Raw genomic sequence first — 112,699 nt, 5'->3', positions numbered from 1 at the left:
TCGCGGTCGCCTTCGGGGTCCGGCTCCTCCTGGTGATGCTCTTCCTGCCGTTCAGCGCGCTCGACAAGATCCTGAACTTCCGCGGCGCGGTGGGACAGGCTCGCCAAGCGGTGCACGCCACCGCCCCTGCGACGGCGCTGATCCTCATGGGCCTGTTCGTCGAGATCGTGATGTCGCTCGGGATCCTCACCGGCATCGCCGACCGCTTCGCCGCGCTCATCCTCGCCGGCTATTGCGGCGTCACGGCGCTGCTGTGGAAGCAGTTCTGGAAGCCGGGCGATTTCTGGTCCGGCGGCAAGGGGCGCGAGCTTTTCTGGGATTTCTGGAAGAACCTCGCGCTCGCCGGCGGGTTTCTGCTCGTCACCTTCGGCACCGGGGCGGCGACGGTCGAGGGCTTTTTCTCCGACCCTTTCGCCTCGTCGAGGCCCTACAGCATCAGCGAGACCGCCCGATGAGCAGCGACAAGCCTACCATCCCCTACTGGCACCTCTGGGCCGACGCGGACGGGATCAGCCACCAGACCCGGTGCGCCTTCACCGAGTTCGAGGAGAAGTCGATGTCGCCGCCCGCCCCGCCGCAATGGCAGGGACAGAAGACCCATGACGGCGCCACCGTGTTCGTCACCGTGCAGCCGGTCGGCTGGACCGGCGACTGGCACCCGAACCCGAAGCCGCAATGGATCATCCCGCTCTCGGGCCGCTGGTTCGTCGAATCGATGGACGGCACCCGGGTCGAGATGGGCCCGGGCGAGATCTCGTTCGGCGAGGACCAGAACGTGCGCGAGGTCGACGGCAAGACGGGCCACCGCTCCGGCACGGTCGGGGACGAGCCGGCGGTGCTGATGATCGTCCAGTACGACAAGCCCCCGACGACGGGCGCGGCCTGCCGGTTCCGGTGACGCCATGGACGGGTTCGAGATCCACGACGAGCGCTTCAAGCACTACATCCTGGGCAACGCGCCGCTGGAAATCCTCGGCACCGGCTTCCGCTGGATCGAGGGCCCGGTCTGGATGGGCGACGCCGACTGCCTGCTGTTCCAGGACCTGCCGCGCAACCGCACGATGCGGTGGATCGAGGGCGCCGGCTTCTCGGTCTACCGCGAGCCCTCGAACTACGCCAACGGCCAGACCCGCGACCGCCAGGGCCGGCTGATCGCCTGCTCGCATCGCGGCCGCTGCCTCTACCGCACGGAGTACGACGGCTCAGTCACGACGCTGGTCGAGCGCCACGCCGGCAAGCGCCTGAACTCGCCGAACGACGTGGTGGTGAAGTCCGACGGCACGATCTGGTTCAGCGATCCGGTCTACGGCATCTCCAACGACTACGAGGGCGGGCGCCAGACCTCCGAGCAGCCCCCGGCGCTCTACCGGTTCGACCCGGCGACGAACGAGATCCGGGTGATGGCGGGCGACTTCGACGGCCCGAACGGCCTCGCCTTCTCGCCCGACGAGCGTCGCCTCTACGTCGCGGAGACCGGCGACCAGTCGAAGCCCGACCCGCGTCAGTACATCCGCGTCTTCGACGTCGCGCCCGACGGCACTCTCTCGGGCGGCGAGATCTTCCATAAGATCGAGCCCGGCTACTGCGACGGGATGCGGGTGGACGAGGACGGCAACGTCTGGTCGAGCGCCGAGGACGGGGTGCACTGCATCAGCCCGGAGGGCAAGCTGATGGGCAAGATCCTGGTGCCGCACCGGGTGTCGAACATCACCTTCGGCGGGCCGACCAAGAACCGCCTGTTCATCGGCGGCTCGCACACGCTCTACTCCATCTTCCTCGACCGGCGCGGGGTACAGACGCCGTGAGCGCCGCTCGCCCGGGCGCCCTGCGCCTCGCCCGCATCGTCCTCGTCTCAGGCAATCCGGAGGCGCTGGCAGGCTTCTACCGCGCGGCTCTGGGCTTCACCGATGCCGGGGCGCCGCCTGCTTCCGGCGAGACCGCGGCGCGGACCGTGCCCTTGCGCCTCGGCGACCAGCGCCTCGACCTCGTGGCGACGGCGCCGCCGGGCCGGCCCTACCCCGGCGACGTGCCGGGCTTCAGCCCGCTGTTCCAGCACTGCGCGATCATCGTCGCCGACATGGCGGCGGCCCATGCCCGGCTCTCGGCGCAGCCGGGCTGGCGCCCGATCTCGACCGGTGGACCCGTGCGGCTGCCCGAATCCTCCGGCGGGGTGACCGCGTTCAAGTTCCGCGACCCCGAGGGCCATCCGCTCGAACTCCTGGCCTTTCCGCCGGATTCGACGCCGGAGGCGTGGCGGCGGCCGGATGCGACGGATCCCTGCCTCGGCCTCGACCACTCGGCGATCTCGGTCGCCGACACCGCCCGCAGCGTCGCGTTCTACGAATCCCTCGGGCTTCGCGTGGCGTCGCGCTCGCTCAATACCGGGCCCGCGCAGGCGAGCCTCGACGCCGTGCCCGATCCGACGGTCGAGGTGACGGGCCTCGGCTTCCCGGACGGGCGGCCGCCGCACATCGAACTCCTGTGCTACCGCGGCGACCTCGCCCGGCCGGCCATCGACCTCGCGGTGAACGACGTCGCGGCGACCCGGCTGGTGATCGCGTTTGCCGACGAGGCGGCCCTGGCCGCGGCTTGCGCCGCCCAGGCCGGGCAGCTGGCCTCGGGCGGGGCCGTCCCGCGGCCCGGCGGCGGCCCGGATGCGCTGCTGCGCGACCCGGACGGGCATTGGCTGTGGCTGACGGTGGGGTGAGGGCGCACTCGTGGCTATGGTCTCCCCCTGGGGACCATGGCCGCGCTCGACGGTCTCAACCCATTTCCATCATTCTGGGGCCGCGACCGGCACGCCGGTCAAGCAGCCGGGACGATGTCGAGGCGCCAGGATCCGGCGGACAGGGGCCGGCGGGAGAGCGGCGCGGGGGTGCCGTGCCCGCCATGGCGCTGCAAGGCGGCCTCGGCGCCGCGGCGCGACTGCTTCTGGGCGACGAGGGCCGACCAGCGCATCGCCACCTCGTGGCGCGCCACGAGCCGCCCGGCGGCGTCGTAGCGGCGCCAGCCGCAGCGCTCGGCGCCGGATTCGTCGGTCTCGTCGTAGGTCTCGTAGCGCGCCACCAGGGCGCCGGCGGCGTCGAACTCGTCGTGGTACCAGCAGACGCCGTCGGCCGGGGCGCCGCGGCTGCGCGAGCCCCGGATGACCAGGCGATGCTCGACGGGGATGCGGAAGATCGTCTCGAAGACGGGCGGCTGGAACAGCATGACCGTCGGTACCCCCCTGATGTCTCGTCATCGTACCGTTACCGAACGACAGGGTGCGATGCAGCATAACCCGCGTCAAGAGCGCGGCGTCGCGGCACACGATGCCATTCGGGGCCGACGGGTGCTCCTTTGGTTCAAGATGCCCTAGCTTCCGCGACGGTGAGGCAACGGCCGAGGGATTTCGACGATGCTGAGCGGGAATCGGCGCGACCTGGAGCCGATGCTGCCGGGCCTGATCGCACTGGCCTGGCTTGCGAGCCTGAGCGTCGCGGGGGAGGCGGCGCCGGGCGGCCGCACCCTCGCCGGGCCCCCGGGCGACGCGGGCGCGCTCCCCTTCGCGACCGGCGCGCCGGCCGATTGCCGCCCGCACCTGCCGCCGCCCTTCCCGCTTGCCGGGGACACCACGTCCTGCGGCGGCACGAACGTGAGCTTCACCACCGTCGACCGCCGCACCAAGCCCTGATCCGCAAAAGCCAGGAGCGATATCGCCATGCGCCGCCACCGCCACGCCAAGATCGTCGCCACCGTCGGCCCGGCCAGCAACACGCCGGAACGCCTCAAGGCCCTGTTCCTCGCCGGCGTCGACACCTTCCGGCTCAACTTCTCGCACGGCAGCCACGACGACCACGCCAAGGTCCACGCCGCGATCCGCGCCCTGGAGCAGGAGACCGGCCGGCCGATCGGCATCCTCCAGGACCTGCAGGGGCCGAAGATTCGCATCGGCACCTTGCGCGGCGGCAAGGCGGAGCTTGCCACCGGCGAGCGCATCCGCTTCGTGCGCGAGGGCCGGGAGGGCGGGACCGACGCGATCCCCCTGCCGCATCCAGAGATCTTCGCCGCGGTGGCGCCGGGGCAGGAACTCCTGATCGACGACGGCCGGGTCCGGGTGCGGGTCGTCGGTGTCGACGACGCGGCGATCGACGCCGACGTCGTGGTGGGCGGGCCGATCTCCGACCGCAAGGGCGTCAACCTGCCGGGCACCGTGCTCGCCCTCTCGCCCCTGACCGAGAAGGACCGGCGCGACCTCGCCTTCGGGCTCGAGCTCGGGGTCGACTGGGTGGCGCTCTCCTTCGTCCAGACCCCCTCCGACGTGATGGAGGCGCGCGGGCTGATCGCGGGGCGTGCCGGGCTGATCGCCAAGATCGAGAAGCCCTCGGCGCTCGAGCACATCGAGGACATCATCCGCATCGCCGACGGGGTGATGGTGGCCCGCGGCGACCTCGGCGTCGAGTTGCCGCCCGAGGACGTGCCGGGGCGCCAGAAGGAGCTGGTGCGGGCCTGCCGCCACGCGGTGAAGCCGGTGATCGTGGCGACCCAGATGCTCGAATCGATGGTCACGGCGCCCTCCCCCACCCGCGCCGAGGCCTCGGACGTCGCAACGGCAGTCTTCGACGGCGCCGACGCGGTGATGCTCTCGGCCGAGTCGGCGGCGGGGCGCTATCCGATCGAGGCGGTCTCGATGATGGACCGGATCATCCGCCGCACCGAGCAGCACCGGCTCTACCGCTCGCTCGTCCAGGCGAGCGAGCCGGAGGTCGAGGACAGCCCGCCCCACGCGGTGGCGGCCGCGGCCGCGACCCTCGCCGACGCGATCGAGGCGGCGGCGATCGTCGCCTTCACGTCGAGCGGCACCACCGCGGCGCGCATCGCCCGCAAGCGCCCCAACGTGCCGATCCTCGCCGCCACCTCCGACACGGCGGTGTCGCGCCGCCTCAGCCTGTACTGGGGCGCGCATTCGGTGCTCGGCCCGGAGATCGAATCCTACGAGGCGATGGTCGACCGTGCCGCCGAGGTCGCGGCGCAGGAGGGCTTCGCGCAGGCACCGGACCTGGTGGTGGCGGTGGCCGGCATCCCGTTCGGCCGGGCCGGGACGACGAACAACCTGCGGGTGGTCGAGCTGGGGCGGAAGGCGAGCGGGGTGTAGGCGTTCGTCAGCTCTCCCGGCGGTACTCCCACCCTCGGGGTCACGCTGTTGGAGACCTCGTCCCACCCGCGACCTCGGCATGAGGTCGTGGGTGGGAGAACCGCGCGGCGGGAGCGAGCGCGAAACCCCATCGCTGAACCGAGTAAAGCTCCCGCCATCCCCTCTCGCCTCTCCGTCATCCGCAAAACGCTCGCACGACGTCAAGTTGTGCGCACCGAATCGGCCTGCTACGCTGCGGCATCGGAACGACAGCCGTTGTCCCGGGAGGGACTGGAGCCCATGCGCACCCTCGTCGCCCTGATGACCTTGCTGGCCGTCGGCCAGGGTGCGCTTGCCGCCGGCAGCGGCGACCGGGAGGCGGCGCGGGCGGTGATCCTGCGCCAGCAGGACGCCTTCCGGCACGACGACGCGGCAGCGGCCTACGCGGAGGCCGCCCCCGCCATCCGGTCGATCTTCGGCAGCCCCGAGACCTTCATCGGCATGGTCCGGCAGGGCTACGCCGCGGTCTACCGCAACCGCCGCTTCGAGTTCGGCACCGACGAGGAACTGCCCGACGGCAGCCTCGCGCAGGGCGTGCGCATCCAGGACCAGGACGGCACCGACTGGGACGCGCTCTACACCCTGGAGCGCGACGCGGACGGGGCGTGGCGCATCACCGGCTGCCGCCTGCGCAAGGCGCCGGGCGCGAGCGCCTGAGCCTTCCGCGCGAAGGCACCGGCTGACGCGGCCCGCGGTTTCGTGTAGGGCCTGCGGCAGCTTCAGGACTGATCACCGTGCTCCATGTTTCGACCCGCGGCGCCGCCGCGCCGCTGACCTTCACCGACGCGCTGCTCGCCGGCCTCGCCCGCGACGGCGGCCTGTACATCCCGCAGCAATGGCCCCAGATCCCGCTCGAGACCATCGCGGGTCTCGCCGGACGGCCCTACGCGGAAGCCGCCAAGACCGTGCTGTCGCCCCTCGTCGACGGCGAGATCGAGCAGGCCGCGTTCGACCGGATGATCGACGAGGCCTACGCCACCTTCCGGCACCCGGCGGTCTGTCCGCTGACCCAGCTCGGCGACAACCTCTTCCTGCTCGAACTGCATCACGGCCCGACGCTCGCCTTCAAGGACGTGGCGATGCAGCTCCTCGGCCGGCTGATGGACCACGCGCTCAAGGCCAAGGGCAGCCGGGCGACGATCGTCGGCGCCACCTCGGGCGATACCGGCAGCGCCGCCGTCGAGGCGTTCCGCGGGCTCGACAACGTCGACGTGTTCATCCTCTACCCGCACGGGCGGGTGTCCGAGGTGCAGCGCCGGCAGATGACCACGGTCGATGCGGGCAACATCCACGCGCTCGCCGTCGAGGGCACCTTCGACGATTGCCAGGCGATCGTGAAGGCGCTGTTCCAGCACCCGCGCTTTGCCGAGGACGTGCGCCTGTCGGGCGTCAACTCGATCAACTGGGCCCGGGTCGCGGCACAGGCCGTGTACTACTTCACCAGCGCGGTGGCGCTGGGTAGCCCGCACCGCCCGGTTTCGTTCTCGGTGCCGACCGGCAATTTCGGCGACATCCTCGCCGGCTGGGCGGCCAAGCGCATGGGCCTGCCGGTCGGCCGGCTGATGATCGCCACCAACGCCAACGACATCCTGGCCCGCACGCTCGCGACGGGCTCGTACGAGGTCCGGGGCGTCGCGCCGACCACCTCGCCGTCGATGGACATCCAGGTCTCGTCGAACTTCGAACGCCTGCTGTTCGAGACCCTCGACCGCGATTCCGCCGCCGTGAACCGGCTGATGGCGGGCTTGAAGCAGTCGGGCGCCTTCACCCTCGAGCCTGCGACGCTCGAGCGGATCCGCGCCGAGTTCGACGCGGCCGCCGTGCCCGAGGACGAGGTCGTGGCCGAGATCCGCGACGTCTACCGGGGCACCGGCCAGATCATCGATCCGCACAGCGCCATCGGCGTGCGCGCCGCCCGCAAGCTCGTCGCCGAGGATCCGGCGACGCCCGTGGTGGCGCTCGCCACCGCGCACGCGGCGAAGTTCCCCGACGCCGTCGAGGCCGCGACCGGCATCCGCCCGGCCCTGCCCCCCCACCTCGCCGACCTGCTGGAGCGGCGCGAGCGCTTCACCGTGCTGCCGAACGACGAGGCCGCGGTCGAGCGGGCGATCCGCGAGCGCGCCCGCATCCTGGGACACGCCGCATGAACCAGCATTTCGCGACCCTCGGCGCCTCGCCGGACCTCAAGATCACGCGGCTTTCCAACGGGCTCACCGTCGCCACCGAGGCGATGCCGGGGGTCGCCACCGCGACCCTCGGGGTCTGGGTCGGCGCCGGCTCGCGCAACGAGCGGCCGGAGGAGCACGGCCTCAGCCACCTGATCGAGCACATGGCGTTCAAGGGCACGGCGACGCGCTCGGCCCGCCAGATCGCCGAGGACATCGAGAATGTCGGCGGCGAGATCAACGCCGCCACCAGCGTCGAGCAGACGAGCTACACCGCACGGGTGCTGGGCGAGGATGCCGAGGTCGCCCTCGACGTGCTCGGCGACATCCTGACCCGCTCGGCCTTCGAGGCCGGCGAGCTCGCCCGCGAGAAGGGCGTGATCCTTCAGGAATATGCCGCCGTCGAGGACACCCCCGACGACGTCGTCTACGACGCCTTCACCGAGGCCGCCTTCCCCGACCAGCCGCTGGGCCGGCCGATCCTCGGGCGCCCGGAGACGATCAAGAGCTTCGATCGTGCGGCGATCGAGGCCTACCTCGCCCGCGAATACACTCCGGGCAAGATGGTGCTGGCCGCCGCCGGCGCGGTCGAGCACGAGGCGATCGTCGCCGCGGCCGAGAAGCACTTCGGCGCGATGCCGTCGGCGCCCGCGCCCGAGGCGGTGCCCGGAACCTATCGCGGCGGCGAGCGCCGGATGCCGCGCAAGCTCGAGCAGGCCAACCTGGTGCTCGGCCTGCCCGGCCTGTCGTTCCGGGACGAGGGCTACTACGCCACGCACCTCTTCGCGCAGGTGCTCGGCGGCGGCCTGACCTCGCGGCTGTGGCACGAGGTGCGCGAGACCCGCGGCCTCGCCTACGAGATCCACGCCTTCCACTGGCCGTTCAGCGATTGCGGCCTGTTCGGCATCGGCGCCGGCACTGCGGGCGCCGACCTGCCGGGCCTCGTCGAGGTGACCCTCGCCTGCCTGCGCGAGGCGGCCGAGACGGTCGACTCCGCCGAACTCGCCCGGGCGAAGGCGCAGCTCAAGGTGGCCCTGCTCTCGGCGCTGGAGACGCCGGGCGGGCGCATCGAGCGCACGGCGCGGCAGCTCCTGGCCTGGGGCCGGGTGATCCCGGCCGCCGAGGTGATCGCCAAGGTCGACGCCGTGACCCCCGACGACGTGCGGGCGGCCGGCCGCGCGCTGATTACGGGGGCGCCGACGATCGCGGCGATCGGCCCGATCAAGAAGCTGCAGAGCCTGGAGGCGGTGGGCAAGGTGCTCAAGGCGGGGTGATTCCGTCCTGACACGCGCACCGTCATGAGCCCTCCCCCTTCTGCGGGGGAAAGCTGCCGGGGAAAAGGACGGCGCGGATCTTCTCCTCCCCCTGCGGAGGGAAGAGGGGGTGTTTCCGGAGGAGCCCCCCTCACCCTGGCTCCGGCTGCGCCTCCGCTTGCCGCGTTCCCTGAACGGGAACACGGCCCTCTCCTCGCATCGACGTCAGGCCTGCCCGATTTCGTTCTCGCTCGCAGATACCGGGCATGCCCGGGATCCGTCGAGGAGAGGAGATCACCAACGCCTATTCCTTCCTCGGACATTCCGCCCCCGCAGTGGGGGAGGTTTCGAGCGGTCGCCGTCGCGGTTCATTCCGTAGCGATCCGCCCGCCACCGACAATCGTACCGCCAGCCTCCCGGTGCGCCGCAAGACATCTCGTCTGCCGCCGTCGCCGCCCGAACTAGGTCGAACGGTCGAGTGTCGGCCCCCCGCCAGTCTCCGTAGAACCGACCGGCAATCGAGCGCGCGAGCGCCCGAAGGCGGGTCCTGCGCGGCCCAAGTCCCGGGGTCGAGGAGATGGGCCGCACGGCTTCTCCGGCCCACGGAACAACTGCGCCGGTCCCTCGGGGAACAGCAGACGACGGCCGGGCACGGCCGGCGGAACGGTCGGGCGAGACATGGGATTCGAGGGCGTCGCGCACGCTGCGGACGGCGCGTGGCGCGAAGCCACGCTGGGCCGGAGCGTGTCGGTGCGCGGGCCCGGGCTGCATACCGGCCGGGTCGCCCGCGTCACGCTGGCGCCCGCCCCCGCCGGCCACGGCATCCGCTTCGCGGTGCGCTGCTCAGGCTTGTCGGCCGAGGTGCCGGCCGGCACGGCGGACTGGGTCGCGAGCCGGATGAGCACCGCCCTCGCCATCGGGCAGGGGCGCAAGCTGCGCACCATCGAGCACCTGATGGCGGGCCTGTCGGCCTCCCGGATCGATAACGCGGCGATCACCGTCGAGGGGACCGAAATCCCGATCCTCGACGGCTCGGCCGCGCGCTGGTGCGCGCTGATCGATGCCGCCGGTCGGGCGCCGCAGGCGCGGCCGCGCCAGGTCTTGCGCATCCGGGCGCCGTTCCAGGTCGACGGCTTGCACGGCTTCCTGCGCGCCGAGCCGGCCGAGGCGTTCGAGGTCGACGTCAGCACCGACCGGCTGCCGGGCTTCGGCGTGCTGCGCTGGTCGGGTCCGATCGATCCGGACACGTTCCGACGCCAGATCGCCCCGAGCCGCAGCTTCGGCAACGCCTCGCTGATCTGGCGCACCCTGCTCAAGACCCGCCTCGCCCGCACGCTCCTGCCGGCGCCGGCCCGGGACCGGCTCTGGGCCCGCTCGTTCGAATCCCAGACCGTGTGCGCCGACGGACTCGCGCCGACGCTCTCCCGGCCGGAGCACCGGCGCCCGATCTGCCCGGAGACGGAAGGACGGATGCACCCGCGCGACCGCGAGCCGCTGCTGCGCGGCGCCCGCCCGGGGCGGGTCGCGATCCTGCTCGGCGGCCGGGTGCTCGGCGGCGCGCGCTTTCCCGACGAGCCGGTGCGGCACAAGATCCTCGACCTCGTCGGCGACCTCGCCCTCGCCGGCCGGCCGATCCTCGGGCGCATCGTGGCGAACTGCCCGACCCATGCGCTCACCTTCGCGTTCCTGACCGAATTGATGCGCCATCCGGAATGCTGGGAGGTGGTATCCCTCTCCGACGCCGCCCGATCCGGTCCCGATCGCGGAGCGATCACCGATCGCGGAGCGATCGGCACAACTTGATTTGGCCGCAAAGCGGAGCGATCGAAGCCTGACGATGGCCGCGCTCGTGAGGCGGCAGGGGAGATCCGGGACCTCCGCCTTGCTCGGAAGCTTGGGCGTCAGTACGGTCCGGCACCTCCCCGAGCCGCCCCGTGGCCGTCCCTGTCCGGTCGGAAGTCGCCGAAGCTTGCGCACGCTCTCACTCGTCCTCGCCTGCCTCACGGCCCTCGCCGGGCTGCTCCTCGCCACGCCGGAGGCTCGCGCGGTCGAGGCCGTGCGCGTCACCCTCGATTCGCAGGCCATCGACCTCACCCCGGCGATCGAGCGCTACCGCTCCGACGGGGACCTGATCCAGATCTCGACGGCGCCGGGCAAGGACGGCATCGTGCGCCGCATCGCCGTCAAGGCGCGCGAGACCGGGGCGCGGCCGGACTGGATGGTGTTCGCGCTCACCAACGACACCGACGAGCAGATCGACCGCCTGCTGGTCGCCCCGCATTTCCGCCTCGTCGGCTCCGGGGTGGTCTGGCCCGATCTCGGGGGATCGCGCATCGCCGCGATCACGGCGAGCCAGGGCATCCGGCCAGAGCGCGACGAGAGCCCGGATGCCGACCAGTTCATCATCACGCTCGATCCCGGCACCACCGTCACCTTCGTGGCCGAGCTGCGCACGCCCAACGTGCCGCAGGTCTACCTCTGGGACCAGGACGCCTACCGCAAGAAGGCGACCGGGCTGACCCTCTACAAGGGCATCATCATCGGTATCGCCGGGCTGCTCGCCCTGTTCCTGACCATCGTGTTCGTGGTCAAGGGCGCGATCATCTTCCCGGCCGCCGCGGCTCTGGCCTGGGCGGTGCTGGCCTATGCGTGCATCGATTTCGGGTTCTTCCAGCGCATCTTCCCGGTCACCGAGGCGGCGGAGCGGATCTACCGCGCCTCGGCGGAAGCGGTGCTGGGTGCCACGCTGCTCGTCTTCCTGTTCGCCTACCTCAACCTCGCTCGCTGGCACGTGCGCTACAGCCACGTCGCGCTGATCTGGCTCCTGTTCCTCGCCGGCCTCGTGGGTCTCGCCGTCATCGACCCGCCGGTGGCGGCGGGCGTGGCGCGGATCTCGGTCGCGACGGTGGCCGGCGTCGGCCTGCTGCTGGTGGTGTACCTGGCCATCCACAACGGCTACGACCGGGCGATCCTGCTGATCCCGACCTGGCTCCTGCTGCTGGCCTGGGTGGTGGCGGCGGGCTTCGCCATCACCGGCCAGCTCCACAACGACCTCGTCCAGCCGGCCCTGATCGGCGGCCTGGTGCTGATCGTGATGCTGATCGGGTTCACGGTGCTCCAGCACGCCTTCGCGGGCGGCGGAATCGGCAACAGCCTCGTCTCCGACACCGAGCGGCGGGCGCTCGCGCTCACGGGTGCCGGCGACGTGGTGTTCGACTGGGACGTGCCGGGCGACCGGGTCTTCGCCGGCCCCGAGATCGAGGGACAGCTCGGCCTCAAGCGCGGCGCGCTCGAGGGGCCGCAGGCGAACTGGCTCTCCCTCCTCCACCCGTTCGACGTCGAGCGCTACTCCGCCGCCCTCGACACGGTGATCGAGGAGCGGCGCGGCCGCATCTCCCAGGATTTCCGCCTGCGCTCGGCGGCCGGCCCCTATTACTGGTTCCGCCTCAAGGCGCGGCCGGTGATCGGCACCGACGGCGAGGTGGTGCGCATCGTCGGCACCATCGCGGACGTGACCGAGGCGAAGATTGCCGAGGAGCGGCTGCTGCACGACGCCGTCCACGACAACCTCACCGGGCTGCCCAACCGCGAGTTGTTCAACGATCGGCTCGACGCGGCGCTGGCGCTAGCCGGCCAGGATCCGCGCCTGAAACCCACCCTGTTCGTGGTCGACATCGACCGGTTCAAGCAGGTCAACGACGCGATCGGGCTCTCGGCCGGCGACTCGATCCTGCTGACCCTGTCGCGCCGCCTCAACCGGCTCTTGCGGCCGCAGGACACCCTCGCCCGCGTCGCCGGCGACGAGTTCGCCGTCATCCTGCTCTCCGAGCGCGACCCGGACCGGATCATCGCGTTCGCCGACAGCATCCGCCGGGCGATCACCACGCCGATCACCTACGCCGACCGCGAGATCTTCCTGACCCCCTCGATCGGCGTGGCGCTCCACGAGGCCGGCGCGGTGGTGAAGCGCGACGACGTGGTGAAGAACGCCGAGCTCGCGATGATCAACGGCAAGCGCCAGGGCGGCGACCGGATCGAGGTCTACCGCCCGACCATGCGCTCCGACCGCGGCGAGCGGATGATGCTGGAGAGCGACCTGCGCCGGGCGCTGGAGCGCAACGAGATCAAGGTGCTGTTCCAGCCGATCGTGCGTCTCGAAGACCGCACGGTGGCGGGCTTCGAGACGGTCTTGCGCTGGGACCACCCGCGGCTCGGCCGCGTCGCCCCCCAGGTCTTCCTGCCGATCGCCGAGGAATCCGGCCTCATCGTCAATCTCGGCGTCTTCGCGCTGGAGCGCACCGCGGCGGAACTCGCCGCCTGGCAGCAGGCGCTGGTGGTCGAGCCGCCGATCTTCGCGTCCGTCAACCTGTCCTCGCGCCAGCTCCTGCGCCACGACCTCCTGCACGACGTGAAGACCGTGCTCGCCCGCACCGGCGTCGTCCCCGGCTCGCTCAAGCTGGAACTGACCGAGCCGCTGGTGATGGAGAACCCGGAATACGCCGCCCAGATGCTCGCCCGCATCCACGAGCTCGGCGCGGGCCTCTGCCTCGACGATTTCGGCACCGGCTACTCGGCGCTGACCTACATGCAGCGCTTCCCCTTCGACACGATCAAGATCGACCACTCCTTCGTGCGCCAGATGGCGAGCGGGCGCTCGGGCATCCTGCGCTCGATCGTCCGGATGGCGCAGGAACTCGGGCTCGAGATCATCGCCGAGGGCGCGGAATCCGAGGCCGATGCGCTCGCGCTGGCCGAGATCGGCTGCGACTACGCGCAGGGCTTCGCCTTCGGCGAGCCGATGTCGATCCTCCAGGCGCGCCAGCTGGTGGGGGCGGCACCGGAGGCGGCGTAGTATTCAACCCACACGGATGTGAATCGCCCCGTCCGGTTGGGCGAACCCTCACAATACACGGTAACGGGCATTCAACGAACCGTAATCCTCCTGCAGCCCAGATTCTCATGGGGCTGGCGGCTGGAGCAGGGCTTGCGTGCCGGATGCGCGGAGCGACGGTCGACCCCTGAATTAGGGGTCCAAAGTTTATCGGGTCGTACCGCAAATCAGTGCTGAAGTTGATATTAATAAACGATAATGAAATTTTTATGTATTTAATGTTATTTCTCATCTTGAGCGCGCGACATAGCGTTATATATAACAATAAATTTTTTTATGTTATATTAATATTTATTTTATTCTCACAGATTTAGAGACTATATTATCTCTCCACATTTTGCCGGTATCATCTTTCATCACAATCACGGATATTATAAGTCGCCGTCGATCAGTTGATTTAATTTTTCTTGCACTCGGATTTAGAGTGTTGACTTTAAAATCTTGCGGCACTACGAATTACAAATATATGTATCTGCAAGAACGGCATTCCGATGAGCTACCTCCAGATATTTGACTCTATCTACTTACCGCATTTTTCCATTGTTGTCCTACTAAGTTGTATTGTTCCAATTGGTATATTTATTGGAAGAACTAACATAAAAATCGCCCGTCGCGAAATAGTAAGAGACCTAGAGAAGCTTTTTGGCTTCGCCATCAACATAGAAGGACGACCTATCATAATTCCTTCATTTGAGCTTGTAAAGTACAAATATGATCCATCCTCTACTGAGAGACGGATAGATTATCGTGATATGAAACATTCAATAGTATATTACTTTTTTCCTGTCACAATATATATAGTAATGACTTCTATAGGATTCGGTCTTGCATTTTACGAGCTTCCAAATGCGCTACCTCAATTCGCTGAATCGATCAAAGCTCAAGCAGGACTTGGAAGGACGCCGTTTGCAGATCCTGGTGAAACACTGATAGGATCTATATTTTACACTTTTTTTGCTGCGTATATATGGTCTGTCCAATATCTGATTAGAAGAATATCAAATTTTGACTTATCTCCCATGTCTTTTTTCTTTTCTATTTTGCATATGCTTACGGCAGTTGCTGTAAGCGCGGCAATATGGCATACTCATCTGCTGGATGCTATCAGCCCAAATTTTCGGATCGGAGCCTCTTTCCTCATAGGATTTTTTCCAGACCTGTTCATCAGATCACTGAGCGCTCGATTTCCCATCATACGATTGCGCTCGGTGAGCGATGCAAGTCGAGAATTGCAAGAAGAGTATCCGCTCGATATGATTATCGGCATCGATCCATTTATGAAACTTCGCTTGAGCGAGTTTGAAATCCAGGATGTTCAAAATCTAGCGACAATAAATCCGATACAGATATTTGTCGAAACGCCTTACGGGCTGTATGAAGTGATCGATTGGGTGGCTCAGGCGCAGTTGATTTTAGCGGCCGGTCCGCGAAATGTTGCAAAACTAAGAAAATTAATGATAAGAACTATCTTTGATCTTGAAAAATCAGTCTACAGTCCAACTATGCGTAAGCGAATAATGGATGCGCTAATCATAGATAACGATAGCTCACGAACTCATGACACTCGTTTGAATTCTGAGCAAGTTCCAATTTTTGGAACGGCCAGCAGATTTAATCATAGCGAAAATGATCTTAATATTAGCGGAGAATTAGAAACAATTATAACCTATATAAGAGACGATTTGCATGTGCGCCGCCTTCGTCAAATTTGGGACGTGATTAACATGAGGTTGGATGAGCGTAATGTAAGACCCGCGAGCAGCAGCGTTCCGCCAGAATACCATATCTGAGCACGACCTCCTGCACGACGTGAAGACCGTGCTCGCCCGCACCGGCATCGTCCCCGGCTCGCTCAAGCTGGAACTGACCGAGCCGCTGGTGATGGAGAACCCGGAATACGCCGCCCAGATGCTCGCCCGCATCCACGAGCTCGGCGCGGGCCTCTGCCTCGACGATTTCGGCACCGGCTACTCGGCGCTGACCTACATGCAGCGCTTCCCCTTCGACACGATCAAGATCGACCACTCCTTCGTGCGCCAGATGGCGAGCGGGCGCTCGGGCATCCTGCGCTCGATCGTCCGGATGGCGCAGGAACTCGGGCTCGAGATCATCGCCGAGGGCGCGGAATCCGAGGCCGATGCGCTCGCGCTGGCCGAGATCGGCTGCGACTACGCGCAGGGCTTCGCCTTCGGCGAGCCGACGTCGATCCTCCAGGCGCGCCAGCTGGTGAGGGCGGCGCCGGAGGCGGCGTGAGGATCGCCCGCCGGAGGCGGGACGGTCTCGGGATCCGGTCGCCGGGACGTCATTCGATTTTGCGCATCGCGCAAGCGATCCCGGAGGGATCGCCCGGCGCTCGCCCGCAGGAAGCGGAGGGAGTGGCGCCCCCCTACTCCTCCGAAAAATCCCCCTCGTCTCGGAGCCCGTCGAGCACGTCGAGGCAGCCCTGGAGGATGTAGGCGGCGGCGAGCTTGTCGACGAGTTCGCCGCGCCGCGCCCGCGAGGCGTCGGCTTCCAGCAGGGTCCGGGTGACCGCCGCCGTCGACAGGCGCTCGTCCCAGAACAGCACCGGCAGCGGCAGGATCGGCTTGAGGTTGCGCACGAAGGCCCGCGTCGACTGCACCCGCGGGCCCTCGCTGCCGTCCATGTTGAGGGGCAGCCCGACCACCAGCCCGCCGACCCCGTGCTTCGTCGCGATCCCCGCGAGCGCGGCGGCGTCGGGGGTGAACTTGACCCGCTTGATCGTCTCCAGCGGCGAGGCGATCCGGCGCTGCACGTCCGAGAGGGCGAGCCCGATGGTCTTGGTGCCGAGGTCGAGCCCGAGCAGGCGAGCGCCCCCGCGCGACTGCGCCGCGAAGGCTTCGATCGTCTCCCGGTTCACGGCCGGCCTCCGCGCGTTAGGTAGGCTGTGCCGGCCCCGTCCTTCCGTAGCGTCCGGGCGGCCGGCCGTCGCGTCCCACTCCGACACATTCCTCGCCCGGAGATCATCCGATGCGCATCACCTGGTTCGGCCATTCCACCTTCCGCCTCGATTTCGGCTCCGCCCACGTGTTGATCGATCCGTTCTTCAGCGGCAACCCGGCTTTCGAGGGCGACCGCAAGGCGGCGACCGAGGGCGCCACCCACATCCTGATCACCCACGGCCACGGCGACCACGTCGGCGACACGGTCGAGATCGCCGCCGAGACCGGCGCCAAGGTCGTCACCAACTACGACCTGTGCATGTGGCTGTCCTCGAAGGGCGTGACGCAATTCGAGCCGATGAACACCGGCGGCACCGTCGATGTCGGGGGCTTCCGGGTCAGCCTGGTGCGGGCCGACCACTCCGCCGGCATGAGCGAGGCCGGCGTCACGGTGCCGCTCGGGTTGCCGAACGGGGTGATCGTGCGCGCCGAGGGCGAGCCCACGGTCTACCACATGGGCGACACCGACATCTTCGGCGACATGGCGCTGATCCAGGAGATCTACCGCCCCGACGTGCTGATGGTGCCGGTCGGCGACCGCTTCACCATGGGAGCGGAGACCGCGGCGCTGGCGGTGAAGCGCTTCTTCAAGCCGAAGGCCGTGATCCCCTGCCACTACGGCTCCTTCCCGATCGTCGACCCGAGCGCCGACCGCTTCGTCGCCGCCATGGACGGCAGCGGCGTCCAGGTGATCGTGCCGCACAAGGGCACCGCCGTCACGGTGCAGTAGGACCGGCGGTGGCCGCCCTCCCCGGGGGCGGCCGCCGCCGGCGGCTTTGGACGGTGCCGTTAAGGTTAACGAAAGGTTGACATGGCGCGCCGGGGCCGGTGGGATTAACCAGGCATTAACCTGCCGTCTCCCCCGCACCGAGGTCGCCCGTGGCTTCCGTCATCGTTCCCTTCGCGCTCGCTACCGGCCGGCAGGAGCGGAGCCCCGCCCACGATCCCGCCGTCCCGCTCCCGGCCGAGGGCGCCGCCCCCGGCCGGCGCGTGCCGGCGGAGGCGATCCTCGCCGTCGGCCGCCGGATCCGCCTGGCCGCGAGCCTGCCGGAGGCGGCTCCCACGGCTTCGCGCCCGCGGATGCAGCGCAAGCACAAGCTCATGCTGGTGACCGCCGCCGCCGTGCTCTATCTCGGCGGTTCGGAGGCGCGCCGGAACTTCAAGCCGCGGGCGACGCTGATCGAGGTGCCGGACGCCCGCGGCAACGCCATCGCGGCGCTGCCGGCGCCGAGGTCGGCGGCCTGACAGTCCGCCCGTTGCGGCAGCGCGAAAGCCGGTGCTATAGCGCCCCGCGGCCGTGAGCCGCCGGGCCGCGTTGAGCCCGGTTTCCCGCTTGCCCGAACGGAGTGCCCATGTCGGTCGACGCCAAGACGGTCCGGCGCATCGCGCACCTGGCGCGGATCGCGGTCACCGACGAGGAGGTGGCGCCGCTCCAGGACGAGCTGAACGCCATCCTGTCCTTCGTCGAGCAGCTCGACGCGGTCGACGTCTCGGGCGTCGAGCCGATGACCTCGGTGACCCCGATGGCGATGAAGAGCCGCGAGGACGTGATCACCGATGGCGGGCATGCCCGCGAGATCGTGTTCAACGCGCCGCTGACCGAGGACAACTATTTCGTGGTGCCGAAGGTCGTCGAGTAGCCTCGACCGGAAGACCGTTGTTCAGCGCACCCATGGCGGCCGACGGGCCGCGACAGGACGGACGATCGTGAGCACCAAGCCGGCAGAGCTGACCGACCTCACCCTGGCCCAGGCCCGCGACGGCCTGCGGGCGAAGGAGTTCTCCGCCCGGGAACTGGCGCAGGCCCATCTCGACGCGATGGAAAAGGCGCGGGTCCTCAACGCCTACCTGCTCGAGACGCCCGACCGGGCGCTCGCGATGGCCGAGGTCGCCGACCAGAAGCTCGCCGCCGGCGAGGCGCGCCCCCTCGAGGGCTTGCCGCTCGGCATCAAGGACCTGTTCTGCACCCACGGCGTCGCCACCACCGCGGGTTCCAAGATCCTCGAAGGCTTCCAGCCGCACTACGAATCCACCGTCAGCCACAACCTGTGGCGCGACGGCGCGGTGATGCTCGGCAAGCTCAACCTCGACGAGTTCGCCATGGGCTCGTCGAACGAGACCAGCGCCTACGGCCCGGTCATCTCGCCGTGGCGGCGTCAAGGCTCCGACACCAAGCTCGTGCCCGGCGGCTCGTCGGGCGGCTCGGCCGCGGCGGTCGCCGCCCGCCTGTGCCTGGGCGCCACCGCCACCGACACCGGCGGCTCGATCCGCCAGCCGGCGGCCTTCACCGGGACCGTTGGCATCAAGCCGACCTACGGCCGCTGCTCGCGCTGGGGCACCGTCGCCTTCGCCTCCTCCCTCGACCAGGCCGGGCCGATCACCCGCACGGTGCGCGACGCCGCGATCCTGCTCACCTCGATGTCCGGCCACGACGACAAGGACACCACCTCGGTCAACTTGCCTGTGCCCGACTTCGAGGCGGCGGTGAACCGCGGCGTCAAGGGCCTGACCATCGGCATCCCGAAGGAGTACCGGGTCGACGGCATGCCGGCCGAGATCGAGCGGCTGTGGCAGCAGGGCGCCGCGTGGCTGCGCGACGCCGGCGCCAAGGTGGTCGAGGTCTCGCTGCCGCACACGCAATACGCGCTGCCGGCCTACTACATCGTCGCGCCGGCCGAGGCCTCCTCGAACCTCGCCCGCTACGACGGCGTCCGCTACGGCTTGCGCGTGCCCGGCAAGGACATCGTCGGGATGTACGAGCAGACCCGCGCCGCGGGCTTCGGCCGCGAGGTCAAGCGCCGGATCATGATCGGCACCTACGTGCTCTCGGCCGGCTACTACGACGCCTACTACGTCCGGGCCCAGAAGATCCGCACGCTGATCAAGCGCGACTTCGAGGAGGTCTACGCCTCGGGCGTCGACGCGATCCTCACTCCCACCACCCCGTCCGCCGCCTTCGGCTTCGGCGAGAAGGCCAAGGCCGACCCGGTCGAGATGTACCTCCTCGACGTGTTCACCGTGACGGTGAACATGGCCGGCCTCCCCGGCCTCGCGGTGCCGGCGGGCCTCGACGCGCAAGGGCTGCCGCTCGGCCTCCAGCTCATCGGCCGGCCCTTCGACGAGGAGACCTTGTTCGCCGCGGGCCAGGTGCTGGAAGAAGCGGCGGGCCGCATCGCCCTGCCGCAGGCGTGGTGGGCGTGAACCACCCGACCGTCCCCTACTACCCGCCCGAAGTCTGGATCATGGCGGCGTTCGATCCCGTCCTGATCGGGCTCGCGCTATATCTCGGCTGGAAGGCGGACCAGTTCGGCAAGGTGGTCCTCGTCGCGATGATGGCGCTGGTCGGCTCGGTGCTGGTGTCGTGGGTGCTGACCGGGATCGGCGTACCGTGGCCGGCGCCGATCGGGCGGGAATTGCCCACCTTCTTCCCGGTGCGCACCGGTGGGGCGCTGATCTACGCGGTCATCGGCTACACCGCCCGGCGCGCGATCGCGCCGCGCGCTTGACCGGCCGGCGCCACCCTTTCTACTAGGCATGAAACCGTCCCCTCTCCCGCGGGAGAGGGGCCAATCGTGCGAGAATCCGAGACCCTCATGAACGCTCCCGTGAACCCCAAGAAGCTGATCAAGGGCGCGCTGGGCGATTGGGAGGTGGTGATCGGCATGGAGATCCATGCCCAGGTCACCAGCCGCTCGAAGCTGTTCTCCGGCGCGCCGACCGCCTTCGGGGCCGAGCCGAACGACAACGTCTCGCTGGTCGATGCCGCGATGCCCGGCATGCTGCCGGTGATCAACCGCGAATGCGTCGCGCAGGCGGTGCGGACCGGCCTCGGCCTGAAAGCCCAGATCAACCACCGCTCGGTGTTCGACCGGAAGAACTACTTCTACCCGGACCTGCCCCAGGGCTACCAGATCAGCCAGTACAAGAGCCCGATCGTCGGCGAGGGCGAGGTGCTGGTCGACCTGCCCGACGGCGAGAGCATCCGGGTCGGGATCGAGCGCCTGCACCTCGAGCAGGATGCCGGCAAGTCGCTGCACGACCAGTCTCCCACGATGAGCTTCGTCGACCTCAACCGGTCGGGCGTGGCGCTGATGGAGATCGTCTCCAAGCCGGACCTGCGCTCGTCCGAGGAGGCCAAGGCCTACGTGACGAAGCTGCGCACCATCCTGCGCTACCTCGGCACCTGCGACGGCGACATGGAGAAGGGCAATCTTCGCGCCGACGTGAACGTCTCGGTCCGAAAAGTCGGCGACCCCTTCGGCACCCGCTGCGAGATCAAGAACGTCAACTCGATCCGCTTCATCGGCCAGGCGATCGAGGTCGAGGCCCGGCGCCAGATCGCGATCATCGAGGATGGCGGCACGATCGACCAGGAGACCCGCCTGTTCGACCCGAACAAGGGTGAGACCCGCTCGATGCGCTCGAAGGAAGAGGCGCACGACTACCGCTACTTCCCCGATCCGGACCTGCTGCCGCTCGAATTCGACCAGGCCTTCGTCGATGGGCTGGCCGCCGGCCTGCCGGAACTGCCCGACGCCAAGAAGGCCCGCTTCATCGACGCCTACGGCCTGTCGCCCTACGACGCGACGGTGCTGGTGGCCGAGCGCGCCTCTGCCGACTACTTCGAGGCGGTGGCCAAGGGCCGCGACGGCAAGATCGCGGCGAACTGGGTCATCAACGAGCTGTTCGGTCGACTGAACAAGGAAGGCAAGTCGATCGAGGACAGCCCGGTCTCGGCGGATCAGCTCGGCGCGATCGTCGATCTGATCGGTGACAACACCATCTCGGGCAAGATCGCCAAGGACGTGTTCGAGATCGTCTGGAGCGAGGGCGGCGATCCGCGCCAGGTCGTCGAGAGCCGCGGCCTGCGCCAGGTCACCGATACCGGCGCGATCGAGGCGGCGATCGACCAGATCATCGCGGCCAACCCCGACAAGGTCGAGCAGGCCAAGGCGAAGCCCACCCTGCTCGGCTGGTTCGTCGGCCAGACCATGAAGGCCACCGGCGGCAAGGCCAACCCGGCGGCGGTGAACGCGCTGCTGAAGGCGAAGCTCGGGATCGAGTAAAGCGCCGACGCGAACCCTCCCCCCCCTCTGCGGGGGAGGGTAGCCCCTGCGTCAGCAGGGGTCGGGAGAGGGGCAGCGCGACGCGTCAGGACCAGCTCCCTTCATCAAGGTCGCGACCTTTCCGGAAGCGTCGTCCCCTCTCCCGCCCGGCGCACGAGTGCTACGCGCTCGCAGCCGGGCACCCTCCCCCGTCCCAAGTCGGTCCTGCCCGACTTGGTCACAGGGATGTGGAACTCGGGCAAGCCCGAGTTCCGTGGGGGAGGGTTCAGGGGCGTCGCGCCTCGTCCCGCGGCGGATCGCCTTCGTCACGGAGGCTCCCTTGCCGGCCCCGGTTCCGACTCCATACCCTCGCGAACGGCTGCCCGGCGGGGCGGCCCGCCCCCGCGAGGCCGCATGCCCGACCTGTTCAGCCCCTTCACCCTGAAGGACGTCACGCTCCGCAACCGGATCGCGATGTCGCCGATGACCATGCACCGGTCGGTCGACGGGGCGATGGGCGACTACCACGTCATGCTCTACGGCTCGCGGGCGGCGGGCGGGTTCGGGCTCGTCTTCCCCGAGCAGATCGCCATCACCCCGGAGGGCCGCACCACCACCGCCTGCGCGGGCATCTGGGACGACCGCCACGTCGAGGGCCTCGCCCGCATCACCCGGATCATCCGCGAGATGGGCGGCGTGCCAGCGATCCAGCTCGGGCATACCGGGCGGAAGGGCAGCGAGCAGAAGCCCTGGGAGGGCAAGCTGCAACTGCCGCCCGACCACCCCGACGGCTGGCAGCTCAAGGCCCCCTCCCCGATCTCCTACGGCGGCCGCTACACCTATCCGGTCGAGGAAATGACGATCGAGGAGATCGCCGGCATCCACCGGGCCTACGCGGACGCCGCGCGCCGTGCCGTTGAGGCCGGGTTCGAGTGGCTGGAGATGCACTTCGCCCACGGCTATCTCGGCGCGAGCTTCTTCTCGCCGCTCGCCAACCAGCGCACCGACCAGTACGGCGGCAGCCTCGACAACCGGCTGCGGTTCCATCTCGAGGCGCTGGACGCCGTGCGGGCGGTGTGGCCGGAGCGCCTGCCGCTCACCATGCGGCTCGGCTCCGACGACCTGCATCCGGACGGCGTGCAATTCGACGAGGCGGTGGTGGCGGTCGGCCGGATGAAGGCGCACGGCCTCGACCTCGCCGACCTGTCGATCGGCTTCAACACCGACGAGATGACCGATCCGCCCTTCGCCCGGATGTCGTTCATGGTCGAGCGCGGCACGCGGGTGCGGCGCGAGGTCGGGATCCCGGTAGGCGTGAGCTGGAATCTCGGCCTGCCGGCAGTGGCCGACCGGGTGATCCGCGACGAGTTGATCGACCTCGTCTTCCTCGGACGGCCGGCCCTGTCGAACCCGCACTGGCCGGTCTGGGCGGCGCGGGAACTGGCGCATCCCGACCCGTTCGGGCTGGTGCCGGAGGATTGGGGCTGGTGGCTGCGCAACTTCCGCGCCCACGAGGCCTGCATCGGCTGGCCCGCCCCGGGGGCGGCCGCGCCTTGAGCGGCGGAAAGGGCATAACGTGCGGGATCGGGGCGGGCCGGTCGCGGGCTCGATATCGCACGCGCCGGCAGCGTTCGGCGGCATGATTTTTCGGAAATGTCACACCGCTCGCGCGTGGTTTTTTCAGTCGTTCCGGGTGCCGTGCCTAATATTTTTCCGAGTGTCTTGCTATCTGTCGCGACCTGAATTATACAGGATGAATCGATTGTTGGCCTGATTACCGAGCCTCTCCGCCGCGTTGTCGCCGGCGCATGCTCTGCCACTCGCTCCAAATCCGTCGATCGACCCGAGTCTTGGCGCTGCCGACGGCGTGCCGAGCTCCACCACGCGCTTTCAGATTATGGATACGACAATGACGATCGGCACCGTGAAGTGGTTCAACGTCCAGAAGGGCTTCGGCTTCATCCAGCCGGATGACGGCGGCAAGGACGTCTTCGTGCACATCTCCGCCGTCGAGCGGTCGGGCATGCAGACCCTCTCGGAAGGGCAGAAGGTCTCCTACGAGATGGAAACCGACCGTCGCAGCGGCAAGCAATCCGCCGGCAACCTGCGCGCCGCGTAACCGCACCGGTACCGAGATGCGGGTGCTTCGCCCGCATCTCCCGTCCTGCGCCACGGCGCAGGCCCGACCTCCATCGGATTATTTGAGTGAATTTCACGTTCAGTTCGCATTCCGCTGACGCGGCGCTCGAGCCCGCGACCTTCCAGGTGCAGCAGATCTGGCAGCAGGTCGATGACCAGCGCCGCGACGTCAGCCACCTGATCGACCGGACCTATCGCTACCACTCGGTCCGTGAGTTGCACTGGCATCTCGCCGACCGGTTCTCGCGCCCGATCCGCTCCCTCGCCTTGAGCCGGGTCTGAGCGATGGGCAAGTTCAAGGAAGCGCCGCTCGGCGACCGCCTCGGCTCGGCCGCCGCGGCCCGGCAGGCCGCGCTCGCCCGGTTCCAGGCGCGGGCCACTGCCCACGATCCGGTCCTCGCGGCGCGCCGCGCGGCGCGCCAGGCGATCACCGCGGCGCGCACCGTCCGGCTGGCCGAGCGCGAGGCCGAGCGGGCGGCGCAGGACGCGGCCCGTGCGGCACGAGAGGCCGAGGCGCGGGCCGAGGAAACGCGGCGGCGCGAGGCTGCGGCCATTGAGGAGGCGGAACGTGCCGCCGAGGCCGCGCGGATGGCCGCTTCGCTCCAGGCCGACCAGAAGGCCGCGCGCGACGCCCGATACGCCGCCCGCAAGGCGCGCAAGCGCGGGTGAAGGACGCGATGCGGCAGCGAACCGCCGGGCGGTCCGCTGCCGATGTCTGTCGTGTCCGACGGTCAGTTGCAGCCTTCCTTGTGGACCGTCTTGGAATTGCCCATCCCGTCCTCCTTGTGGACGGTCTTGGAGCCGCAATCGACGCTGCCGGTGGTGATGTCGCGGTGCTCGACCACACCTTCGCGATGCTCGACTGCGATGCCGGGCGCCCGGTCGCGATGGATCACGGTGGTCTCCTCGGCCATCGCAGAGGCCGAGAACCCGGCCAGGATGATCGCGGCCGCGCCGGCGGTGAAGACTGTCCGCATGGGTGATATCCTCAGTTCATCTGGCACTAACAACGGCGTTTCGGCAGATAGGGTTCCGCCTCTCCGAGGCAGGTGGCGCGTCGAATAGCCTGATTAAGAAAATCATCCTCATTGCGAAGCCTGGCGGATGCTGTCGCGCCTGTGAGCGGATGACGGATAGACTATCGGAGGCACGTCCAATGGGATTGCCTGTGGTGCGCTTGCAACAGGGGCAAAACCTCGTCGATTTGCCGGCAATAAAGCGCCCCGCTCACGCGTCTGCCTTTAGGACACTCTCGGCCCGCCTCGCGCGGGCGCACCCGATGGAACAGGCATGATCGCGGCCGGACGTCTGCTCCACCTCCTGCGCACCCTCCTGCCCGCCCTCTCGCTCGCGGGAGCGAGCCTGCCGGCGGCGGCGCAGGTCGACCATGACGGGCAGCTCTGGATCAACGCCACGGCCTTCGGCAGTGTCGGGTCGTTCGCGGCCTTCGCCGAGGTGCAGCCGCGCTTCGGCGAGGGCATCTCCCACCTCGACCAGCTCATCCTGAGACCGGCCGTCGGCTGGAAGATCAACGACGCCGTCACCGTCTACCAGGGCTACGCCCGGGTCGAGAACACGCCGCTCGGCCAGCGCGCCGTCTCGGAGGATCGCAGCTTCCAGCAACTCGGCTGGGAGATCGGGACGGTCGCGCGGGTCAAGCTCTCGTCGCGCACGCGGTTCGAGCAGCGCTTCCAGAGCAACGGGCGGGACACGGGCTTTCGCCTGCGTCAGATGCTGCGCGCCGCGGTGCCGCTCACCGAGGAGAAGCGGGGCGTCGCCGCCGTGGCCTGGGCGGAAGCCTTCGTCGCCCTCAACGACACCGATTGGGGCGCCCGGGCCGGCCTCGACCGCGTCCGCACCTTCGTCGGGCTCGAATTTCCGCTCGCCGGCCACTCGACGCTGGAAGTCGGCTACATGAACCAGACGGTCAACGCCCCGGCCCGGGTGGCGATGGATCACATCATCTCGGTGAATCTATTCGTGCGGCAATGATCTGGGCTCGAATCCGGCACGTCCCCCACGGTACACGACACTGTCAGTTACGGTACCGACCGGCCCACAATCCGTCGTAAGCCAACCCCCCCCTTTCCCGGACGACTGGAGCGTCAGCGGAAGGAGATCCGGGAACCAGCATGAAAAGTCGCGAAGCGTCCGCCTGTCCGCAACGGTGCAGCATTCAGAGCCGCTTCGCGGCGAGTCTTCCGTCTGGATCCCGGATCTCCTTCCACTTCGTTGCAGTCGTCCGGGAAAGGGGTGGCGGCTCACGATGAGGCAGTGGTCTCTCGACGCCGGAGCCTCCAGTGTCGTGTACTGTGCACGTCCCCATCCCGTCGCCCTTATCCTCCAGAGCGCGGCGAGATGCCTGGAACCCTCCGCTGCGCTCCGGCATCTCAGGATGAGGGTGAGAGTCGGATCAAGGACATCGGTCGGATTAGGCGCGATCTCCCTGAATCCGACGTGCTGCAAGTGCCGGTCTCGCTGCCGTCACAGATAGCGCAGCACCGGATGCCGCCCCCGCCGCTTCAGTCCGACCATCCAGCGGCACGCCCCATAGAGCGGCAGGCCGAGGAGCGCCGCGATCAGCCAGAGCTGCGCCGGCGACCCGGCCTCGACCCGCCCCGACGCGCCGGTGAGGCCGAGCGCCAGCGTGAGGTGGTAGAGCCCGCGCAGCAGCCAGAGATGGACGAGGTAGAAGAACAAGGGCGCTCCGCCGAACACCCGCAGCCAGGCGAGACGCCCGGCCGGCAGCGCCTCGAACAGGGCGAGGAGCCAGAGCCCGAGGCCGAGGGTCAGCAGCAGGAAGCAGGCCGAGGGCGGGTACTTGGTGAGGTTCAGGACCGATAGGATCGTCGCCCCGGTGGTCGGGCCGGCGTGCCACGGCACCGGATCGCCGTAGCCGTTCATCCCCCGCAGCACCAGGAATCCGGCGAGCGCCACCGCCCCGAGAGCGAGAAGCCGGCGCCGGCGCGCAGCGGGATCGAGGGAGAACCAAGGCCCGATTGCGTAGCCCGCCGCCGCGACGCCGATCCAGGGCAGCACCGGGTAGGAGGTGCGGGCGACGCCCCAGGGCAGGTCGACGAGGCCGCGCTGATGCAGGATCGCCCACGGACCATAGCCGGCCTCGCCCGGCGCGAGGACGATCCCGTCGAGGAGGTTGTGCCCGAGCATGATCGCGAGCGCGACCGCGACCAGGGCGGGCCGCGGCAGCCGCAGCAGCCCCGCCAGCGCGACCATGCTGATGCCGATCGCCCAGATCACCTGCAGGTAGAGGACCGGCGGCAGGAGCTTCCCCGTCCAGGCGAGGTTCACGAGCGTGAGCTCGAGCCCGATCAGGAACAGGCCGCGGGTGAGGAGGAAGCGCGACGCCGCGCCGGTCCCGTGCTTTGCCCCGTAGAGATAGGCCGAGAGGCCGGTGAGCAGCAGGAAGACGGGCGCGCAGAGATGCGAGGTCAGCCGCGTCACGGCGAGGTCGGGGGCGGTGGCCGCGAGGTCCATCGGGTCGCGGACCTGGGCGTGCAGGAAGAACGTCTCCCGCACGTGGTCGACCAGCATCAGCAGCATGACGAGGCCGCGCAGGGCGTCGATCGCGCCGATGCGCGGGGCGGGTGCTTTCGTCACGACGCGGTCTCCGTGGCGAGGCGGGCGAGGAGCCGGCGCACGTCCGGCGGCGTCCAGATCGGGCCGCCGCGGGGCTTGCGCACCCCGCGCCGGGTCAGCGAGGCGGCGATGCCCTCCGGTGTCCCGCCGGCTTCCGCCGCGATCTCGGCTAGCACCGCCTGGCGGTAGCGCCGGGCGCGGGCGGCGGCCGCGTCGCGGCCGGCATCGCCCTTGCGCGGAGCCGCCATCAGAACCGCACCGACAGGGTGCCGGTGAACCGGCGCGGCGCGCCAGGATAGACCCGCAGCGCGCTGAGCGAACTCTCGTAGATGGTCGTGTCGAACACGTTCTCGACGTTGAGGCCGAACCGCACATTCTCCCAGCGGTAATAGGCCAGGGCATCGACCGCGATGTAGCCCGGCAGCCGGAAGCTGGCCGTGGCGTCTCCCGCCCGCTCGCCGATGGCGCGCACGCCGCCGCCGAGGCCAAAACCCTTCCAGGGGCCCTCCCGCACCTCGTGGACCGCGAGCAGGCTGCCCGAGTGGCGCGGCACGTTGATGAGCGGGGCGCCCACCGGCAGGACGTTGTCCTTCGTGATCACCGCGTCGGCGAAGACGTAGCCGGCCAGGAGCTTGACCTCCGGCGTGATCTGGCCGGCGGCGGTGAGCTCGAAGCCCTGGCTGCGCACCGCGCCGGCGGCGAGCGAGAAGCCGGCATTGACCGGATCGGGCGTGAGCACGTTCTGCCGCTCGACCCGGAAGGCGGCGCCGGTGAGGCTCAAGGCGCCCCCGAACAGGTCGAGCTTGGTGCCGACCTCGTAACCGAGTCCGCTCTCCGGCGCGAAGGGGCCGCTTCGCGCCGCTGCGAAGGCGTCGGGCCCGGTATTCGGCCGGAAGCTCGTGCCGACATTGGCGTAGACGGAGAGGTTCGGCAGCGGCTGGTAGACGAGGCCGGCCCGGGGCGAGGCCGCAACGGACGTCTGGTCGGTGCGAAGCCCCGTGGTCCGCTCCCGGAACGATTGCTCGAAGACGTCGAAGCGCGCACCCACGAGCGCCTTCCATTCCGGGCTGAACGCGATCTGGTCCTGGGCGTAGAGCGCCGTACTGGTGATCTGCTCGACACCGTTGGTCTGGAACGCGAAGGGCGGCAGCGGCCGGCCGTAGACGGGTGCATAGACGTCGAGGGAGTACGGGGTCTGGCGGAAGCGCGAGCGGACCTGCTGGTAGCGGCCGTCGGTGCTCTCGCGCTCGAAGCCGAGCAGCAGGGTGTGGCCGATCCCGGCGGTCTCGAAGCGCCCGACCAGCTCGGCCTGGCCGATCGCCACGTCCCAGCGATAGTTGCGAAAATTGCGGTCGCGCCGGGCGGTGCGGTTGTCGGCGTCGAGCTCGCGCACCTCCACCGCCTCGCCGACGAGGGCGCCGGTATTGAAGTAGGTGGCAAGCCGCATCTGCCAGTCGGCATCGAAGCGGTGATCGACCCGCACCTGCATCGTGTCGCTGGACTGGTGGATGCTCTGGCCCGGCTCGCCGAGGAAGCGCGAGATCGGCAGGGCTCCCAGCTGCCCGTTGATCGCCACGACGCCGCGGTCGAACACCGCGCGGTTGCGCAGGAATTCGGTCTCGACCGTCACCCGCGTGTCGGGCGTGACCTGCCAGCTCACTACCGGGGCGACGAGGAGCCGGTCGCCGTCGACGAAGTCGCGAAAGCTGTTCTGGCGTCCGGCCGCGAGGTTGAAGCGGTAGAGGAGCGTGCCGGCCTCGTCGAGGCTGCCGCCGGCATCGACCGTGCCGCGGACCTGCTCGAACGAGCCCCACAACCCGCCCATCTCGACGAAGCGCTCGGCCGTCGGCTGCTTGGTGATGATGTTGATGAGGCCGCCCGGGTCGCTGCGGCCGAACAGGCCGCCGCCGGGTCCCTTCAGCACCTCGATCCGCTCGATGGTCTGGGTGTCCTGCTGGGGCGGGAAGCCGCGGGCGAGCGGGAAGCCGTTCTTGTAGATCTCGGCCGTGGCGACGCCGCGTACGGCGTAGCCGAGCGGCGAGAGGCCGCCGAAATTGTTCTGCTGCACGATGCCCGGCGTGTAGGCGAGGACCTGATCGGCCCGGGTCGCCGCGAGATCGGTGATGACCTCGCGGGGCGCCACGGTGACGACCTGCGGCACGTCGCGCTGAGGCGTGTCGGTCTTCGTGCTGCTCACCGCCCGGTCGGCGCGAAAGCCCAGGGTCGGGCCGATGAGGCCGATCGTGCCGGCGGCGGTGGTCGGGAGCACCGGCAGGCCCGGGCCCGGCGCGGACGGGCGCGGGCCCTCCACCACCACCTCGTCGAGGGCGATGGTCTCCTGTCCCCGCGCGGCGGGCGCCGCGAGGCCCAGGGCGAGGGCTGCCGCCAGGGTTGCGCTTCGCGGATGCGGGCGGGACGACGGACGCTTCACGACACACACTCGCTGTTGCCGCGCCGTGCGGTCCGGGCGAGCGACAGGCGGCGTCCGCGCGACCGGCGCGGCGCACGAGAGCCCGAGCGCTCCCCCGGGCTGCAACGCCCGCGGGACGTGATCGCTCAAGGCAAGTCCTCCGGCTCGCGGATCGTCGGGCCCGAGGCAGGGGGCAGCCTCGGCCTCGACCCGTGAGGATCCGGCCGAACGCCCTCGCCGCCCGCGGGCTCGGCGCCCGGGGAACCTTGGCGGCGACATCCATGGCAGGCCATCCGCCGCCGAGCAACGTTTAGAAACGCAATGTAATAATGTTGCGATCTGCTGTGGCCGCAGAATCACACCGGCCGGCGGCGCCCCCTACTCCCGGCGCAGGAAGGCCGCCGTCGCGGGATGCAGCCAGGCCGCCGGGACGGCGTCCTTCAGGTCGCGCGGGTCGCTCGGCCGCTCGTGCGGCAGCCGCCGGGCGAGCGCCGGCTTCGCCTCGTCGATCGCCGCGACGAGACGGGTCACCGCGGCCGGGTCGAGGCCGGGCCGCCCGAGGATGAGGCTCCACGATCCCACGGTCTCGATTGCGTCTTTCTGGCCCGGGAAGGTGCCGAGCGCCACGGTGATGCGCCGCAGGGACGGGCTCGCCGCCAAGATCGCCGGGATCGCGGTGGCGGACGGGCCGAGGAAGCGGGCGCCGCCCGGCGCCTCGGCCATGGTCCGGAAGCCCGGCCAGCCGGTGCCGCCGCCGAACAGGGCGGCGGCGCGCCCGTCGCGCACCATCGCCGGTCCGTCGCCGGCATGGTCGAGGAGGATCGGGCGGATGTCGTGCTCGGGGTCGAGCCCGGAGCCGCGCAGCACGGTCCGGCCCATGGCGGTGAGGCCGGAACTCCGGGTGCCGAGGGCGACCGGCTGCCCGCGCAGGTCGTCGATGCTGCGCACCGGGCTGCCTGCGAGCACCACGAACAGGCCCGGCGCCGCGTAGACCGGCGCCACCACCGTTACGGCCGGCGCGCCCTGCCCGGCGAGCGCGTCGTAGGCGTACTCGCCCTGGACGAGGGCGAGATCGACCCTACCGTCACGCAGGAGCGTGAGGTTCTCGGTCGAGCCTTTGCTCGCGCGTAACTCCAGGGTGAGGTCCGGATCCACCTCCCGGATCGCCGCCGCCAGCGCCTCGCCATAGGCCGGAAACCCGCCGCCGGGCGTCGCGGTGGCGAGGACGAGGCGCAGAGGCTCGGCGGCGCGGGGGCCGGGGATCGCGGTGAGGAAGGCGATGCAGGAGGCGGCGGCGATCAGCCAGGGTTTCATGCGACATCCTGCGATTCGATCGATGGGCGACATCGGTCATCCTGATCCCACCCGCGACCTCATCCTGAGGCGCGAGCGACAGCGAGCCTCGAAGGAGGCCTCCTTCGAGGCCGCACGATCTCCGATCGGCCGGCACTTCAGGATGAGGTTGTGGGATGGGACGACGGGGTCGGAGCGTCAGTTCGCCGGAACCGGCGTCATCGGAACCGGCGCCACATCCGGCTGGAGCAGCGAGACGGTGATCGCCCGGGTGACGTGCTCGGCCATGCAGCGGTAGCCGAGATCGGCGAGGCGGAAGCCGGCGCCGGACTGCGCCGTGTCGCCGCCCTTCAGCGCGCTGATCGCCCGGGTGGCGAGGTAGCGCATCGCCTCGTAGCGCTGGACCAGCGGCACCTGCTCGCGCTCGGCGACCTTCTGGATCGCCAGGACGAACTGGCGGTAATAATCGTCCTTGGCGAGGCTCGCGGTGTATTGCGGATCGACCAGCACCACGTCGATGCCGTGCGACTTGATCCAGGCCACGGTCTCGGCCAGCGACTGCGAAAAATCCTCGATGTCGACGCGGGCGAGCGCGTCGTTGCCGCCGACCTGCCAGACCACGAGGTCGGGCTCGATCTCAGCCACCTGGTTGCGCAGGCGCTCGGCCGCCCCGAAGGCGATCTCGCCGGACACGCCGCGGCTCTCGACCGTCACCTCGATGTCGGGCAGCGAGCGGGTGAGCGCGTCCTCCAGCCGCACCGGGTAGGTCGCGGCGGTGCCCAGGCCCCCGGAATTGGAGCCGATGGTCAGGACCTGGACGGCGCGGTGCTCGCGCAGGGCCTTCTTCACCGCCTTGAGCTTGGCCAGCGTGTAGAGCTTGGAGCCCGGCACCCGGCATTCCGGCGAGAGGCTGGGATCGGGCGCGTCCGGGGTCGGCGCGGTGGCCTGGAGCGCCGGGATCTCGGCATGCGCCGGCTGGGCCGGCTGCACCTGCACGGGCGCTTGAGCGGGCGTCGTCGACTGCGCCTGCGCTGCGAAGCCGAAGCACGACGCCATGGCGAGGCTCACGCCGCCGAGGAGGGACGGGGAGAGCGAGAGCGCCATTCGACGAACCATGCCGTGAACGAGAGTGAGGCCAGGCCGCATCCTACGACAAAGACGTCGGTCGCGAAACCTCCCCCGGTCCAGAATCGAATCAGCTGTGCACCGAGGCTGGCGACCGAGCCGACGGAGAACACCGCGAGCGAGTTGCGCCCGAGGCCGGCGAGCTGGCGGGTGAGCCAGCGCGCCCGCGGCTGGATCAGGCCGAACACCGTCTGGAAGGCGAGGAGCACTCCGAGGAAATGGATCAGCCGGGCCGGCGAGAGGTAGGACTTGTCGAAGATGAACAGCAGCCGCGGTTCCGGCACCGCCAGGGGATCGGGCCGCAGGTTGAACCACGACAGGACCGCGCCGACGATGACGATGACGATGCCGAGCGGCATCCACCTGCGGCGCCAGGTCAGGAAGCGCTCCGAGCTGCGCCGCCACTCGTGCGCGGCAAAGCCCAGCACCAGCAGCAGCTGCCAGCACAGTGGGTTGAAGAACCAGTGCCCCTCCACCGGCCAGCTCGGGATGTTGATCTCGAACACCAGGCTGACGGCGTAGAGCAGGACCGAGATCCCGATCGCGAGCCCGAGATGCACCCGCGACAGGAGCACGAAGGCCGGCGCCAGGCCGAGCAGCACGACGTAGAGCGGCAGGATGTTGAAGAAGCCGAGCTGGTGCAGCAGCGTCACCCAGCCGACGGTGGCCTGGATCGGGTCGCTGAAGATCGGCCCGGCATTGTGCCACTCCACCAGCAGCGGGTTGTCGAGGTAGAGGGCGGCGCCCGCCAGCATCGCGAGCGCGATGGCGGTGATGACGAGTTGGGCGCGATACACCTCGACCATGCGCGAGAGCAGCCGCAGCACCGTGCGCAGGGCCGGCTCCGGCACCCCGTCGCGCCCGCGGGTTGCGATGCCGATCGACCAGCCGGCCAGGAACACGAACAGCTCGGCCGCGTCGGAGATCCCGTACTGGGAATAGGTGTAGTTCTGGAAGACGTTGCCCGGGATGTGATTGATGAAGATGGTGATCAGGGCGATGCCGCGCCAGAAATCGACCGCATTCGGTTCACGCATGAGGCTCGTGGTCCCTTTTGCCGGCCTGCGGACGTCCCCGGACCGGTGGGGAGTGCCTGTCGTCGACGAGATTAGCGCATGAGGCGGCCACCGCGCACCGTCCGCGGCGGCCGTCCGGGATCGTCGGGGGGCCTACTTCACGATCCGGTCGAGGCGGTTGTTGACGAAGAAGTACAGCTCCTTCGCGCCGGGCTCGGTGTAGAGCACCTGCACCTCGCGCTGGCCGCGCCCGCTCTCGCCGACGAGCACGTCGGTCGGGGGCTTGCCCTTCAGCCGCACCAGCTCGCACTCGGCGATGCCGAGGGCGATCTCGGTCGCGGTCGCCGGGACCGATCCGGTGCAGCTGCCGTCCGGCGCCAGGACCGGGCCCCAGGAGGGCGCGGGCGGCGGAGGCGGCCTGACCGGAGTCGCGAGGTTCACCGGTGGCGCGGCGCGGTCGGTGCTGCTGCATCCGGCCAGGGGAAGTGCCGCCAGGGCGAGTCCCGTGAGGCCGATTCCGATCACCGTCCGCCGCATCGTGCCCCGCCCGTCATCGTCCGTCGCCGCCCTGCCGCGCGGCCAGGGCCGTCTCGTAGAGGCGGAGCGCGTCCCCGCGCAAGGCCGCCCGCGAGGCTTTGCGGAAATAGAACATGTGGCCGCCGGGATAGACCGCGAGGGAGAGGCGCTTGTCGCGGCCGTAGGAGGGGACCTGGTCGAGGATCAGCTTCGAGGCGAAGTAGGGCGTGACGAGGTCGGTGTAGCCGTGGGCGACGAGCACCCGCATCGATCCGTCAAGGGCCAGCGCCTCGCGCAGCTCGCTCACCACCTCCGGCGGGGAGCGGCCGCCGCCCCAGGTCCAGCTGCCGTTGACCGCGTTGTTGAGGAGCTCGTAGCGCAGGTTCGGGACCCGCCAATTCAGGGTGCGGGTGTAGAGGTCGATCATCGCGCTCGACAGCGGCGCCTGCATGGCGGTGAGGATCGGGTCGGCGAACCGGCCGAAGGCCGCGCTCGGATCCGGGTCCCAGCCGGTGACGCCGGTGTCGTAGGCGCTCGACACCCGCCCCGAGTCGCGGTCGGCCTCGCGCTGGTAGGTGGAGCCGGCGACCCGGCCGGCCTGGCGGCGCACGAGCGCCGGATCGAGCCCGGTCAGCGCCGCGACGCGCTCGCTCATCCGGTCGATGGCGGCGGAATCGGCGGGTCCGCGCAGCAGGTCGGCGAGGTAGGGGCCGGTGGCGTAGGCCTCGGCCTCCTGCATCCGGGCGGAATCGGGCGTCTCGCCCCGCCGCTCCAGGCCGGCGGCGGCGAGCGAGGGCAGCCGCGTCACCGCACCGAGCGGGTTGTGCCGCGGCGGCTGGAGGTAGCCGAAATCGAGCACCGGCGAGAGCAGCACCAGCCCCGAGAGGCCGACCCCGACGTCGTCCTGGAGCTTGCGGGCGATCAGCGGCCCGCGAAAGCCGCCGTAGCTCTCGCCGAGGAAGAACTTCGGCGACGCCAGCCGGTCGTTGGTGCGCAGCCAGCGGGCGATGACGGCCGAGAGTACCGCCGCGTCGCTCTCGACGCCGTAGTAGCGCTTGGCGTCGTCGCCGCTGGCGCGGCTGTAGCCGGTGCCGACGGGGTCGATGAAGACGAGGTCGGTGAAGTCGAGCCAGGTCTCGTCGTTCGGCACCGCCACCGGCGGCATCGACGGACTGATGCTCCGGCCGTCGAGGGGCAGGCGCCAGGGCCCGACCGCCGCGAGGTTGAGATAGGCCGAGGCCGCGCCGGGGCCGCCGTTGATCGCGAAGGTGACCGGGCGCTTGCCCGCCTCGCGCTCCGGCAGGGTGAAGGCCGTGACGGCGATCTCGGCCTGGAGCTTGCCGGATTCGTCGACCAGCGGCAGGCTGCCGGCGACCGCCGTGAAGTTGAGGGTGCGGCCGTCGGCGAGGGTCAGGCTGTGCTGCGTCGTCGCGTCGGGCGGCAGGCGCCGGCCTTCGGGCTGGCGGCTTTCTTGGCGAGCCTCTTGACGGGCCGGTTGTGCATAGAGCGGTGCCGGCCCCAGCGACAGGGCGGCCGCGAGTGCGAGGATGCGGGTCGTGAGGCGGGTCATGACATCTCCTCGCGGGCCGGGGCCCCGGTTCATCCAACGATCTCCACGCCGTCGCCTCGAAGATCGGGCGCGGGATTCTCCTCTCCCCGCGGGCGGGGAGAGGGCTGTGCTTCCGTTCAGGAAGCGCAGCGAGCAGCGAACCGTAGGTTCGCCGCGAGGGTGAGGGGGACGTGCCGGAGGAGGCTCATCCGGAGACACCCCCTCACCCTCGCGCTTCGCGCTTCTTTCGTCCCCGACAAGAGGGACGAAAGCCTCCCCCCGCCCGCGGGGAGAGGGGGAGATCCGCGCCCTCTTCTTTCCCCGAGCATCTCTCTCCAAACAGGACAGGGGAGATGCGCGTCATATCGACAGCACAGAGGACGCCGATCCTGCATCACGCCTTCTTCTGCCAGCGGCCGCGCTCGTCCTGCTGCCAGTAGGCGACGCTGTGGCCGGCCTCCTTGGCGCCGCGCCACTGCTCGCGGGCGTGCAGCAGGGCGTCCTGATCGGTGCCGTCGAACAGGATGCAGATGCGCTGGTAGGTGCCCGCGTCGTCGGGCAGGGCCGCGCCCTCGACCAGGAAGCGGATCGAGGCGCCGTTCGGGTTGGCGTCGCGCAGGGTCAGCACCACCGGCTGGGTGGCGCAATCGGGGTCGCGGTCGGTGCCGTGGGGCAGGAAGCTCTCCTCCGAGAACACCCAGAGGTGGTCGTCGAGGGCCTGGAGCCGCTCCTCGCTCGTCGCCTGGACGGCGACGCGCCATTGCCGCTCCAGGGATTTCTCCAGGAGGCTCGGCAGCACCGTCTCCAGCGGCTGGCGCTGCATATGGTAGAACAGGATCTCGGTCACGGTCCCCACGAGATAGGGCGCCACAGGAGATAGGGGACCCTCGGCCGGGCGGCACCGGCCCGAGGCGCGGCGACCGGCCTCAGACCTGGCTCAGACCTGGGCGGCGTCCTGGGCTCGGCGGAGCAGCTTCACCAGGTCGCAGCCGGCAAACAGGTCGTGGGCGACGCCCGCCGCCCGCAAGGGGGCTTCCAGCTCGCCCGGCTTGCCGGCGAGGACGAGCGTAGTGGCGCCGGCCGCCCGCAGGGCCTCGGCGGCGGGCACCGCCTCCTCGGCATAGACCGCGTCCGAGGAGCACAGGCAGGCGAGAGGCGTGCCCGAGGCGCGGAAGGCCTCGGCCATGGCGGCGCGGTCCGCAAAACCCTCGTTCGTCACCGCCTCGATGCCGCCGGCCTCGAAGGCGTTGCGGGCGAAGGTGGCGCGGGTGTTGAAGGCGCTCAACGGCCCGAGATTGGCGAGGAACACGCGCGGGCGCCGGCCGGTGCGGGCCAGGATCGCGTCAGAATTCTCGCGCAGGGCCTCGAACGGCTCGGCGAGGCGGCGGGACGGCAGGGCACCCTCGGGAACGGCGCCGGAAGCCGGGGCGGGTTCGAGCACCGCGACGGGGGCCTCGTGCAGGTCCGGGAACTCGCTGGTGCCGGTGATCGGCTGGCGCCGGGTGGCGAGATCCGCGTCGCGCGTGTCCCGCAAGGCCGCGAGGCGGCCGGCGAGCGCGCCGGAGCGCAGGCTCTCGGCGATCCCCCCTTCCCGCTCGATCGCCTGGAACTGGGTCCAGGCCTCGGCGCAGAGCGCGTCGGTCAGCGCCTCGAAGCCGCCGGCACCCGCGGCCGGGTCGGCGACGCGCCACAGGTTGGCCTCGTCGAGGAGGACGTGCTGGGTGTTGCGGGCGCAGCGGCGCGCGAAGGCGTCGGGCAGGCCGATCGCCGCGGTGAAGGGCAGCACCGTAATCGCGTCGGCCCCGCCGAGGCCGGCCGAGAACACGGCGGTGGTGGCGCGCAGCATGTTGACCCATGGGTCGCGCCGGGTGGTGCTGCGCCAGGCGGTCTCGGCGTGCAGGCGGATCGGCGCCGGGGCCAGGCCGCAGGCCTCCTCGACCCGCGCCCAGAGGCGGCGCAGGGCCCGGGTCTTGGCCACCGTCAGGAACTCGTCGGCATCGGCCACCAGCAGGAAGGCCAGGGCGGCACGGGCGCGATCGAGCGGGTACCCACCGGCCTCGAGCGCCCGCAGGGTCGCGAGCGCGCCTGAGAGCACGCAGGCGAGTTCCAGCGCCTCGCCGGCGCCGGCCTCGTGGAAGGGCCGTCCGTCGGCGAGGAACGCGCGGCCGGCAAAGCCCTGCGCCTCGACCGCGCGCAGGAGGTCGGCGAGGCCGGGCCAGGACGGCGCCGCACCGCTCGAGGCCTCGACGGCGACCGGATCGAGGCTGAGATCGATGTCGAGGGCGGAGAGATCGTCGCCCCGGGCCTTCGCCAGGGCGAGCAGCGCCTCGGCGGCCTCGGGGGCTGCCGCTCCGGCATCGAGCCGCAGGCCGATCAGCGGCAGCATCACGCCGTCGAGCGCGGCCGCGATCGCCTGGGGCCCGGGCAGGCCGAAGCCGCGGGCCGCAGGCGCGCCTGCCATCACCAGGGTCAGGGCGTCGGCGCCGCCCTCGAGGTCGGTCAGCGCCAGGGCGTTGGCCTCGGCCGGGTCCGGATGGTCGACCCGCTGGCTCACCTGCCAGCGGCCGGGCGCCGCGCGGCCGGGCTGGGGAGCCGCGTCGGCCGGGGGGTAGAGCGGCTGGACCGGGATGCCGTCCGGCGTGCGGCGCACCAGCCGCTTGCCGAAATCGGCGCCCTTCAGCACCCCGTCGACCAGGGCACGCCACTGCGCCTCCGTGGCGGCCGGAAACGCGGCGGCGAGCGTCGTATCGTCCATGGCGGGTCCTCGTGGCGCGGGTCACTCCCTGACCGACGACATAGCCGCGCTGGACGCCTCCGGTCGAGAGGGGGGCCGCCGCCGTCAGCCGAACACGATCAGCCCGGCAAAGCCCGCCGCGCCCACGATGATGCGCCACCAGGCGAAGAGCGAGAAGCCGTGGCGGGAGACGTAGTTCAGGAGCTTGCGCACCACGAACAGGGCCGACAGGAACGCCACCACGAATCCGATGGCGATCAGCCCGACATCGTCCTTCGACAGGTTCTTGTAGTTGTCGAGCAGGTCCTTGGCGAAGGCGCCGGCCATGGTCGGCATGGCGAGGTAGAACGAGAACTCGGTGGCGGCGCGCTTGCCCGAGCCCATCAGCATGGCGCCGACGATGGTGGCGCCCGAGCGCGACACGCCGGGGATCATCGCCAGGCACTGGAAGAAGCCGATCTTCAGCGCCATCGGCAGCGAGAACTGGTGCACGTCGTCGTATTTCTGCTCGATCTCGGTCTCGTCGATGACGAGGAGCACGAGGCCGCCGGCGACCAGCGTCGAGCAGATGATCCAGGGGTTGAACAGGTAGAACTTGATGTACTTCGAGAACAGGCCGCCGATGATGGCGGCGGGCAGGAACGCGATCAGGATCGCCAGGATGAAGCGACGGGCCCCCGGGTCGCGGGGTGCGCGCACCAGCAGGTCGAGCAGCTGGCGGAAATAGACCCCGACGATCGCCAGGATGGCGCCGAGCTGGATCAGCACCTCGAAGGTGTTGTTGGGCGATTCGAAGCCGATGAAGTGGCCGACGAGGAGCTGATGCCCGGTCGAGGAGACCGGGATGAACTCGGTCGCGCCCTCGACGAGGGCAAGGATGACGGCCTTGCCGATGCTGGCGACGTCCATCACCGCCCTCCCCGCCCGGAACCCATGCCGCGCGCGGGCCCACCCGCCCTCGATGTCGCCGTCGTCATGTCGTCTGCTCTCGTGGTCGCGCCGCGGGCGGTCGCGACCGCGTCCGGCGGGGATTTAAGAAACGGGGCCCGGCTCCGGCGCCGCGCTCTCGCCGGCGTCCAGCGCCACCTCTGTGGCAAGTCTGTGGTGAAAGGGGTGCCGACGGTTCAAGCCTCCCGGCGGAGCCTCGCACCGAGAGGGTTGAGGCTCGGTTACCAGGGCCTCCCACCCGTGTTAAGGATGCCGAAAGATCTCCATGAACCGGTGACCGGACGTTAATCACGTCCGGGCCAATCCTGTCGGACACGACCCACCGCGAGCCGACCTTCAAGGCCAGCCGACAGACGAAGCGCGAAACGGCCCCGCATGGCGACGCTCCACCACTCCCCGTTCTGCCCGCATTCCCGCTTCGTGCGCCTGATCATGGCCGAGATGGGCATGGAGCCCCAGCTCGTCGAGGAACGCCCGTGGGAGCGGCGGGAGGACTTCCTGATGATGAACCCGGCCGGCACCACCCCGGTGCTGGTGGAGGAGGGCGGCCTCGCGGTGCCCGGCGGCGGCATCATCGCCGAGTACCTCGACGAGACCCGGGGCTTGGGCCTCGGCGGGTCGCGCCTCCTGCCGGATTCCCCCGCCGCCCGGGTCGAGGTGCGCCGCCTGCTCGACTGGTTCCTGCACAAGTTCGACCAGGAGGTGACCGGCTACCTCGTCACCGAGAAGATCCACAAGCGCTTCATGACCGCGCAGCACGGCGGCGGCCCGCCGGACATGAACGCGATCCGGGCGGCGCGCAGCAACGTGCGCTACCACCTGAAATACATCGGCTACCTGATCTCGCGGCGGAACTGGCTGGCGGGCGGGCAATTGACCTATGCCGACCTCGCCGCCGCGGCGCACCTGTCCTGCGTCGACTACCTCGGCGACGTGCCGTGGGACGAGGACGAGATGGCGCGGAACTGGTACGCGCGGGTGAAGTCGCGCCCCTCGTTCCGCAGCCTGCTCGCCGACCGGGTGGCCGGGATGGCACCGGCCGACCATTACGCGGATCTGGACTTCTGACGCCTCGAGCCCCTCTCGCACCCGACGCCCTTCGACGATTCCTCGAGACCCGCGCCCGGGCGCAGGGCTTCGACACCCTCGCGGTGACGCGCCCCGACGCGGTGCCGGCTCTCCCTGAGCGCCTCGCCGCCTGGCTCGCGGCGGGCCGCCACGGCACCATGACCTGGATGGAGGAGCGCAAGGGGGAACGGGCCGATCCGGCGCGGCTGTGGTCGGACGTGCGCAGCATCGTGATGCTCGGGGTCAGTGCGGCGCCCGACGGCGACCCGCTGGCGGCCTTGCGCGACCCCTCGTGCGGGTCGATCGCCGTGTATGCCCGCCGGCGCGACTACCACGACGTGATCAAGGGCAAGCTGAAGGAGCTCGGCGGCGCCTTCGCGGCCAAGGCGGGGGCCAAGGTCAAGGTCTTCGTCGACACCGCGCCGGTGATGGAGAAGCCGCTCGCCGCCGCCGCCGGGCTCGGCTGGCAGGGCAAGCACAGCGTGCTGGTGTCGCGGGGCTTCGGCAACTGGCTCCTGCTCGGCGCCATCTACACCACGGCCGAGCTGCCGGTCGACGCGGCCGAGAGCGACCATTGCGGCCGCTGCCGGCGCTGCCTCGACGCCTGCCCGACCGCCGCCTTCCCGGCCCCCTACCAGTTGGACGCCGGGCGCTGCCTGGCCTACCTGACGATCGAGCATGCCGGGCCGATCCCGCCGGAATTCCGGGAGCCGATGGCCAACCGGGTCTTCGGCTGCGACGATTGCCTGGCGGTGTGCCCGTGGAACAAGTTCGCCACGGCTACCCGCGAGGCGCGGCTCGCGGCCCGCGAGGACCTGGCGGCCCCGCCGCTCGCGGAGCTGGCCCGGCTCGACGATGCGGCGTTCCGCACGCGCTTTGCCGGCACGCCGATCAAGCGCACCGGGCGCGACCGCTTCCTGCGCAACGTGCTGATCGCCATCGGCAATTCGGGGGACGAGGCGCTGGTCGGCGAGGCGGCGCGCCTCCTCGACGACGCCGCGCCGCTGGTGCGCGGCATGGCGGTGTGGGCGCTCGCCCGCCTCGGGCGCCTGCCCCCCGCCCCGCCGCCCGACGAGCGCGACCCGGATGTCCTGGCCGAGTGGGAGCTGGCGAAAAACTCCGGAGTCCAGAGGGCGAGCCCTCTGGCGGGTGCAGGGCAGCGCCCTGCATAAGACGGCATCCGCTCTAGGTAAGGCTCGGCCATGCACCTGTTCGTCTTCGGGCTCGGCTACACGGCCGGCCATTTCGTGGCGCGCGAGCGTGCGCGCTTTACCGGCGTCACGGCGACCCGGCAGGCGCCGGCCGACGTCGACGGCGTGACGGTGCGAGTGTTCTCGCCCGACACGACCGATCCGCGGATCGCCGACGACCTCGGCCGGGCCGACGCGATCCTGGTGTCGATCCCGCCGGATTCCGGCGGCGACCCGGCGCTCGCGGCCTTTTCGGACGCGATCGCCGCCGGCCCGGCGCGGTGGATCGGCTACCTCTCGACCATCGGAGTGTACGGCGACCAGGGCGGCGCCTGGATCGACGAGGCGACGCCGCCGGCGCCCACCCACCAGCGCACCCGCCACCGGGTGGCGGCGGAGACCGCTTGGGCCGAACTCGGCGCGCGGACGGGCAAGGCGGTGCAGGTCTTCCGGCTGTCGGGCATCTACGGGCCGGGGCGCAACGCCTTCGAGAAGCTGCGCCAGGGCAAGGCGCAGCGCATCGTCAAGCCGGGGCAGGTATTCAACCGCATTCACGTCGACGACATCGCGACGACCCTCGCCGCCTCCCTCGACCGGCCCCGGCCGGGCGCGATCTACAACGTCACCGACGACGAGCCCGCGCCGCCCCAGGACGTGACGGCCTTCGCGGCCGAGCTTGCCGGGCTGCCGCTGCCGCCGGCGGTGGATTTCGACACCGCCAGCCTGAGCCCGATGGCGCGCAGCTTCTACGGCGAGAACAAGCGGGTGCGGAACCGGCTGATCCGGGAGGAGCTGGGGGTGGAGCTCGCCTATCCGACGTATCGGGAGGGATTGCGGGGGCTGGTGTAGGGGGTTGGTTGCCCCCGACGCGCCTGCCTGGTTCTCGCAACGGATCGACATCCTCCGCGTCATCGTCAGGGCTGCCGGGCGATGGCGACCGGATCGACCGAGACCTCCTGCTTCAGGGTGCGCAGCGCGAAGACCGAGCGCGACTGGCGGATGCCGCGGATGCGGTAGAGCTTCTCGCGCAGGAAGCGCTCGTAATGCGCGGTGCCGCTGACCGCGACCTTGATGATGTAGTCGTACTCGCCGGTCACCAGATGCGCCTCCAGGACCTCCGGAATGCGCAGGATCTCGATGCCGAAGGCCTCCAGCACCGAGTCGTCGTGCTTGTCGAGGGTCACCTCGACGAAGACCACGTCGGGAATGCCGAGCGCCCGATGGTCGAGCACCGCGACGTAGTCGCGGATCAGCCCCGCCTCCTCCAGGCGTCGGAGCCGCGTCCAGCACGGCGATTGCGACAGGCCGACCCGCTCGGCGAGGCCCGCGATGGTCAGCCTTCCGTCCGCCCGCAGGGCGCCGAGGATTCGACGGTCCACGTCGTCGAGCCTGTGCGGCTCGGCGCCCTTCGCGGGTGCTGCCGCCCGTGCAGAACGTCTGTTCGGCGATTCCGCCTTCGATGCCATTCCGTGTTCTCCCGAACCCGGCTTTAGCCTCGAAAATCGGCGAGGACCATCCGGCCGGACCGGGCTACAAGGGAGTCAAATCAAGCGTCGCGGGAGGACGCGCATGGCTGGCGAGCAACAGCACGTCATCGAGATCCGCGCCCGGATCCTGCACGTCTTCGACGGCGTGACGCGATTGCTCGGCGAGGTCGAGCGGGCCGGCTACGGCTTACGCACTCTCGCCCTCGCGTCGGAGGGCGCGTCCTCCGCCGTCACCCTGTCGATCCTGGTCCCGGATGGGACCGACCTCTCCTTCCTCGCCGCCCGCCTGTCGCGCCACCCGGCAGTGGTCGAGGCGCGCGTCGGCGCGCCGTCCTGACGTCCCGAAAGCCCCCTCCCCAAGGGATTCCCATGCCGCCAGACGCCCCGAGCCCCCAGGCTGCGTTGAGCCTTCACGTGCCCGAGCCCGCCGTCCGCCCGGGCGGCAATCCGAGCTTTTCCGATCTCGACATCCCGGAGGCCGGCGCCGTCCGCCGGCCGGAGGTCGACGTGGCGGCGGCCGACATCCGCGACCTCGCCTACACACTGATCCGGGTGCTCGATTCCGACGGCAAAGCGGTCGGTCCCTGGGCCGGCTCGCTCACCGACGAGGAACTGCTCGCCGGGCTTCGCGACATGATGAAGCTGCGCGCCTTCGATGCGCGCATGCTGATGGCCCAGCGCCAGGGCAAGACCTCGTTCTACATGCAGCATCTCGGCGAGGAGGCGGTGAGCACCGCCTTCCGCCGGGCGCTCCAGCCCGGGGACATGAACTTCCCGACCTACCGGCAGGCGGGGCTGCTGATCGCCGGCGGCTATCCGCTCGTCGACATGATGTGCCAGATCTACTCGAACGAGGCCGATCCGCTGCACGGCCGGCAGCTCCCGGTGATGTACTCGGCCAAGGAGCACGGCTTCTTCTCGATCTCCGGCAACCTCGCGACGCAGTACGTCCAGGCGGTCGGCTGGGCGATGGCCTCGGCGATCAAGAACGACAGCAAGATCGCCGCCGCCTGGATCGGCGACGGCTCGACCGCCGAATCCGACTTCCACGCGGCGCTCGTCTTCGCCTCGACCTACCGAGCGCCGGTGGTGCTCAACGTCGTCAACAACCAGTGGGCGATCTCGACCTTCCAGGGCTTCGCCCGCGGCGGCTCCTCGACCTTCGCGGCGCGCGGCCACGGCTTCGGCATTCCCGCGCTCCGGGTCGACGGCAACGATTACCTGGCCGTCCACGCGGTGGCGAAGTGGGCGACCGAGCGGGCGCGGCGCAATCTCGGGCCGACCATCGTCGAGTACGTCACCTACCGGGCCGGCGCGCACTCGACCTCGGACGACCCCTCGGCCTACCGGCCGAAGACCGAGTTCGACGCCTGGCCGCTCGGCGATCCGGTCAAGCGCCTCAAGGATCACCTCATCGCCCGCGGCGCCTGGTCGGAGGAGCGCCACCGCCAGGGCGAGGCCGAGATCCTCGACGAGGTCGTGGCTGCCCAGCGCGAGGCCGAGACCCACGGCACGCTTCACGCCGGCGGCAAGCCCTCGCCGCGCGACATGTTCGAAGGAGTGTTTTCCGAGATGCCCCCCCACCTGCGCCGCCAGCGCCAGCAGGCGGGGTACTGAGATGCCGCGCCGCACGATGATCGAGGCCATCCGCGACGCGATGGCCGTGGCGATGGAGCGCGACGACGACGTGGTCGTGTTCGGGGAGGATGTCGGCTATTTCGGCGGCGTCTTCCGCTGCACCCAAGGGCTCCAGGCCCGCTTCGGCAAGAGCCGCTGCTTCGACGCGCCGATCAGCGAGCTCGGCATCGTCGGCGCCGCCGTCGGCATGGCGGCCTACGGCCTGAAGCCCTGCATCGAGATCCAGTTCGCCGACTACATGTACCCGGCCTACGACCAGATCGTGTCGGAGGCCGCGCGCCTGCGCTACCGCTCGGGCGGCCAGTTCACCGCCCCGATGGTGGTGCGGATGCCCACCGGCGGCGGCATCTTCGGCGGCCAGACCCACAGCCAGAGCCCCGAGGCGCTGTTCACCCACGTGGCGGGCCTCAAGACCGTGGTGCCGTCGAACCCCTACGACGCCAAGGGCCTCCTGATCGCGGCGATCGAGGATCCCGACCCGGTGATCTTCCTGGAGCCCAAGCGCCTCTACAACGGCCCGTTCGACGGCCACCACGACCGGCCGGTGACGCCGTGGGCCCGCCACGACCTCGGCGAGGTGCCGGACGGGCACTACACCGTGCCGCTCGGCAAGGCGGCGATCCGGCGCGAAGGATCGGCCGTCACGGTGCTCGCCTACGGCACCATCGTGCACGTCGCCGAGGCCGCCGCCGCCGAGACGGGAATCGACGCCGAAGTCATCGACCTGCGCACGCTCCTTCCCCTCGACATGGAGACGATCGAGGCCTCGGTGCGCAAGACCGGGCGCTGCGTCATCGCCCACGAGGCGACCCTGACCTCGGGTTTCGGCGCCGAGCTCGCCGCGCTGGTGCAGGAATCCTGCTTCTACCACCTGGAGGCGCCGATCGTCCGGGTCGCGGGCTGGGACACGCCCTACCCGCACGCCCAGGAATGGGCCTACTTCCCCGGCCCCGAGCGCGTCGGCCGGGCGCTTCGCGCCGCGATGGAGGGCTGACCCGTGGGCTTTCGCATCGTCAAGCTGCCCGATATCGGCGAGGGCGTGGCCGAGGCCGAGGTCTCGGCCTGGCACGTCAAGGTCGGGGACGTCGTCCGCGAGGACCAGCCGCTCGCCGACGTGATGACCGACAAGGCCACCGTCGAGATTCCCTCTCCGGTGAGCGGCACTGTCGCGGCCCTCGGCGCCGAAGCCGGCCAGATGCTGGCGGTCGGGGCCGAACTGGTGCGGCTCGAGGTCGAGGGCGGCGAGGCCGCGCCGGCTCCCGAGGCCGGCATCGCGGTGGCGCCGGAGGTGGCGCGGGCGCAGGACGCCGCAGCGGGCCAGCCGGCCGCCGCCCTGGTCCCGGCCGCCGACGGCCTGGAGCCGGCCCAGCCGGCACCTGCTCCCCAATCCGCCGCGGCGCCGAGCGCCGCCGCAGCACCGAAGCCGGCCCCGGCCAAGCCTGCAACCCCTGCCCCCCGCCCTGCCGCCACGGCCCCCTCCTCGGGTCCGCCGCGGCCGGCCGGCGAGAAGCCGATCGCCTCCCCGGCGGTGCGCCGGCGGGCCCTGGAAGCGGGCATCGACCTGCGCCAGGTCCGCGGCACGGGTCCGGCCGGCCGTGTCGGTCACGACGATCTCGACGCGTTCCTCAACACCCCGCCCGAGGACGCCGCCCCCGCGCCCGCCGGCCGCGCCCCGCGCACGGGCGTCGAGGAGATCAAGGTCATCGGGCTGCGCCGGCGCATCGCCCAGCGCATGGCCGACGCCAAGCGCCGCGTCGCCCACTTCTCCTACGTCGAGGAGGTGGACGTGACGGCGGTGGAGGAGCTGCGCGCCGCCCTCAACCAGCGCTACGGCGCGGCCCGCCCGAAGCTGACGCTGATCCCGTTCCTGGTCCAGGCCCTGGTGCGCGCCCTGCCGGACTTCCCGCAGATGAACGCGCATTACGACGACGAGGCGGAGGTGATCCACCGCCATGCCGGGATCCATGTCGGCATCGCGACCCAGACCCCGTCCGGCCTGATGGTGCCGGTGCTCCGCCACGCCGAGACCCGCGACGTGTGGAACGCGGCCGCCGAGGTGCGGCGCCTGGCCGAGGCTGCCCGCAACGGGCTGGCCGCCCGCGACGAGCTCTCGGGATCGACCATCACCATCACGTCGCTGGGGGCGCTGGGCGGCATCGTGACGACGCCGGTGATCAACCGGCCGGAAGTCGCGATCATTGGCGTCAACAAGCAGGTGATGCGCCCGGTCTGGCGCGACGGCGCCTTCGTGCCGCGCCTGACGATGAACCTCTCGGCGTCCTTCGACCACCGGGTGGTCGACGGCTACGACGCCGCCCTATTCGTGCAGGCGCTCAAGGGCCTTCTCGAGACGCCCGCGACGTTGTTCATGGAGGCCTGATCGTTGAGCGAGATCACCACCAAGCTTCTGGTGCTCGGCGGCGGCCCGGGCGGCTACGTCGCGGCGATCCGCGCCGGTCAAGCCGGCATCGACACGGTGCTGGTCGAGGAGAACCGGCTCGGCGGCACCTGCCTCAACGTCGGCTGCATCCCCTCGAAGGCGATGATCCACGCGGCCGAGGCCTATCACGCGGCCGTCCTGCAATCCGAGGATTCGTCGCCCTTCGGCCTCTCGGCCGGCCCGCCCACCCTCGACTTTCCCCGCACGGTGGCCTGGAAGGACGGAATCGTCGGGCGACTCAACACCGGCGTCGCCTCACTCCTCAAGCGCGGCGGGGTCAAGATCCTGCGCGGGCGCGGGCAGATGGTCGACGGCAAGACCTGCCTCGTCGAGACCGATACCGGCCCGGAGCGGGTGCGGGCCGAGCACGTGATCATCGCCACCGGCTCGGTCCCGGCGGCGCTCCCCCACATTCCGTTCGGCGGGCGCGTCATCTCCTCGACCGAGGCCCTGTCGCTGCAGAAGGTCCCCGCCACGATGGCGGTGGTGGGCGCGGGCTATATCGGCCTCGAACTCGGCACCGCCTTCGCCAAGCTCGGCGCCAAGGTGACGGTGGTCGAGATGGCCGAGCGGATCCTGCCGGCCTACGACGCCGAGCTGACCCGGCCGGTGGCGCGGCGCCTCGCGGCGCTCGGGGTCGAGGTGCTGCTCGGCGCGAAGGCGAGCGGGCTGTCCGGCGACGCGCTGGCCGTCGAGGTCGGGGGCAAGTCCAAGAAAATTCCGGCGGAGGTCATCCTGGTCGCGGTCGGCCGCAAGGCGCGCACGCACGATCTCGGCCTCGACCGGCTCGACCTCGACATGAGCGGGCCGTTCATCCGTATCGACGAGCGCTGCGCCACCTCGATGCGCAACGTCTGGGCGGTCGGCGACGTCACCGGAGAGCCGATGCTGGCCCACCGCGCCATGGCGCAGGGCGAGATGGTGGCCGACATCGTGGCGGGGCGCCGCCGCGCCTTCCACAAGGTGGCGATCCCGGCGGTGTGCTTCACCGACCCGGAGGTGGTCTCGGCCGGCCTGTCGCCGGAGGAGGCCCGGGCCGCCGGACACGAGATCCGCACCGGCCTGTTTCCCTTCGCGGCCAACGGCCGTGCCATGACGCTCGGCGCCGAGGACGGCTTCGTGCGGGTGACGGCGCGGGCCGACAACCACCTCATCCTCGGCATCCAGGCGGTGGGCGCCGGCGTCTCGGAACTGGCGGCTGGCTTCGGCCTCGCTCTGGAGATGGGCGCGCGGCTGGAGGACATCGCCGGCACGATCCACGCCCACCCGACGCTGGGCGAGGCCTTCCACGAGGCCAACCTTCGGGCACTCGGCGAGGCTCTCCACATCTGAGCGTCGGGCGATCGGGCGAATCGCCGCGCGATCTGTGACACCATCGCTCGTCCGGACCGCGGAGGGACGAGCGGTGAGCGAGAAGAAGCGCCGGGCCACGGCCGCGGAGATCCGCGCCCGGGCGTTCGGCGACGTGATCGAGTGGCTGGAATTCCGCGTCGCGGTCTGTCGCGACGGGCTGGAGCGCTACACCGCCTCCCACGGCACCGACAGCCGGGCCGCCGCGGGAGAGCGCGCCGCGGCGTTCGAGGCCGAGCTGATCCTGCGCGAGATCGGCAAGCTGGCGCAGCACCCGCCGCGCACGAGGGCGTTCCGCGAGGCGGCCGAGGCGCGCCGCCGCTTCGTCGCCACGCGGCGGGCGGGGAGCAGCGAGGCGGACGCACCGGAGGAGGGCTGACGCAGTGCGGCCCGGTGCTGCACGGTCACACGAAGATTTTTCCACCATAGCATTGAAGGGATCCGTGACCGCGTGAAATACTGCGAAGACGGCTCTGGTTGAAACAGGCCGCGATCCAGGGAGAATCGCCATGACGGGCCGGGGCTCGAGACGCCTGGGAAGATTCGTGTCCGTGCTCACCCTCTGCCTCGCGGCGCAGGGCGCGCGTGCCGAGGTGAAGACCGGGCCGGTGCTGATGCATTGGGGCCCGTGCGAGGCCTCCGGCGCCGTCCCCTACCCGGCCGGCAGCTTCGGTGATCGCTTCCTGGTGGTCGACGACGAGAGCAACAGCTTGCGCCTCTACAAAGCTGACGAATCCGGCCCGCCGCTGATGCTCAAGGGCGGCGATCTCGACGCGGCGCTCGCCACCACGGCGCGCGAGGAGCCCGCCAAGGCCGACCTCGAATCCCTCGCCTGGCTCGGCAGCGACCTGGTGCTGATGGGCTCGCACGCCCGCGACGCGGACGGGCGCACCCGCGAATCCTCGCGCCAGGTGCTCGCCCTCACGGTCGGCGGCGATGCCAAGGCGCCCGCGGTGACGCCGAAGGGCAAGCCGTTCCAGGGCCTCGCCAAGGCGATCGCCGACCTCGACCCGCGCCTGTCCGAGCGCATCGCCGTCGACCTTGCCGCGAAGGCGAGCCTGAGCCCGCGGCGGCGGGGCTTTGCCATCGAGGGGCTGAGTCCGATGCCCGACGGGCGCGGCCTGTTCGTGGGCCTGCGCAACCCGCTCAACGCCGACAACGACGCCCTGGTGGTGCCGTTCGAGAACCCCTCCGAGGTGCTGGCGAGCGGCGCGGCCCCGAAGCTCGGGAAGCCCGTCGCCCTCGACCTCAAGGGCCGCGGCATCCGCGACATCGCCTACGCGCCCGGGGCGAAGGCCTACTTCCTGATCGCCGGCGGCTCGGGCAGCGGCGGCGAGGCCGCCGATCTCTACCGCTGGTCCGGCAAGGCCGGCGAGGCGCCGACCCGCGTCGCGGGCGTGGCGGAGGCGCTGGCGGCGCTCCCCGACTTCCAGCCCGAGGGCCTGCTCGTCGCATCCGACGGCAAGAAGGTGCAGCTCGTCAGCGACGACGGCGACATCTGCCCGGCGCGCAAGCCGCAAGGATTCCGGAGCGTGGTACTGGAGCTGGAGTGAGGGGACGCTCCGATCGGCCGTTCGCGGGGAAGATCTCGCGACAGTGTCGCTCTATCCGGGGCTCGCAGCGCGGCGAGGCCCGGGACCGGTCTGCAACCCTCCGCGCCGTGCCGCGGCGAGGGTTGCCGGGAATCCGGGATGATGGCGAGTGAGATTCGATTGACGAACTCGGAGCCCGTTTCAGTCGGCCTCTCGCAGGCTCATCATCCTCGGCGTCGTTCTGGGGTCACGTAGCGGAACCCGGAATTCAGGCATTCACGCGATCTCCGGTGGATCCGCTCAAAGATTACTATGGCGCGCCTCCCCTCTCCCACACGGGCGAGGGGAGCGCCGTTTGCGTTTGTCGGCATTACCGCGATGGCCGGATTCCGCGCTCCGCCACGCGGCCCGGAATGACCAGGAGGTCGAGATGCCGGCGGATACCGATCGAGCAGCATTCGGGCGGTGAATCCGATCGGCCAAGCCGGCAATCGTGCACGGCGACGCCTGGATCATCGTCACGCATCCCGCCCCGGGCCATCCTCCGGGCGCGCCCGCCGCCGCTTGTCCCGCCGCAGCACATGAAGCTGCCAGAACCCGAACCCCAGCACCGCCCCGAACACCAGCCCGAAATCGAGCAGCGCGAACAGCGTCTGGCTCACGACGGGGCCGCGCCGCCCAGCCGCTCGCGCTCGCGCAGGGTCTCGATCAGGTCGAGCACGCGCACGACCCGCCCGCCGAGGTTCCACCAGGCCGGCCGCGTCGCCGCGGGAGCGAGCGGCGTCGCCAGCACCGCCTCGACCAGGAAGGCGGCTTCCGGCAGGGCCGGCCGGTCGGCGCGGCGGATCGAGGGCGTGGCGACGGCGCGGGCGAGCAGCCGCGCCTTGCGGGCGCCCGGCACCCGGGCGCGGCGGGTCACGGAGTCGAGCCCGCTGCGGGTGAGGTCGCGGCCGATCTCGGCGTAGATCAGCCCGGCGGCGCGCACCGCCGGGCGGCAGGCCGGCGGCAGCATCGCGATGCCGGATTCCGCCCGCGCGTAGAGGAGGTCGGCGGCGGCGAGCAGGCGGGCGACGACCGTGGCGAGCGCCGGGCTCGGCTCGGGCCGGGCGAGGAAGGCGTCGGGATCGAGCCCGGCCTCGCGCAGCCAGGCTTCGGGCAGGTAGAGCCGCCCGTTGCGGGCATCCTCGCCGACGTCGCGGGCGACGTTGGTGAGCTGCATGGCGATGCCGAGGTCGCAGGCCCGCGCCAGCGCCTCGGGCGAGCGCTCGCCCATCAGCAGCGTCATCATCGCCCCGACCGAGCCGGCGACCCGGGCGGCGTAGGCGACGAGGGAGGAGAGATCCGGATGGCGCCGTCCGGCGGCGTCCCAGGCCAGCCCCTCGAGGAGGGCGGCGGGCAGCGCCTGGGGAATGGCGTGGCGGGTCACGATCTCGGCGAGCGCCCGGTCGGCGGGCGCGTCGGCGGGGCGGCCGGCATAGGCCGCGCTCAATCGCGCCTGCAGGCGCGGCACCGCGTCCGCCCGGGCGCCCGCCCCGTCGACCGCGTCGTCGGAGAGGCGGCAGAAGGCGTAGAGCCCGTAGGCGTCGCGGCGCACGTCCCGCGGCAGCAGCCACGAGGCGGCGTAGAAGCTGCGCGAGCCGGCCCGGATCGCCGCCCGGCAGGCGGCGTGGTCGGCGGAGCGGGCCAGGGACGCCGCAAACGGCGTTTGACGACGCGCATCAGGCGAAGACGGCAGCATCCGGCACCACGCGATCGAGAATCTTCGAGGAGGACAGCACCCCCGGCAGCCCGGCCCCCGGATGGGTGCCGGCGCCGACGAGGTAGAGGTGGCGCACCGCGCCGCAGCGGTTGTGCGGGCGGAAGTAGGCGCTCTGGGTCAGGATCGGCTCGAGGCCGAAGCCCGAGCCGCGGAAGGCCAGGAAATCGTCGGAGAAATCCTGCGGCGTCGTCACGCGGGAGGTGACGAGGGAGCCCGACAGGCCCGGCAGCACGGTGGCTTCGAGGCGCGCGGCGATGCGCTGGCGAAACGGCTCGGCGAGCGCGGCCCAGTCCTGCCCGCCGGCGAGGTTCGGCACCGGCACCAGGGCGTAGAACGCGTCGTGGCCCGGCGGGGCGACGCTCGGGTCGGTCGCGGTCGGGCGGTGCAGGTAGAGGCTCATGTCCTCGGCCAGCACCTTGTGGGAGAAAATGTCGTCGAGAAGCCCGCGGTAGCGCGGCCCGAGCAGGATCGTGTGGTGGGCGAGATCCGGATAGGTCCGCCGCGTGCCGAAATACCAGACGAACAGCCCCATCGAGGAATGCGCCCGGCCGAGCCGCCGCTCGCGCCAGCCCCGCGCCTCCTTCGGCAGCAGGTGCAGGGCCGTCACGGCCGAATCGGCGTTCGACACCACGACGTCGGCGGCGATCTCGGTGCCGTCGGCGAGCGCCACGCCCCGCGCGGTCCCGTCCTTCACCAGGATCCGCTCGACCTCGGCGCCGCATCGCACCTCGCCGCCCTGGCCCTCGATCAGCCGCACCATCCCGCGCACCAGGGCGCCGGTGCCGCCGAGCGCCGAGTGCACGCCCCAGCGCCGCTCCAGGGCGGCGATCAGGCAGTAGAGCGCGCTCGCCCGGAACGGCGAGCCGCCGATGAGGAGCGGGTGGAAGCTGAACGCCGTGCGCAGGCGCTCGTCGCGAAACACCGACGAGACGAGGCTGTAGACGCTGCGATGGCCGCCGATCCGCACGAGGTCGGGGGCAATGCGCAGCATGTCGGCGAGGCGCCCGAACGGCACCGCGCCGAGCTGCTCGAACCCGACCCGGCACAGCTCGTCGGACAGCGCCATGAAGCGGTCGTAGGCCGGGGCCTCGCCCGGCGACAGGCGCTCGACCTCGTCGCGCATCGCCTCGGCCTCGCCGCACATCGCGAAGCTGGCGCCGTCGTCGAAGCGGATGCGGTAGAACGGCCGCATCGGCACGAGCGTCACGTCGTCGGCGAGTGAGCGCCCGCACAGGCGCCACAGCTCCTCGAACAGGAACGGCGCGGTGACGATGGTCGGCCCGGCATCGAAGGTGAAGCCGTCCTGCCGGTGCACCCGCGCCCGCCCGCCGGGCTGGTCCAGGCGCTCCAGCACGCTGACCCGGTAGCCCCGCGCGCCGAGGCGGATCGCCGCCGCGAGCCCGCCGAAGCCGCTGCCGATCACCACCGCACGGGGCCTGCGCCGGGCGGTCGTGACCCGCGGCGGCGCGTCGTCGAGTGTCAACATAAGTTGACACTATCATCGCGGTCGGGGCGGGTGGCAAGCGGGAAAGTCGGTGGCGCGGGTCTCGTTCTGCCCGAGGCTCAGGCCTGGGCCGCCCCGGCCCGGATCAGCTCGGCCACCACTTCCGGCCTCTCCTCGTGCGCGAGGTGCCCGAGGCCGCGCAAAAGCTCCACCCGGGCCCGCCCGCCGAGGCGGTCGGCGAGGCCGAACGACACGTCCGGGGCGATGGTGAGGTCCTGCCCGCCGACGATCAGCAGCAGCGGGGGCTTGAGGCGGGGCAGGTCGCGGTCAAGGGGGATCAGGTCCCAGTGCGCCATCATGCCGAGCGCCCCGGCGACGTGGCCGGGGGTCTGGAACAGGCGGCGGTAGAGGTCGAGGCCGGTGCGGTCGAGGGTCGAGCCGGTGCCGTGGATCAGCCGCTCCACCGCCGCCCGGTCGGCCGACCAGGCGAAGACCCGCGGCGTCACCGGGTTGAGGAACAGGGCGCGGGCCATCGCCGGGAAGATGAAGCCGGCCATGCCCGGGAAGGGCTTCAGCGCCGCGTTGAGCCCGACGAGGAGGCGGGGCGCCAGCGCTCCGTCGAGGCAGAGCCGGGCTGCGATCGCGGCGCCAGCGGAGTGTCCGACCGCGACCTCGGGCGCGACGCCGAGGGTGCGCAGCAGGTCGGCCAGCGCGCGCGCCATGCGCGGCAGCGACGGCGTCGGCAGGGGATCGGTGAAGCCGTGGCCCGGCAGGTCGGGGGCGATCACCCGGAAGTCTCTTGCCAGGAGCGGTAGCAGCCCGCGCCAGGAATGGGTCGCCGCGCCGGTACCGTGGACGAGGAGCAGCACCGGGCCCTCCCCCGCCTCTTGCACGTGCCAGGTCAGGCCGCCGGCCGACACGAAGCGGCTCGCCTCGCGGTTCGGCCAGTCGCGGCCCTCGCGGGCGAAGGCGGGCCTGTCGTCGGTGGCGGCCATCGGTCAACCCGGCGGGGCGGCCTCGCGCACGGCCCGGGTCAGGCGCGCGGCGTCGGCCTGCGGCATGGCCAGGTAGCGCGCGGCCATCGCGGCGGCGAGCGCCCGGGCGGAATCCTGCGGGCGGGCGGCGGTGTCGATGACAAGCGCGCGGGTGCCCTCCGCCGCCAGCGCCTTCGCGGCGGCGAGCGCGTCGGCACCCGCCTGGACCCGGCCCGGGGCGCCGGAGCGAGCGATGTTGGCACGGCCGTCGGTGAGGAGCAGCACGGTCGCGCTGCGCCCCGCCCGGCGCTCGGCGGCGGCGAGCCGCCCCGCCGCCTCGATGCCCGCCGCGAGCGGCGTGCCGCCGCCGCCGGGAAGGGAGGCCAGCGCGCGCTTGGCCCGCACCAGCGAGCGGGTCGGGGCGAGGAGGAGGTCGGCGCCCCGGCCCCGGAAGGCCACCAGGGCGACGCGGTCGCGCCGCACGTAGCATTCGGCGAGGAGCGATTCGACCGCGCCCTTGGCCTCGGCCAGCCGCTCCAGGGCGGCGGAGCCGGAGGCGTCGACGGAAAAGATCGTGGTGGTCTCGCGCTTCCGCACCAGGCGGCGGATGCGCAGGTCGTCAGGCGTGATGCGCAGGCGCGCCTCGCCCGCGCCGCGGCGCAGGCGCTGCCAGGGCGCGGCGGCCCGCAGGGTGTCGATCAGCGCGAGGCGCCCGCGGCGCGGATCGCCCGGCCGCGCCCCGACCGGACGGCCGGTCTGCGCCGATGCGGCGGCGCCGGCGCGCCCGGCGTCGGGGCTGCGCGTGCGCGGGCCCTTGGCCGCGAGCAGGCGGGAAAGGAGGCCCGGCGGCAGGCTCGCCGCGACCGCCGCGAGGACGCGGTCGTCGAGGCCCTGGCTCCCGCCGCCCGGATCGTCGGTCTCCGGGTCCGTCGGGCCGGCCTCGTCCCGGTCGGGCGGCGGAGGCTCGGCCTCCTCGGAGGGCCAGGTTCGCGCCCGCGGCGCGAGCACCAGAGCCGTGGAGGCGGCGAGATCGGTGTCTTCCACGGCCGCGCGTCCGGCGAGCGCCGCGTGCAGCCGCGCCACCCGCAGGGCGAGGAGCGGCGCGCGCAGGGACGCGATGCCGAGGCGGACCGCGAGGGCGCACAAAGCCTCCTGCGCCTCGAGCGGCACGTCGGCCTCGGCCGCGCGGCGGGCGGCCGTCAGGTCCGGGAGCGGCGGCGTCCCCGCCAGCGCGCCGGGCGGCACGGCGTCGAGGTCGAGGTGCAGGGCCGTCCTGTCGGCGAGGCAGGCGGGGATCGCCTCGTCCTCACCCTCCCCCTCGTCGAGGAGCACGAGGCCGAAGCAGGCCGGATGCCGGGCCGCGATCCCGTCGCGGGCGACCTCGACGACGCCGGTATCGAGCGCTTGCGCGATCCGCGCCGCGGTACCGGGGCCGAGCCGTTCGGCCATCGGCACCACCACCACCCCACGATGGCTGCGGGCGATCAGGCCGGCCTGCGCCACCGGGCGTCCCGCCGCCAGGGTCGCCGGCAGGTCGAGCCCCCCGAGAAGCGCGTCGTCGGCGATGCCGGCGGGCAGGCGCGTCACCGGCGCTCCCTCCGGGAGCGAGGCGCGCAGGCGCTCAAGCCAGGCCTCGCGCACCGGGCCGGGCCGGGCGCGCACGACGACGCCCGTCCCGGCCGGGTCGATCGCCGCGAGGGAGGCCGCGAGGCAGGCCCGGGTCCAGGCCGCGTCGGGCGCCGCGCTCACCCGAGCACCTCGGCCAGCGCCCGGGCGATCCGCGCCTCGGAGCCGGCCTCGTCGAGGGGATTGCGGCGCAGGCGGTGGCTCAAGGCACTCGGCGCCACCTCGCGCAGGTGGTCGAGGGTCACGGTGGGGGCCCCGTCGAGGCTCGCATGGGCGCGCGCGGTGCGCATCAGGGTCAGCTCCCCGCGCAACCCGTCGGTGCCGAGCGCCAGGCACAGGCGGGCGGCGGCCTCCAGCACCGCGTCCGGCACCGCGACGTCGGGCAGAAGCGCGCGCGCCGCCAGGATCGCCTGGCCGAGCCGGGCCTCCTCCGCCGCCCACTCGGCGGCAAAGGCGGCGGGATCGCGCTCGTAGGCGTCGCGGCGGCGCACGATCGCGACGCGCGTCGCGAGGTCGGTGGGGGTCGTCACCGTGACGGCGAGGCCGAAGCGGTCGAGGAGCTGCGGGCGCAGCTCGCCCTCCTCCGGGTTGCCGCTGCCGACGAGCACGAACCGCGCCGGATGGCGCAGGCTCAGGCCCTCGCGCTCGACGGTGTTGACGCCCGACGCCGCCACGTCGAGGAGCAGGTCGACGAGGTGGTCCTCCAGGAGGTTGACCTCGTCGATGTAGAGGAAGCCGCGGTTGGCGAGGGCGAGCAGCCCGGGCTCGAACGCCTTCTCGCCGGCCCCGAGCGCCCGGCCGATATCGAGCGCGCCGACGACCCGGTCCTCGGTGGCGCCGAGGGGCAGGTCGACCACCGGCACCGGCACGGTCCTGACGGTGAGCCCCTGCGCCCGCCGCGCCGCGCAGGACGGGCAGAGCGAGGCGGCATCGACCGGATCGCAGGCGTAAGGACAGCCGGCCACCGCCCGCATCGGCGGCAGCAGGGCGGCGAGCGCGCGGATGGCGGTCGACTTGCCGGTGCCGCGATCGCCGAAGACCAGCACCCCGCCCACCGCCGGATCGACCGCCGCGACGAGCAGCGCGCGGAGCATCGCGTCCTGCCCGACGATGGCCGAGAACGGATAGGGCGGGCGGGGCCTCACCTCGGCGTGCAGGGCGGGATCCACGACGGTCGGCTTCGCGAAGCCCGGCTTGGGGGCCCGCCGGGACAGGGCCGAGTGGGTGGGAGCCACGGTTCGCGTCCTCGAGGAGGGAGGTGGAGGCAGGATCGGCCGGGATGACAAAATTGTCTAATGAAATTGACGATCGGTTTGGGTGACGGCAACCCGGTCGCCTCATCGGAAAAGATCGCGACGGTGGCGCGCGTAAGAGCCCTCCCCCCTCGGCGGGGGAGGGTGGCCCCCGCGTCAGCGGAGGTCGGGAGAGGGGCAGCGCGACGCTGGTCTAGGGGGCGCCCAGCAGGGCGGTTCCGCCTCATCCGGAAGCGTGGTTCCCCTCTCCCGGCTCACTCCGTTCGCCACCCTCCCCCGCAGAAGGGGGAGGGGTAGAAGCCCGCGCTTCTCCTTTCGCCGGACGGCCTCGCGCAGAGGGGCGAGAATTTGGAGCTAGGCCGCCCGCGCCAGCCCGATCCGTCCCCAGATCGTCCCGAGCGCCAGCGCCAGGTGATCGATGTCGGCGTCGCTGTGCAGCGGCGAGGGGGTGATGCGCAGGCGCTCGGTGCCGCGGGGCACGGTGGGGTAGTTGATCGGCTGGACGTAGATCGCGAACTCGTCGAGCAGGGTGTCGCTGATCTGCTTGCACTGCACCGGATCGCCCACCATCACCGGCACGATGTGGCTCGGATTGTCGAGGAGCGGGATGCCGATGGCCGAGAGCCGCCGGCGCACCGCCGCGACCCGGTCCTGGTGGCGGGCGCGCTCGACACCGCTCGCCTTGAGGTGGCGGATGCTCGCCGCCGCGCCCGCCGCGATTGCCGGCGGCAGCGAGGTCGTGAAGATGAAGCCCGAGGCGAAGCTGCGCACGAAGTCGCACAACGCCGCGGAGGCCGCGATGTAGCCGCCGGAGACCGCGAAGGCCTTGCCGAGCGTCCCCTCGATCACGGTGAGCCGGTGCATCAGCCCCTCGCGCTCGGCGATGCCGCCGCCGCGCGGGCCGTAGAGGCCGACCGCGTGGACCTCGTCGAGGTAGGTCATGGCGCCGTGGGCTTCCGCCACGTCGCACAACTCGGCGATCGGCGCGATGTCGCCGTCCATCGAGTAGACCGATTCGAAGGCGACGAGCTTCGGGAGCTTCGGGTCGACGAGGCGGAGCTTGCGGTCGAGGTCGTCGGCATCGTTGTGGCGGAAGATATGGCGCTCGGCGCGGCTGGAGCGGATGCCCTCGATCATCGAGGCGTGGTTGCCCTCGTCGGAGAACACCACGCAGCCCGGCAGCTTCGAGGCGAGCGTGCCGAGGCCGGCCCAGTTCGAGACGTAGCCCGAGGTGAAGAGGAGGGCCGCTTCCTTGGCGTGCAGGTCGGCGAGTTCCTGCTCCAGGAGCACGTGGTAGTGGTTGGTGCCAGAGATGTTGCGGGTGCCCCCCGCCCCCGCGCCGCAGCGGTCGATCGCCTCGTGCATCGCCCCCGTCACCGTCGGGTGCTGGCCCATGCCGAGATAGTCGTTCGAGCACCACACCGTCACCGCGCGGGTGCCGTGCGCGCCGTGCTGGGTGGCGTAGGGGAACCGGCCGGCCTGGCGCTCCAGGTCGGTGAAGATCCGGTAGCGCCCCTCGCGGTGCAGGCCCTGGAGGGCCGAGGAGAACATGGCTTCGTAGTCCATCGCGCGTCCCCTTGTACGGTGTTTTCTGGTGGTGTTCTTCACATCTGTCACGGAGCGGCGTCGGGGCGCCGGGCCGGCAGCCCCCAGCCCCAGAGCGCGGCCGACGGCAGCGGCAGCATCAGGAAGCCGTGCTCCAGGATCGCGAGCGCCATCAGGGTCGCCATCATGGTGTGGCCGGAGCGCTTGAAGGCGGACGCGCTCTCGGTGACGGCGGGGTGCAGGAGCACCAGGAGGAAGCCGGTGGCGAGGATCATCGCCACCGGAAACAGCGCGTTCATCGGCGCGCGGCGAAAGAAGGTGCCGAGATAGCGCAGGTGCTCCGGCAGGAACTCGGCGTGGAGGTTGCGCACGCCGAGGAACAGGTTGAGCCGGGCGCTGAGGTTCATCCCCCACAAGACCAGGTAGGTCCACAGCGCCATCCGGTTCGGAGAGCCCGCGGTCAGCCACGCGATGGCCGCGAAGCCGAGGATGATCGCCGCCTCGTGCCAGAGGTTGGTCGCGGCGGCCGCGCCGAAGCGGGCGAGGCCCCGGTCGGTGGGCGCGCCCGGGGTGCGCCGGGGGCCGGCGACATAGCCCATGTAGAAGGCCATCTCCTGCCAGCCCCAGACAATCAGCGCCGCCGTGAAGGCCGCGTAGGCCCCCGCCTCGCTCTCCTGCGTCGCGCTCCAGGCGATGACCCAGAGCGCACCGAAGAGCGTCACGGTCGTCGCGCCGAAGCTCCAGGCATGGGTGCGGCGCGGCCGGTGGTTCAGCCAGAGGATCGCCCCGGTCAGAAACCACCAGATCACGACGGCGTAGAGGATCGGCGCGGCGTAGTCGGACATGCGGGCGCTACCAGGCGGGGCTGAGGCGGATCTGCGCGGGCATCGGGTTGGCCTTGGCCGGCATCGCCATCAGCCGCCCGAAGGCGAGCGCCGCCTTGGCGACGTAGCCGGCGTGCCGGAGCTTGCCGACGAGCCCGCCGCGCGCCTTCGCCTCCTCGATCCCGCGGGCGCACGACAGGAGCCGCTCCAGCCCGGCCCGGAAGCCCGGATGGTCGATGTCGAGGGTCAGCGGGAAGACCTGGCGCGAGATCTCGGAGGTGATGGCGAAGACCTGGAAGTCGTACTCCTTCGGGTCGACCCCGAGCGCCTTGTGGAAGGCCGGCCGGCATTGGTCGCGCACGTACATCGTGCAGAACACGGCGAGCAGGAAGAACTTGATCCAGTAGTAGTTGACGCCGGTGAGCAGCTTCGGGTTGGCGCGCATCAGGAGCGCGAACGCCTCGCCGTGGCGGAACTCGTCGTTGCACCACTTCTCGAACCACTTGAAGATCGGGTGGAAGCGCTTGTCCGGGTGGCGCTCGAGGTGGCGGAAGATCGTGATGTAGCGGGCGTAGCCGATCTTCTCCGACAGGTAGGTGGCGTAGAAGATGAATTTCGGCCGGAAATGGGTGTACTTCTTGGCCTTGGTCAGGAAGCCGAGGTCGATGCCGACCCCGAAATCCTTCAGCGTGTCGTTGATGAAGCCGGCATGCCGCGCCTCGTCGCGGCTCATGAAGCCGAACAGCTCGCGGATGTCCTTGTTCTTGGCGCGCTTGCGCATCTCGGCGTAGAGCACGCAGCCCGAGAACTCGGCGGTGATCGACGAGACCAGGAAGTCGAGGAATTCCTTGCGTAATTCCGGGTCGAGGCCGGAGAGATCGAGGTCGAAGTCGGAATTGCGCACGAAGTGGCGCTTGTTGGGGTCCTGGCGCATCTCGGCGATAAGCACGTCCCACTCGGCCCGCACCGGCTCGACGTTCGTGCGGTCGAGCTCCTCGAAGTTCGTGGTGTAGAAGCGGGGGCTCAGGAACGTCGTCGCCTGCGCCGACTGTGTGCTCTCGTTCGGGGTCTTCAGGGTCGTCGCGCTCATAGCCGCGTCCTTTCCGAGAAGCTGACTTCGTAGAGTTCGGTGAGTTCGAAATGGCCCGCGATGCGGGTCCACAGGCGCTCGACGGCGCCGGCGCGCACCACCGTGGCCTGCCGGCGCACCACGATGCGCTCGCCGTAGGGAACGGAGGTCGGCGCGTCGTGCACCGTGACCTCGTCGCCCGGAGCGATGAGAAGCCCGCCGTCCAGCGTGACATGGGCGTGCAGGCTCTCGGCCGTCTGCTCGATCTCGACCGTGCACGGCACCTCGATGCGGCGTTTACCGCCCAACCAGTGCATCACGATGCGCCCCTCCCCTGTTCGAGCAGCCGCGCGAAGGCGGCTGCATTGCCGAGCCCGAAGGCCTCCAAGTTGATCCGCCGGCCCGTCGCGACGTCGTCGAGCGAGAGCGTGCCGTTGTCCCACCGGGTGAGCCGGAACGGCGGGGTGCGCGACAGGCCCTCGCGCAGGCGCGCCTGGGCCATCACCCGCAGGGTCGCGCGCAGGAACCCGTCCTCGCCGGGCTGCACCTCCGCGACGAGGCGGCCGTTCGCGGCGTCGCGCAAGGCCACCCGGCCGTCCGGCCAGTCCTCGACCGCGAGGTCGAGCACCTGGACGGCTGAGGCCGGCGGCATCTGCGTGACCCCGACGCCGCCGAACCGCCCGACCGCCACCGCCGCCAGCGAGAAGACGACGAGGAGGGCGGCGTTGCGCAGGAGCGGCCGGGGGATCTGGATGTCGTGCGCCGAAGAACTTTGCGCCATCGTCGCCTCCTCGAGCATTCTCCGACGAAGTGGATGCCGGTTCGTCGAAGAAATACTGCAAAATCAAAGACCTGGAGCGCTTCGCGATTGCCGTGCGATCGTGAAGCGCTCTAGTGGCCCGCCGCCGCGAGGCGGCCGGGCATGGCGGGGGCGGTCTCGGGCGCCGGCGGCAGGGCCTGGACGGGCTGGCCGTTCGCCTCGGCGAGCGCCGCGGCGATGCGCTTGGCGACCGCCTCGGCGTCGGGCACGCAGCGCAGCATCGGCTCGGGCCGGGTCAGGCGCCAGGGCCGGGCATGCGGCCAGAGGTGCAGGTAGGCCAGCCGCACGCCGGGCTTGAGCACCAGCGGCAGGTCGCCGCTGCCGTCACGGAGCCGCCGGAAGGCGGCGCCCTCGATCTCGCGCAGCGGCAGGTTGACGTCCATCTGGAGCGCGATGCCGATGCGCAGCATCAGCCGCCGGTCGGTCAGGGTGTAGACCGTGGTGCGGCAGGCGCCCCAGGCGAGGAGGACCAGGATCGCCAGCGCCAGCGCGCCGGCGAGCAGCACCGGCCAGGCCGCGGCGGCCCGCCCGGCCGAGACCGCCTGGTAGAGCGCGAGCCCACCGAAATAGATCGCCACGAGATCGACGTGGAAGGCGCGGCGCGCCAGGCTGAGGAGCGACGGGCGGCCCTGCCACAGCAGGCGCTCGCCCTTCGGCAGCGGGCCGGGAAGCCCGTGGGGAAGAATGTCCGTCACAGCAGCGGCTCCTGGCGGTCGTCGGTGGCGTAGAGCGTGCCGGCGCCGTAATAGGCGATGACCCGCTCCTCCTCCCGCAGGGTGATGCTGTCGGGGTCGCGGGCTTGCGGCACCCCGGCGAACTGGCGCGCGAGCAGGGCCGCGACGACGATCTTCTTGTGCTGGCTGAAGCGCTTCACGTCCGCGAAGGTCACCGGGATCAGCACGGTGCGGTCGCGGGCGCCCTCCAGCTCCATCTCGTAGTAGCGCGGCAGCGATTCGCCGCGGTCGACCCAGATCTCCGTGACCGTGCCGGCGAGCACCCCGTCGGCGCCGTAGACCGGCATGCCGCGCGGATCGGGATCGGCCTCCGCGATCGTGAACTCCTCGGCGACGCGCATCGGCACGATGCGGGTCTTGCCCTCCCAGGTCAGGTCGGGCCGCTCGGCGCGCAAAGCGTAGGCGCCCGGGCCGACGCCGTCGGCGAGCCGCGAATCGTCGGTCGCGGTCGGGACGATCGGGGCGCCGGGCCAGGGCTCGAGCTTGACGGCCTTGAGCTCTCCGACCGGGCCCTCGTGCGGGCGCGGCGCCAGCACCGTCGAGCCGTCGGCGAGCAGGAAGGTCTTGGGTGACGGCAGGAACAGCCAGTCCCAGCCCTTCAGGCCGCCATGGGTCTCGGATTCGAGGGGATAGCCCTCGCGGCGGTCCTCGCGGCGCAGGTAGAAGACGAGGCCGGCAAAGAAGATCCAGAAGGCGTAGAGCACCACTTGCGCGACGTCGAGATAGCCTGTGAGGGCACCCTTGGGCATGATGGCCTCCTTCTAGGGTAGGGCCGGACGGGCGGAGAGCGGGGCGCGACCGGGCCGGCGCACCAGCGGCCCGATCGCCACCAGGGTGGCGAACAGGAGCCCGATCTCGATGTGGTAGACGACGAGGTAGCCGGTGGAGGCCTCGGACAGGGCCTCGCCGAGGCGGCCCGAGACCGCGAGCGCCGAGCCGAGGTCGCGCAGGATCCCGCTCGCCGCGATGGCCCCGCCGGCGGCGCAGGCCTGGACCGCGCCCCAGGCGCCGAGGGCGAGCCCGGTCTGCTCCGGCTGGGCACCGGCCATCGAGGCGGTGAGCGTGCCGTGGGCGAACAGGCCGCCGCCGACGCCGATCAGCGCGACGCCGCAGGCGAAGAGACTGCCCGAGCCGAGGGGCGCGGCGAAGACCACCGCCGAGAAGGCCGCGATGCCGACGACGGCGCCCGCCGCCGCGACCCGGAACGGATCGCCGCCGCGATTGAGCCAGCGCGCCGCGGTGAGAAGCCCCGCTCCGCCGCCGACCGCGAGCACCGCGGTGAGCGCGGTCGTGGCGGCGACCGGCAGGTGCAGGATCTGGCCGCCATACGGTTCGAGCAGGATGTCCTGCATGCTGAACCCCGCGGTGCCGAGCCCGGTGGCGATCAGGCGCCGGCGCGCCTGCGGCTGGGCGGTGTAGGCCTGCCAGGCGTCGCCGAAGCGGCGGGGCGCCTCCGCCTTGCGGGAGGTGTCGCGCGGCTCCTGCTTCCACAGGGCGATGCCGTTGAGGATCAGCGTCGCGAGCGCCGCGCCCTGGATCACCTGGATCAGGCGAATGGCCGAGAAGCTGTGCAGGGCCAGCCCGAACACCACCGCGCTCGCCATCATGCCGGCGAGCAGCATGGCGCAGAGCAGCGCCACCACCTTCGGGCGGGCATGCGCCGGCGCGAGGTCGGTGGCGAGCGCGAGCCCGACGGTCTGCGTGGTGTGGAGCCCTGCGCCGACCAGCACGAAGGCCAAAGCCGCCGCGGCTTGCCCGATGACGATCGGCCCGGTCGTGTCGCCGGACAGGATCAGGAGCGCGAACGGCATGATGGCGAAGCCGCCGAACTGCAGGAGCGTGCCGAACCACAGGTAGGGCACCCGCTTCCAGCCCAGCACCGAGCGGTGGTTGTCGGAGCGAAAGCCCACCAGCGCCCGGAACGGGGCGGCGAGCAGCGGCAGCGCCAGCATCACGGCGACGATCCAGGCCGGCACGTCGAGCTCGACGATCATCACCCGGTTGAGGGTGCCGATCAGCAGCACCGCCGCCATCCCGACCGTGACCTGGAACAGCGACAGGCGCATGAGCCGGCCGAGCGGCAGCTCGGCGGTCGCGGCATCCGCGAAGGGCAGGTAGCGGGGCCCGAGCTCGGCGAGCGCCCGGGCGAGGCGGTGGGCCGTGCTCATCGGCGCGCCAGCTCCAGGGCGTTCGAGAGGTAGAAGCCGGAATTGACCCGGCGGCTGCGAGCCAGCGTGAAGGACGCCAGGACCGGATCCGCCGCGATGCGGCGGCGAAGCGAGCCCTCGCCCACCGGCTCGATCGCCGGCGCCCGGTCGCCGCGGGGAAAGAGGCGGCCGGCGGCGTGCATGACCGTGAGCAGCGGCGTGCGCGGCGCGACCGTGAACAGGACCGACGCCTCGGTGCGGCGGGCGAGCGCCGCCAGCGCCCGGACGATGTCGGGCGTGCGGTAATGGATCAGCGAATCCATCGCGACGACGTGGTCGAAGCGCCCCAGTCCCTCGTCGAGCATGTCGCCGACCTGGAAGTCGAGGCCGCCGGCGAGCCGCAAGCTCGCGGTGCGCTCGCGGGCCAGCGCGATCAGCGTCGGCGAGACGTCGACCGCGACGACCTCGGCGCCGCGCCGCGCCGCCTCGACGGCGAGCGCTCCGGTGCCGCAGCCGGCATCGAGCAGGCGCCGCCCGGTGAGGTCGGCGGGCAGCCAGGACAGGAGCTCGGCCCGCATCGCGTCGCGGCCGGCCCGCACGGTGGCGCGGATGCGGCTCACCGGCGCATCGGAGGTCAGCCGCGCCCAGGCCTCGACGGCGGTGCGGTCGAAGTAGGTTTCGAGCTGGGCCCGGCGGGTGGCGTAGGTGGAGCTGGTCATCAGTCGAAGCCCAGGAACTCGAACAGGTCGCGGTCCTTCATCGGCACCGCCGGGAGCGGGTCGACGCCAGCCCAGAGCTGCTCGGCGAGTTGCAGGTACTCGGCCTGCACCGCCAGCAGTTCCGGCGAGGGATCCATCTCGAAGAGCGTCGCCTTCTTCAGGCGCGAGCGGCGCACCACGTCAAGATCCTGGAAATGCGCCAGGCGCTTCAGGCCGACCGCGTCGTTGAAGCGGTCGATCTCGTCGGTCCTGGCCGAGCGGTTGGCGATGACGCCCCCTAGGCGCACGCCGTAATTCTTCGACTTGGCGTGGATCGCCGCGACGATGCGGTTCATCGCGAAGATCGAGTCGAAGTCGTTCGCCGTCACGATCAGCGCCCGGTCGGCGTGCTGGAGCGGCGAGGCGAAGCCGCCGCAGACCACGTCGCCGAGCACGTCGAAGATCACCACGTCGGTGTCTTCGAGCAGGTGATGCTCCTTGAGGAGCTTCACCGTCTGGCCGACGACGTAGCCGCCGCAGCCTGTGCCGGCGGGCGGTCCCCCCGCCTCGACGCAGCGCACGCCGTTATAGCCCTCGACGACGAAGTCCTCGACGCGCAGCTCCTCCGAGTGGAACTGCACCGCCTCCAGGGCATCGATGACGGTGGGGGCGAGGCGCTTCGTCAGCGTGAAGGTCGAATCGTGCTTCGGGTCGCAGCCGATCTGGAGCACCCGTTTGCCGAGCTTCGAGAACGCGACCGAGAGGTTCGATGAGGTCGTGCTCTTGCCGATGCCGCCCTTGCCGTAGACGGCGAAGACCTTGGCGGTCTCGATGCGGATGTCCGGATCGAGGGCGACCTGGAGGCTCCCCTCTTCTCGCCGCGCGGCGACGGGGTTTCGGATCGCGATATTCATGCGGCAGCCTCCGCGGTGATGCCTTCCAGCCGATCCTCCAGGGCCTCCTCGGCCCGGTCGAGGGCGGCACGGGTCTCGGGATCGGGGGTCCAGAAGCCGCGCCGATGCGCCTCGATCAGGCGGTGGGCGACCTTGGCCGAGGCGGCGGGATTGAGCGCCGCCATGCGCTCGCGCATGACCTCGTCGAGGACGTAGGTCTCGGTGATGCGCTGGTAGATCCAGGGCGCGACCCCGTCGGTGGTGGCCGACCAGCCCACCGTATTGGTGAGGTGCTGGTCGATCTGGCGCACGCCCTCGTAGCCGTGGCCCAGCATCCCCTCGACCCATTTCGGGTTGAGCATGCGGGTGCGGGTCTCGAGCGCGACCTGCTCGGAGAGCGAGCGCACCCGGCCCTCGCCGCGGGTCTGGTCGCTGATATAGACCGGCACCGAGGTGCCCCGGGCCTTCGCCACGGCCCGGGCCATGCCGCCGAGCCCGTCGAAATAGTGGTCGACGCTCGTCACCCCGACCTCGACCGAATCGAGGTTCTGGTAGGCGAGGTCGACGCCTGCCAGCACCGCCTGCATCAGGGCGCGGCGGGGTTCCGGCTTGCCGGTGCGGCCATAGGCAAAGCTCTTGCGGCGCGAGAAGGTCTCGCACAGCTCGGCCTCGTCCTCCCAGCGCCCGGAATCGACGAGGTGGTTGAGGTTGGCGCCGTAGGCTCCTTCCGCGTTGCTGAAGACCCGGAGCGCCGCGGTCTCGATGTCGACCCCTTGCGCCGCCTGGTGGGCCAGCGCGTGCTTGCGCACGAAGTTCAGGGCCTCCGGCTCGTCGGCGGTGGCGGCGAGGTAGGCGGCTTCCGCGAGCAACTTGGTCTGGAGCGGCAAGAGATCGCGAAAAATGCCCGAGAGCGTCGCGACGACGTCGATGCGCGGACGGCCGAGGTCTTCGAGCGGGATCAGCACCGCGCCGCAGAGCCGGCCGTAGCCGTCGAAGCGCGGCATCGCGCCCATCAGCGCGAGAGCCTGGGCGACGGGCGCGCCCTCGCTCTTCAGGTTGTCGCTGCCCCACAGTACGAGCGCGATGCTCTCCGGATAGGCGCCGCCATCGGCCGCGTGCCGGGCGAGCAGCTTTTCCACCTGGGCGCGACCGTCGGCGAGCGCGAAGGCGCTCGGGATCCGGTAGGGATCGAAGCCGTGCAGGTTGCGCCCCGTCGGCAGGATCGCGGGCGAGCGCAGCACGTCGCCGCCGGCGACCGGGGCGACGAAGCGGCCGTCGAGGGCGCGCAGCAGGCCTAGGATCTCGTGGTCCTCGGCGAGCAGCCGGTCGGTCTCGGCGAGCGCCCGGAAGGCCGCGAGCGTCGCGTCGTCGGCCGGGAGCCCCGAGGCCGCGACCGCGTCTTCCGCTGCGGCGCCCCCGACCAGTCGCGCGATGCCGGCGCGCTCCGGTGTCAGCCCATGGACCGATTCGGCGAGCGCGAGGAGCAGGTCGATCCGCTCCTCGGCCGGCGTGCCCTGCCCGACCACGTGCAGCCCGTGCGGGATCAGCGTGTGTTCGAGCTCGACGAGCCGGACCGACAGCGCGGCGATACGCTGCTCCGCGTCCTCGCCCCACTCCTCGCCCTCGGCGAGGTCGAGGCCGAGCGCCTGGCCGTGGATGAGGATCGCGAGTTTGGCCCGCTCGGCCGCGTCCTCCGGCGGCAGGGCGCGGCGGCGCTCCAGCGAGGCCTTGAGGTCGATGAGCCCGCGATAGAGCCCGGCCTGGGCGAGGCTCGGGGTCAGGTAGCTCACCAGCGTCGCCGCGGCGCGGCGCTTGGCAAGCGTGCCTTCTGACGGGTTGTTGGCGGCGTAGAGGTAGATATTGGGCAGCGCGCCGACCAGCCGCTCGGGCCAGCAGGCGGCCGAGAGCCCGGTCTGCTTGCCGGGCATGAATTCGAGCGCGCCGTGGGTGCCGAAATGCAGGACGGCGTCGGCGCGAAAATCCTCGCGCAGGTAGCGGTAGAAGGCCGAGAAGGCGTGGGTCGGCGAGAAGCCCTGCTCGAACAGCAGGCGCATCGGGTCGCCCTCGTAGCCGAAGGCGGGCTGCACCCCGACGAAGACGTTGTCGAAGTGGGCCCCAAGCACCAGGATCCCGCCGCCGTCGCTCTGGTGGCGGCCGGGCGCCGGGCCCCATTGCGCCTCGATCTCGGCGAGGTGGGCCTCGCGCCGCACGTGCTCGTCGGCCGAGATGCGGTGGGCGACGTTGGCGGGCGTGCCGTAGCGGGCGGCGTTGCCCTCCAGCACCCGGGCCCGCAGGGCATCGACGGTGTCGGGCACCTCGACGGTGTAGCCGTCCGCCTTCAGCCCCAGGAGCACGCGGTGGAGCGATTCCCACACCGACAGGAAGGCGGCGGTGCCGGTGGCACCCGCATTCGGCGGGAAGTTGAACAGGACCACCGCGACCTTGCGCTCGGCGCGCGCACGGAAGCGCAGGGCGACGAGGCGCGCCACCCGGTCGGCGAGCCGCGCGGCGCGCTCAGGGTGCACCGCCATGTCGCGGGAATCGCCCACGCCTGCCGCGCGGCCCCCGAACACCATCGGGGCGGTGGCGCCATCCAGTTCCGGGATCGCCACCATCATGGTCGCCTCGACCGGCGACAGGCCGCGGGCGGAAGCCTCCCACTGCTCCAGGCTCTGGAACTCGACGGCTTGCGCGGCGAGGTAGGGCACGTCGAGGCGCGCCAGCATCGCGCTCGCGGCGGCCGCGTCGTTGTAGGCCGGGCCGCCGACGAGGGAGAAGCCGGTGAGCGAGACCAGCGCGTCGATCGCCGGCCGGCCGTCGCGCAGGAAGAATTTTTCGACCGCTGGGCGGTTGTCGAGCCCGCTGGCGAAGGCCGGCACGACGCTGAGGCCACGCGCCTCCAACGCCGCGATCACCCCGTCGTAGTGGGCGGTGTTGCCGGCGAGCACGTAGGACCGCATCAGCAGGAGGCCGACGCGACCCGCGGGACCGGCGGCCGGCAGCTTGTCGAGCCGCTCGGTGACCCGCTCGGGGATGCGCGGGTGGTAGAGGCCGGTCTCCGGATAGGCCAGCGGCTCAGCGGCCGAGAGGTGGCGGCGCCAGGCGGACCGCTCACCGGCTGCGTAGCGGCCGGCGAGGAAGCGCACCAGGTTGACGACGTTCTCGTCCGAGCCGGCGAGCCAGTATTGCAGGGTGAGGAAGTAGGCCCGCACGTCCTGGGCCGAGCCCGGGATGAAGCGCAGGATCCGGGGGATCTGGCGGATCAGCGCCATCTGGCGCGCGCCGTTCCCTTGCGCCCCGCCCGGCCCCGACTTGCCGCGCAGGCGCTTTAAAAAGTCGAGCGCGCCGCGCTGCGAACCGTCCATGGCGAAGCGGTTCATCCGGGTGGTGCGCACCACCTCGGACGCCGAGAGGCAGCCCACCATCGCGTCGCAATGCGGGCGGCGTTCGAGCAGCGCCGGCAGCACCGCCCGGACGTGCTCATCCATGAACAGCATCGCCGAGAGCACGATGTCGGCCCGCGCGATGTCGGCCCGGCAGGCCTCGAGCGCCGACGGATCGGTCTCCCACTCGGCGGCGGCGTGGAAGCCGAGGACGAGCGCCGGAGCCGTCCTCGCCAGCTCCCGGCGCGCCCGCTCCACCGCCCCCGCGAGGTGGTTGTCGAGGGTGACGATGACGACGCGCAGCTCCGGCAGCGCCGGCAGCGCGTCACCGGCTGAAATGCGCTTTGGCATCGTACAGGGTCTCGACGGTGATGAGCGGGAGCGCCCGCTCGCGGGCGAAGCGTTCGGTGTTGTGGCGGGCCTTGCCCCGCACGAAGAACGGCACCTTCTTCAGCTCGCGCTCGGCCTCGATCGACCAGACCACCGGCGCGACGGCGGTGGCGGGTGCCGCGACGATGGTCCCGGCCTCCTCCTCCCGCGGCCTGCCGCCGAGATGCGAAGGCGCGACGCCGAGATGTGAAGGGGCTACGCCGTCATGGAATTCCGGATCGTCCCGGAACATCGCCAGCAGGTGTTCCTCCAGCCCCATCATCAGCGGGTGGACGAAGGTGTCGAACAGAACGTTGGCGCCCTCGAAGCCCATCTGCGGCGCGTGGCGGGCCGGCACGTCCTGGACGTGCATCGGCGCCGAGATCACCGCGCAGGGGACGCCGAGCCGTTTCGCGATGTGGCGCTCCATCTGGGTGCCGAGCACCAGTTCCGGCTGCGCCGCCGCGATCGCCGCCTCGACCGCGAGGTAGTCGTCGGTGATCAGCGCCTCGATGCCGTGGGCGGCGGCCTCGGCGCGCACCTCGCGGGCGAATTCGCGCGAGTAGGTGCCGAGCCCGACGACGTTGAATCCGATCTCGCGCGAAGCGACCCGCGCCGCCGCGACCACGTGGGTGGCATCGCCGAAGACGAAGACCCGCTTGCCCGTCAGGTACGTCGAATCGACCGAGCGCGAGTACCAGGGCAGGCGCGAGCCCTCAGCCTGGAGGACCGGTGCCGGATCGACGCCGGCCAAGCCCGCCACCGCCTCGACGAAGGCGGTCGTGCCCCTGACCCCGATCGGCGTCGTCTCGACGAAGGGCTGGCCGTGGGTGCGCTCCAGCCACTGCGCGGCGCTGCGCGCCACCTCCGGGTAGAGCACGACGTTGAAGGCGGCTTGCCCCAAGCGCTCGAGATCGGCCGGCGTCGCGCCGAGCGGCGCCACCACGTTGACAGCGATGCCGAGCTCGCCGAGGAGCCCGCGCACCTCGCGCAGGTCGTCGCGGTGCCGGAATCCCAGCGAGGTCGGCCCGAGGATGTTGCAGCTGCCCTGGATTCGGGCCGCGTCGGTGCGCGGGCCGACGAGCGTCCGCACGAGGCGGTAGAAGGTCTCCGACGCCCCCCAGTTCTCCTTCTTCTGGTAGGCGGGCAGCTCCAGCGGGATCACCGGGATCGGCAGGCCGAGCGCCCGCGACAGCCCGGCCGGATCATCCTGGAGCAGCTCGGCGGTGCAGGAGGCGCCGACGATCATCGCCTGGGGGCGGAAGCGCTCGTAGGCGGCGGCGACCGCCTGCTTGAAGATCTCGGCGGTGTCGGAGCCGAGGTCGCGGGCCTGGAATGTCGTGTAGGTCACCGGCGGGCGGGCGCCGTGCCGCTCGATCATGGTGAAGAGCAGGTCGGCGTAGGTGTCGCCCTGCGGCGCGTGCAGCACGTAGTGCAGGCCGCGCATCGCGGTGGCGACCCGCATCGCGCCGATATGGGGCGGGCCCTCGTAGGTCCAGAGCGTGAGCTGCATCGCTCTAGCCCTCCAGCCGCGCGCGGCGCGCGAGGGGGCGGGTGAACAGCCCGGCGAGGTCGCCGGCCTGCTCGTAGCCCTGAATCGGGGTGAACAGGAGCTCGATCGACCACTTGGTCGCGAGGTCCTCGGCCTCCAGCGGATTGGCGAGGCCGAGCCCGCAGACCGTGAGGTCGGGCCGGGCGGCCCGGCAGCGGTCGAGCTGGTCGTCGAGGCTCTGCCCTTCCGTCACCACCGTGCCGTCGGGGAGCAGCGCCAGATCTTCGGCGAGGTGGCCGCGATGGAGATAGGGCGTGCCGACCTCGATCAGCGCGGCGTCCATCTCCCGCGACAGGAAGCGGGCGAGCGGCACTTCGAGCTGCGAATCGGGGAAGAAGAACACCCGGCGGCCGGACAGGCTCGCGCGGTGGGCCTGGAGCGCCCGCGCGGCCCGGGCCCGGCCGGCCTCCGTCGCCGCGACGACGCGGGCGGGCGGGATCCCGAAGGCGCGGGCGGCGGCGGCCAGCCACAGGGTCGTGCCCTCGGCCCCGAGCGGGAACGGCGCCGGGATGCGGGTCGCGCCCCGGTTCTCGAGCGTGCGCGCCGTGTCGGTGAGGAAGGGCTGGGCGAGGATGTAGCGGGTGTTCGGGCCGACCGGCGCCCGGTCCGCCGCGCGGCGCCCGGGCAGGAAGCGCACGTCGGCGATACCGAGATCGGCGAACAGCCGCGAGAACTGGTCCTCGACCACGTCGGCGAGCGCCCCGACGACGAGGAGCGACTCGTCGGTCCCCCGCGGCAGATCGGGCACCAGGGCGGCGAGGCAGGCATCCTCGCCCTGCGTGAAGGTCGTCTCGATGCCGCTGCCGGAATAGCTCAGCACCCGCACGTCCGGGGCGAACGTGCCCGAGAGCCGCGTCGCGGCGCGGGCAAGATCGAGCTTGATCACCTCCGACGGGCACGAGCCGACGAGGAACAGGAGCTTGATGTCGGGCCGGCGCTCCAGCAGGCGGCGCACGACGCGGTCCAGCTCCTCGTGCGCGTCGGCGAGGCCGGCCAGATCCCGCTCCTCGATGATCGCGGTGGCAAAGCGCGGCTCGGCGAAGATCATCACACCGGCGGCCGACTGGATCAGGTGGGCGCAGGTGCGCGAGCCGACGACGAGGAAGAACGCGTCCTGGATCTTGCGGTGCAGCCAGACGATGCCGGTGAGCCCGCAGAACACCGCCCGCTGGCCGCGCTCGTGGCGGATCAGAGGGCCGAACTCTTGGCCGCACGGAACCGCGGATGGGAGGGGGGCAGCGAGCGCCGTCATCGCGCGACCCCCACGGCGTAGGCCGGCGCCTGCAAGCGCGCGGCGCGCAGCTTGAGCAGGAACTGGCCGGCATTGACGAGGTAGGCGGCGTAGGCCGAGAGCGCCAGCAGCATCAGCCCGGCGGTGCCGAGCGCGCCGGTCATGAGCGCGACGAGGTAGGCGGTGTGGAGCGCCAGCACCCCCATGCTGACCACGTCCTCCCAGTAGAAGGCCGGAGCGAACAGGTAGCGCCCGAACACCGCCTTCTCCCACAGGGAGCCGGTCACCATGATCGCGTAGAGCGCGAGGGTCTTGGCGATCACCGAGGCGTTGGCGAGCGCCACCCCCTCCCCGGTCGCGAGCGTGCGCGAGACCAGGGCGAGGCTGACGAGGAAGATCGCGAACTGGAGCGGGGCCAGCACGCCCTGGACCAGGGTCCAGGGCGAGGCGTCCCGGCGCCGGCGCTCGGCCTCGCTGTAGAGAAACGGCCGGTCCGTGGACGTCGCCATCGCGCCTGCCCTCACCTGTCCGACCCGCGTTGGCCGCGGATGCCGATGGAGGGAAGCCTAGGGCCGGCGGCGGCGGAGTGTCAACCTAAGTTGACAGTTACCTCCGATGACATTCCGGGGAGCCGGTCGCGAATGCGCCTTGCAGCGCGGCGCAGGCCATGTATCCTGGAATGGATCCGGATAACGCCGCTCCCAGATCGGCGCTCCCAACGTAGAAAACCCGACACAACGTCGAAACAACCCGATTTTCCTGAGCATCGGGGAGGTGCCGGTGGGAGATCAATCACAGTCCGGTACCTTGCCCGACGACAGGCCTGGCCGTCGCGACCGGGCGTTTCGTGAACGATCTACCCTCGACTTGAACTCCGGGGGAGTACATCGGCAGGTCCGCTGGCGGGACGATCTCGCCCAGGTCGTCGAGGCCGAGATCATTCCCCGGCTGATGCTCGCCCACCGCAACGAGCGGCCGTTGCACCGTCTTCCCGCGCGCCTGAGCGGCGCCGACGACATTGGCAGCCTCGGCGCGCTGCTGCTGCTGCGCGAGGACCGCGACGTGCTGGCGGAGGTCCGCCGCCTGATCGAGGACGGGATGAGCCTCGAGGAGGTGCTGACCGGCCTCCTCGCCCCCACCGCCCGGCATATCGGCCGGCTGTGGGAGGAGGACGTCTGCGACTTCGTCCAGGTGACGACCGCGATGGCGCGGCTGCGCCGCCTCGTCCATGACCTCGAGACGCTCTTCCTCGATCCGCAGCCGGTCGATCCGGCGAGCCGGCGGGTCCTGCTGGTGCCGGCCCCGGGGGAGACCCACACCTTCGGGCTGACGCTCGCGGCCCACTTCCTCGCCGAGGCCGGCTGGGAGGTGACGACGAGCTTCGACGCCCACCTCGCCGACGCGACCGAGCGCCTGCGCGCCGAGTGGTTCGACGTGATCGGCCTGTCGCTCTCCTGCGACGTCTGCCTCGACCGGCTGGTCGCGGCGGTCCCGGTGCTGCGACGCGCCTCGCGCAACCGCGACCTGCGGGTGATGGTCGGAGGGCCCGCCTTCCACGACCGGCCCGACCGGATCCGCCTCGTCGGCGCCGACGCGGCTGTCGACGACGCCCGCGATGCGCCGGGAATCGTACAAAGCTTGCTTGATCTACGGATTAGAGCCTGCTGAAAGACCTGTTCGATGCGGTCGGCGTGTGTTGGTGACCCTTGAACAGACCCCTGAGCCCTGCTGCGAAGGAATCGTTCGCGGTGCTGCGAGACGCCGTCTCCCGCCTCGATCCCCGGATGACGGGCAGCCTCGTCGCTGCCGCCAGCGACGTGTCCCTCGTCGTCGACGGCGACGGCGTGATCCGCGACGCCGCCTTCGCGGCCGACGACCTGTCCGAGGAGACCGGCGACCGCTGGCTCGGCCGGCGCTGGATCGACACCGTGACGGTCGAGAGCCGGCCGAAGGTCCTGAGCCTGATCGAGGACGCCGCCCCCGGCGCCGTCACCCGCTGGCGCCAGGTCAACCACCCCTCCGCGCAAGGGGGGGCCGACGTGCCGATCCGCTACGCGGCGCTCCGCGTGCCCGACGACGACCGCATCATCGTGATCGGCCGGGACCTGCGGGCGCTCTCGACCTTGCAGCAGCGCCTGACCGAATCGCAGCAGGCGCTGGAGCGCGACTACGCCCGCCTGCGCAGCGCCGAGACCCGCTACCGGGTGCTGTTCCAGCTCGCCGGCGAGCCGATCCTGATCGTCGATGCCGGCACGCGCCGCGTCACCGAGCTCAACCCGGCCGCCGCCCGCCTCCTCGGCCGGGCGGTCAAGCGCATCGTCGGGCGCGACCTCGTCGACCTGTTCGAGCCGGAGGGCGCCCGCGCCGTCCAGGCGCTGCTGGTGGGCCTGCGCCTCACCGGCCAGGCCGAGGACCTGACTGCCCGCCTCGCGCAGCGACGCGGCGAGGCGCGGGTCGCCGCCACGCTGTTTCGCGAGGAGGCCGGGATGAACATCCTGGTGCGCCTCTCCGCCGTCAACGCCCCGGCGCCGCAGCCGGCGGCGGCGCGCTCGGGCGCGCTCGAGGTGATCGAGGCGATGCCCGAGGGCTTCGTCGTCACCGACCGCGACCGGCGCATCATCGGCGCCAACGCCGCCTTCCTCGACCTCGCTCAGCTCGCCACCGAGCACCAGGCCAAGGGCGAATCGCTCGACCGCTGGCTCGGGCGCGAGGGCACCGAGGTCGCGGCGCTCTACACCACGCTCGCCGAGCACGGCTCGGTGCGCCACTTCGCCACCGTGGTGCGCGGCGAGTTCGGCGCGCTCGACGAGGTCGAGGTCGCGGCGGTCTCGGTGCCGGGGGGCGAGCGGCCGTGCTTCGGCTTCACCCTGCGCACCCTGCCCCGCCGCGTCGCCGCCGCGGCGCCGGGCGGGCGCGAATTGCCGCGCTCGGTCGAGCACATGACCGAGCTCGTCGGGCGGGTCTCGATGAAGGCGCTGGTGCGCGAGACCACCGACCTGATCGAGCGCCTGTGCATCGAGGCGGCGCTTCGCATCACCCACGACAACCGCGCCTCGGCGGCCGAGATGCTGGGCCTCAGCCGGCAGGGCTTCTACGCCAAGATGCGCCGCTACGGCCTCGGCGACCTCGACGGATCGGAAGAGGCGGAGGACGGCGCGGAGTGACGCGGGCGGCCGGGGCCGGTCCCGCGGGTCATCTCACGCCGAGATGACCCGAAGCGTCCGATAGGATCGCGCACGAATTCGCGACAGGGCGGTCACGAGTGTAAAGCTCGCTTGACACTCTCCCGCGTCCGTCCCACCCTCTCGGCATGACGACCGAGCCCCTGACCAAGCCCCTGATCGCGCCCCCGGCGGGACCGGTGCCGCGGGCGATTCTCGAACTGCTCAAGCCGATCACGTGGTTCGCCCCGATGTGGGCCTTCGCCTGCGGGGTGGTCTCATCGGGCGGCCCGGTCCAAGGACGCTGGCCGGTCGTCGTCGCCGGCATCCTGCTCGCCGGGCCCCTCGTCTGCGCCACCAGCCAGGCGGCGAACGACTGGTTCGACCGGCACGTCGACGCCATCAACGAGCCGCAGCGCCCGATCCCGTCGGGCCGCATCCCCGGCCGCTGGGGCCTGTACGTGGCGCTAGCCTGGACGCTCCTGTCGCTCGCGGTCGCCGCCCTGCTCGGGCCGTTCGTGCTCGGTGCCGCCGTCTTCGGGCTCGCCCTCGCCTGGCTCTACAGCGCGCCGCCAGTGCGGCTGAAGCGCGACGGCTGGTGGGGCAACGCGGCGTGCGGCCTCTGCTACGAGGGTCTGCCCTGGTTCACCGGCGCCGCCGTGATGGGGAGCGCGCTGCCGGACGGGCGGATCATCGCGCTCGCCCTCCTCTACAGCCTCGGGGCGCATGGCATCATGACGCTCAACGACTTCAAGTCGATGGAGGGCGACCGGCGCACGGGCATCCGCTCGCTCCCGGTCCAGCTCGGCGCCGCCCGCGCCGCCCGCCTCGCCTGCCTGGTCATGGCGGCGCCGCAGGCCGTGGTGGTGGCCCTGCTGCTCTCCTGGGGCGCGCCCTGGCACGCCGCCCTCGTTGCCGCCTTGCTCGCCGGCCAGGGCCTGCTGATGCGCCGCTTCCTCGGCGATCCGCACGCCCACGCCGCCTGGTACAACGGCACCGGCACGCTGCTCTACGTCCTCGGCATGCTCACCGCGGCGCTCGCCCTGCACGGGGGCCTCGCATGAGCGGCCAGAGCTCCTTCGGCTGGGGCACCATCGTGCGCCTCGGCCTCGTTCAGACCGCGCTCGGCGCCATCGTGGTGCTCATCACCTCGACCCTCAACCGCGTGATGGTGGTGGAGCTGGCCCTGCCCGCCGCCCTGCCCGGCGGCCTGGTGGCCCTGCACTACGCGGTGCAGGTCCTGCGCCCGCGCTGGGGCTACGGCTCGGATCTCGGGCGGCGCCGCACGCCCTGGATCGTCGGCGGCATGGCCCTCCTGGCGCTCGGCGGCGCGGGTGCCGCCCTCGGCACGGCGCTCGTCGCCGGTCATCCGGCGGCGGGCTTCTGCCTTCTCGTGGTGTCCTTCCTCGCCGTCGGCATCGGGGTCGGGGCGGCCGGCACCTCGCTCCTGGTGCTGCTCTCCACCGGCGTCGCGCCGCACCGCCGGGGTGCCGCGGCGACGATCGTGTGGATCATGATGATCGCCGGCTTCGTCGTCACCGCGCCGACCGCCGGGCACCTGCTCGATCCGTTCTCCGGCTCCCGCCTCGTCGCGGTGTCGAGCGGCGTGTCGCTGATCGCCTTCCTGGTGGCGCTGGCGGCCCTGTGGGGCGTCGAGCCGGCGCGGGCTCCCGCTCCCGCCGAGGCCCCGTCGGCACGGCCCTTCGCCAAGGTGCTCGCCGAGGTCTGGGCCGAGCCGGAAGCGCGCCGTTTCACGGTGTTCGTCTTCCTGGCGATGCTCGCCTACAGCGCGCAGGAACTGATCCTCGAACCCTTCGCCGGCCTCGTCTTCGCCCTGTCGCCGGGCGCCACCACCAAGCTCTCGGGTCTCCAGAACGGCGGCGTGCTCGCCGGCATGGTCTTCGTCGCCTTCGTCACCGCCAACGGAAGCAGGGCCTTCGCGTCCCTGCGGCTGTGGACCGTCACCGGCTGCCTCGGCTCGGCCGCCGCGCTCGCGGCCATCGCGGCCTGCGGCTATGCCGGGCCCGACGTTCCGCTGCGGACATGCGTCGTCGGGCTCGGCCTGTTCAACGGCATCTTCGCGGTGGCGGCGATCGGCCAGATGATGGCGCTCGCCGGCAGCGGCGGCGCCCCCGACGGCGAGAGCCGCCACGGCACGCGCATGGGGGTGTGGGGCGCCGCGCAAGGCATCGCCTTCGGGCTCGGCGGCTTCCTCGGTGCGGCGGGGGTGGACCTCGCCCGGCTCGCCTTCGGCACCGTGGTGCCGGCCTACGCGGCGGTGTTCGTCACGGAGGCGGCGCTGTTCCTGGTCGCCGCGGGGCTGGCCTGGCGGATCGGTCGGCCGGAGCGGGATGCGCGGGCGGTGGTGCTGTCGGTGCGGCACGCGATCTAAAAATAATTCCGGCCGGAACCGGCCCGGACAACCCGGAGGCACGGCCATGGACGAGGGTATCGTCGACGCGGTGGTGGTGGGAGGGGGACCGGCCGGGGCGACGGCGGCCACCGATCTCGCGCGGCTCGGGCGCCGGGTCGTGCTGCTCGACCGGGCCGGGCGCATCAAGCCCTGCGGCGGCGCGATCCCGCCCCGCCTGATCCGCGACTTCGCCATTCCCGACGACCTGCTGGTGGCCCGGATCCGCTCCGCCCGCATGGTCTCGCCCCGGGACCGCGCGGTCGACATGCCGGTCGGCGAGGGCTTCGTCGGCATGGTCGATCGCGGGCCGTTCGACGAGTGGCTGCGGGTGCGCGCGGCGCTCGCCGGCGCCGAGCGGGTCACCGGCACCTACCTGCGCCTCACGCGGCCGGGCGACGGCTCGGTCACGGTCCACTATAGGGGCGCGGAGGGCGGCGAGCAGACGATCCGCACTCGCCTCGTCATCGGGGCGGACGGCGCCAACTCGGCGGTCGGGCGCCAGGAGATCCCGGCTCACGCCCGAATGCGGCAGGTCTTCGCCTACCACGAGATCGTGCGCACGCCGCCCGCCGGCGGCGCCGTCGAGGCGACGCGCTGCGACGTCTACTACCAGGGCGTCCTCTCGCCGGACTTCTACGCCTGGATCTTCCCGCACGGCGACACGCTCAGCATCGGCACCGGCAGCGCCCGTAAAGGGTTCTCGCTGCGCGGCGCAGTCGGGCGGCTTCGCGCCGCGACCGGGCTCGACCTCGGCGAGACCCTTCGCCGCGAGGGCGCGCCGCTGCCGCTCAAGCCGCTCGCCCGCTTCGACAACGGCCGCGACGTGCTGCTCACCGGCGACGCCGCCGGCCTCGTCGCCCCGGCCTCGGGCGAGGGCATCTACTACGCGATGTTCGGCGGGCGGCTCGCCGCCGAGGCCGCGCACGACTTCCTCGCCACCGGCAACGCCCGGGCGCTGGCGCAGGCGCGGCGCCGCTTCCTCAAGACCCATGGACGGGTGTTCTGGATCCTGCGGCTGATGCAGGGCGTCTGGTACCGCAACGACGGCTTGCGCGAGCGCTTCGTCAGCATCTGCCGCGACCCCGACGTGCAGTCGCTCACCTGGGACGCCTACATGAACAAGGAGCTGGTGCGCGCCAAGCCCGCGGCACATGCGCGGATCTTCTTCAAGGACCTCGCCCACCTGTTCCGCTGGGTTTCGCCGTGATCGAGGCACTCGGGGGGCGCTGGGGCCCGATCCTGGTGGCGGCTCTCTCGGCCATCGTGGTGGCGGGCGCGGGCGCCTGGCTCACGACTCTCGGCCCCTGGTACCGCAGCCTGCAGGTGCCGTCCTGGAAGCCGCCCGACTGGGCGTTCGGCCCGGTCTGGACCACGATCTTCACGCTGGCCGCCATCGCCGGGGTGCTGGCGTGGAACGCGGCGCCGGAGGGGTCCGAGCGGTTCTGGCTGCTGACGGCCTTCGCGGTGAACGGGATCCTCAACATCGCCTGGAGCGGCGTGTTCTTCCGGCTGCAGCGGCCGGACTGGGCGCTGGTCGAGGTGGTGGCCCTGTGGCTCTCGGTGGCGGTGCTGATCCTGGTGGTCGGGCGGCAGACCGGCCTCGGGGCGCTGCTCCTCGTGCCCTACTTCGTCTGGGTCGGCATCGCCGCGACGCTCAACTGGTCGATCGTGCGGCTGAACGGGCCGTTCTGATCCGCCTCACGCAGCATCCGCCGCGTTCGGCGCAGATCCGATCGGTCCAGTACCGGACCCATTGCTCGGATCGCGAAAAATTCGATCGTTTGAGTCCGGATTACCGCAGATGCGACATCGTGAACCGTGGGGCGATTTCGGCGACCGCCACCCTATGTCCCGTGTTTGCAGAACTGGACTCCCTCGTCTGCTGGGTGATCTCCCCGATCGACTGCGCATCCTCGACGCGGTCAGGAGGATTGACGCGTGACGGACTTCCTCGCCAGCCGCCACATCGTCGACGCCGCGCTGCTGATCGTCGCCGCGGAGGCGGTCTGGCTCGTCCTGCGCCGCCGCCGGGGCGGGCCGGGACGGGGGGCGCTCCTCGTCAATCTCGCCTCGGGCGCCTGCCTGATGGTGGCCCTGCGCGCCGTGCTCGCGGGCGCATCCGGATTCTGGCTCGCCGCCGCCCTCGCGGGGGCGGGCGCCGCCCATGTCGCCGATCTCTGGCTGCGGCTGCGCTCCGCCGCCCACTAACTCCCGGAGGACCCGTCAATGCGCCGCCAGCCCGTCACCCGTCGTCGCACGCTCACCGCCCTGCTCGGTTCCGGCGCGCTCGCCCTCGCGGCCGGCACGGCGCTGGCCCAACCCGCCTCCTCCGACCTCGTCGAGAAGGGCCGCTATCTCGCGACGGCCGGCGACTGCGTCGCCTGCCACACCGCGCCGGGAGGCAAGCCCTATGCGGGCGGCCTCTACATCAACTTCCCGGGCGGCATCGGCAAGCTCGCGACGCCGAACATCACCCCGGACAAGGAGACCGGCATCGGCAACTGGAGCGACGACGACTTCAAAAAGGCGATGCACCAGGGCATCACCAAGAACGGCAGCTACCTCTACCCGGCTTTCCCGTTCCCCTGGTACACCCGCCTGTCCGACGAGGATGTCGGGGCGATCAAGGCCTACCTGTTCTCGCTCGAGCCGGTGAACGCGCCGCGCAAACCCACCGACATCGCCTTCCCGTTCAGCATCCGCGAGGGGCTGCTCGCCTGGCGCCTCGCCTTCTTCACGGAGGGCCGCTTCAAGCCCGACCCGAAGGCGAGCGAGGAGGTCAATCGCGGCGCCTACCTCGTCGAGGGCCCGGGCCATTGCGGCGCCTGCCATAACGGCAGCAAGCTCGTCGGCGCCTCGCAGTGGAGCGGCTACCTCGAGGGCGGCACGATCGACGGCTGGTACGCCCCGAACCTGTCGGGCGACGACAACCAGGGCCTCGGCAAGTGGAGCGAGGACCAGCTCACGACCTACCTCAAGACCGGCGCCGCCCCGGGCCGCGCCGGCGTCGTCGCCGGGCCGATGCGCCAGGTGATCGAGGAGAGCCTGAGCAAGATGTCCGATTCGGACGTGCGCGCCATCGCGGTCTACCTCAAGACGCTGGCGCCCAAGCCGACCTACACGCCCGACGTGAAGTCCGACTTCAAGTCGGCCTCCGCGGCGCCGGGTGCCGACACCTACCTCAACCGCTGCGTCGCCTGCCACCGGCCGGACGGCCAGGGCATGCCGGGCGCGATCCCGCCGCTCGCCGGCAACGGCGCGGTGCTGGCCAAGGGCCCGGAGACGGTGATCCGGGTGATCCTCGGCGGCCTCGACGCCAAGGGCGAGTACGCGGCGATGCCGGCGGTCGGCGTCGGCATGACCGACGCGGAGATCGCCAACGTCACGAACTACGTTCGCCAGACCTTCGGCAACCAGGCCCCGCCGACCGCCGAGCCCGGCCAGGTCGCGTCCCTGCGCAAGGAGACCCAGACGATGCTCGCCGGCAACGCGCCCTGCGAGACCGTCTCGAACCCGACCCTCGCCGAGGCGCTGAAAACGACGGATGCGGCGGGCCAGCTCAAGGACTTGAAGGCCGAGCAGATGCTGCCCCGCGTCGCCACCCTGCTCCCGGCTTTGCGCCAGGCCGCCCCGCAGGCGAGCTCGGCCGAACTCGTCAACGGGTTGACCGCCACCTTCTGCCAAGTCGCCGACCACAACAATACCGGGCTCGACTGGCCGACGACGATCGGCAGCTTCTCGGGCGTGGTCTACGGGCAGCTGAAGAGCCCGAGCCGGGCCGAGAAGTAAGCGGCACGAGGGGGGGGATGGGTCTTCCCCATCCCTCCACGCTCCGTCGTCGGTCCTCGCATAAGGGGGGCGGCCGTAGCGTGGCGTGCCCGATCGGGATGCAGTTGGCCGATGGAGCATTCCCTGTCCGTCATCCCGAGGCTCGACGAAGTCGAGAATCCGGGATCCATGACCGCCGGCGATCCAGTCAGAGGCGGAACGGATCCACGTCGTTCGTCGACCGCGGCGGCTTCGGACCCCGAATTCCGGTGAGCGGCCCCGGGACGACATCGAGGATTTCACCTCGGTCCGCTTACTCCTGTCGGGCTCCCGCGCGACCGTCGCTCGCGACGATCATCCGCCGAGCCGCACCGCCACCTCGTTGCGCCGCAGGAAGGGGAGCGCGAAGGGCGGGTCGTAGCCCATGAAGAAGGGCGGCGCGGCCGGAGCCTTGCCGGCGGCCCGCAGCACCTCGGCCAGGACGCGCTCCTGCTCGGCCCGGGCCTCCGGCGTGATGCGGCCGGAGAACCGGAGCGCCGCGATCCGCTCCGCCGGCACCTCGACGAGGCGAACGCCGGGCTCGGTCGGCGGCGGCGCGCCGGCGGCCGCGACCGCGTGCGGGAGGAAGAACCGCATCGTGCCGCTCGTCCCCTGCTCCACCGGCACCGTCATGGCGATGCGCCGGCCGCCGGCCTCGACGGGTGCGGTCATGGCGATGCGGTCGCCGGCCCGGTTCGCCCCGGTGATGTAGCGGAACAACCGTCCGAACGCCTCGCCGTCGCCCTGGCCGCGCGCGTCGGTCTCGACCGCCACGCGCGGCTCGTAGGCCCGGATCTCGACGCCGCGGTCGAGCCGCTCGACCACCGCGTAGCGGGGCTGGTCGTAGAACGAGCGGATTCCGAACACGCCCAGCACCGATTCGACCAGCGTGACGGCGTAATAGAGAATCTTGTCCATGGCGCTTCAGAGCGGGAGCGGGTGGTGGATCAGCACGACGGCGCGCCCGACATGGTCGCCGCTCGCGATCTCGCGGGTGATGAACTGCGCCACGTCCGCCCGGGCGATCAGCCCGTTCTTCCACGCGGACGGCCGGTCGAGCACCTGGTAGCGCCCGGTCGCGGGCCCGCCGGTGAGCACGCCGGGGCGGACGAAGGTCCAGTCGAGGGTGCTGCGGCGGATGCGCATCTCCTGCGCGTCCTTGTCGTCGTAGGCGCGGCCGAAGACGAGGCGGAACGGCAGCCGTTGCAGCGGGCCGATCGCCGCGCGGCTGTCGCCGGTGCCGAAGCCGGTGACCGCCACCAGCCGGCGCACGCCCGCCTGCTCCATCGCCGGGACGAGGACGTTGGTGGCGTCCGAGAACAGCCGCACCGGCCCGAACAGGTCGCGGAACGGCACGCCGAGGGCCTGCACCACCGCGTCGACCCCGTCGAGGGCGCCGGCAATGTCGGGCGTCGAGAGGGCGTCGCCGGGGAAGCGTTCGAGATTGGGATCGGAGAGTTCGATCTTGCCCGCCGAGCGGGCGAAGGCACGCACCCGGTGCCCCGTGGCGAGCGCCGCCTTCACCGTCTCCAGGCCGATGCCCTGGCTGGCGCCGATGACGAGGAGATGGGCCATGGATGCGTCCTGGGTGCGCGTGGGGAGCGATCGACCCTAGGAAGCGTTCGGGCGCGCGATGGTTGCTGGCGCAGGGGCAGATTCCGCCATGGGCGCAGCCGTTGCGGCGATAGGCCCCGGCTATCAGGCGCAGGGGAATGCCCAGTCCGCGTCGCCCCGGTGATCCCGCTCACGACCTCGTCCGGAGGTGCGCAGGGCTCTCCGGGGAAAGGCAAGAACGCGGGTTTCCCCCTCCCCCCCGACGGAACTCGGGCATGCCCGAGTTCCGCATCCACTTGCCCAAGTCGGGCATGCCCGACTTGGGTCGGGGGAGGGTGGCCTACGGAGTAGGCCGGGAGAGGGGCACCGCGACGCTGATCCAGAAAGCGCCCTTCATCAAGGTCGCGACCTCTCCGGAGGCGGCGTCCCCTCTCCCGACCCCCTTTCGGGGGCCACCCTCCCCCGCAGAGGGGGGAGGGGGAAACCTACGCCATTTCTTTTTCCCGGACAGCCCTGCGCACATCAGGATGAGGTCGCGAGTAGGATGGGAGAGATGTTCGAGCCGGCGGTCAGGCAATTGATGTCTTTGAATGCAAGTCTACGGGCCGTGCAGGCAAGCGACGATCGAGGTGGAACTCGACATCGCTCTCTCGGTGCCGCTCCCCTGCAAGGCCTGCCCGGCGTTGTCAGCCGGGCAGGCGTCGCAACCTCACACCCGCGCCTCCTCGAAGGCCCGCACCCACTCGGCGCAGATCCCCGAGCGCACGATGTCGTCGAGGCCGAACTCGACGATCGGCACCGGCATCATCCGGCTCTTGACCAGGTGGATCACCGTGCGCAGGCCCGAGGTCTCGCGCAGGTCGGTCTGGGACACGTCGCCGTTGATGATGACCTGGGTGTCGTCGCCGATCCGGGTCAGGAACATCTTGATCTCGGCGGGGGTGGTGTTCTGCGCCTCGTCGAGGATCACCAGGCAGTTCTTGAAGGTGCGGCCGCGCATCACCTCGAAGGGGACCACCTCGATGTCGCCGGCCTTGACGGCGATCTCGAAGGCGCCCTCGCCCATGCGCTCCTTCATGGTCTCGGTGAGGGGGGCGACCCAGGGGGCGATCTTGTCCTCGAGGGTGCCGGGGAAGAAGCCGAGGGAGCGGCCGGAGGGCACGTTCGGCCGGGTGATGACCACCTTGGCGACCCGGCGCTGGCGCAGCAGGTCGGCGGCGCGGGTGCCGGCGATGTAGGTCTTGCCGGTCCCGGCGGGGCCGAGGACGATGACTTGCGGGTGGGACCCGAGGGCTTCCAGATACTCGGCCTGTCGGGCCGTCATCGGCTGGATCGGTGGTGGATTACGCTCTTCCTCGAACCGGGTGCGGTGCACGCGGATCGGGCGGTCATCAACCAGTTCAAGTCGTGCGCGTCGTCTCTTCACGGATCAACACTCCCACTGGACTTGCGGTGCCGATATTGGTGTGCCCTCTCGTGTCCCTGAACTCCTATGTTCTTGTAACGACTCAAAGCCTCGCGGGCGGCAACGGTTCCGGTCGGGGTTGACGCAGGCGGTGGACAAGTCCGCCTGTTTCACCCGACAAGGTAAGCAGACGATGATGAACGAGCAATTGTCGCGCCGCACCATGCCCCTGCGAAACCGGCGGGGACGTGGAAGGCGCGACGAATTGTGATGAAAACCACACAGAGGTGGAGGGGCCATCGGCCGAAGGGGTGAGGGCGACATCGTGAGGGGGGACGTCGGCGCGGGCCGCGCGGGCCCGCTCGCCGGATGAGGTCGCCACCTGATCGCCGCTCCCGGTTGGCCCGCGAAAAACCGCTTCAGCCCGGCTGGACGAAGCTGTCGAGGACCATCTTCCGGCCGGCCTTGTCGAAGTCAACGGTGAGCTTGTTGCCGTCGACGGCCGCCACCGAGCCCGGTCCGAATTTGGTGTGGAAGATGCGCGCGCCCGGCTCGAAGGCCGAGGGCGTGCCGGTGGATTTCGCCACCAGCGTGCCCTCGATCTGCTGCGGCCCGCGCCGACCGGGTGCCGTCCCCCGCCCTCCCCCGCCGAAGCGGTCCTGACTGGCGGTCTGGGCCTGCGCCCGCTGCCAGCCGGGGGTGGAGTAGGACGAGCCGAAGGCCGGGGCCTGGCGGTCGAAGCGCGAGGGGCCCTGGGAGAAGGTTGCCGGCGCGTCGAGCACCAGGACGCTCGCCTCGGGCAATTCGTCGATGAAGCGGCTCGGCACGGTCGAGGACCACAGGCCGTGGATGCGCCGGTTGACCGCGAACGAGATCTTGGCGCGCTTGCGCGCCCGGGTCAGGCCGACATGGGCCAGCCGCCGCTCCTCCTCCAGGCCCGCCCGCCCGCTCTCGTCGAGGGCGCGCTGGTTGGGAATCAGGCCGTTCTCCCAGCCGGGCAGGAACACGGTGTCGAATTCCAGGCCCTTGGCCGCGTGCAGCGTCATCAGGCTGACCCGGTCGCCGCCCTCGGCCTCGTTGGCGTCCATCACGAGGGAGACGTGCTCGAGGAAGCCGGCGAGGTCCGGGAATTCCTCCATCGAGCGCACCAGCTCCTTCAGGTTCTCCAAGCGCCCAGCGGCGTCGGCGGTGCGCTCCTTCTGCCACATCTCGGTGTAGCCGGATTCCTCCAGGATCGTCTGCGCCACCTCGGTGTGCGGCTGGTCCTCCAAGAGCTTGGCCCAGCGGGAAAAGCTCTGGCACAGGGCGCGGACGGTCGAGCGGGGCTTGGGCTTCAGCTCCTCGGTCTCGCTCATCATGCGCGCCGCCTGGAGCAGCGGCACCTTGGCGCGGCGGGCGAGCCCGTGCAGCGCCTGGAGCGTCGCGTCGCCGAGGCCGCGCTTCGGCGTATTGAAGATCCGCTCGAAGGCGAGGTCGTCGGAGCCGTTGGCGACGATGCGCAGATACGCCAGCGCGTCGCGGATCTCGGCCCGCTCGTAGAAGCGCGGACCGCCCACCACCCGGTAGGGCAGGCCGAGCTGGACGAAGCGGTCCTCGATCTCGCGCATCTGCGCCGAGATCCGCACCAGCACGGCGATCTCGGAGAGCTTGTGGCCCTTGGCCTGGAGGCTCTCGATCTCCTCGCAGACGAGGCGCGCCTCCTCCTCCGAATCCCAGGCGCCGGTGACCGTGACCTTCTCGCCCTCCGGGCTGTCGGTGCGCAGGGTCTTGCCGAGGCGCCCCTCGTTGTGGGCGATCAGCACCGAGGCGGCGGCGAGGATGTGGCCGGTCGAGCGGTAGTTGTTCTCCAGCCGCACCACCAGGGCACCGGGGAAATCGTGCTCGAAGCGCAGGATGTTGTCGACCTCGGCGCCGCGCCAGCCGTAGATCGACTGGTCGTCGTCGCCGACGCAGGCGACGTTGCGGTGGCCTTGCGCGAGCAGGCGCAGCCAGAGGTACTGGGCAACGTTGGTGTCCTGGTACTCGTCGACCAGGATGTAGCGGAAGCGCTGCTGGTAGTTCGCCAGCACGTCCGGATTCTCGCGCCACAGCTTCAGGCACAGCAGCAAGAGGTCGCCGAAATCGACCGCGTTGAGGGATTTCAGCCGCTCCTGGTAGGCGGCGTAGAGCGCGCCCCCCTTGCCGAAGCCGAAGGCCGAGGCCTCGCCCGCCGGCACCTGCTCAGGAGAGAGGCCGCGGTTCTTCCAGCCGTCGATGGTGCCGGCGAGGCTGCGGGCGGGCCAGCGCTTCTCGTCGAGGTCGGCCGCGGCGATCACCTGCTTCAGGAGCCGCAGCTGGTCGTCGGTGCCGAGGATCGTGAAGTCGGAGCGCAGGCCCACCAGTTCGGCGTGGCGGCGCAGGATCTTGGTGCCGATGGCGTGGAAGGTGCCGAGCCACGGCATCCCCTCCCCGGCCGGGCCGATCAGCGCGCCGATGCGCTCCTTCATCTCCCGGGCGGCCTTGTTGGTGAAGGTCACCGACAGGATGTCGAAGGGCCGGGCGCGGCCGGTGGCGATCAGGTGGGCGATGCGGGTGGTCAGCACCCGCGTCTTGCCGGTGCCGGCACCGGCGAGCACCAGCACCGGCCCGTCCGTCGCCTCGACGGCGCGGCGCTGCTCGGGGTTGAGCCCCGTGAGGTAGGACGCGTCCTGGGGCACCACGGCGGCGCGGGCGCGGGCGGAGATCGAGGTGGGGGCGGTCCCGACCGGGATGTCGCGAGTCATGCCCGCATCACTGGACCAAAACGCGAACGGCGTCGAGGGCGGCGGGCGCATACGTCTCGGGGACGGGGCCGGAACCTTGCGAGAGCCACGGCGTCGTCCCCGCGACCAACGGCTCCCACAGGGAAAGGACCCCGATGCGCGCCCACGCTCTCCTCATCCTCGCGCTCGCCGCGGCGCCGCTGCCGGCGCTGGCGCAGAACCAGGTACCCGCCAACCGCTCGCAGCAGGCCGTCGAGGGCATCAACCGCTCGATCTCGTCCGGCGCCGAGACGCGGGGTATCCAGCAGCAGAACCGGTTCGAGACCAACCAGCTCCAGGGCCAGATCCGCAGCCAGCAGGTCACGCCGCCGCCGGCGCCGGTACCGATCGTCCCGCGGCGCTGAACCTCAGTGCCGGACGCGGGCGCCGGCGGCCGCGAAGGCGATCGCCTCCGGGCGCGGGTGGCCGCGGGCCGGGATGCCGATCACCCGGCCGAGGTCGTCGGGCCGCGGCAGCCGGGCATGCGAGCCGAGCATGACCGAGAGGTTGGCCTGGATGTCCTCCGGGAACGGTGCCACGCGCCGCGTCATCGGATCGACGTGGAGGGCGAGGTTCTCGGAGGTGGCGGCGACCCAGCCCTCGGTGGCGTGGCGGATCTCGGAGTAGAAGTGGATCCGCTTCTCGTCGAAGGCGATGAGTTGCAGCGTCACCCGCACGGGATCGTCGAGCATCAGCTCGCGGCGGTAGCGCACGTGGACCTCGGCCGCGAAGGTCGTGCCGCGCCCGGTCTCCATGTAGTCGGGCCCGAGGCCGACGACGCCGAACGCCTCGTCCACCGCCCGGTCGAACAGGACGTGGTAGTAGGCCATGTTGAGGTGGCCGTTGTAGTCGATCCAGCCCGGCTCGATCGCCATCGTGGACGACACGAACGGCGCGAAGAAGAAGACCGAGGCGGGACGGTCGTCAGCCATTGTGGGGCTCCCGGTGAGCGCGGGCGGGATGACAAGGGCGCCCTGGCACGTACCACGTCGGGAGGAGGGATGCATCCCCGGATGTGTTGCACATTGGGGCAAGGTGGCGGCCGTCCAGCGCACTTCTCCGTGACCGGGCGCCCGGATATGCCGGCCGGGACACGGCTGCTAGAGTGACCGGCAAAAGGCCGGGCCGCCCGGCCGCCAGAACCCCGCCCGGGAGATCCGCCATGAACGCCCAGAGCCCCACCCCGTCGCGCCAGCGCCCGAGCCCGGAGACGGTGGACGCCGTGATCCGCGAGCTGATGGCGCAGTTCGGCAACCGCGTCGTCACCTCGCAGGCGGTGCGCGAGCAGCATGGCAGCACCCTGACCTGGGTCGCCAACCAGCCGCCGGACGCGGTGGTCTATGCCGAGAGCACCGAGGACGTGCAGGCGATCGTGCGCGTCTGCGCCGCCCACAAGATGCCGGTCATCGCCTTCGGCACCGGCACCTCGCTCGAGGGCCACGTCAACGCGCCGTTCGGCGGCATCTCGATCGACATGACCAGCATGAACAAGGTGCTGGCGGTCCATGCCGAGGACCTCGACTGCGTGGTCCAGCCCGGCGTGACCCGCAAGGCGGTGAACGAGCACCTGCGCGACCAGGGCCTGTTCTTCCCGATCGATCCGGGCGCCGACGCGTCCCTCGGCGGCATGGCGGCGACGCGGGCGTCGGGCACCAACGCGGTGCGCTACGGCACGATGAAGGACAACGTCCTGTCGCTCACCGCCGTGATGCCGAACGGCGACGTCGTCCGCACCAGCCCGCGCGCCCGCAAGACCTCGGCCGGCTACGACCTGACCCGGCTGATGGTGGGCTCGGAGGGCACCTTCGGCATCATTACCGAACTGACCCTCAAGCTCGCCGGCATCCCGGAGGCGATCTCGGCCGGCGTCTGCCCGTTCCCGAGCATCAAGGCGGCCTGCGACGCGGTCATCGTGACGATCCAGTCCGGCCTGCCGGTGGCGCGGATCGAACTCCTCGACGAGGTCCAGGTTGCGGCCTGCAACGCCTACTCGAAGCTGACGCTGCCCGAGACCCCGCTGCTGCTGGTCGAGTTCCACGGTTCCGACGCCAGCGTGCGCGAGCAGGCCGAGCGCTTCGGCGAGATCGCCGCCGAATTCGAGGGCGGTCCCTACGAGTGGGCGACCAAGGCGGAGGACCGCACGCGCCTGTGGCAGGCCCGCCACGACGTGTACTGGGCCGCGGTCGGCATGCGGCCGGGCGCGCGGGTCATCGCCACCGACGTCTGCGTGCCGATCTCGCGGCTCGCCGAATGCGTCGACGAGACCAAGCGCGACATCGTCGAGAGCGGCATCACCGCGCCGATCGCCGGGCATGTCGGCGACGGCAACTTCCACACCTCGCCGCTCGTGATGATGGACGATCCCGACGAGATCGCCCGGGTCACCGGCTTCATCGAGCGCCTGGTCGCCCGGGCCATCGCCATGGAGGGCACCTGCACCGGCGAGCACGGCATCGGCCAGAAGAAGATGCGCTTCATGGAGCTGGAGCACGGGCCGGAGGCGCTGAATCTGATGCGGACGCTCAAGCGGGCGATCGATCCGGACAACATCATGAACCCGGGGAAGGTCGTGGTGGTTTAGGTCACGCGTCCTTCCTGGAGCGAAGCGGCTTCGTCGGCGTTTGCGCCGGCTATTGAGCCGCTTCGCGGCGCTTCTTGTGCTGGATCCCGGATCTCCTTCCGCTTCGCTACAGTCGTCTTCGCTACAGTCGTCCGGGAAAAGGGCGGGTGTGATTCAGTTGGTTTGCTCAGCTGTTGAGATCGACCGAGAGGTCGCGCCAGTCGGGATTCATGGCTTCGATCAGCCCGATCTTCCAGGCGCGGCGCCATTTCTTGAGCGCATATTCGCGGTGGCGGGCGTCGGTGATGAGTTCGTACCGCTCGTACCAGACCAAGTCCAATATACCGTATCGAGTCGTGAATCCGGGCGTGTAGGCCTGCTGATGCTCATAGATGCGCCGGCACAGATCGACCGTCGATCCGAGATAGAGCGTACCGTTGCGCCCGCTCGCCAGCATGTAGACGAAGCCGCCCTTCGCCATGCGCACACCGCCCTTTCCCGGACGACTGCAGCGTAAGCGGAAGGAGATCCGCGATCCAGCACAAGAAGTGCCGCGAAGCGGCTCAACATGCCAGCATAAACGCTGACACCGCCGCCTCGCACCCGAAATGAACAAATCCTACGGCAACACCACCACCTTCGTCCCCACCTTCACGCGATCATACAGGTCGATCACGTCCCGGTTGGTCATGCGAATGCAGCCCGAGGACACCGCAGCCCCGATCGTCTCCGGCTCGTTCGAGCCGTGGATGCGGTAGAGCGACGAGCCGAGGTAGAGCGCGCGCGCGCCCAGCGGGTTGTCGTTGCCGCCGGCCATGTAGCGCGGCAGGTCGGGGCGGCGCTTGATCATCTGCTCGGGCGGGCGCCAGGACGGCCACTCCTTCTTCATCGTCACCGTCTTGGTGCCGGCCCAGGAGAAGCCCTCGCGGCCGACGCCGACGCCGTACTGCACGGCCTCCTGGTTCGGCAGGATGTAGTAGAGCCGGCGCTGGCTGGTGGAGATCACCACCGTGCCGGGCTTGTAGGGGCTGTTCCAGCCGATGGTCTGGCGCGGCACGCCCTGCTGGCGGAACACCGTCAGGAAGTCGGCGATCGGCCCACGCTCGAGCAGGCCGATGGCCTGGGCCGGCGCGGCCAGGGCCAGCAGGGCGGTCATCGCCAGGATCGGCTTCACGAGGCGCCGCGGCGCGGTCAGACGGGTCATCGTCCCCTCCCGTTCGAATGATCGTCGAACGGGTTGGCCGTCGGGCTGTGGCCATAACATGGCGGAAACAAACGCGGGGCGGCCCGTGGTGCATGCGCGCCACAGGCCGTCGCGTCCCGCACCCGGGGATGCGGGGGTGCAGGGCTACTCCGCCGCCTGGCGCAGGGGCACGAAGCCGATCGGCTGGCGCTGCGGGCCCTCCTGCTTGAGGGTGCGCAGCATCGTCTCGTAATCCTGCTCCATCTCGGGCGTCACCGAGGCGCGAGTCTCGCGCAACGCCGCGTCGAAGTGGCCTTGTGTCACCCGCTCGCTCGCCAGGTTCTCGCGGAGCGCCATCAGGCCGGCCCGGCGGGTCAGGTCCTCGAGGTCGGCGCCGGTGAAGCGGGTGGTGCGCTCGGCGAGCCCGTCGAGGTCGACGTCGTCGGCAAGCGGCATCGCACGGGTGTGGATGCCGAGGATATGGCGCCGCCCGGCGATGCTCGGCACCGGCACGTAGACCAGTTCGTCGAAGCGGCCGGGGCGCAGCAAAGCCGGGTCGACGAGGTTCGGCCGGTTGGTCGCGGCCATCACCACCACGCCCTGCAACTCCTCCAGGCCGTCCATCTCGGCGAGGATGGTGTTGACCACCCGCTCGGTCACGGCCGGCTCGCCGAGGCCGCCGCCGCGCACCGGGGCGAGCGAATCGATCTCGTCGATGAAGATGACGGTCGGGGCAACCTGGCGGGCGCGGGCGAACAGGCGCGAGACCTGCTGCTCGGATTCACCGTACCACTTCGAGAGCAGGTCGGAGGACTTGGTGGCGACGAAGTTCGCCTGCGCCTCCCGGGCCACCGCCTTGGCGAGCAGGGTCTTGCCGGTACCGGGGGGCCCGAACAGCAGGAAACCCTTGGCCGGGCGGATGCCGATGCGGCGGAACGCCTCCGGGTTGCGCAACGGCAGCTCGACGCCCTCGCGCAGCTTGGTCTGCACCTCGCCGAGGCCCCCGACATCGTCCCAGGTGACGTTCGGGACCTGGATCATGATCTCGCGCAGCGCCGAGGGCTGCACGCGCTTCAGGGCGTTCAGGAAGTCGTCGCGGCAGACCTGGAGCTGCTCCAGGATCTCGTGCGGGATCCCCTCCTTGAGGTTGATCTGCGGCAGCACGCGGCGCAGCGCGTCCATCGCCGCCTCGCGGGCGAGCGCCGAGAGGTCGGCGCCGACGAAGCCGTAGGTGGTGCGGGCGATCTCGTCGAGATCGACGTTGTCGCCGAGGGGCATGCCGCGGGTGTGGATGGTCAGGACCTCGCGCCGGCCCGGCTCGTCGGGCACGCCGATGATGATCTCGCGGTCGAAGCGGCCGGGGCGGCGCAGGGCCTCGTCGATGGCGTCGCGCCGGTTGGTGGCGCCGATCACCACGATGTTCTGGCGCGGTTCGAGGCCGTCCATCAGCGTCAGCAGCTGCGCCACGATGCGCCGCTCGACCTCGCCGCGCACCTCCTCGCGCTTGGGCGCGATCGAGTCGATCTCGTCGATGAAGATGATGGCGGGCGCGTTGCGCTGGGCCTCGGAAAAAATCTGGCGCAGGCGCTGCTCGGATTCGCCGTACTGGCTACCCATGATCTCCGGGCCGGCGATGTGGAAGAACTGCGCCTCGGTCTCGTTGGCGACGGCGCGCGCCAGCAGCGTCTTGCCGGTGCCGGGAGGCCCGTAGAGCAGCACGCCCTTCGGCGGGTCGATGCCGAGGCGCTGGAACAGCTCGGGGTGGCGCAACGGCAGCTCCACCATCTCCCGCACCTGGTCGACGGTGTTCCCCAAGCCTCCGATGTCGTCGTAGGTGACGTCGGCCCGCCGCACCTCCTTCGGCTCCTCGTAGAGCGGGCGCAGCTCGACCTCGGTCTCGGCGGTGACCTGGACGATGCCGCGGGCCGGCTGGGTCGAGACCACGACGAGGCGGATCTCCTGGAGGCCGTAGGCCGGCAGGCTGAGCATCTGGCGCAGCTCCTCGGGCACCTCCTCGCGCTTGAAGCGCGAGGGCACCGAGGTCGAGATCACGTCGCCGGCGACCAGCGGCCGGCGGTAGAAGGTACGGCGCAGGGCCTCGCCCGAGCCTTGCAGGCGCAGGTTCTTCTGGGCCGGGGCCAGCACCACCCGGGTCGCCGGGCGCACCTCGGCCTTGCGGAGCTCGACGTGGTCGCCGGAGCCGACCCCGGCATTGACCCGCTGGAGGCCGTCGAGCCGGATGATGCTCAGGCCCTCGTCCTCCTGGCCGAGCGCGATGGCGAGCGCGGTGGTGTGGCGCTTGCCGATGATCTCGATCGGCTGGCCCTCCTGGAGGCCGAGGGTCTGCAAGACCGCCGCGCTGACCCGGGCGACGCCCCGGCCCACATCCTCCGCCCGCGCATTCGCGACCTGCGCCTTCGCGCCGCCTGCTTCGTCCGCCATCGACGTTCCCTCCATGCGGGAGCGGAACCGGACCCGCCGGAGGTTTTTGGCCACCGGCGGAGCGCGAACGGGCAACGGCCCGGCCCCAACACGATCCGGCGCCGCCACGGCGCCGTCGGCGGGGCAACGCCGGCCCTGTCGAAATGTTGCGGTTGCGTCGGGCGCGAACGACCCGGGGCGCGGGGCGCCCCAAGGCGGAGCCCCCCGTCGCCGGTCCCGATATTGAGCCCGCTCCCTCCGCGCGGCCTGCGTGCCGGAGGGACGATGCCCCGGTCGTATTTCTGCGTCACGTGTCCTGGAAATGACGTAGTAATTCAGAGGATTTCACGTTCGTTTCTCGCGACTTTAACGCGATAAAAATCTTTTTTGACTAATATATCGATGTGTCCGGAGACAAACTCCGGCAACTTTCCGAACGAATGCAAGCCTGGCGGATGGATCGTTCGATCCAAGACATGATGTCGGCCCGCCCTGCCGGTCAAAGCCCGGATGCCTGACCCACGGATGTGACCCGCACATTCCTGCCCACGTGAAGCACTGGAAGCCCCAGCCGTGACAAGCCTCCTGACCAACACCGCCGCGCTGACGGCGCTGACCACCCTCAAGAGCATCAACGACCAGCTCGACACGACCAGCAACCGCGTCTCGACCGGCCAGCGCGTCTCGTCCGCCTCCGACAACGCCGCCTACTGGTCGATCGCCACCACGGTCCGCACCGACAACGCCTCCCTCGGCGCCGTCAAGGACTCCCTCGGCCTCGGCTCCTCGTCGGTCGACACAGCCTATAACGGCCTCAACAGCATCCTCGACGACCTGCAGAACATGCGCGCCAAGCTGCAGACGGCGATGACCCCGGGCGTCGACCGCTCGAAGGTCCAGGTCGAGATCGCCGCGATCCAGTCGAAGATGAAGGCGACGGCCGATTCCTCGAACTCGAGCGGCCAGAACTGGCTCTCGGTCAACTCCTCGGCCAGCAACAGCGCCTACCAGGCGACCCAGAACGTGGTCGGGGGCTTTGCCCGCTCGTCGAACGGCACGATCACCTTCTCGGAGATCGCCGTGAACGTGCAGAGCATCAAGCTCTACGACGCCAACTCGACCAGCGTCACCACCGCCGCCACCAACGCCCAGGTGCTCGCCTCGACCTCGCTCACCGGCACGGCCGGGTTCGGCTCGGGCTCCGGCACGGCGGATTTCTCGGGGCCCAACGAGGTCTCGCTCTCCGTCTCGGTGGGGGGGCAGTCCGGCACGCTGACGCTCAACGCCGCCTCCCTGAAATCGGCCGCCAAGGACCTGACCAACGTCACCACCGACGAGTTCATCGCCGCCCTCAACAATCAGATCGCCGCCAACGGCAACCTTGCCGGCAAGGTCACGGCGGGCCTCGACTCGGCCGGCCGGCTCAACTTCACCACCACCGGCACCGGCGCGGCCACGACGCTCAACGTGCAGCTCGCCAACCCGTCGGCGGGAAAGAAGGTGATCGACATCGGCTTCGGCACGGTGACGGCGGGCGCCCAGCAGGCGATCGTGACCGGCACGGCGTTCAGCAACATCGACCTGTCGTCGGGCTCGAAGGCGATCACGATCAGCGACGGCACGACGTCGAAGACGATCACCCTCAACGCGGCGAGCTTCACGGCGCTCGGCGGCGCGGCGACCTCGTCGAGCAACACGTCGGTGAACGGCGCCGACGTGGCGGCGATGCTCAACGCGACCCTGAGTGCGGCGACCGCCAGCACGGTCTCGGCCTCGTTCGCCGGCGGCAAGCTGACGCTGACCAACTCGTCCTCGACCGCCTCGATCATCGTGAGCGCCGCGGACGCCTCGTTCGGCCTGGCGAACGCGACCACCAACGCAGTCGCCGGCGGCACCGTGGTCGCCCGCAACGCCGCGGGCACCGATGCCGGCACCACCCAGGCGCAGGGCATCCTCGACACCTCGGTCGGCACCTATTCCAGCGGCGGCTCGTACTCGGTTGCCAACCTCGACATCTCGCAGCTGACGGGCACGAGCGGCGACCAGGATCTGCAGAGCATCATCACTGCGGTCGACAAGGCGATCGGCAAGGTGACGGATGCCGGCACGAAGCTCGGCGCCAACAAGACGCAGATCGACGGCCAGTCGACCTTCGTCGACACGCTGATGAAGGCGAACGACCGCACGATCGGCATCCTGGTGGACGCGGACGTGGAGGAGGAATCGACGAAGCTGAAGGCGTTGCAGACGCAGCAGCAGCTGGCGGTGCAGGCGCTGTCGATCGCCAACTCGTCGAGCCAGAACATCCTCTCGCTCTTCCGCTGAGCCGGAGGACGGCGGCGGGCGCCTCGTCGCGCCCGCCAGCCGCGGCGCAGGCTCTCATACGATTTCCGATCGATTGCTTCGCAATGCGGAAATCGGCTTCGCTCAGGCGCTGCGCGGGCTGGTGATACGATTTCCGGAAGGAATCTTCCGGAAATCGTATCAGCCGCGCAACGTCAGGGTGCCGAGATCCCCCATCCCCCCTTCGGGCAAAAGGCCGCGCAGGGTGGCGGTGAGGGCGAAGCCGGTGGCCGTGCGCTCGATCTCGTAGAGGTGGTAGCCGGCGCAGTGCTTGAGCGCGCCGCCGCGGGCGGAGGCCGAAGGGGCGCCGATCACCGGCACCCGTCGCCCGTCCGGTGCCATCAGGAAGGCGACCGAGCCGACGTGGTTGTGGCCGTGCAGCACGAGGTCGGCGCCGACGCGGCCGATCATCGCCTCGAAGGCGTGGGCGTCGGTGAGGTTGCGCCCCGCCTTGGCGCCGCCGACATGGGGCGGATGGTGGATCATCACCACCCGGCACGGCCGCTCGGGCTCGGCGGCGAGCGCCGACAGCATCCGCTCGGCGGCCCGGATCTGGTCGGTGCCGAGGCGCCCGCTCGCCACGAAGGGCGCGGTCGGAATCGCCGAGGACAGACCGACCAGCGCCAGCGGCCCGCGCCGGCGCAGGTAGGGAAACACCTTGTCGCGGCCGGCATCGTCCCGGGTCCAGGGCCCCACCGCATCGAGGAGCCCTTTGAGCGAGCCGCGCACGTAGGCGTCGTGGTTGCCGGGCACGAAGCTGACGAAGCCCGGCTCGCCCAGGCCCTCCATGAAGACGCGGGCGGTCTCCCACTCGCTCGGCAGGCCGATGTTGCACAGGTCGCCGGTGCAGGCGACGTGATCGGGCGCGGCTGCGCGCAGGTCGGCCACCAGGGCGGCCAGGATCTCCATGTCGTGGGTGAGCTTGCGGCCGCGGCTCCAGTTGACCCATCCGGTGGCGCGCTTGCTCATCAGCTGGCGCAGGCGCGGGCGGGAGAGCGGGCCGACATGCGGATCGGTGAGGTGGGCGAGGCGGAACGTCATCGAGGGCAGGAACACATGAGAGGGGATCGGGTCCGTTGCGCCGGGGTCATGATGCAGGGCTTCCCCTAGCAGCGGACCGGGCCCTCACGCATCCCCTTCCGGCTCGTGACAGACCACGCAGAGCTTGTTGCCGTCGGGATCGCGGAAGTACGCGCCGTAATAGGCCGGGTGATAATGCGGCCGCAGGCCCGGCGCTCCCTCGCAGGTGCCGCCCGCCGCCAGCGCCAGGGCGTGGCAGCGCGCGACGCTCGCCCGCGAGCGGGCGGTCAGCGCCGTCATCGGCCCGTTGCCCGGGTTCGGCGCCTCGCCGTTCCACGGCCGGCTGACGATCAGCAGCGGCCGGTCAGCGTCCCGCGGCATCCAGCCGGCCCAGCCGTTCTCCGGCTCGTGGAAGCGGAGCTTCAGGCCCAGCTCCTCGAAGATCGGGGCGTAGAAGGCGAAGGCGCGGGCGAGGTCGGCGGTGCCGAGGCAGACATGCGAGATGACGCTCATGACCGTCGGGTCGCTCCCTCGCACTCTCAGATGGCGGCGTACATCCGCCCCGGGTTGAACAGCCCGGCGGGGTCGTGCGCGGCCTTGAGGCCGGCGGTGATCCGCATCAGGGGCTCGGACAGCGGCTCGAAGACCGGCACCGTCGCCCGCACGGCATCGGGCGCCCGCACCAGCGTCGCGTGGCCGGCGCCGCCGAGCGCGGCGCGCACCTCGCTCGCGCCCGCGTCGCCGGTCGCCGGCGTCGCGAGCCAGATCAGCCCGCCGCCCCAGTCGTAGAACCAGCGCGCCGGCCTGGCCGCCGCGACGGCGGCCGCGACCGCAGGACCGCGGTTCGGCGCAGTCGAGAGGCGCCACACCGCCTCGTCGCCGCCGGCGAACGGCAGGACGTCGCGCACGGCGCGCCACAGGGCGGAGGCGGGCTCGCCCTCCAGCGTATCCGGCTTGCCGACGCGACGCAGCAGGCGCGTCAGCTCGCCGAGGCGGTAGTCGATCGAGGCGGAGAAGCCCTCGATGCGCAGGAGCGTGCGGGCCGGCCCGTCGATGCCCTCCGGCAGGTGGGCCGCGCCCGTGATCTCGAACGGCGAGCCGAGGGCGAGGCTCATCGCCTCGACGGCGCGGGCGTCGTCGAGGCCGGCGAGCACCAGGGTGGCGGTGCGCTCGGGCACGGGCAGCACCTTGAAGGTGACCTCGGTGAGGAAGCCGAGAGTCCCCCAGGACCCGGCCATCAGCTTCACGAGGTCGAGCCCGGTGACGTTCTTCATCACCCGCCCGCCGGACTTCACCGCCTCGCCGCGGCCGTTGACGAAGCGCACGCCGATCAGGCTGTCGCGGGCCGCCCCCCCGGCGATGCGCCGCGGCCCCGAGATGTTGCCGGCGGCGACCGCGCCGATCGTCGGCTCGCCGGAGGTGCCGAGGAGCGCGCGGTGGTCCATCGGCTCGAAGGGCAGCATCTGGCCGCCCTCGGCGAGCCGCGCCTCGACCTCGGCGAGCGGCGTGCCGGCCCAGGCCGCGATGACGAGCTCGGCCGGCTCGTGGAGGGTGATGCCGGTGAGGCCCGCCGCCGAGAGCGTGGCCTCGTCCTGCGCCGGCCGGCCGATCCCCGCCCTTGTACCGCCGCCGACGAGCCGCAGCCGCTCGCGCCGCGCCGCCGCCTCGCCGATCACGGCGGCGGCCTCCGCCTCGCTCTTGGGCTGGTAGATGCTCATCGCGGGCTCGCTCGGGCAAAGGACCGCGCCGGGTTGCGCGGGGATCGGGGCGCGGATCATTGCGGGCAACCGGGGCGGGTTGCAAGCGGGCGTGGTGGCGCCAGGTCGGGGCGGGATCGCGCCGACGAGGCTGTGGCCGCATCCTCAAGCGGGCTCCAACCGAATGCCCTCTCGCGCGAGCACGTATCCGATCGTGTTTGGCACATCCCAGACCGCGTCGAGATCGCCCCGCGTCGCCGTCAGCACGTCCGCCCGCACCCCGCTGTCGCGCTGGAGGCGCCAGCCGAAGACCGGATCGAGCAGGGCATCGTCGGCATCGTCGGGGAGCACGACGAGCAGGTCCCAGTCGCTGTCGACCCGCGCCTCGCCCCGGGTGCGGCTGCCGAACAGCCAGATGTCGAGCGGCGCCGCATCGCGGACGATGCGGGAGACGAGCGGCTTCAGGGGCTCCGGGACATCGGCGCTGCGGGCAGTGTCGGTCATGCGATCCTCGGGAGCGATCGTGCGACGGCAGCCGATGGGCCGCAAGCCCTCTACTGCGCCGGAACGACCCGGCCGAACCGCGCCAGCACCGCCGTCCGCAGGCCCGCGATGTCGAAGCGCCAGACGAGCGCGCCGTAGACGAGGCCGCCGGCGGCGAGGCAGGCCGGCAGGGCGAGCCAGGGGGTCAGCCCGCGCAAGGGAAGGAGCGCGACCGTCATCGCCCCAGTGGCGAGCACCACGGCGAGCGGATCGCGCCAGGGCATCCGCAGGCGGTCCGGCCCGGTGAGGGCGCGAGTCCCGAGGAACAGCATGGCGGCGAGGAAGCCGAGGGATTGCGCAGCGGCGATGCCGTGGGGGCCGAAGGGACCGGCCAGCGCCAGCGCCGCGACGAGGTTGACCAGCGCCCCGATGCCCCCCGCCGCGACCAGCGGCAGGGTGCGGCGGCGGATCTGGAAGATCGGGTTGAGGGCGAAGTTCATCAGCGCCAGGGCGAGGAGGCCCGGCAGCAGCAGCAGCGTGTAGGTGACGAAGTGCCCGCGAAACGCCTCCGGCACCGCGATCGCCTCGAGCGCCGGGGCGAGCGCCCAGAACCCGGCGGCGCTCGGCAGGATCAGCGCCAGCACCACGGCGCCGTTGCGGGCGACCTGCTCCTCGCCGGCCGCGTGGCCGCGGGTCTCGGCGGCGAGCACGGCGATCTGGAACAGCAGCAGGTCGAGGGCGGCGCCGAGCGTGCTGAAGATCCGCCCGCCGATATCGGCCGCCAGCGAGAAGTAGCCGGCCTCGGCGAAGCCCGCCGCCCCCGCCACCGCCCAGCGGTTGGCGAAGGGCATCAGCTGGTAGACGAGGTTGGCGGCGACGATCGGCAGGCCGTAGCCCATGAACAGCCGCAGCGAGTCCTGCCGGCGGGCCGGCTCGTGGGCGATCGGCGGATCGGAGAAGGCGCGCCGCACGATGAGCGCGGCGAGGAACTGGCTCAGGCCGCCGGCGAGCATCACCGCGGCGGCGTCCGCGGTCGCCCAGGCGGTGCCGACCATCAGCGGCAGGGTCAGGGCGTTCTTGACGAGGACGAGGCGCAGGTAGAGCCCGCCGACGAAGCGGGCCCGGGCGAGCGCCGCCGCGTAGTCGAACAGGCCGAGCCCGATCGCGGCCGCCGCGGCCGCCGCGGCGAGCAGGGCCGGATCGCCGAGGAGGGGGCGGCCGGCCAGCGCGAGCAGCGCCGCGCCGAGGAGCCCGACCACGGTGGCGAGGTAGGCCCGGTCGAGCATGCCACGGATCCACGGCTCGGCCTGCCGGACGCGCTCGGAGTAGAACCGGGTCGCCGAGAGGCGCAGCCACTCGAACAGCAGCGTGTTGAGCGCCACCGCCCCGGCGGTGCCGAGGGCGAAGCGACCGAAATCCGCCGGCCCCAGGATCTGCGCGATCAGCAGACCGAGGGCCAGGTTCATGACCGCGTTGACCACGAAGGCCGCGATGACCGCCATTGGGGTGGGTGCTCGTTCGGGGGACCGGGAATGACGCGGCGCAGGAGGATCTGAAAAAAACGGTCTGAGTGTGAAGCACGTCTCCCCTCTCCCGTGTGGGAGAGGGGTCGGGGGTGAGGGTGGCGCGCTTCAGGACAGATCTTGGCCGTCCCACTGCCAGCACGACGCTCAGCGCCTTCTGCGGAAGCGCGCCACCCTCGCGCGATCTCCGATCGCCCTTACCCCTCTCCCACACCTTGCAGCGATACCGGGCAAGCCCGGCATCGCCTGGAGAGGGGATCCCGCGCTATAACCTGAAGTGTTGCTTCATCTTGGGATGTGAATGAAGTCTCACCCCGCGGCCCGCGTCGGCGCCACCACCCGCCCCTCCCGGCCCGCCACCTCCCGGTACACCCGCTCCAGCCCGTCGAGATGGCGCTCCAGGGTGAGGGGGTCGGCCCAGAACAGGTCGTAGGCCGTCCGCCCCATCCGCAGTGCCGTGGCGTCGTTGGCGAGATGGCCCATGGCGTCGGCGAGCGAGCGCGGGTCGTTGGAGCGGAACCACAGCCCGCTCTCGCCGTGGCGCACGGCCTCGCGGCCGGCGCAGACGTCGCTGACGAGGACCGGGGTGCCGAGCGCCAGCGATTCGAGCACCGTGAGGGGCTGGCCCTCGTACCAGACCGATGGGAAGACGAGGGCGCGCGCGCCGCGCAGGACCGCCTTCACCTGGTCGGGGCCCTGCCAGCCGAGGAAGAGCGCCTCGGGATGGCGCGCCTCCAGCTCGGCCCGGGCCGGGCCGTCGCCGGCGAAGACCGCCCGCACGCCGGCGAGCCGCGCCGCCTCGGCGAAGACGCCCGGGCCCTTCTCGGGCGAGATCCGGCCGACGAACACGAAGTCGCCCGGCGGGCCGGCTCGGTGGCCGAGCGGCTCGACGTCGACCGGGTTCGGCACGTCGTGGTAGCGCATCGCCGCGGGCAGGTGGGGCGCCAGCGCCTCCCGTTGCAGCCGGCTGATGGTGATCATCGCGTCGATGCCCTCGACGAGGCCGGTGCGGCGCATCAGCTCGTGGCGGGCGACGCGCATCAGCTTGCGCGCGTAGGTGCGCGAATCGCAATTATACGCCAGGCAGGCCGGTCCGTTCGGGGTCCGGTGGCAGGCGGCGGCGATTGGGTAATCGTAGAAGCCGCCGTTCGGGCAGGCGAGGTAGTATTCGTGCGCGGTGTAGACCACCGGCGCGGCCGTGCCCCGCAGGACCGGCCCGATCGAGGGCGACAGCGCCTTGGCCCAGGCGTGGACGTGGACCACCGTGTCGCGCGGGTCGGCCTCCCCGAGGAGGGCGCGAAGCCGATCGGCGGCGGGTCCGTTCCACAGCCACTGCATGCCGAAGCTCGCCAGCGAGCGGGCCTGCGTCACGTCGGTCTGGCCGAGCAGCACCGTGCGCACCCCGGCCTCGGCGAGGCGCGGATCGGCCGGGCCGACGGCGGCGAACAGCACCACCTCGTGGCCGCGGCGGGAAAGCCCGATCGCGCTCTCCAGCGAGACCTTGGCCTGGCCGCCGTTGATGTAGGCGTGGTCGGCGACGAGGACGATTCTCACGCCCGCCCCCCGCAGGATTGGCCAGTCCCCTCGTGCAGCATCGGTCGGGCTCCCCTCGGGCGCGGCAGATTCAGGGGTCGACGATGGATCGGACCCATTAGGAATCGCCTAAGCGCAGCGGCGCCGCCGGCCTTGCACCGTGCCCCTCCCCGGGCCATTCGGCTTAAGACCATGCGCTCCCCCTCCCCCGCCTCCGCCATCCTGCTCGCCGCCCTCGGCATCGGGCTCCTCTCGCTGATGGATGCCACCATCAAGGGCCTGTCCGACCGCTACGGCGTCACCGGCATCGCCTTCTCCCGCTACCTCGTCGGCACCGTCGTGATGGCGGGGGTGCTCGCCGTCCTCCGGCCCGGCTGGCCCTCGGCCGAGACCTGGCGCACCAACGGCCTGCGGGCGGTGCTGGTGGTCGTGACCGCCCTGTGCTTCTTCCACGGCCTATCGGTGCTGCCGCTCGCCGAGGCGCTGGCGCTCTCCTTCCTGAGCCCGATCTTCATCGCGCTGTTTGCCGCGCTGCTGCTGCGCGAGCGGGTGCGGCCGCCGGTCTGGGCCGGGCTCGTCGTGGGCTTTGCCGGGGTCGGGATCGTGGTCGCGGGCCAGGTCGGCACGCAGGCGCCGCGGGCGGCGGGCTCGGCCTGGGGCATCGCGGCGATCCTCGCCTCGGCGCTGACCTACGCGCTCTCGATGGTGCTCCTGCGCGCCCGCGCCCGGCACGACCCGGTGGTGACCATCGTGGCGATCCAGAATGCGGGTCCTGCCGCGATGCTGGCCGCCCCCGCCGCCTGGACCTGGAGCCCGGTCGCCGCGCCGGACTGGGCGCTCCTCGTCCTCGTCGGCGTGCTCGGCGTCGCCGGCCACCTCGTGCTCAGCCGCGCCTACGCCAAGGCCGAGGCCTCGCGCCTCGCCGCGATGGAATACACCGCGCTCCTGTGGGCGATCGGCCTCGGCTACGTCGCCTTCGGGGAGGTGCCCGGGGCAGCGACGCTGGCGGGCGCGGGGCTGATCCTGGCCGGATCGGCGCTCGCGGCGCGGCGGTGAGCGGGGTCGCCGCGCGGTAGAGCGCGGGACGCCCTCCCCTCCCGGGAAGGAAGCCGCCGCGGGCCGTGCCTACTTGCGGGCGATCACGTAGGCGAAGCTCGTGAAGGTGCGCCAGTCCCGCTTCCGGGCGACGTCGGTGAAGACGGCATCCACCTGCTTCAGCCCCGGGATCTTGGTGAAGTAGCTGTAGCCGTAGAACGGCAGCAGCACGACGTCGCGAAAGCCGATCTCGCGCAGGAACGGCACGATCGCCGCCTCGCTCCCGCGGCAGAGGTTGTAGTGCGCGGGAAACTTCGGGTTGTCGCCGTCGTCGCGGCGGTCGGGAAACAGGGCGTGGACCACGGCGCGCGACAGGCGCTCCGGCATCAGCTCGTTGATGACGAAGGGCGGTGCGAACAGCGTCGGGAAGAAGCTCAGCGCCGCCCCGCCCGGCGTCAGCAGCCCGTGGATGTTGCGCCACATCTGCGCCACGTCCTCGACGTGCTCCATCACCATCCGGCAATACGCGAAGTCGAAGCGATCCGATCCGATCGTCTCCAGCGTCGACGGCGAGGCGATGTCGCAGCAGAGCTTCGAGAATTCCGCCGGCGCGAGATCGAGCTCCTTCTGCGACAGGTCGTTCAGGGTGACCTGGATGCCGTGCTGGCCGAGCTCATCGGGCGTGAACAGCGGGTCGCGACCGCCGCCGATCTCGAGGTGACGGCGCAGGCCGTAGGCCTCCGTCATCGCCAGGATCATGCTCTTGTAATTGTCCCAGCTCCAGTTCCAGTCCGACGTGTAGCCGAGCGAGTCGGCGATGTCCCGGATGGATCGGTCCGGCACCGGCACCGAGCCGGCCTCGATGGCCGCGAGCTTATGAGGAAAATTCACGGGCGACCTCTTCACGATGAGCGCTGTTGTTCCGACCGATTGTTGACTTAGCAGGCATCGGTTTAAGAAGGCTGAAATTGGAATTTGCAGGATAGTTAATAAATTTATTTTGGATTTTCGACAAATCTCATAATTAATAATATTTTGCATCTGCCGCTGGAAAACCGATTTTAACCACGCCTACTCATATCGATGCTTACTTAATCACGTCAGATAAAAATATCTGTTGCAAATACTGAGATTAATCAGCATCGATCCGATCTGCAATAGCGACAATCGATCAGTCTCGTCGACGGCGACGGATCGGTCAGAACCATCCCTTCAGCTTGAAGTACACCGCGGGGATCAGGGCACTCGCGGCGATCACCGCGAGGCCGAAGGGATAGCCGAAGGTCCAGTCCAGCTCCGGCATGTGCTTGAAGTTCATGCCGTAGACCGAGGCCATCAGGGTCGGCGGGATGCCGATCACCGAGACCACGGTGAGCACCCGGAAGGTGTTGTTCTGCTCCATGTTGATGAGGCCGAGGGTGGCGTCGAGCAGGAACTGCACCGTCTCGGACAGCCGGGTCTCGAACTCGTCGAGCGAGGCGACGTCGAGGCGCAGGCTCTCGAAGCGGGCCTTCTCCTCGGGTCTCAGCCACGTCTCGGCCTCGCCGGCGACGTAAGGGAGGATGCGGCCCAGCCCGAGCAGCGAGGCGCGCAGCTTCGCCAGCGCCTTGCCGCGCCGGCCGATGGCGCGCAGCAGCCGCCGCAGGGCGAGGTCGCGGCGCTTGGGAGCCGAGGCCTCGGTGCGGCCATTCCCGTTGGCGCTGGTGTCGAAGGTGAAGATCCGGGTCGAGAGCGAATCGAGCTCGTCGCTCATCGTCTCGAGGATGTCGGCCATGCGGTCGATCAGTTCCTCGTGCAGCGCCAGGAAGGTCTCGACGCTGGAGGCCGGCCCGTCCCGCTCGGCCTGGCGCGCCTTCACGGTGTCGAAGGCGGCGAGCGGCTGGAACCGCACGGTGAGCAGCCGCTCCGGCGTCAGCACGAAGCCGAGCGGACGAAGCGTCAGGTCGTCGTCGCGGAACGAGACCATCGGGGTGCTGAGATAGAACGCGTCCCGGCGCCGGTTGAGGCGGCGCGAGTTCTGCACCTCGCTCAGCGCCCCGCGGGAGGGCACCCGCAGACCGGTCGCGGCTTCCGCCAGGGCCGTCTCGGCCTCGCTCGGATCCTCGAGGTCGAGCCAGGTGCCGTGGGCCGGCAGGGGATGGGCGGCGCAGGCCTGGCCCTCGGCGACGACCCCCTCGGAGCCGTGCAGCGTGATCATGGGGGTTGGGCTCCTGCTCGACGGGTCCGATGGTCCCTCACCCGTCCGATTGTGCCGCGCGAGACACACGCCAGCGCCTTGACTCGTTCGCGCGGCCCGATTATCTCCACGCCAGCCTTAGCACTCACCTCACGAGAGTGCTAATGCCCCGGTTGGCGGGCGGCTTCGGCGCCACACCAACCGCAATGCGTTCTGCGAAGCAAGAGGGCAGCACATGCAATTCCGTCCGCTGCACGACCGTGTCGTCGTCCGTCGCATCGATAGCGAGGAGAAGACCAAGGGCGGCATCATCATCCCGGATTCCGCCAAGGAGAAGCCGCAAGAGGGCGAGATCGTCGCCGTCGGCCCCGGCGCCCGCGACGAGTCCGGCAAGCTGAACCCGCTCGACGTCAAGGCCGGCGACCGCGTCCTGTTCGGCAAGTGGTCGGGCACCGAGGTCAAGATCGACGGCAAGGACCTCCTCATCATGAAGGAGTCCGACATCATGGGCGTGCTGGCGTAAGTCGCCACCCCCTGAACGGCTCTGCGAGCCCGACGGCGGCGCCCCTTCCGGGAGCTGACGCCGGACGGCTCTCCCCTGCAACACCGATCTACAGTGAGGAATCACCATGGCAGCGAAAGACGTTCGTTTCGCCTCCGACGCCCGCGAGAAGATGCTGCGCGGCGTCGACATCCTGGCGGATGCGGTGAAGGTCACGCTCGGCCCCAAGGGCCGCAACGTCGTGATCGAGAAGAGCTTCGGCGCGCCCCGGATCACCAAGGACGGCGTGACCGTTGCCAAGGAGATCGAGCTCGCCGACAAGTTCGAGAACATGGGCGCCCAGATGGTGCGCGAAGTGGCCTCGAAGACCAACGACATCGCGGGTGACGGCACCACCACCGCGACCGTGCTCGCCCAGGCGATCGTTCGCGAGGGCGCCAAGTACGTCGCCGCCGGCATGAACCCGATGGACCTGAAGCGCGGCATCGACCTCGCCACCCAGGCCGCCGTGAAGGACATCCAGAGCCGCGCCAAGAAGGTGTCGGCCTCGGAGGAGATCGCCCAGGTCGGCACGATCTCGGCCAACGGCGACAAGGACATCGGCGAGATGATCGCCCATGCCATGCAGAAGGTCGGCAACGAGGGCGTGATCACGGTCGAGGAGGCGAAGACCGCCGAGACCGAGCTCGACGTCGTCGAGGGCATGCAGTTCGACCGCGGCTACCTCTCCCCGTACTTCATCACGAATGCGGAGAAGATGATCGCCGAGCTCGAGGACCCCTACATCCTCATCCACGAGAAGAAGCTGTCGTCGCTCCAGGCGATGCTGCCGGTGCTCGAGGCCGTCGTCCAGACCGGCAAGCCGCTGCTGATCGTCGCCGAGGACATCGAGGGCGAGGCGCTCGCCACCCTCGTCGTCAACAAGCTGCGCGGCGGCCTGAAGGTCGCGGCCGTGAAGGCGCCGGGCTTCGGTGACCGTCGCAAGGCCATGCTCGAGGACATCGCGATCCTGACCCAGGGTCAGATGATCGCCGAGGACCTCGGCATCAAGCTCGAGAACGTGACCCTCCCGATGCTCGGCCGCGCCAAGCGCGTCCGCATCGAGAAGGAGAACACCACGATCATCGACGGCGCCGGCGAGAAGTCGGACATCGAGGCCCGCGTCCAGCAGATCAAGGCGCAGATCGAGGAGACCACCTCGGACTACGACCGCGAGAAGCTCCAGGAGCGTCTGGCCAAGCTCGCGGGCGGCGTCGCGGTGATCCGCGTCGGCGGCGCGACCGAGGTCGAGGTCAAGGAGAAGAAGGACCGCGTCGACGATGCCCTCCACGCCACCCGCGCGGCGGTCGAGGAAGGCATCGTTCCCGGCGGCGGCACCGCGCTCCTGCGCGCCAAGAAGGCCGTGGCCGGCCTGTCGAGCGACAACGCCGACGTCCAGGCCGGGATCAAGATCGTCCTCAAGGCGCTTGAGGCCCCGATCCGCCAGATCGCCAGCAACGCCGGCGTCGAGGGCTCGATCGTGGTCGGCAAGATCGGCGACAAGGGCGACTCGGAGACCTACGGCTTCAACGCCCAGACCGAAGAGTACGTCGACATGATCCAGGCCGGCATCGTCGACCCGGCCAAGGTCGTGCGCACCGCCCTGCAGGACGCCGCCTCGGTGGCTGGCCTGCTCGTGACGACCGAGGCGATGGTCGCCGACGCCCCGAAGAAGGACAGCCCTGCTCCGGCGATGCCGGGCGGCGGCATGGGCGGCATGGACTTCTAAGTCCGAGCCGACCAGTCTCAGAGAGACGGGAGGGGGTCGCCGAAAGGCGGCCCCTTTTCCGTTGGGGCGGCCAAGATCGTGTCCGGGCTTATCCGCTCCATGCCTCTGCGTCAGAATTGAGGTTGTCGGAGGGTGCGATGAGCGAGTTGCGACCGCGGGGCCTGACGGATGCCGGGTTCGCCGTCGCGGACGAGCGCACTCCTGCTCTACTCGGTGCTCCGGACTCTCCCCTCCCATCGCCTGAGGTACGGAGGCCGCCCTCGGAAATACCGAGCTTCGGACAGCTCCTGGGCTCGTCGGGGCTGCATGACGGGGATTTGCCGGAGCGCGACAAGACTCCGCTGCGAAACCCGGACTACTGATGTCCCGTCGATCGCAGCTGCCCCACGGGATCAGCAACGAAACGGCGTTGCCGACCAAGCCGGTCGCCTATGTCGCGCAGCAGTCGATCGCCGCTCGGGCAACGCTGGTCCTCTCGGACCGTGACCGGGCCGTCTTCTTCGACGTGCTCATCGATCCGCCCGGCCCGAATGATCGGCTGAAAGCGGCCTTTGCCGAGCATGCGCGCCGCGTGGAGCGGTGACGGCAGATGAGGCCCGCGAGGCTGTGTCTCAGAGCGAGCTTATTTGATCTCTACAGGTATCGAACACACTGCGTCATCCCGGGGCTCGCCGAAGGCGAGAACCCGGGATCCATAAACGCTGACGATGCAGGATGATGCGGAACGCCGCCCGTCCTTTTCTTCACCGTCAGCGGTTATGGATCCCGGGTTCCGCTGCGCGGCCCCGGGATGACGCAGTGAGGTGGCGACAACGACGCCAGATCGACTAGTGCGGCCAACCAAACAGGTTCCGGGGAGTTAGAGGTGTGGTATCGCCCGCCTCACCTTAGATCCAGCCTCCCCTGCCGCCCGCCGAGCGTCACCCCCTCATGGGCGAGCAGCCACTGCTTGCGGTGAAGCCCGCCGCCATAGCCGGTGAGAGCCGCATTCGCTCCAATGACACGGTGGCACGGCACCACGAGGCCGACCGGGTTGGCGCCGTTGGCGAGCCCGACCGCGCGCACCGCCTTGTCCCGCCCGAGGCGTTGCGCCAGGGCGCCGTAGCTCAGGGTGGTGCCCACCGGGATCGTTCGGAGCGCGGCCCAGACCTCGCGCTGGAAGGCGGTGCCGTTGTGGCGCACAGAGAGGCCTTCGATCGCCCGGAGGTCGCCGGCGAAGTAGGCCTCGATTGGCCGGCGCAGGGCGGGCGGCACGGTAGCGTCCCGCAGGGCGAAGGCGGTACCGTAATGCAGCCGCAGCAGGCGCCGCATCCGCGTCTCGTGGTCCGACCAGTCGAGGGCGCGTAAATGAGCGTCCTCGTCGAAGACCAGCAGCATCGTGCCGATCGGGGTCGGCAGGGTGCCGAGGAAAAAGGTCGTCGCCATGCCTCAGCTTAACGCCGGGGCGGGGCCGCCGTCAGCGCCGCGGCGGCCCGTCCACCGCTCAGTCGAGCCAGCCCTTCAGCTCCCGGGCGACGACGTGCTCGATTACCCGCATGCCCTCCGGTCCGTCGTTGAGGCAGGGCAGGTAGGCGAAATGCGTGCCGCCGCCATCCTCGAAATAGTGCCGGTTCTCGCCGTCGAGTTCTTCCAGCGTCTCCAGGCAGTCGGCGGTGAAGCCCGGCGCCACGATGGCGAGGCGCTTCACGCCTTTGGCCGCCAGCTCTTTCACGGTCTCGTCGGTATAGGGCTTCAGCCATTCCTCGTTGCCGAAGCGCGACTGGAAGGTCGTGCGCATCCGCTCGGGCGAGTAGCCCAGCGCCTCGCGGATGAGGCGACCGGTCTTCACGCACTGGCAATGGTAGGGGTCGCCCTTCATCAGGTAGGATTTCGGCACGCCGTGGAACGAGGTCAGGATCACCTCGGGCTCGAAGTCGAGGGCGGCGAGGTCGCGACGGATCGCGCTCGCCACCGCCTCGATGTAGACCGGGTCGTCGTGGTAGGGCGGCGAGACCCGCACCGTCGGCTGCCAGCGCATCTTCATCAAGGCGCGGAACGCCTGGTCGCAGGCGGTGGCCGAGGTCGCGGCGGCGTATTGCGGGTAGAGCGGCACCAGGAGGATGCGGTCGCAGCCCTGGTCGAGGAGCGCCTGGATGCGCTGGTCGACCTCGGGCTTGCCGTAGCGCATCGCCCAGTCGACCACGACCTTGTCGCCCATCGCCGCCTGGAGCTTCTCGGCCTGGCCGCGGGTGATGGTCTTGAGCGGGCCCTCGTCGCGCTCGTTGTTCCAGACCGAGGCGTAGTCGCGCCCCTTCGGCCCCGGGCGCTTGGTCAGGATGACGAGGTTGAGGAGCGGCCACCAGATCGCCCGCGGCACCTCGATCACCCGCCGGTCGGAGAGGAATTCCTTGAGGTAGCGGCGCATCGGCCAGTAGCTCGTGCCCTCCGGCGTGCCGAGATTCATCAGGAGCACGCCGATCCGGCCCCAGCGCACCGCCGGATGCTCGGCCGGCAGGGCTCCCGCTTGGCCGGCGGCGCCCGCCTGTCCGACGGGAGTGGCGCCGCGGGCAAGCGCGGCGTTCGGAGTCACCTCGTTCATGGTCGTCCGGTCTGCTGCTCGGCCCGGAGGGATGGCGCGCCCGGGCCCGTCTGTTTCGCGTCGGGTGGCCGTCTACATAGCGCAACGGCCGCCCGAACCAACGTGTCGTGACGCTGCACCGCGGTGCGCCGGCGACATCCAACGGTCAAGATGCCCGTGAGACAAGGACCGCTCGACTTCGGGCGCGATCGCCCGCCGGAGCCCCGCATGACCGCGCCCAGCCGCCGCCAGACCCTCGCCCTCGGCCTCGGGGCCGGCCTCGCCGGCCTGGCGGGGGGACAGGCCGCCGCGCGGGGACCCGACGTCGACTTCACCCTGGTCCTCATCAACGACATCTACCGGATGGGCGCGGTCGACGGCCGCGGCGGCTTCCCGAAGCTCGCGGCGGTGGTCAAGGCCGAACGGGCGCGCGGCCGGCCGGTCCTGGTCTGCCACGCCGGCGACACGCTCTCGCCCTCGCTGATGTCGGGCATCGACAAGGGACGCCACATCATCGAGCTCACCAACCTCATCAAGCCCGACGTGTTCGTGCCGGGCAACCACGAGTTCGATTTCGGGCAGGCGATCTACCTCGAGCGGATGAAGGCAGCGAACTTTCCGGTGTTCGCCGCCAACCTGCGCCGGCCGGACGGCACGCCGGTGCCGGGGACGAGCGATTCGACGATCCTCACCATCGGGGGGATCCGCCTCGGGGTGGTCGGCATCGCGCTGCCCGAGACGCCGGCGAAGTCCCAGTCGGGCGACTGGACCTTTGGGCCTGCGGTCGCAACGCTCGCCCGCGAGGCGACGGCCCTGCGGGCGGCGGGGGCGGAGATGGTGCTCGCCGTCTGCCACACCGACCGGGCGACCGACGAGGCCCTGGTGGCGAGCCGCCACGCCGACATCGTGCTCTCGGGCCACGACCACGACCTGGCCTTGCGCTACGACGGCCGTACCGCCTTCGCCGAATCCGGCCACGACGCCGAGTACGTCACCGCCATCGACGTGAAGGCGGAGGGCGCCGGCACGGCGCTGACCTGGAGCGCCGCCTTCCGCATCCACGACACCGCCGAGATCGAGCCGGACCCGGAGGTGCTGGCGGTGGTCGGGCGGCTGGAGGCCGACCTCGCCCGCGAGCTCGACGTAGCCCTCGGCCGGGTGACCAACGCCCTCGACACCCGCACCGAGGCCGTGCGCCGGAGCGAGACCGCCTTCGGCGATCTCGTCGCCGACGCCCTGCGCCACGCGGCGCAGGCCGAGATCGGCCTGATGAACGGCGGCGGCATCCGCGGCAACCGCACCTACCCGGCCGACAGCGAGCTGACCCGCCGCGACGTGCTGACCGAGCTGCCCTTCGGCAACACCTCGGTGCTGGTGCAGATCACCGGCGCGAAGGTGCTCGCCGCCCTGGAGAACGGGTTCTCGGAGATCGGCCGCTCGGCCGGGCGCTTCCCGCAGGTGTCGGGCATGGCCGTCACGGTCGATCCGGCCGCGCCTGTGGGCAAGCGGGTCGTCGCGGCGACGGTCGGCGAGGCGCCCCTCGATCCAGCCCGCACCTACCTGGTCGCGGCCAACAACTTCATGCTCTCCGGCGGCAACGATTACGGGATGCTGGCCGAGGGGCGGACCCTGGTCGGCGCCACCGACGGCACGCTCGTCGCCAACGTGGTGATGTCCTACATCCGGGCCAACGCGCCGTTGACGATCGCGACGGGGCGCCTGACCTTTCGCTGACCCCCTCGAGGTTCGATGCCGACAGACGACACCGTCGCGGGCGCGCTCGCCCGCTTCCGCGCCTCCGGGTCCCCCTGGCTGTCCCTGCCGTTCTTCCAGGACGGCAGCGCCGAGCGGGTGGCCGAGGCGGTCGACGCTCGGCGCGAGGCCGGCGCCCGGGTGCTGCCGGCGCCCGAGAACATCTTCAACGCGCTCACCCTCACGCCGCTCGACCGGGTGCGGGCGGTGATCCTCGGCCAGGACCCCTACCCGACGCCGGGCGACGCCCACGGCCTAGCCTTCTCGTACGTCGGCGGGCGCCGGCTGCCGGCCTCGCTGAAGGTGATCCTGGCCGAGATGGCGGAGGAGACCGGCTCCGCGGTGCCAAAGACCGGCGACCTCACCCCGTGGGCGCGCCAGGGCGTGCTGCTCCTCAACGCTGCGCTGACCGTCGAGGCCGGCAAGTCAGGCGCGCACATGAAGCTCGGCTGGTCGGCGCTGACCGACCAGGCGGTCTCGGCGGTCTCGGCGGAGCGCCCGGCGGTCGCCTTCCTGCTCTGGGGCGCGCCGGCCCGCCAGCGCGCCGCCCTGATCGACGGGACCAAGCATCTGGTGCTGGAGGCCGGCCACCCCTCCCCCCTCAACCGCAAGGCGGATTTCCGCGGCAGCCGGCCGTTCGGGCAGGCGAATGCCTGGCTGGAGGAGAAGGGGCTGGAGGGAATCGACTGGCGGTTGGCGTAGCGACTTACCCATAGTTCGCCGACAATCGCGAAACCGCACGCGTCATCACGGCGCTCATCGAGGCGGAGAGGACCGGATCGGTCGGGCCGGACGAATGTCGCCGTCACCCCTCCCCCGCCACGAAGGCCAGCGTCCGCCGATGCGCCTCCTCGTCCGAAAACTGCTCGGGCGGCGACTTCATCAGCCAGGCCGAGGGACCGACCAGCGCCCCGCCGATGCCGCGCTCGCGCGCGAGCGCGGCGCAGCGCACCGCGTCGATGACGATGCCGGCGGAGTTCGGCGAGTCCCACACCTCCAGCTTCAGTTCGAGGTTCAGCGGCACGCCGCCGAAGGCCGTGCCCTCCAGGCGGATATGCGCCCATTTGCGGTCGGTGAGCCACGGCACGAAGTCGCTCGGGCCTACGTGGATGTCGTCAGGCGGCAGCGCGGTCTCGAGCTGGCTCTGCACCGATTGCGTCTTCGAGATCTTCTTCGATTCGAGCCG

104 protein-coding genes and 1 pseudogene (2 of these 105 running past the window's edge) are annotated in these 112,699 nt (G+C 70.9%); 51 read left to right on the top strand and 54 right to left on the bottom strand.

Annotated elements, in window-relative coordinates:
- The 4 genes in view from ACS5PV_RS18815 to ACS5PV_RS18800 are tightly spaced (at most 4 nt apart) and all read left to right on the top strand, a layout consistent with a single transcriptional unit that may run on beyond the window.
- Positions 1-455 carry the 3' portion of a DoxX family protein gene (locus tag ACS5PV_RS18815; RefSeq protein WP_455396864.1) on the top strand. 16 nt of this gene lie to the left of the window's left edge, so only the last 455 of its 471 coding nucleotides appear in the window; the start codon falls outside the window, past its left edge; it ends in the stop codon at positions 453-455.
- The gene (locus ACS5PV_RS18810) at positions 452-898 is read left to right on the top strand and encodes a cupin domain-containing protein (RefSeq protein WP_455396863.1); all 447 of its coding nucleotides are present in this window, start codon (positions 452-454) and stop codon (positions 896-898) included. The genes ACS5PV_RS18815 and ACS5PV_RS18810 overlap by 4 nt, the downstream gene beginning before the upstream one ends.
- Positions 899-902: 4 nt before the next feature.
- Positions 903-1,805: an SMP-30/gluconolactonase/LRE family protein gene (locus tag ACS5PV_RS18805; RefSeq protein WP_455396862.1), complete on the top strand. Its 903-nt coding sequence runs from the start codon at positions 903-905 to the stop codon at positions 1,803-1,805.
- On the top strand, positions 1,802-2,707 hold the full coding sequence (locus tag ACS5PV_RS18800) for a VOC family protein (RefSeq protein ID WP_455396861.1): 906 nt from the start codon (positions 1,802-1,804) through the stop codon (positions 2,705-2,707). The genes ACS5PV_RS18805 and ACS5PV_RS18800 overlap by 4 nt, the downstream gene beginning before the upstream one ends.
- A 98-nt stretch (positions 2,708-2,805) precedes the next feature.
- On the opposite strand, the gene ACS5PV_RS18795 is transcribed toward ACS5PV_RS18800, so the two are convergent.
- Entirely contained in the window at positions 2,806-3,210 is a 405-nt protein-coding gene (locus ACS5PV_RS18795; protein ID WP_455396860.1) for a hypothetical protein, read from the bottom strand.
- Between the two features lie 187 nt (positions 3,211-3,397).
- On the opposite strand from ACS5PV_RS18795, the gene ACS5PV_RS18790 reads away from it, so the two are divergent.
- From ACS5PV_RS18790 to ACS5PV_RS18750, 9 genes and pseudogenes are all read left to right on the top strand, one after another.
- Positions 3,398-3,673, top strand: coding sequence for a hypothetical protein (locus ACS5PV_RS18790; protein WP_455396859.1), 276 nt, complete (start codon positions 3,398-3,400; stop codon positions 3,671-3,673).
- Between the two features lie 27 nt (positions 3,674-3,700).
- On the top strand, positions 3,701-5,134 hold the full coding sequence (pyk, locus tag ACS5PV_RS18785; protein WP_455396858.1) for a pyruvate kinase: 1,434 nt from the start codon (positions 3,701-3,703) through the stop codon (positions 5,132-5,134).
- A gap of 279 nt (positions 5,135-5,413) precedes the next feature.
- Positions 5,414-5,830: a DUF4864 domain-containing protein gene (locus tag ACS5PV_RS18780; RefSeq protein ID WP_455396857.1), complete on the top strand. Its 417-nt coding sequence runs from the start codon at positions 5,414-5,416 to the stop codon at positions 5,828-5,830.
- Between the two features lie 77 nt (positions 5,831-5,907).
- Entirely contained in the window at positions 5,908-7,320 is a 1,413-nt protein-coding gene (gene thrC, locus ACS5PV_RS18775) for a threonine synthase (RefSeq protein WP_455396856.1), read from the top strand.
- A complete protein-coding gene (locus tag ACS5PV_RS18770) occupies positions 7,317-8,612 on the top strand; it encodes a M16 family metallopeptidase (protein ID WP_455396855.1) in 1,296 nt (431 codons plus the stop codon). Before thrC ends, ACS5PV_RS18770 begins: the two co-directional genes overlap by 4 nt.
- Positions 8,613-9,269: 657 nt before the next feature.
- Entirely contained in the window at positions 9,270-10,394 is a 1,125-nt protein-coding gene (locus ACS5PV_RS18765) for a UDP-3-O-acyl-N-acetylglucosamine deacetylase (RefSeq protein ID WP_455396854.1), read from the top strand.
- Positions 10,395-10,560: 166 nt separating this feature from the next.
- Positions 10,561-13,443 carry an EAL domain-containing protein gene (locus tag ACS5PV_RS18760; protein WP_455396853.1) on the top strand — a complete coding sequence of 961 codons (2,883 nt, stop codon included), beginning with the start codon at positions 10,561-10,563 and terminating at the stop codon, positions 13,441-13,443.
- Positions 13,444-13,973: 530 nt separating this feature from the next.
- Positions 13,974-15,272, top strand: coding sequence for a hypothetical protein (locus ACS5PV_RS18755; protein WP_455396852.1), 1,299 nt, complete (start codon positions 13,974-13,976; stop codon positions 15,270-15,272).
- Position 15,273: 1 nt separating this feature from the next.
- A pseudogene (locus ACS5PV_RS18750) lies at positions 15,274-15,735 on the top strand (EAL domain-containing protein); the annotation flags it as partial.
- A gap of 133 nt (positions 15,736-15,868) precedes the next feature.
- On the opposite strand, the gene ruvX reads toward ACS5PV_RS18750, so the two are convergent.
- Positions 15,869-16,360, bottom strand: a complete 492-nt coding sequence (gene ruvX, locus ACS5PV_RS18745; RefSeq protein WP_455396851.1) for a Holliday junction resolvase RuvX — start codon at positions 16,358-16,360, stop codon at positions 15,869-15,871.
- Positions 16,361-16,470: 110 nt separating this feature from the next.
- Here ruvX and ACS5PV_RS18740 point away from each other — a divergent pair, with 110 nt between their 5' ends.
- From ACS5PV_RS18740 to ACS5PV_RS18695, 10 genes are all read left to right on the top strand, one after another.
- A complete protein-coding gene (locus tag ACS5PV_RS18740) occupies positions 16,471-17,172 on the top strand; it encodes a metal-dependent hydrolase (protein WP_455396850.1) in 702 nt (233 codons plus the stop codon).
- A gap of 149 nt (positions 17,173-17,321) precedes the next feature.
- Positions 17,322-17,687: a hypothetical protein gene (locus ACS5PV_RS18735; RefSeq protein ID WP_455396849.1), complete on the top strand. Its 366-nt coding sequence runs from the start codon at positions 17,322-17,324 to the stop codon at positions 17,685-17,687.
- Positions 17,688-17,794: 107 nt separating this feature from the next.
- Positions 17,795-18,082, top strand: coding sequence for an Asp-tRNA(Asn)/Glu-tRNA(Gln) amidotransferase subunit GatC (gene gatC, locus ACS5PV_RS18730; RefSeq protein WP_048429481.1), 288 nt, complete (start codon positions 17,795-17,797; stop codon positions 18,080-18,082).
- Between the two features lie 67 nt (positions 18,083-18,149).
- Positions 18,150-19,643, top strand: a complete 1,494-nt coding sequence (gene gatA, locus ACS5PV_RS18725; RefSeq protein WP_455396848.1) for an Asp-tRNA(Asn)/Glu-tRNA(Gln) amidotransferase subunit GatA — start codon at positions 18,150-18,152, stop codon at positions 19,641-19,643.
- 41 nt (positions 19,644-19,684) lie between these two features.
- Positions 19,685-19,948 (top strand): hypothetical protein, encoded by a 264-nt coding sequence (locus ACS5PV_RS18720; protein ID WP_455396925.1) that lies wholly within the window; start codon positions 19,685-19,687, stop codon positions 19,946-19,948.
- 87 nt (positions 19,949-20,035) lie between these two features.
- Positions 20,036-21,508, top strand: a complete 1,473-nt coding sequence (gatB, locus tag ACS5PV_RS18715) for an Asp-tRNA(Asn)/Glu-tRNA(Gln) amidotransferase subunit GatB (RefSeq protein ID WP_455396847.1) — start codon at positions 20,036-20,038, stop codon at positions 21,506-21,508.
- A 393-nt stretch (positions 21,509-21,901) separates the two neighbouring features.
- Complete coding sequence (locus tag ACS5PV_RS18710) at positions 21,902-23,044, top strand: oxidoreductase (RefSeq protein ID WP_455396846.1); 1,143 nt, start codon at positions 21,902-21,904, stop codon at positions 23,042-23,044.
- A 352-nt stretch (positions 23,045-23,396) separates the two neighbouring features.
- The gene (locus ACS5PV_RS18705) at positions 23,397-23,606 is read left to right on the top strand and encodes a cold-shock protein (protein WP_093568437.1); all 210 of its coding nucleotides are present in this window, start codon (positions 23,397-23,399) and stop codon (positions 23,604-23,606) included.
- 86 nt (positions 23,607-23,692) lie between these two features.
- Complete coding sequence (locus tag ACS5PV_RS18700; protein WP_455396845.1) at positions 23,693-23,908, top strand: hypothetical protein; 216 nt, start codon at positions 23,693-23,695, stop codon at positions 23,906-23,908.
- A gap of 3 nt (positions 23,909-23,911) precedes the next feature.
- On the top strand, positions 23,912-24,295 hold the full coding sequence (locus ACS5PV_RS18695; RefSeq protein WP_455396844.1) for a DUF6481 family protein: 384 nt from the start codon (positions 23,912-23,914) through the stop codon (positions 24,293-24,295).
- 62 nt (positions 24,296-24,357) lie between these two features.
- Here ACS5PV_RS18695 and ACS5PV_RS18690 read toward each other — a convergent pair whose 3' ends face one another.
- The gene (locus ACS5PV_RS18690; RefSeq protein WP_455396843.1) at positions 24,358-24,603 is read right to left on the bottom strand and encodes a hypothetical protein; all 246 of its coding nucleotides are present in this window, start codon (positions 24,601-24,603) and stop codon (positions 24,358-24,360) included.
- Positions 24,604-24,916: 313 nt separating this feature from the next.
- Between ACS5PV_RS18690 and ACS5PV_RS18685 the strand changes: the two genes are divergently transcribed.
- Complete coding sequence (locus ACS5PV_RS18685; RefSeq protein WP_455396842.1) at positions 24,917-25,618, top strand: DUF2490 domain-containing protein; 702 nt, start codon at positions 24,917-24,919, stop codon at positions 25,616-25,618.
- Positions 25,619-26,110: 492 nt separating this feature from the next.
- Here ACS5PV_RS18685 and ACS5PV_RS18680 read toward each other — a convergent pair whose 3' ends face one another.
- From ACS5PV_RS18680 to ACS5PV_RS18630, 11 genes are all read right to left on the bottom strand, one after another.
- Complete coding sequence (locus ACS5PV_RS18680) at positions 26,111-27,244, bottom strand: DUF1624 domain-containing protein (protein WP_455396841.1); 1,134 nt, start codon at positions 27,242-27,244, stop codon at positions 26,111-26,113.
- Positions 27,241-27,471: a hypothetical protein gene (locus tag ACS5PV_RS18675; RefSeq protein ID WP_455396840.1), complete on the bottom strand. Its 231-nt coding sequence runs from the start codon at positions 27,469-27,471 to the stop codon at positions 27,241-27,243. The genes ACS5PV_RS18680 and ACS5PV_RS18675 overlap by 4 nt, the downstream gene beginning before the upstream one ends.
- The gene (locus tag ACS5PV_RS18670; protein WP_455396839.1) at positions 27,471-29,663 is read right to left on the bottom strand and encodes a TonB-dependent siderophore receptor; all 2,193 of its coding nucleotides are present in this window, start codon (positions 29,661-29,663) and stop codon (positions 27,471-27,473) included. The genes ACS5PV_RS18675 and ACS5PV_RS18670 overlap by 1 nt, the downstream gene beginning before the upstream one ends.
- A 348-nt stretch (positions 29,664-30,011) precedes the next feature.
- Entirely contained in the window at positions 30,012-30,947 is a 936-nt protein-coding gene (locus ACS5PV_RS18665; protein WP_455396838.1) for a TAXI family TRAP transporter solute-binding subunit, read from the bottom strand.
- A 177-nt stretch (positions 30,948-31,124) separates the two neighbouring features.
- The gene (locus ACS5PV_RS18660; RefSeq protein WP_455396837.1) at positions 31,125-32,030 is read right to left on the bottom strand and encodes an SGNH/GDSL hydrolase family protein; all 906 of its coding nucleotides are present in this window, start codon (positions 32,028-32,030) and stop codon (positions 31,125-31,127) included.
- On the bottom strand, positions 31,991-33,088 hold the full coding sequence (locus ACS5PV_RS18655) for an OpgC family protein (protein WP_455396836.1): 1,098 nt from the start codon (positions 33,086-33,088) through the stop codon (positions 31,991-31,993). The genes ACS5PV_RS18660 and ACS5PV_RS18655 overlap by 40 nt, the downstream gene beginning before the upstream one ends.
- Before the next feature lie 132 nt (positions 33,089-33,220).
- A complete protein-coding gene (locus tag ACS5PV_RS18650) occupies positions 33,221-33,604 on the bottom strand; it encodes a hypothetical protein (protein ID WP_455396835.1) in 384 nt (127 codons plus the stop codon).
- Between the two features lie 13 nt (positions 33,605-33,617).
- On the bottom strand, positions 33,618-35,153 hold the full coding sequence (locus tag ACS5PV_RS18645) for a S10 family peptidase (RefSeq protein ID WP_455396834.1): 1,536 nt from the start codon (positions 35,151-35,153) through the stop codon (positions 33,618-33,620).
- 373 nt (positions 35,154-35,526) lie between these two features.
- Entirely contained in the window at positions 35,527-35,979 is a 453-nt protein-coding gene (locus ACS5PV_RS18640) for a DNA polymerase III subunit chi (protein WP_455396833.1), read from the bottom strand.
- A gap of 90 nt (positions 35,980-36,069) precedes the next feature.
- Positions 36,070-37,887, bottom strand: coding sequence for a methylmalonyl-CoA mutase family protein (locus tag ACS5PV_RS18635; RefSeq protein ID WP_455396832.1), 1,818 nt, complete (start codon positions 37,885-37,887; stop codon positions 36,070-36,072).
- 84 nt (positions 37,888-37,971) lie between these two features.
- Positions 37,972-38,775: an undecaprenyl-diphosphate phosphatase gene (locus ACS5PV_RS18630; RefSeq protein ID WP_455396831.1), complete on the bottom strand. Its 804-nt coding sequence runs from the start codon at positions 38,773-38,775 to the stop codon at positions 37,972-37,974.
- Between the two features lie 414 nt (positions 38,776-39,189).
- On the opposite strand from ACS5PV_RS18630, the gene ACS5PV_RS18625 reads away from it, so the two are divergent.
- The 3 genes from ACS5PV_RS18625 to ACS5PV_RS18615 are packed head-to-tail and all read left to right on the top strand — an operon-like array spanning position 39,190 to position 41,921.
- Positions 39,190-39,882 carry a glutathione S-transferase family protein gene (locus ACS5PV_RS18625; protein WP_455396830.1) on the top strand — a complete coding sequence of 231 codons (693 nt, stop codon included), beginning with the start codon at positions 39,190-39,192 and terminating at the stop codon, positions 39,880-39,882.
- Positions 39,879-41,054: a tRNA epoxyqueuosine(34) reductase QueG gene (gene queG, locus ACS5PV_RS18620; RefSeq protein WP_455396924.1), complete on the top strand. Its 1,176-nt coding sequence runs from the start codon at positions 39,879-39,881 to the stop codon at positions 41,052-41,054. Before ACS5PV_RS18625 ends, queG begins: the two co-directional genes overlap by 4 nt.
- Before the next feature lie 30 nt (positions 41,055-41,084).
- The gene (locus ACS5PV_RS18615) at positions 41,085-41,921 is read left to right on the top strand and encodes an SDR family oxidoreductase (RefSeq protein ID WP_455396829.1); all 837 of its coding nucleotides are present in this window, start codon (positions 41,085-41,087) and stop codon (positions 41,919-41,921) included.
- A 65-nt stretch (positions 41,922-41,986) separates the two neighbouring features.
- Here ACS5PV_RS18615 and ACS5PV_RS18610 read toward each other — a convergent pair whose 3' ends face one another.
- A complete protein-coding gene (locus ACS5PV_RS18610) occupies positions 41,987-42,451 on the bottom strand; it encodes an Lrp/AsnC family transcriptional regulator (RefSeq protein WP_455396828.1) in 465 nt (154 codons plus the stop codon).
- Between the two features lie 190 nt (positions 42,452-42,641).
- Here ACS5PV_RS18610 and ACS5PV_RS18605 point away from each other — a divergent pair, with 190 nt between their 5' ends.
- The 7 genes from ACS5PV_RS18605 to ACS5PV_RS18575 all read left to right on the top strand — a co-directional run bounded on the left by ACS5PV_RS18605 (position 42,642) and on the right by ACS5PV_RS18575 (position 49,540).
- Positions 42,642-42,896, top strand: coding sequence for a hypothetical protein (locus ACS5PV_RS18605; RefSeq protein ID WP_455396827.1), 255 nt, complete (start codon positions 42,642-42,644; stop codon positions 42,894-42,896).
- Positions 42,897-42,928: 32 nt separating this feature from the next.
- A complete protein-coding gene (locus ACS5PV_RS18600; protein ID WP_455396826.1) occupies positions 42,929-44,176 on the top strand; it encodes a thiamine pyrophosphate-dependent enzyme in 1,248 nt (415 codons plus the stop codon).
- Position 44,177: 1 nt separating this feature from the next.
- Positions 44,178-45,191, top strand: coding sequence for an alpha-ketoacid dehydrogenase subunit beta (locus ACS5PV_RS18595; RefSeq protein WP_109973959.1), 1,014 nt, complete (start codon positions 44,178-44,180; stop codon positions 45,189-45,191).
- A 3-nt stretch (positions 45,192-45,194) separates the two neighbouring features.
- Positions 45,195-46,577 (top strand): dihydrolipoamide acetyltransferase family protein, encoded by a 1,383-nt coding sequence (locus ACS5PV_RS18590; RefSeq protein ID WP_455396825.1) that lies wholly within the window; start codon positions 45,195-45,197, stop codon positions 46,575-46,577.
- Positions 46,578-46,580: 3 nt separating this feature from the next.
- A complete protein-coding gene (gene lpdA / locus ACS5PV_RS18585; RefSeq protein WP_455396824.1) occupies positions 46,581-47,969 on the top strand; it encodes a dihydrolipoyl dehydrogenase in 1,389 nt (462 codons plus the stop codon).
- A 73-nt stretch (positions 47,970-48,042) separates the two neighbouring features.
- Complete coding sequence (locus ACS5PV_RS18580) at positions 48,043-48,366, top strand: hypothetical protein (protein WP_455396823.1); 324 nt, start codon at positions 48,043-48,045, stop codon at positions 48,364-48,366.
- A 166-nt stretch (positions 48,367-48,532) separates the two neighbouring features.
- A complete protein-coding gene (locus ACS5PV_RS18575; protein ID WP_455396822.1) occupies positions 48,533-49,540 on the top strand; it encodes a DUF3616 domain-containing protein in 1,008 nt (335 codons plus the stop codon).
- 497 nt (positions 49,541-50,037) lie between these two features.
- Here the strand turns inward: ACS5PV_RS18575 and ACS5PV_RS18570 are convergent, their stop codons facing one another.
- From ACS5PV_RS18570 to bchF, 20 genes are all read right to left on the bottom strand, one after another.
- Positions 50,038-50,181, bottom strand: a complete 144-nt coding sequence (locus ACS5PV_RS18570; RefSeq protein ID WP_455396821.1) for a hypothetical protein — start codon at positions 50,179-50,181, stop codon at positions 50,038-50,040.
- Positions 50,178-51,257 (bottom strand): phytoene/squalene synthase family protein, encoded by a 1,080-nt coding sequence (locus ACS5PV_RS18565; protein ID WP_455396820.1) that lies wholly within the window; start codon positions 51,255-51,257, stop codon positions 50,178-50,180. Before ACS5PV_RS18565 ends, ACS5PV_RS18570 begins: the two co-directional genes overlap by 4 nt.
- Positions 51,238-52,764 carry a phytoene desaturase family protein gene (gene crtI / locus ACS5PV_RS18560; protein ID WP_455396819.1) on the bottom strand — a complete coding sequence of 509 codons (1,527 nt, stop codon included), beginning with the start codon at positions 52,762-52,764 and terminating at the stop codon, positions 51,238-51,240. Before crtI ends, ACS5PV_RS18565 begins: the two co-directional genes overlap by 20 nt.
- 77 nt (positions 52,765-52,841) lie before the next feature.
- Complete coding sequence (gene bchO, locus ACS5PV_RS18555) at positions 52,842-53,717, bottom strand: alpha/beta fold hydrolase BchO (protein ID WP_455396818.1); 876 nt, start codon at positions 53,715-53,717, stop codon at positions 52,842-52,844.
- 3 nt (positions 53,718-53,720) lie between these two features.
- Entirely contained in the window at positions 53,721-55,445 is a 1,725-nt protein-coding gene (locus ACS5PV_RS18550; RefSeq protein ID WP_455396817.1) for a magnesium chelatase subunit D, read from the bottom strand.
- Entirely contained in the window at positions 55,442-56,416 is a 975-nt protein-coding gene (gene bchI, locus ACS5PV_RS18545; protein WP_455396923.1) for a magnesium chelatase ATPase subunit I, read from the bottom strand. The genes ACS5PV_RS18550 and bchI overlap by 4 nt, the downstream gene beginning before the upstream one ends.
- A gap of 513 nt (positions 56,417-56,929) precedes the next feature.
- Complete coding sequence (gene hemA / locus ACS5PV_RS18540; RefSeq protein WP_455396816.1) at positions 56,930-58,141, bottom strand: 5-aminolevulinate synthase; 1,212 nt, start codon at positions 58,139-58,141, stop codon at positions 56,930-56,932.
- A 47-nt stretch (positions 58,142-58,188) separates the two neighbouring features.
- Positions 58,189-58,965 carry a putative photosynthetic complex assembly protein PuhE gene (gene puhE, locus ACS5PV_RS18535; RefSeq protein ID WP_455396815.1) on the bottom strand — a complete coding sequence of 259 codons (777 nt, stop codon included), beginning with the start codon at positions 58,963-58,965 and terminating at the stop codon, positions 58,189-58,191.
- A gap of 7 nt (positions 58,966-58,972) precedes the next feature.
- Positions 58,973-60,034, bottom strand: coding sequence for a magnesium-protoporphyrin IX monomethyl ester (oxidative) cyclase (acsF, locus tag ACS5PV_RS18530; RefSeq protein ID WP_455396814.1), 1,062 nt, complete (start codon positions 60,032-60,034; stop codon positions 58,973-58,975).
- Entirely contained in the window at positions 60,031-60,330 is a 300-nt protein-coding gene (locus tag ACS5PV_RS18525) for a hypothetical protein (RefSeq protein WP_455396813.1), read from the bottom strand. The genes acsF and ACS5PV_RS18525 overlap by 4 nt, the downstream gene beginning before the upstream one ends.
- Positions 60,330-60,794 carry a photosynthetic complex assembly protein PuhC gene (puhC, locus tag ACS5PV_RS18520; RefSeq protein WP_455396812.1) on the bottom strand — a complete coding sequence of 155 codons (465 nt, stop codon included), beginning with the start codon at positions 60,792-60,794 and terminating at the stop codon, positions 60,330-60,332. Before puhC ends, ACS5PV_RS18525 begins: the two co-directional genes overlap by 1 nt.
- A gap of 110 nt (positions 60,795-60,904) precedes the next feature.
- A complete protein-coding gene (puhB, locus tag ACS5PV_RS18515; protein WP_455396811.1) occupies positions 60,905-61,528 on the bottom strand; it encodes a photosynthetic complex putative assembly protein PuhB in 624 nt (207 codons plus the stop codon).
- Positions 61,525-62,316: a photosynthetic reaction center subunit H gene (puhA, locus tag ACS5PV_RS18510; protein WP_455396810.1), complete on the bottom strand. Its 792-nt coding sequence runs from the start codon at positions 62,314-62,316 to the stop codon at positions 61,525-61,527. The genes puhB and puhA overlap by 4 nt, the downstream gene beginning before the upstream one ends.
- Positions 62,317-62,328: 12 nt before the next feature.
- Positions 62,329-63,735: an MFS transporter gene (locus ACS5PV_RS18505; RefSeq protein WP_455396809.1), complete on the bottom strand. Its 1,407-nt coding sequence runs from the start codon at positions 63,733-63,735 to the stop codon at positions 62,329-62,331.
- Entirely contained in the window at positions 63,732-64,433 is a 702-nt protein-coding gene (gene bchM, locus ACS5PV_RS18500) for a magnesium protoporphyrin IX methyltransferase (RefSeq protein WP_455396808.1), read from the bottom strand. Before bchM ends, ACS5PV_RS18505 begins: the two co-directional genes overlap by 4 nt.
- Positions 64,433-65,326 carry a ferredoxin:protochlorophyllide reductase (ATP-dependent) iron-sulfur ATP-binding protein gene (gene bchL / locus ACS5PV_RS18495; protein WP_455396807.1) on the bottom strand — a complete coding sequence of 298 codons (894 nt, stop codon included), beginning with the start codon at positions 65,324-65,326 and terminating at the stop codon, positions 64,433-64,435. The genes bchM and bchL overlap by 1 nt, the downstream gene beginning before the upstream one ends.
- Positions 65,323-69,039 carry a magnesium chelatase subunit H gene (locus tag ACS5PV_RS18490; protein WP_455396806.1) on the bottom strand — a complete coding sequence of 1,239 codons (3,717 nt, stop codon included), beginning with the start codon at positions 69,037-69,039 and terminating at the stop codon, positions 65,323-65,325. Before ACS5PV_RS18490 ends, bchL begins: the two co-directional genes overlap by 4 nt.
- Positions 69,014-70,570 (bottom strand): ferredoxin:protochlorophyllide reductase (ATP-dependent) subunit B, encoded by a 1,557-nt coding sequence (gene bchB, locus ACS5PV_RS18485; RefSeq protein ID WP_455396805.1) that lies wholly within the window; start codon positions 70,568-70,570, stop codon positions 69,014-69,016. The genes ACS5PV_RS18490 and bchB overlap by 26 nt, the downstream gene beginning before the upstream one ends.
- Before the next feature lie 4 nt (positions 70,571-70,574).
- Positions 70,575-71,861: a ferredoxin:protochlorophyllide reductase (ATP-dependent) subunit N gene (locus ACS5PV_RS18480; protein WP_455396804.1), complete on the bottom strand. Its 1,287-nt coding sequence runs from the start codon at positions 71,859-71,861 to the stop codon at positions 70,575-70,577.
- Complete coding sequence (gene bchF / locus ACS5PV_RS18475) at positions 71,858-72,349, bottom strand: 2-vinyl bacteriochlorophyllide hydratase (RefSeq protein ID WP_455396803.1); 492 nt, start codon at positions 72,347-72,349, stop codon at positions 71,858-71,860. The genes ACS5PV_RS18480 and bchF overlap by 4 nt, the downstream gene beginning before the upstream one ends.
- Before the next feature lie 358 nt (positions 72,350-72,707).
- Between bchF and ACS5PV_RS18470 the strand changes: the two genes are divergently transcribed.
- From ACS5PV_RS18470 to ACS5PV_RS18435, 8 genes are all read left to right on the top strand, one after another.
- On the top strand, positions 72,708-73,508 hold the full coding sequence (locus ACS5PV_RS18470; RefSeq protein WP_455396802.1) for a cobalamin B12-binding domain-containing protein: 801 nt from the start codon (positions 72,708-72,710) through the stop codon (positions 73,506-73,508).
- Positions 73,509-73,588: 80 nt separating this feature from the next.
- On the top strand, positions 73,589-75,004 hold the full coding sequence (ppsR, locus tag ACS5PV_RS18465) for a transcriptional regulator PpsR (protein ID WP_455396801.1): 1,416 nt from the start codon (positions 73,589-73,591) through the stop codon (positions 75,002-75,004).
- Between the two features lie 146 nt (positions 75,005-75,150).
- Entirely contained in the window at positions 75,151-76,065 is a 915-nt protein-coding gene (gene chlG, locus ACS5PV_RS18460; RefSeq protein ID WP_455396800.1) for a chlorophyll synthase ChlG, read from the top strand.
- Positions 76,062-77,393, top strand: a complete 1,332-nt coding sequence (locus tag ACS5PV_RS18455; protein WP_455396799.1) for a BCD family MFS transporter — start codon at positions 76,062-76,064, stop codon at positions 77,391-77,393. Before chlG ends, ACS5PV_RS18455 begins: the two co-directional genes overlap by 4 nt.
- Positions 77,394-77,439: 46 nt before the next feature.
- Positions 77,440-78,621 carry a geranylgeranyl diphosphate reductase gene (locus tag ACS5PV_RS18450; RefSeq protein WP_455396798.1) on the top strand — a complete coding sequence of 394 codons (1,182 nt, stop codon included), beginning with the start codon at positions 77,440-77,442 and terminating at the stop codon, positions 78,619-78,621.
- Positions 78,618-79,106, top strand: coding sequence for a TspO/MBR family protein (locus ACS5PV_RS18445; RefSeq protein ID WP_455396797.1), 489 nt, complete (start codon positions 78,618-78,620; stop codon positions 79,104-79,106). Before ACS5PV_RS18450 ends, ACS5PV_RS18445 begins: the two co-directional genes overlap by 4 nt.
- 246 nt (positions 79,107-79,352) lie before the next feature.
- The gene (locus ACS5PV_RS18440) at positions 79,353-79,622 is read left to right on the top strand and encodes a hypothetical protein (protein WP_455396796.1); all 270 of its coding nucleotides are present in this window, start codon (positions 79,353-79,355) and stop codon (positions 79,620-79,622) included.
- A gap of 18 nt (positions 79,623-79,640) precedes the next feature.
- Complete coding sequence (locus ACS5PV_RS18435) at positions 79,641-81,203, top strand: cytochrome c (RefSeq protein WP_455396795.1); 1,563 nt, start codon at positions 79,641-79,643, stop codon at positions 81,201-81,203.
- Positions 81,204-81,536: 333 nt separating this feature from the next.
- Here ACS5PV_RS18435 and ACS5PV_RS18430 read toward each other — a convergent pair whose 3' ends face one another.
- The 4 genes from ACS5PV_RS18430 to ACS5PV_RS18415 all read right to left on the bottom strand — a co-directional run bounded on the left by ACS5PV_RS18430 (position 81,537) and on the right by ACS5PV_RS18415 (position 86,942).
- Complete coding sequence (locus ACS5PV_RS18430) at positions 81,537-82,139, bottom strand: SOUL family heme-binding protein (protein WP_455396794.1); 603 nt, start codon at positions 82,137-82,139, stop codon at positions 81,537-81,539.
- 6 nt (positions 82,140-82,145) lie between these two features.
- Positions 82,146-82,796 (bottom strand): NAD(P)-dependent oxidoreductase, encoded by a 651-nt coding sequence (locus ACS5PV_RS18425; RefSeq protein ID WP_455396793.1) that lies wholly within the window; start codon positions 82,794-82,796, stop codon positions 82,146-82,148.
- A gap of 688 nt (positions 82,797-83,484) precedes the next feature.
- The gene (locus tag ACS5PV_RS18420) at positions 83,485-84,201 is read right to left on the bottom strand and encodes a PhoH family protein (RefSeq protein WP_455396792.1); all 717 of its coding nucleotides are present in this window, start codon (positions 84,199-84,201) and stop codon (positions 83,485-83,487) included.
- Between the two features lie 398 nt (positions 84,202-84,599).
- Positions 84,600-86,942 (bottom strand): ATP-dependent helicase, encoded by a 2,343-nt coding sequence (locus ACS5PV_RS18415; protein WP_455396791.1) that lies wholly within the window; start codon positions 86,940-86,942, stop codon positions 84,600-84,602.
- A 134-nt stretch (positions 86,943-87,076) separates the two neighbouring features.
- On the opposite strand from ACS5PV_RS18415, the gene ACS5PV_RS18410 reads away from it, so the two are divergent.
- The gene (locus ACS5PV_RS18410; protein ID WP_455396790.1) at positions 87,077-87,325 is read left to right on the top strand and encodes a hypothetical protein; all 249 of its coding nucleotides are present in this window, start codon (positions 87,077-87,079) and stop codon (positions 87,323-87,325) included.
- A gap of 3 nt (positions 87,326-87,328) precedes the next feature.
- Here the strand turns inward: ACS5PV_RS18410 and ACS5PV_RS18405 are convergent, their stop codons facing one another.
- Entirely contained in the window at positions 87,329-87,892 is a 564-nt protein-coding gene (locus ACS5PV_RS18405; RefSeq protein WP_455396789.1) for a thioesterase family protein, read from the bottom strand.
- Between the two features lie 230 nt (positions 87,893-88,122).
- Here ACS5PV_RS18405 and ACS5PV_RS18400 point away from each other — a divergent pair, with 230 nt between their 5' ends.
- On the top strand, positions 88,123-89,541 hold the full coding sequence (locus ACS5PV_RS18400) for an FAD-binding oxidoreductase (protein ID WP_455396788.1): 1,419 nt from the start codon (positions 88,123-88,125) through the stop codon (positions 89,539-89,541).
- Positions 89,542-89,707: 166 nt separating this feature from the next.
- Here the strand turns inward: ACS5PV_RS18400 and ACS5PV_RS18395 are convergent, their stop codons facing one another.
- From ACS5PV_RS18395 to ACS5PV_RS18385, 3 genes are all read right to left on the bottom strand, one after another.
- On the bottom strand, positions 89,708-90,001 hold the full coding sequence (locus ACS5PV_RS18395; protein ID WP_455396922.1) for a GIY-YIG nuclease family protein: 294 nt from the start codon (positions 89,999-90,001) through the stop codon (positions 89,708-89,710).
- Positions 90,002-90,139: 138 nt separating this feature from the next.
- Positions 90,140-90,724 (bottom strand): L,D-transpeptidase, encoded by a 585-nt coding sequence (locus ACS5PV_RS18390; protein WP_455396787.1) that lies wholly within the window; start codon positions 90,722-90,724, stop codon positions 90,140-90,142.
- 144 nt (positions 90,725-90,868) lie between these two features.
- Positions 90,869-93,145 carry a CDC48 family AAA ATPase gene (locus ACS5PV_RS18385; protein WP_455396786.1) on the bottom strand — a complete coding sequence of 759 codons (2,277 nt, stop codon included), beginning with the start codon at positions 93,143-93,145 and terminating at the stop codon, positions 90,869-90,871.
- Positions 93,146-93,697: 552 nt separating this feature from the next.
- Here ACS5PV_RS18385 and ACS5PV_RS18380 point away from each other — a divergent pair.
- Positions 93,698-95,449, top strand: coding sequence for a flagellin N-terminal helical domain-containing protein (locus ACS5PV_RS18380; RefSeq protein ID WP_455396785.1), 1,752 nt, complete (start codon positions 93,698-93,700; stop codon positions 95,447-95,449).
- A gap of 159 nt (positions 95,450-95,608) precedes the next feature.
- Here the strand turns inward: ACS5PV_RS18380 and ACS5PV_RS18375 are convergent, their stop codons facing one another.
- The 6 genes from ACS5PV_RS18375 to ACS5PV_RS18350 form a co-directional block, all read right to left on the bottom strand.
- Positions 95,609-96,508, bottom strand: coding sequence for a metallophosphoesterase family protein (locus ACS5PV_RS18375; protein ID WP_455396921.1), 900 nt, complete (start codon positions 96,506-96,508; stop codon positions 95,609-95,611).
- Between the two features lie 84 nt (positions 96,509-96,592).
- Complete coding sequence (locus ACS5PV_RS18370) at positions 96,593-97,000, bottom strand: VOC family protein (protein WP_455396784.1); 408 nt, start codon at positions 96,998-97,000, stop codon at positions 96,593-96,595.
- 26 nt (positions 97,001-97,026) lie between these two features.
- On the bottom strand, positions 97,027-98,205 hold the full coding sequence (locus ACS5PV_RS18365) for an FAD-binding protein (protein WP_455396783.1): 1,179 nt from the start codon (positions 98,203-98,205) through the stop codon (positions 97,027-97,029).
- Between the two features lie 144 nt (positions 98,206-98,349).
- The gene (locus tag ACS5PV_RS18360) at positions 98,350-98,688 is read right to left on the bottom strand and encodes a nucleotidyltransferase domain-containing protein (RefSeq protein WP_455396782.1); all 339 of its coding nucleotides are present in this window, start codon (positions 98,686-98,688) and stop codon (positions 98,350-98,352) included.
- 50 nt (positions 98,689-98,738) lie between these two features.
- The gene (locus ACS5PV_RS18355) at positions 98,739-100,169 is read right to left on the bottom strand and encodes a lipopolysaccharide biosynthesis protein (protein WP_455396781.1); all 1,431 of its coding nucleotides are present in this window, start codon (positions 100,167-100,169) and stop codon (positions 98,739-98,741) included.
- Positions 100,170-100,499: 330 nt separating this feature from the next.
- Positions 100,500-101,744 (bottom strand): glycosyltransferase family 4 protein, encoded by a 1,245-nt coding sequence (locus ACS5PV_RS18350; RefSeq protein WP_455396780.1) that lies wholly within the window; start codon positions 101,742-101,744, stop codon positions 100,500-100,502.
- Between the two features lie 171 nt (positions 101,745-101,915).
- On the opposite strand from ACS5PV_RS18350, the gene ACS5PV_RS18345 reads away from it, so the two are divergent.
- Positions 101,916-102,779: a DMT family transporter gene (locus tag ACS5PV_RS18345; protein WP_455396779.1), complete on the top strand. Its 864-nt coding sequence runs from the start codon at positions 101,916-101,918 to the stop codon at positions 102,777-102,779.
- A gap of 69 nt (positions 102,780-102,848) precedes the next feature.
- On the opposite strand, the gene ACS5PV_RS18340 is transcribed toward ACS5PV_RS18345, so the two are convergent.
- Entirely contained in the window at positions 102,849-103,649 is an 801-nt protein-coding gene (locus tag ACS5PV_RS18340; RefSeq protein WP_455396778.1) for a class I SAM-dependent methyltransferase, read from the bottom strand.
- Positions 103,650-103,956: 307 nt separating this feature from the next.
- Positions 103,957-104,955: a CorA family divalent cation transporter gene (locus ACS5PV_RS18335; RefSeq protein ID WP_455396777.1), complete on the bottom strand. Its 999-nt coding sequence runs from the start codon at positions 104,953-104,955 to the stop codon at positions 103,957-103,959.
- A 214-nt stretch (positions 104,956-105,169) separates the two neighbouring features.
- Between ACS5PV_RS18335 and groES the strand changes: the two genes are divergently transcribed.
- From groES to ACS5PV_RS18320, 3 genes are all read left to right on the top strand, one after another.
- Positions 105,170-105,457 (top strand): co-chaperone GroES, encoded by a 288-nt coding sequence (gene groES / locus ACS5PV_RS18330; protein WP_455396776.1) that lies wholly within the window; start codon positions 105,170-105,172, stop codon positions 105,455-105,457.
- A 106-nt stretch (positions 105,458-105,563) separates the two neighbouring features.
- Positions 105,564-107,204, top strand: a complete 1,641-nt coding sequence (gene groL, locus ACS5PV_RS18325) for a chaperonin GroEL (protein WP_455396775.1) — start codon at positions 105,564-105,566, stop codon at positions 107,202-107,204.
- Between the two features lie 361 nt (positions 107,205-107,565).
- The gene (locus ACS5PV_RS18320) at positions 107,566-107,787 is read left to right on the top strand and encodes a type II toxin-antitoxin system TacA family antitoxin (protein WP_455396774.1); all 222 of its coding nucleotides are present in this window, start codon (positions 107,566-107,568) and stop codon (positions 107,785-107,787) included.
- 299 nt (positions 107,788-108,086) lie between these two features.
- Here the strand turns inward: ACS5PV_RS18320 and ACS5PV_RS18315 are convergent, their stop codons facing one another.
- Together ACS5PV_RS18315 and hemH are read right to left on the bottom strand one after the other, a co-directional pair.
- Positions 108,087-108,629, bottom strand: a complete 543-nt coding sequence (locus ACS5PV_RS18315) for a methylated-DNA--[protein]-cysteine S-methyltransferase (protein WP_455396773.1) — start codon at positions 108,627-108,629, stop codon at positions 108,087-108,089.
- 58 nt (positions 108,630-108,687) lie between these two features.
- Positions 108,688-109,782 (bottom strand): ferrochelatase, encoded by a 1,095-nt coding sequence (gene hemH, locus ACS5PV_RS18310; protein WP_455396772.1) that lies wholly within the window; start codon positions 109,780-109,782, stop codon positions 108,688-108,690.
- A gap of 207 nt (positions 109,783-109,989) precedes the next feature.
- Here hemH and ACS5PV_RS18305 point away from each other — a divergent pair, with 207 nt between their 5' ends.
- Together ACS5PV_RS18305 and ung are read left to right on the top strand one after the other, a co-directional pair.
- Positions 109,990-111,495, top strand: a complete 1,506-nt coding sequence (locus tag ACS5PV_RS18305; RefSeq protein WP_455396771.1) for a bifunctional metallophosphatase/5'-nucleotidase — start codon at positions 109,990-109,992, stop codon at positions 111,493-111,495.
- Between the two features lie 15 nt (positions 111,496-111,510).
- Positions 111,511-112,215 carry a uracil-DNA glycosylase gene (gene ung / locus ACS5PV_RS18300; protein ID WP_455396770.1) on the top strand — a complete coding sequence of 235 codons (705 nt, stop codon included), beginning with the start codon at positions 111,511-111,513 and terminating at the stop codon, positions 112,213-112,215.
- 103 nt (positions 112,216-112,318) lie between these two features.
- Here the strand turns inward: ung and ACS5PV_RS18295 are convergent, their stop codons facing one another.
- On the bottom strand, positions 112,319-112,699 hold the 3' portion of the coding sequence (locus ACS5PV_RS18295; protein ID WP_455396769.1) for an inositol-3-phosphate synthase. It continues 699 nt past the right edge of the window; the window shows 381 of its 1,080 coding nt (coding positions 700-1,080); its start codon lies beyond the right edge, outside the window; its stop codon occupies positions 112,319-112,321.

It is taken from the genome of Methylobacterium sp. Gmos1 (assembly GCF_053764715.1).
Note: the sequence above shows the minus strand (reverse complement) of the source record. Positions and strands in the feature narration are given on the sequence as shown.

What these genes read in the sequence shown, in the direction of transcription:
- ACS5PV_RS18810 (WP_455396863.1), top strand. Translation starts at nt 452, where the DNA reads ATGAGCAGCGACAAGCCTACCATCCCCTACTGGCACCTCTGGGCCGAC.
- ACS5PV_RS18805 (WP_455396862.1), top strand. Translation starts at nt 903, where the DNA reads ATGGACGGGTTCGAGATCCACGACGAGCGCTTCAAGCACTACATCCTG.
- ACS5PV_RS18795 (WP_455396860.1), bottom strand. Translation starts at nt 3,210, where the DNA reads ATGCTGTTCCAGCCGCCCGTCTTCGAGACGATCTTCCGCATCCCCGTC.
- ACS5PV_RS18790 (WP_455396859.1), top strand. Translation starts at nt 3,398, where the DNA reads ATGCTGAGCGGGAATCGGCGCGACCTGGAGCCGATGCTGCCGGGCCTG.
- pyk (WP_455396858.1), top strand. Translation starts at nt 3,701, where the DNA reads ATGCGCCGCCACCGCCACGCCAAGATCGTCGCCACCGTCGGCCCGGCC.
- ACS5PV_RS18780 (WP_455396857.1), top strand. Translation starts at nt 5,414, where the DNA reads ATGCGCACCCTCGTCGCCCTGATGACCTTGCTGGCCGTCGGCCAGGGT.
- ACS5PV_RS18770 (WP_455396855.1), top strand. Translation starts at nt 7,317, where the DNA reads ATGAACCAGCATTTCGCGACCCTCGGCGCCTCGCCGGACCTCAAGATC.
- ACS5PV_RS18765 (WP_455396854.1), top strand. Translation starts at nt 9,270, where the DNA reads ATGGGATTCGAGGGCGTCGCGCACGCTGCGGACGGCGCGTGGCGCGAA.
- ACS5PV_RS18755 (WP_455396852.1), top strand. Translation starts at nt 13,974, where the DNA reads ATGAGCTACCTCCAGATATTTGACTCTATCTACTTACCGCATTTTTCC.
- ACS5PV_RS18740 (WP_455396850.1), top strand. Translation starts at nt 16,471, where the DNA reads ATGCGCATCACCTGGTTCGGCCATTCCACCTTCCGCCTCGATTTCGGC.
- gatC (WP_048429481.1), top strand. Translation starts at nt 17,795, where the DNA reads ATGTCGGTCGACGCCAAGACGGTCCGGCGCATCGCGCACCTGGCGCGG.
- ACS5PV_RS18720 (WP_455396925.1), top strand. Translation starts at nt 19,685, where the DNA reads ATGGCGGCGTTCGATCCCGTCCTGATCGGGCTCGCGCTATATCTCGGC.
- gatB (WP_455396847.1), top strand. Translation starts at nt 20,036, where the DNA reads ATGAACGCTCCCGTGAACCCCAAGAAGCTGATCAAGGGCGCGCTGGGC.
- ACS5PV_RS18710 (WP_455396846.1), top strand. Translation starts at nt 21,902, where the DNA reads ATGCCCGACCTGTTCAGCCCCTTCACCCTGAAGGACGTCACGCTCCGC.
- ACS5PV_RS18705 (WP_093568437.1), top strand. Translation starts at nt 23,397, where the DNA reads ATGACGATCGGCACCGTGAAGTGGTTCAACGTCCAGAAGGGCTTCGGC.
- ACS5PV_RS18695 (WP_455396844.1), top strand. Translation starts at nt 23,912, where the DNA reads ATGGGCAAGTTCAAGGAAGCGCCGCTCGGCGACCGCCTCGGCTCGGCC.
- ACS5PV_RS18690 (WP_455396843.1), bottom strand. Translation starts at nt 24,603, where the DNA reads ATGCGGACAGTCTTCACCGCCGGCGCGGCCGCGATCATCCTGGCCGGG.
- ACS5PV_RS18685 (WP_455396842.1), top strand. Translation starts at nt 24,917, where the DNA reads ATGATCGCGGCCGGACGTCTGCTCCACCTCCTGCGCACCCTCCTGCCC.
- ACS5PV_RS18675 (WP_455396840.1), bottom strand. Translation starts at nt 27,471, where the DNA reads ATGGCGGCTCCGCGCAAGGGCGATGCCGGCCGCGACGCGGCCGCCGCC.
- ACS5PV_RS18665 (WP_455396838.1), bottom strand. Translation starts at nt 30,947, where the DNA reads ATGAAACCCTGGCTGATCGCCGCCGCCTCCTGCATCGCCTTCCTCACC.
- ACS5PV_RS18660 (WP_455396837.1), bottom strand. Translation starts at nt 32,030, where the DNA reads ATGGCGCTCTCGCTCTCCCCGTCCCTCCTCGGCGGCGTGAGCCTCGCC.
- ACS5PV_RS18655 (WP_455396836.1), bottom strand. Translation starts at nt 33,088, where the DNA reads ATGCGTGAACCGAATGCGGTCGATTTCTGGCGCGGCATCGCCCTGATC.
- ACS5PV_RS18650 (WP_455396835.1), bottom strand. Translation starts at nt 33,604, where the DNA reads ATGCGGCGGACGGTGATCGGAATCGGCCTCACGGGACTCGCCCTGGCG.
- ACS5PV_RS18645 (WP_455396834.1), bottom strand. Translation starts at nt 35,153, where the DNA reads ATGACCCGCCTCACGACCCGCATCCTCGCACTCGCGGCCGCCCTGTCG.
- ACS5PV_RS18635 (WP_455396832.1), bottom strand. Translation starts at nt 37,887, where the DNA reads ATGGACGATACGACGCTCGCCGCCGCGTTTCCGGCCGCCACGGAGGCG.
- ACS5PV_RS18630 (WP_455396831.1), bottom strand. Translation starts at nt 38,775, where the DNA reads ATGGACGTCGCCAGCATCGGCAAGGCCGTCATCCTTGCCCTCGTCGAG.
- ACS5PV_RS18625 (WP_455396830.1), top strand. Translation starts at nt 39,190, where the DNA reads ATGGCGACGCTCCACCACTCCCCGTTCTGCCCGCATTCCCGCTTCGTG.
- ACS5PV_RS18615 (WP_455396829.1), top strand. Translation starts at nt 41,085, where the DNA reads ATGCACCTGTTCGTCTTCGGGCTCGGCTACACGGCCGGCCATTTCGTG.
- ACS5PV_RS18605 (WP_455396827.1), top strand. Translation starts at nt 42,642, where the DNA reads ATGGCTGGCGAGCAACAGCACGTCATCGAGATCCGCGCCCGGATCCTG.
- ACS5PV_RS18600 (WP_455396826.1), top strand. Translation starts at nt 42,929, where the DNA reads ATGCCGCCAGACGCCCCGAGCCCCCAGGCTGCGTTGAGCCTTCACGTG.
- ACS5PV_RS18595 (WP_109973959.1), top strand. Translation starts at nt 44,178, where the DNA reads ATGCCGCGCCGCACGATGATCGAGGCCATCCGCGACGCGATGGCCGTG.
- ACS5PV_RS18565 (WP_455396820.1), bottom strand. Translation starts at nt 51,257, where the DNA reads ATGCTGCCGTCTTCGCCTGATGCGCGTCGTCAAACGCCGTTTGCGGCG.
- crtI (WP_455396819.1), bottom strand. Translation starts at nt 52,764, where the DNA reads ATGTTGACACTCGACGACGCGCCGCCGCGGGTCACGACCGCCCGGCGC.
- bchO (WP_455396818.1), bottom strand. Translation starts at nt 53,717, where the DNA reads ATGGCCGCCACCGACGACAGGCCCGCCTTCGCCCGCGAGGGCCGCGAC.
- bchI (WP_455396923.1), bottom strand. Translation starts at nt 56,416, where the DNA reads ATGCTCCGCGCGCTGCTCGTCGCGGCGGTCGATCCGGCGGTGGGCGGG.
- hemA (WP_455396816.1), bottom strand. Translation starts at nt 58,141, where the DNA reads ATGGACTACGAAGCCATGTTCTCCTCGGCCCTCCAGGGCCTGCACCGC.
- puhE (WP_455396815.1), bottom strand. Translation starts at nt 58,965, where the DNA reads ATGTCCGACTACGCCGCGCCGATCCTCTACGCCGTCGTGATCTGGTGG.
- acsF (WP_455396814.1), bottom strand. Translation starts at nt 60,034, where the DNA reads ATGAGCGCGACGACCCTGAAGACCCCGAACGAGAGCACACAGTCGGCG.
- ACS5PV_RS18525 (WP_455396813.1), bottom strand. Translation starts at nt 60,330, where the DNA reads ATGCACTGGTTGGGCGGTAAACGCCGCATCGAGGTGCCGTGCACGGTC.
- puhC (WP_455396812.1), bottom strand. Translation starts at nt 60,794, where the DNA reads ATGGCGCAAAGTTCTTCGGCGCACGACATCCAGATCCCCCGGCCGCTC.
- puhA (WP_455396810.1), bottom strand. Translation starts at nt 62,316, where the DNA reads ATGCCCAAGGGTGCCCTCACAGGCTATCTCGACGTCGCGCAAGTGGTG.
- ACS5PV_RS18505 (WP_455396809.1), bottom strand. Translation starts at nt 63,735, where the DNA reads ATGAGCACGGCCCACCGCCTCGCCCGGGCGCTCGCCGAGCTCGGGCCC.
- bchM (WP_455396808.1), bottom strand. Translation starts at nt 64,433, where the DNA reads ATGACCAGCTCCACCTACGCCACCCGCCGGGCCCAGCTCGAAACCTAC.
- bchL (WP_455396807.1), bottom strand. Translation starts at nt 65,326, where the DNA reads ATGAATATCGCGATCCGAAACCCCGTCGCCGCGCGGCGAGAAGAGGGG.
- ACS5PV_RS18490 (WP_455396806.1), bottom strand. Translation starts at nt 69,039, where the DNA reads ATGCCAAAGCGCATTTCAGCCGGTGACGCGCTGCCGGCGCTGCCGGAG.
- bchB (WP_455396805.1), bottom strand. Translation starts at nt 70,570, where the DNA reads ATGCAGCTCACGCTCTGGACCTACGAGGGCCCGCCCCATATCGGCGCG.
- ACS5PV_RS18480 (WP_455396804.1), bottom strand. Translation starts at nt 71,861, where the DNA reads ATGACGGCGCTCGCTGCCCCCCTCCCATCCGCGGTTCCGTGCGGCCAA.
- bchF (WP_455396803.1), bottom strand. Translation starts at nt 72,349, where the DNA reads ATGGCGACGTCCACGGACCGGCCGTTTCTCTACAGCGAGGCCGAGCGC.
- chlG (WP_455396800.1), top strand. Translation starts at nt 75,151, where the DNA reads ATGACGACCGAGCCCCTGACCAAGCCCCTGATCGCGCCCCCGGCGGGA.
- ACS5PV_RS18455 (WP_455396799.1), top strand. Translation starts at nt 76,062, where the DNA reads ATGAGCGGCCAGAGCTCCTTCGGCTGGGGCACCATCGTGCGCCTCGGC.
- ACS5PV_RS18450 (WP_455396798.1), top strand. Translation starts at nt 77,440, where the DNA reads ATGGACGAGGGTATCGTCGACGCGGTGGTGGTGGGAGGGGGACCGGCC.
- ACS5PV_RS18435 (WP_455396795.1), top strand. Translation starts at nt 79,641, where the DNA reads ATGCGCCGCCAGCCCGTCACCCGTCGTCGCACGCTCACCGCCCTGCTC.
- ACS5PV_RS18430 (WP_455396794.1), bottom strand. Translation starts at nt 82,139, where the DNA reads ATGGACAAGATTCTCTATTACGCCGTCACGCTGGTCGAATCGGTGCTG.
- ACS5PV_RS18425 (WP_455396793.1), bottom strand. Translation starts at nt 82,796, where the DNA reads ATGGCCCATCTCCTCGTCATCGGCGCCAGCCAGGGCATCGGCCTGGAG.
- ACS5PV_RS18415 (WP_455396791.1), bottom strand. Translation starts at nt 86,942, where the DNA reads ATGACTCGCGACATCCCGGTCGGGACCGCCCCCACCTCGATCTCCGCC.
- ACS5PV_RS18410 (WP_455396790.1), top strand. Translation starts at nt 87,077, where the DNA reads ATGCGCGCCCACGCTCTCCTCATCCTCGCGCTCGCCGCGGCGCCGCTG.
- ACS5PV_RS18405 (WP_455396789.1), bottom strand. Translation starts at nt 87,892, where the DNA reads ATGGCTGACGACCGTCCCGCCTCGGTCTTCTTCTTCGCGCCGTTCGTG.
- ACS5PV_RS18400 (WP_455396788.1), top strand. Translation starts at nt 88,123, where the DNA reads ATGAACGCCCAGAGCCCCACCCCGTCGCGCCAGCGCCCGAGCCCGGAG.
- ACS5PV_RS18395 (WP_455396922.1), bottom strand. Translation starts at nt 90,001, where the DNA reads ATGGCGAAGGGCGGCTTCGTCTACATGCTGGCGAGCGGGCGCAACGGT.
- ACS5PV_RS18390 (WP_455396787.1), bottom strand. Translation starts at nt 90,724, where the DNA reads ATGACCCGTCTGACCGCGCCGCGGCGCCTCGTGAAGCCGATCCTGGCG.
- ACS5PV_RS18385 (WP_455396786.1), bottom strand. Translation starts at nt 93,145, where the DNA reads ATGGCGGACGAAGCAGGCGGCGCGAAGGCGCAGGTCGCGAATGCGCGG.
- ACS5PV_RS18375 (WP_455396921.1), bottom strand. Translation starts at nt 96,508, where the DNA reads ATGACGTTCCGCCTCGCCCACCTCACCGATCCGCATGTCGGCCCGCTC.
- ACS5PV_RS18370 (WP_455396784.1), bottom strand. Translation starts at nt 97,000, where the DNA reads ATGAGCGTCATCTCGCATGTCTGCCTCGGCACCGCCGACCTCGCCCGC.
- ACS5PV_RS18365 (WP_455396783.1), bottom strand. Translation starts at nt 98,205, where the DNA reads ATGAGCATCTACCAGCCCAAGAGCGAGGCGGAGGCCGCCGCCGTGATC.
- ACS5PV_RS18360 (WP_455396782.1), bottom strand. Translation starts at nt 98,688, where the DNA reads ATGACCGACACTGCCCGCAGCGCCGATGTCCCGGAGCCCCTGAAGCCG.
- ACS5PV_RS18355 (WP_455396781.1), bottom strand. Translation starts at nt 100,169, where the DNA reads ATGGCGGTCATCGCGGCCTTCGTGGTCAACGCGGTCATGAACCTGGCC.
- ACS5PV_RS18345 (WP_455396779.1), top strand. Translation starts at nt 101,916, where the DNA reads ATGCGCTCCCCCTCCCCCGCCTCCGCCATCCTGCTCGCCGCCCTCGGC.
- ACS5PV_RS18335 (WP_455396777.1), bottom strand. Translation starts at nt 104,955, where the DNA reads ATGATCACGCTGCACGGCTCCGAGGGGGTCGTCGCCGAGGGCCAGGCC.
- groES (WP_455396776.1), top strand. Translation starts at nt 105,170, where the DNA reads ATGCAATTCCGTCCGCTGCACGACCGTGTCGTCGTCCGTCGCATCGAT.
- groL (WP_455396775.1), top strand. Translation starts at nt 105,564, where the DNA reads ATGGCAGCGAAAGACGTTCGTTTCGCCTCCGACGCCCGCGAGAAGATG.
- ACS5PV_RS18320 (WP_455396774.1), top strand. Translation starts at nt 107,566, where the DNA reads ATGTCCCGTCGATCGCAGCTGCCCCACGGGATCAGCAACGAAACGGCG.
- ACS5PV_RS18315 (WP_455396773.1), bottom strand. Translation starts at nt 108,629, where the DNA reads ATGGCGACGACCTTTTTCCTCGGCACCCTGCCGACCCCGATCGGCACG.
- hemH (WP_455396772.1), bottom strand. Translation starts at nt 109,782, where the DNA reads ATGAACGAGGTGACTCCGAACGCCGCGCTTGCCCGCGGCGCCACTCCC.
- ACS5PV_RS18305 (WP_455396771.1), top strand. Translation starts at nt 109,990, where the DNA reads ATGACCGCGCCCAGCCGCCGCCAGACCCTCGCCCTCGGCCTCGGGGCC.
- ung (WP_455396770.1), top strand. Translation starts at nt 111,511, where the DNA reads ATGCCGACAGACGACACCGTCGCGGGCGCGCTCGCCCGCTTCCGCGCC.